General features: G+C 71.0%; 79 protein-coding genes, 4 tRNA genes, 2 pseudogenes and 1 riboswitch. Of the genes and pseudogenes, 46 read left to right on the plus strand and 39 right to left on the minus strand.

What is annotated here, in order from left to right:
* Positions 1-211: 211 nt before the first annotated feature.
* Positions 212-1,381 carry an arginine deiminase gene (locus AB0M46_RS23645; protein ID WP_363339130.1) on the minus strand — a complete coding sequence of 390 codons (1,170 nt, stop codon included), beginning with the start codon at positions 1,379-1,381 and terminating at the stop codon, positions 212-214.
* Positions 1,382-1,570: 189 nt separating this feature from the next.
* Between AB0M46_RS23645 and AB0M46_RS23650 the strand changes: the two genes are divergently transcribed.
* The 5 genes from AB0M46_RS23650 to pheA all read left to right on the plus strand — a co-directional run bounded on the left by AB0M46_RS23650 (position 1,571) and on the right by pheA (position 4,849).
* On the plus strand, positions 1,571-2,272 hold the full coding sequence (locus tag AB0M46_RS23650; protein ID WP_363339131.1) for a nuclease-related domain-containing protein: 702 nt from the start codon (positions 1,571-1,573) through the stop codon (positions 2,270-2,272).
* Between the two features lie 91 nt (positions 2,273-2,363).
* Positions 2,364-2,819: a hypothetical protein gene (locus tag AB0M46_RS23655; RefSeq protein ID WP_363339132.1), complete on the plus strand. Its 456-nt coding sequence runs from the start codon at positions 2,364-2,366 to the stop codon at positions 2,817-2,819.
* Between the two features lie 77 nt (positions 2,820-2,896).
* Entirely contained in the window at positions 2,897-3,301 is a 405-nt protein-coding gene (locus AB0M46_RS23660) for an ACT domain-containing protein (protein WP_363339133.1), read from the plus strand.
* Positions 3,302-3,356: 55 nt separating this feature from the next.
* Positions 3,357-3,890, plus strand: coding sequence for a hypothetical protein (locus tag AB0M46_RS23665; RefSeq protein WP_363339134.1), 534 nt, complete (start codon positions 3,357-3,359; stop codon positions 3,888-3,890).
* A 14-nt stretch (positions 3,891-3,904) separates the two neighbouring features.
* Positions 3,905-4,849 carry a prephenate dehydratase gene (gene pheA / locus AB0M46_RS23670; RefSeq protein WP_363339135.1) on the plus strand — a complete coding sequence of 315 codons (945 nt, stop codon included), beginning with the start codon at positions 3,905-3,907 and terminating at the stop codon, positions 4,847-4,849.
* 2 nt (positions 4,850-4,851) lie between these two features.
* On the opposite strand, the gene AB0M46_RS23675 is transcribed toward pheA, so the two are convergent.
* The 4 genes and pseudogenes from AB0M46_RS23675 to AB0M46_RS23690 all read right to left on the minus strand — a co-directional run bounded on the left by AB0M46_RS23675 (position 4,852) and on the right by AB0M46_RS23690 (position 6,579).
* Positions 4,852-5,565, minus strand: a complete 714-nt coding sequence (locus tag AB0M46_RS23675; protein WP_363339136.1) for an AIM24 family protein — start codon at positions 5,563-5,565, stop codon at positions 4,852-4,854.
* A gap of 54 nt (positions 5,566-5,619) precedes the next feature.
* Positions 5,620-5,739 (minus strand): annotated as a pseudogene (locus AB0M46_RS23680) (AIM24 family protein); the annotation flags it as partial.
* A gap of 8 nt (positions 5,740-5,747) precedes the next feature.
* Entirely contained in the window at positions 5,748-6,101 is a 354-nt protein-coding gene (locus AB0M46_RS23685; protein ID WP_363339137.1) for a metallopeptidase family protein, read from the minus strand.
* 52 nt (positions 6,102-6,153) lie between these two features.
* A complete protein-coding gene (locus AB0M46_RS23690; RefSeq protein ID WP_363339138.1) occupies positions 6,154-6,579 on the minus strand; it encodes an OsmC family protein in 426 nt (141 codons plus the stop codon).
* A gap of 339 nt (positions 6,580-6,918) precedes the next feature.
* Between AB0M46_RS23690 and AB0M46_RS23695 the strand changes: the two genes are divergently transcribed.
* From AB0M46_RS23695 to AB0M46_RS23705, 3 genes are all read left to right on the plus strand, one after another.
* The gene (locus tag AB0M46_RS23695; protein WP_363339139.1) at positions 6,919-7,590 is read left to right on the plus strand and encodes a hypothetical protein; all 672 of its coding nucleotides are present in this window, start codon (positions 6,919-6,921) and stop codon (positions 7,588-7,590) included.
* Between the two features lie 115 nt (positions 7,591-7,705).
* The gene (locus tag AB0M46_RS23700) at positions 7,706-8,524 is read left to right on the plus strand and encodes an HAD family hydrolase (RefSeq protein ID WP_363339140.1); all 819 of its coding nucleotides are present in this window, start codon (positions 7,706-7,708) and stop codon (positions 8,522-8,524) included.
* Positions 8,521-9,321 (plus strand): HAD family hydrolase, encoded by an 801-nt coding sequence (locus tag AB0M46_RS23705; protein WP_363339141.1) that lies wholly within the window; start codon positions 8,521-8,523, stop codon positions 9,319-9,321. Before AB0M46_RS23700 ends, AB0M46_RS23705 begins: the two co-directional genes overlap by 4 nt.
* A 213-nt stretch (positions 9,322-9,534) precedes the next feature.
* Here AB0M46_RS23705 and AB0M46_RS23710 read toward each other — a convergent pair whose 3' ends face one another.
* On the minus strand, positions 9,535-10,074 hold the full coding sequence (locus AB0M46_RS23710) for a bacterial proteasome activator family protein (protein WP_363339142.1): 540 nt from the start codon (positions 10,072-10,074) through the stop codon (positions 9,535-9,537).
* Between the two features lie 96 nt (positions 10,075-10,170).
* Between AB0M46_RS23710 and AB0M46_RS23715 the strand changes: the two genes are divergently transcribed.
* Positions 10,171-10,983 carry an alpha/beta fold hydrolase gene (locus tag AB0M46_RS23715; protein WP_363339143.1) on the plus strand — a complete coding sequence of 271 codons (813 nt, stop codon included), beginning with the start codon at positions 10,171-10,173 and terminating at the stop codon, positions 10,981-10,983.
* Positions 10,984-11,136: 153 nt separating this feature from the next.
* A complete protein-coding gene (locus tag AB0M46_RS23720; RefSeq protein WP_363339144.1) occupies positions 11,137-12,345 on the plus strand; it encodes an ABC transporter substrate-binding protein in 1,209 nt (402 codons plus the stop codon).
* Positions 12,346-12,351: 6 nt separating this feature from the next.
* Here AB0M46_RS23720 and AB0M46_RS23725 read toward each other — a convergent pair whose 3' ends face one another.
* The gene (locus tag AB0M46_RS23725) at positions 12,352-12,744 is read right to left on the minus strand and encodes a hypothetical protein (protein WP_363339145.1); all 393 of its coding nucleotides are present in this window, start codon (positions 12,742-12,744) and stop codon (positions 12,352-12,354) included.
* Between the two features lie 83 nt (positions 12,745-12,827).
* A complete protein-coding gene (locus AB0M46_RS23730; RefSeq protein WP_363339146.1) occupies positions 12,828-13,265 on the minus strand; it encodes a hotdog fold thioesterase in 438 nt (145 codons plus the stop codon).
* Positions 13,266-13,363: 98 nt separating this feature from the next.
* Here AB0M46_RS23730 and AB0M46_RS23735 point away from each other — a divergent pair, with 98 nt between their 5' ends.
* Positions 13,364-14,707 carry an ABC transporter substrate-binding protein gene (locus AB0M46_RS23735; RefSeq protein WP_363339147.1) on the plus strand — a complete coding sequence of 448 codons (1,344 nt, stop codon included), beginning with the start codon at positions 13,364-13,366 and terminating at the stop codon, positions 14,705-14,707.
* Positions 14,708-14,796: 89 nt separating this feature from the next.
* Entirely contained in the window at positions 14,797-15,039 is a 243-nt protein-coding gene (locus AB0M46_RS23740) for a hypothetical protein (protein WP_363339148.1), read from the plus strand.
* Between the two features lie 160 nt (positions 15,040-15,199).
* Here the strand turns inward: AB0M46_RS23740 and AB0M46_RS23745 are convergent, their stop codons facing one another.
* The 4 genes from AB0M46_RS23745 to AB0M46_RS23760 all read right to left on the minus strand — a co-directional run bounded on the left by AB0M46_RS23745 (position 15,200) and on the right by AB0M46_RS23760 (position 20,963).
* The gene (locus AB0M46_RS23745; RefSeq protein ID WP_363339149.1) at positions 15,200-17,128 is read right to left on the minus strand and encodes a hypothetical protein; all 1,929 of its coding nucleotides are present in this window, start codon (positions 17,126-17,128) and stop codon (positions 15,200-15,202) included.
* Between the two features lie 1,032 nt (positions 17,129-18,160).
* The gene (locus AB0M46_RS23750) at positions 18,161-18,688 is read right to left on the minus strand and encodes a hypothetical protein (RefSeq protein WP_363339150.1); all 528 of its coding nucleotides are present in this window, start codon (positions 18,686-18,688) and stop codon (positions 18,161-18,163) included.
* Between the two features lie 41 nt (positions 18,689-18,729).
* Entirely contained in the window at positions 18,730-20,013 is a 1,284-nt protein-coding gene (locus AB0M46_RS23755; protein ID WP_363339151.1) for a deoxyribodipyrimidine photo-lyase, read from the minus strand.
* Positions 20,010-20,963, minus strand: a complete 954-nt coding sequence (locus AB0M46_RS23760; RefSeq protein WP_363339152.1) for a phytoene/squalene synthase family protein — start codon at positions 20,961-20,963, stop codon at positions 20,010-20,012. The genes AB0M46_RS23755 and AB0M46_RS23760 overlap by 4 nt, the downstream gene beginning before the upstream one ends.
* A 126-nt stretch (positions 20,964-21,089) precedes the next feature.
* Here AB0M46_RS23760 and crtI point away from each other — a divergent pair, with 126 nt between their 5' ends.
* The 9 genes from crtI (at position 21,090) to AB0M46_RS23805 (ending at position 26,281) form a co-directional block, all read left to right on the plus strand.
* Complete coding sequence (crtI, locus tag AB0M46_RS23765) at positions 21,090-22,583, plus strand: phytoene desaturase family protein (RefSeq protein ID WP_363339153.1); 1,494 nt, start codon at positions 21,090-21,092, stop codon at positions 22,581-22,583.
* Positions 22,583-23,113: an isopentenyl-diphosphate Delta-isomerase gene (gene idi, locus AB0M46_RS23770; protein WP_363339204.1), complete on the plus strand. Its 531-nt coding sequence runs from the start codon at positions 22,583-22,585 to the stop codon at positions 23,111-23,113. The genes crtI and idi overlap by 1 nt, the downstream gene beginning before the upstream one ends.
* Positions 23,110-23,973 (plus strand): MerR family transcriptional regulator, encoded by an 864-nt coding sequence (locus AB0M46_RS23775; RefSeq protein WP_363339205.1) that lies wholly within the window; start codon positions 23,110-23,112, stop codon positions 23,971-23,973. Before idi ends, AB0M46_RS23775 begins: the two co-directional genes overlap by 4 nt.
* 135 nt (positions 23,974-24,108) lie before the next feature.
* Positions 24,109-25,038 (plus strand): polysaccharide deacetylase family protein, encoded by a 930-nt coding sequence (locus AB0M46_RS23780; RefSeq protein WP_363339154.1) that lies wholly within the window; start codon positions 24,109-24,111, stop codon positions 25,036-25,038.
* Between the two features lie 142 nt (positions 25,039-25,180).
* Positions 25,181-25,253, plus strand: a tRNA-Glu gene (locus AB0M46_RS23785).
* Positions 25,254-25,270: 17 nt separating this feature from the next.
* Positions 25,271-25,344, plus strand: a tRNA-Asp gene (locus AB0M46_RS23790).
* 27 nt (positions 25,345-25,371) lie between these two features.
* Positions 25,372-25,445: transfer RNA gene (locus AB0M46_RS23795), tRNA-Phe, on the plus strand.
* A 156-nt stretch (positions 25,446-25,601) separates the two neighbouring features.
* Positions 25,602-25,967 carry a type II toxin-antitoxin system RelE/ParE family toxin gene (locus AB0M46_RS23800; protein WP_363339155.1) on the plus strand — a complete coding sequence of 122 codons (366 nt, stop codon included), beginning with the start codon at positions 25,602-25,604 and terminating at the stop codon, positions 25,965-25,967.
* Entirely contained in the window at positions 25,964-26,281 is a 318-nt protein-coding gene (locus AB0M46_RS23805; protein ID WP_363339156.1) for a helix-turn-helix transcriptional regulator, read from the plus strand. The genes AB0M46_RS23800 and AB0M46_RS23805 overlap by 4 nt, the downstream gene beginning before the upstream one ends.
* Positions 26,282-26,682: 401 nt before the next feature.
* Here the strand turns inward: AB0M46_RS23805 and AB0M46_RS23810 are convergent, their stop codons facing one another.
* Genes AB0M46_RS23810 through AB0M46_RS23825 form a run of 4 tightly spaced genes read right to left on the minus strand, consistent with a single transcriptional unit; the run spans position 26,683 to position 29,370 of the window.
* Positions 26,683-27,480 (minus strand): ABC transporter permease, encoded by a 798-nt coding sequence (locus tag AB0M46_RS23810; RefSeq protein ID WP_363339157.1) that lies wholly within the window; start codon positions 27,478-27,480, stop codon positions 26,683-26,685.
* Entirely contained in the window at positions 27,468-28,397 is a 930-nt protein-coding gene (locus AB0M46_RS23815) for an ATP-binding cassette domain-containing protein (protein WP_363339158.1), read from the minus strand. The genes AB0M46_RS23810 and AB0M46_RS23815 overlap by 13 nt, the downstream gene beginning before the upstream one ends.
* Entirely contained in the window at positions 28,394-28,765 is a 372-nt protein-coding gene (locus tag AB0M46_RS23820; protein ID WP_363339159.1) for a hypothetical protein, read from the minus strand. The genes AB0M46_RS23815 and AB0M46_RS23820 overlap by 4 nt, the downstream gene beginning before the upstream one ends.
* A complete protein-coding gene (locus AB0M46_RS23825) occupies positions 28,765-29,370 on the minus strand; it encodes a helix-turn-helix domain-containing protein (protein WP_363339206.1) in 606 nt (201 codons plus the stop codon). Before AB0M46_RS23825 ends, AB0M46_RS23820 begins: the two co-directional genes overlap by 1 nt.
* 788 nt (positions 29,371-30,158) lie before the next feature.
* Between AB0M46_RS23825 and AB0M46_RS23830 the strand changes: the two genes are divergently transcribed.
* The 3 genes from AB0M46_RS23830 to AB0M46_RS23840 are packed head-to-tail and all read left to right on the plus strand — an operon-like array spanning position 30,159 to position 34,288.
* Positions 30,159-30,950 (plus strand): NAD(P)H-binding protein, encoded by a 792-nt coding sequence (locus AB0M46_RS23830; protein WP_363339160.1) that lies wholly within the window; start codon positions 30,159-30,161, stop codon positions 30,948-30,950.
* A gap of 30 nt (positions 30,951-30,980) precedes the next feature.
* Positions 30,981-33,482, plus strand: coding sequence for a valine--tRNA ligase (valS, locus tag AB0M46_RS23835; protein WP_363339161.1), 2,502 nt, complete (start codon positions 30,981-30,983; stop codon positions 33,480-33,482).
* Positions 33,482-34,288: a TrmH family RNA methyltransferase gene (locus tag AB0M46_RS23840; RefSeq protein WP_363339207.1), complete on the plus strand. Its 807-nt coding sequence runs from the start codon at positions 33,482-33,484 to the stop codon at positions 34,286-34,288. Before valS ends, AB0M46_RS23840 begins: the two co-directional genes overlap by 1 nt.
* Positions 34,289-34,784: 496 nt before the next feature.
* On the opposite strand, the gene AB0M46_RS23845 is transcribed toward AB0M46_RS23840, so the two are convergent.
* The 4 genes from AB0M46_RS23845 to AB0M46_RS23860 form a co-directional block, all read right to left on the minus strand.
* Positions 34,785-36,485, minus strand: a complete 1,701-nt coding sequence (locus AB0M46_RS23845; RefSeq protein WP_363339162.1) for a VWA domain-containing protein — start codon at positions 36,483-36,485, stop codon at positions 34,785-34,787.
* Between the two features lie 233 nt (positions 36,486-36,718).
* Complete coding sequence (locus AB0M46_RS23850) at positions 36,719-37,528, minus strand: endonuclease/exonuclease/phosphatase family protein (protein WP_363339163.1); 810 nt, start codon at positions 37,526-37,528, stop codon at positions 36,719-36,721.
* 4 nt (positions 37,529-37,532) lie between these two features.
* Positions 37,533-38,156 carry a hypothetical protein gene (locus tag AB0M46_RS23855; protein ID WP_363339164.1) on the minus strand — a complete coding sequence of 208 codons (624 nt, stop codon included), beginning with the start codon at positions 38,154-38,156 and terminating at the stop codon, positions 37,533-37,535.
* Between the two features lie 56 nt (positions 38,157-38,212).
* On the minus strand, positions 38,213-39,190 hold the full coding sequence (locus AB0M46_RS23860) for a hypothetical protein (protein ID WP_363339165.1): 978 nt from the start codon (positions 39,188-39,190) through the stop codon (positions 38,213-38,215).
* A 181-nt stretch (positions 39,191-39,371) separates the two neighbouring features.
* Here AB0M46_RS23860 and fabG point away from each other — a divergent pair, with 181 nt between their 5' ends.
* From fabG to AB0M46_RS23875, 3 genes are read left to right on the plus strand one after another with little or no spacing between them, the layout of a single operon-like run.
* A complete protein-coding gene (gene fabG, locus AB0M46_RS23865; RefSeq protein ID WP_363339166.1) occupies positions 39,372-40,136 on the plus strand; it encodes a 3-oxoacyl-ACP reductase FabG in 765 nt (254 codons plus the stop codon).
* Complete coding sequence (locus AB0M46_RS23870; protein ID WP_363339167.1) at positions 40,129-41,316, plus strand: acyl-CoA dehydrogenase family protein; 1,188 nt, start codon at positions 40,129-40,131, stop codon at positions 41,314-41,316. The genes fabG and AB0M46_RS23870 overlap by 8 nt, the downstream gene beginning before the upstream one ends.
* Positions 41,313-42,362, plus strand: a complete 1,050-nt coding sequence (locus AB0M46_RS23875; protein WP_363339168.1) for an acyl-CoA dehydrogenase family protein — start codon at positions 41,313-41,315, stop codon at positions 42,360-42,362. The genes AB0M46_RS23870 and AB0M46_RS23875 overlap by 4 nt, the downstream gene beginning before the upstream one ends.
* Here AB0M46_RS23875 and AB0M46_RS23880 read toward each other — a convergent pair.
* From AB0M46_RS23880 to AB0M46_RS23890, 3 genes are all read right to left on the minus strand, one after another.
* Positions 42,359-42,814 (minus strand): MaoC family dehydratase, encoded by a 456-nt coding sequence (locus tag AB0M46_RS23880; RefSeq protein WP_363339169.1) that lies wholly within the window; start codon positions 42,812-42,814, stop codon positions 42,359-42,361. The genes AB0M46_RS23875 and AB0M46_RS23880 overlap by 4 nt on opposite strands.
* A gap of 89 nt (positions 42,815-42,903) precedes the next feature.
* Positions 42,904-46,074 (minus strand): S8 family serine peptidase, encoded by a 3,171-nt coding sequence (locus AB0M46_RS23885; protein WP_363339170.1) that lies wholly within the window; start codon positions 46,072-46,074, stop codon positions 42,904-42,906.
* A gap of 395 nt (positions 46,075-46,469) precedes the next feature.
* Positions 46,470-46,670, minus strand: coding sequence for a hypothetical protein (locus AB0M46_RS23890; RefSeq protein WP_363339171.1), 201 nt, complete (start codon positions 46,668-46,670; stop codon positions 46,470-46,472).
* Positions 46,671-46,711: 41 nt separating this feature from the next.
* Here AB0M46_RS23890 and AB0M46_RS23895 point away from each other — a divergent pair, with 41 nt between their 5' ends.
* Both AB0M46_RS23895 and AB0M46_RS23900 read left to right on the plus strand, forming a co-directional pair.
* Positions 46,712-47,398, plus strand: a complete 687-nt coding sequence (locus AB0M46_RS23895; RefSeq protein WP_363339172.1) for an HAD family hydrolase — start codon at positions 46,712-46,714, stop codon at positions 47,396-47,398.
* Between the two features lie 89 nt (positions 47,399-47,487).
* Positions 47,488-47,850 carry a TraR/DksA family transcriptional regulator gene (locus AB0M46_RS23900; RefSeq protein WP_363339173.1) on the plus strand — a complete coding sequence of 121 codons (363 nt, stop codon included), beginning with the start codon at positions 47,488-47,490 and terminating at the stop codon, positions 47,848-47,850.
* On the opposite strand, the gene AB0M46_RS23905 is transcribed toward AB0M46_RS23900, so the two are convergent.
* The gene (locus tag AB0M46_RS23905; RefSeq protein WP_363339174.1) at positions 47,800-48,021 is read right to left on the minus strand and encodes a hypothetical protein; all 222 of its coding nucleotides are present in this window, start codon (positions 48,019-48,021) and stop codon (positions 47,800-47,802) included. The two genes, AB0M46_RS23900 and AB0M46_RS23905, sit on opposite strands and share 51 nt — an antisense overlap.
* A gap of 68 nt (positions 48,022-48,089) precedes the next feature.
* On the opposite strand from AB0M46_RS23905, the gene AB0M46_RS23910 reads away from it, so the two are divergent.
* The 11 genes from AB0M46_RS23910 (at position 48,090) to AB0M46_RS23960 (ending at position 62,035) form a co-directional block, all read left to right on the plus strand.
* Complete coding sequence (locus AB0M46_RS23910; RefSeq protein WP_363339175.1) at positions 48,090-50,729, plus strand: response regulator; 2,640 nt, start codon at positions 48,090-48,092, stop codon at positions 50,727-50,729.
* Positions 50,730-50,930: 201 nt separating this feature from the next.
* The gene (locus tag AB0M46_RS23915) at positions 50,931-51,305 is read left to right on the plus strand and encodes a response regulator (protein ID WP_363339176.1); all 375 of its coding nucleotides are present in this window, start codon (positions 50,931-50,933) and stop codon (positions 51,303-51,305) included.
* Between the two features lie 111 nt (positions 51,306-51,416).
* The gene (locus AB0M46_RS23920) at positions 51,417-53,054 is read left to right on the plus strand and encodes a sodium:solute symporter family protein (protein WP_363339208.1); all 1,638 of its coding nucleotides are present in this window, start codon (positions 51,417-51,419) and stop codon (positions 53,052-53,054) included.
* A 19-nt stretch (positions 53,055-53,073) separates the two neighbouring features.
* Positions 53,074-53,355 carry a hypothetical protein gene (locus AB0M46_RS23925; RefSeq protein ID WP_363339177.1) on the plus strand — a complete coding sequence of 94 codons (282 nt, stop codon included), beginning with the start codon at positions 53,074-53,076 and terminating at the stop codon, positions 53,353-53,355.
* A gap of 146 nt (positions 53,356-53,501) precedes the next feature.
* The gene (locus AB0M46_RS23930) at positions 53,502-54,197 is read left to right on the plus strand and encodes a response regulator transcription factor (protein ID WP_363339178.1); all 696 of its coding nucleotides are present in this window, start codon (positions 53,502-53,504) and stop codon (positions 54,195-54,197) included.
* Positions 54,194-55,663 (plus strand): HAMP domain-containing sensor histidine kinase, encoded by a 1,470-nt coding sequence (locus tag AB0M46_RS23935; protein WP_363339179.1) that lies wholly within the window; start codon positions 54,194-54,196, stop codon positions 55,661-55,663. The genes AB0M46_RS23930 and AB0M46_RS23935 overlap by 4 nt, the downstream gene beginning before the upstream one ends.
* 164 nt (positions 55,664-55,827) lie before the next feature.
* The gene (locus AB0M46_RS23940) at positions 55,828-58,191 is read left to right on the plus strand and encodes an immune inhibitor A domain-containing protein (protein ID WP_363339180.1); all 2,364 of its coding nucleotides are present in this window, start codon (positions 55,828-55,830) and stop codon (positions 58,189-58,191) included.
* 46 nt (positions 58,192-58,237) lie between these two features.
* Entirely contained in the window at positions 58,238-58,696 is a 459-nt protein-coding gene (locus tag AB0M46_RS23945; RefSeq protein WP_363339181.1) for a hypothetical protein, read from the plus strand.
* Positions 58,697-58,759: 63 nt separating this feature from the next.
* Positions 58,760-59,341, plus strand: a complete 582-nt coding sequence (locus AB0M46_RS23950) for a thioredoxin domain-containing protein (RefSeq protein ID WP_363339182.1) — start codon at positions 58,760-58,762, stop codon at positions 59,339-59,341.
* Positions 59,342-59,846: 505 nt separating this feature from the next.
* Positions 59,847-60,473 carry a GPP34 family phosphoprotein gene (locus AB0M46_RS23955; protein ID WP_363339183.1) on the plus strand — a complete coding sequence of 209 codons (627 nt, stop codon included), beginning with the start codon at positions 59,847-59,849 and terminating at the stop codon, positions 60,471-60,473.
* A 122-nt stretch (positions 60,474-60,595) separates the two neighbouring features.
* A complete protein-coding gene (locus AB0M46_RS23960; protein WP_363339184.1) occupies positions 60,596-62,035 on the plus strand; it encodes an APC family permease in 1,440 nt (479 codons plus the stop codon).
* 91 nt (positions 62,036-62,126) lie between these two features.
* On the opposite strand, the gene AB0M46_RS23965 is transcribed toward AB0M46_RS23960, so the two are convergent.
* The 3 genes from AB0M46_RS23965 to AB0M46_RS23975 all read right to left on the minus strand — a co-directional run bounded on the left by AB0M46_RS23965 (position 62,127) and on the right by AB0M46_RS23975 (position 64,664).
* Positions 62,127-62,327 (minus strand): hypothetical protein, encoded by a 201-nt coding sequence (locus AB0M46_RS23965; protein ID WP_363339185.1) that lies wholly within the window; start codon positions 62,325-62,327, stop codon positions 62,127-62,129.
* On the minus strand, positions 62,324-63,394 hold the full coding sequence (locus AB0M46_RS23970; protein WP_363339186.1) for a LacI family DNA-binding transcriptional regulator: 1,071 nt from the start codon (positions 63,392-63,394) through the stop codon (positions 62,324-62,326). Before AB0M46_RS23970 ends, AB0M46_RS23965 begins: the two co-directional genes overlap by 4 nt.
* Before the next feature lie 157 nt (positions 63,395-63,551).
* The gene (locus tag AB0M46_RS23975) at positions 63,552-64,664 is read right to left on the minus strand and encodes an MBL fold metallo-hydrolase (protein ID WP_363339187.1); all 1,113 of its coding nucleotides are present in this window, start codon (positions 64,662-64,664) and stop codon (positions 63,552-63,554) included.
* Positions 64,665-64,925: 261 nt separating this feature from the next.
* Here AB0M46_RS23975 and AB0M46_RS23980 point away from each other — a divergent pair, with 261 nt between their 5' ends.
* Both AB0M46_RS23980 and AB0M46_RS23985 read left to right on the plus strand, forming a co-directional pair.
* Entirely contained in the window at positions 64,926-66,587 is a 1,662-nt protein-coding gene (locus tag AB0M46_RS23980; protein WP_363339188.1) for a helix-hairpin-helix domain-containing protein, read from the plus strand.
* A 32-nt stretch (positions 66,588-66,619) separates the two neighbouring features.
* Positions 66,620-67,657, plus strand: coding sequence for an OmpA family protein (locus tag AB0M46_RS23985; RefSeq protein WP_363339189.1), 1,038 nt, complete (start codon positions 66,620-66,622; stop codon positions 67,655-67,657).
* Positions 67,658-67,727: 70 nt separating this feature from the next.
* On the opposite strand, the gene AB0M46_RS23990 is transcribed toward AB0M46_RS23985, so the two are convergent.
* On the minus strand, positions 67,728-69,332 hold the full coding sequence (locus tag AB0M46_RS23990) for an alpha/beta hydrolase (protein ID WP_363339190.1): 1,605 nt from the start codon (positions 69,330-69,332) through the stop codon (positions 67,728-67,730).
* Positions 69,333-69,507: 175 nt separating this feature from the next.
* On the opposite strand from AB0M46_RS23990, the gene AB0M46_RS23995 reads away from it, so the two are divergent.
* The gene (locus AB0M46_RS23995; RefSeq protein WP_363339191.1) at positions 69,508-70,269 is read left to right on the plus strand and encodes an RNA ligase family protein; all 762 of its coding nucleotides are present in this window, start codon (positions 69,508-69,510) and stop codon (positions 70,267-70,269) included.
* Complete coding sequence (locus AB0M46_RS24000) at positions 70,266-71,228, plus strand: AAA family ATPase (protein WP_363339192.1); 963 nt, start codon at positions 70,266-70,268, stop codon at positions 71,226-71,228. Before AB0M46_RS23995 ends, AB0M46_RS24000 begins: the two co-directional genes overlap by 4 nt.
* Here the strand turns inward: AB0M46_RS24000 and AB0M46_RS24005 are convergent.
* Positions 71,218-71,937 carry a hypothetical protein gene (locus AB0M46_RS24005; protein WP_363339193.1) on the minus strand — a complete coding sequence of 240 codons (720 nt, stop codon included), beginning with the start codon at positions 71,935-71,937 and terminating at the stop codon, positions 71,218-71,220. The two genes, AB0M46_RS24000 and AB0M46_RS24005, sit on opposite strands and share 11 nt — an antisense overlap.
* A gap of 129 nt (positions 71,938-72,066) precedes the next feature.
* Positions 72,067-72,342 carry a hypothetical protein gene (locus tag AB0M46_RS24010; RefSeq protein ID WP_363339194.1) on the minus strand — a complete coding sequence of 92 codons (276 nt, stop codon included), beginning with the start codon at positions 72,340-72,342 and terminating at the stop codon, positions 72,067-72,069.
* A 164-nt stretch (positions 72,343-72,506) separates the two neighbouring features.
* Between AB0M46_RS24010 and AB0M46_RS24015 the strand changes: the two genes are divergently transcribed.
* On the plus strand, positions 72,507-73,574 hold the full coding sequence (locus AB0M46_RS24015) for a phosphatase domain-containing protein (protein ID WP_363339195.1): 1,068 nt from the start codon (positions 72,507-72,509) through the stop codon (positions 73,572-73,574).
* A gap of 9 nt (positions 73,575-73,583) precedes the next feature.
* Here AB0M46_RS24015 and AB0M46_RS24020 read toward each other — a convergent pair whose 3' ends face one another.
* Together AB0M46_RS24020 and AB0M46_RS24025 are read right to left on the minus strand one after the other, a co-directional pair.
* On the minus strand, positions 73,584-74,531 hold the full coding sequence (locus AB0M46_RS24020) for an exopolyphosphatase (RefSeq protein ID WP_363339196.1): 948 nt from the start codon (positions 74,529-74,531) through the stop codon (positions 73,584-73,586).
* Between the two features lie 91 nt (positions 74,532-74,622).
* A complete protein-coding gene (locus AB0M46_RS24025; protein ID WP_363339197.1) occupies positions 74,623-75,642 on the minus strand; it encodes a hypothetical protein in 1,020 nt (339 codons plus the stop codon).
* A gap of 9 nt (positions 75,643-75,651) precedes the next feature.
* A riboswitch (cyclic di-AMP (ydaO/yuaA leader) is annotated at positions 75,652-75,808 on the minus strand.
* A gap of 279 nt (positions 75,809-76,087) precedes the next feature.
* Here AB0M46_RS24025 and AB0M46_RS24030 point away from each other — a divergent pair.
* Positions 76,088-77,200, plus strand: a complete 1,113-nt coding sequence (locus AB0M46_RS24030; RefSeq protein WP_363339198.1) for a glycoside hydrolase family 19 protein — start codon at positions 76,088-76,090, stop codon at positions 77,198-77,200.
* Positions 77,201-77,254: 54 nt separating this feature from the next.
* Here AB0M46_RS24030 and AB0M46_RS24035 read toward each other — a convergent pair whose 3' ends face one another.
* The 7 genes and pseudogenes from AB0M46_RS24035 to AB0M46_RS24065 all read right to left on the minus strand — a co-directional run.
* Complete coding sequence (locus tag AB0M46_RS24035; protein WP_363339199.1) at positions 77,255-77,614, minus strand: hypothetical protein; 360 nt, start codon at positions 77,612-77,614, stop codon at positions 77,255-77,257.
* A 46-nt stretch (positions 77,615-77,660) separates the two neighbouring features.
* On the minus strand, positions 77,661-78,458 hold the full coding sequence (locus tag AB0M46_RS24040; protein WP_363339200.1) for a phosphotransferase: 798 nt from the start codon (positions 78,456-78,458) through the stop codon (positions 77,661-77,663).
* Positions 78,459-78,674: 216 nt separating this feature from the next.
* Positions 78,675-79,646, minus strand: coding sequence for a hypothetical protein (locus AB0M46_RS24045; protein WP_363339201.1), 972 nt, complete (start codon positions 79,644-79,646; stop codon positions 78,675-78,677).
* Positions 79,643-80,008 (minus strand): PadR family transcriptional regulator, encoded by a 366-nt coding sequence (locus tag AB0M46_RS24050; RefSeq protein WP_363339202.1) that lies wholly within the window; start codon positions 80,006-80,008, stop codon positions 79,643-79,645. The genes AB0M46_RS24045 and AB0M46_RS24050 overlap by 4 nt, the downstream gene beginning before the upstream one ends.
* 120 nt (positions 80,009-80,128) lie before the next feature.
* The gene (locus tag AB0M46_RS24055; protein ID WP_363339203.1) at positions 80,129-81,154 is read right to left on the minus strand and encodes an LD-carboxypeptidase; all 1,026 of its coding nucleotides are present in this window, start codon (positions 81,152-81,154) and stop codon (positions 80,129-80,131) included.
* Between the two features lie 241 nt (positions 81,155-81,395).
* Positions 81,396-81,494 (minus strand) — tRNA-Lys (locus AB0M46_RS24060).
* Between the two features lie 107 nt (positions 81,495-81,601).
* A pseudogene (locus AB0M46_RS24065) lies at positions 81,602-81,791 on the minus strand (hypothetical protein); the annotation flags it as partial.

Consider the following 81,791-nt stretch of genomic DNA (forward strand, 5'->3'; position numbering starts at 1 on the left):
AAACCCTCGGCTGGGACACCCCAGCCGAACGCCTCGCCCAGTTCCTCACCACCAACTGAAACGCCGTGTTGCAACGACCCCTGGAAACCACCGTCGGGGTATAAATCCGATAAGTCGTGGCGCGCCAGCGCCCGACTTATCGGACACCCGCGATACGCCCCCGGTCTGCTCCTGCTCCGGTTGTCAGGGCGGCCAGCAGGGCTACAAAGGGTTAGGAGAGCGAGCGTGCGATCGGGGCGGACATGCAGCGAGGTCCGCCCCGGCCCGAGCCCAGCTCCGAGCCCGAGATCCGGATGACCTCGATGCCCTGCCGCTCCAGCTGCGCGTTGGTCTCCACGTTGCGCTCGTAGGCCACGCAGAGGCGCGGCGCGATCGCGAGGGTGTTGTTGCCGTCGTCCCACTGTTCGCGCTCGGCGGTCACCGGGTCGAGGCCGGTGTCGATGACCCGCAGGGTGTCGATGCCCATCGCGGCAGCCGCGGCGGTGAGGAACGGGGCCGGGCCGGTGAGTGTCTCGGCCGTCAGCGTCCAGGCCTGCAGGGAGCTGGCCACGTTGGGGTACATCACGACCGCGTCGACGTCCACCATGGTGCAGACGGTGTCGAGGTGCATGGTGGCCCGCTCCTGGGCGATCGGCACCACGAGCACCGTGTGGGCGAGCCCGGCGGCGAAGCAGCGGCGGGCCAGTCGTTCCGCGCCCGACGGGCGGGTCCGCTCGCCGACGCCGACCGCGAGCACGCCCGGGGCGAGCAGCAGCACGTCGCCGCCCTCGAGGTGCTCCAGGGCGGGGTCGTAGATCTCTGCGGTACCGCTGAAGCGTGGATGATGCCGATAGATGGCGTGCGTGAGGGTCGTCTCCCGGCGCCGCGCGGGCATGGCGAGGCTCGTCACCGCCACCCGGGTGCCGATCCACACCGACGAGTCGCGGGTGAAGAGCAGGTTGGGCAGCGGGTCGATCACAAAGTCGCCCGGGGCCATGAGCGCGTGCACCAGGCCGCCGCCCCGGCCGAGCTCGGCCCGGGACAGCCCGGCGATGAGCGTGGTGGCCAGCTCCGCCGGGGTCAGGCCGGTCAGGTGCGCCGCCACGTGCTCGCGCAGCGTGTCGCCGAGCCGGACGTCGGCCAGCACGGCCGCGCAGACCTCGGCCCGGGCCGCCTCGACGGTGAGCGTCTCGGCCAGGAGCGAGGCGAGGTACAGCACCTCCACGCCGTGGGCCCGCAGCGCCGCGGCGAACGCGTCGTGCTCCTCCTGGGCGCGGCCGACCCACGGGACGCCGTCGAAGAGCAGCGAGTCGTTGTTGCGCGGGGTCAGCCGGGCGAGCTCCGGCCCGGGGCGGTGCAGCAGCACCGTGACCAGGCGTCCGACCTCGTTGTCGACACTCATGGGGTCAGCCTAACGGGGGGCCGGATAGCATCCGATTGTCACCATGTGAAATTCATGACCCGTCGTGAATGTGGCATTCATCCCAGTCATTCCATGTCATTCCGGCTTCCGGTCATGCGCAGTGCACACTCGCTCACGTACGGTGTTGGGACACACGCAACCGAAGCGGCGACATCGGAGGTGTGCGGGATGACCGACGTCCTGTACAGCGGTCAAGATTCACAGCCCGAAGGGTTCGAGCAGCGCGTCATCGTCGACGCGGGGCGCACGACCCCCATCGACTGGGTTCGCACCCGTCGGGCCGAGCGCGAGACGCGCCGGGAGGAAGCGGCACACAGCCGCCTCTACCGCCGCATCGGCACGCTGATCGGCCACCTGGGCGACGAATGGCACGTGCTCGACCTGCGTGAGCTCGGCGGCGCCGAGCGCATCGGGTTCCTCGCGGTCGGCCCGGGCGGCGTCTTCGCCGTGACGGTCAAGGACCACGGGCGCAGCCGGGTCTCCTTCGCCGGCGATGTCGTCCAGATCGACGGGAAGCGGCCGCGGTACGTCGAGGAGGCCCGCCGCGAGGCCAAGGCCACCTCGGAGGCGCTGTCGCGCAGTGCGGGCGTGTCGATCCCCGTCATGCCCGTCCTGGCCTTCGCCGGCACCGGGCGGATCGCCTTCTACGGGGTGCCCAAGGGCTGCCTCGTCACCGCGTACCACGAGCTGCCCCGGGTGCTCAACGCCCGCGGCCACCGGCTCGCCGCGGAGACGGTGGACAAGGTGTTCGCGCTGGCCGTGCACCCCGGCACCTGGTTCCAGCCGGATTACGGCGACCTCGCCGAGGACTACCGCTGGTACCGCGAGGGTGAGCAGGTGGGCACTGACAAGCGGGGTCACGCGGAGTAGCCTCTTCGAGGTGGCCGGAAGCGATGCGATCGTCGATCGGGCCGAAACGCCGGGTGTTCGCATTCGCACGAGCGGTGCCTGAGGAGGCGCTGTGCCGCAGCACGTCGAGTTCTCCATCTCCGACCCGCACCAAGCACGCGCGCGGGGCCGCTCCCAAGATCCGGCCGAGTCGTCCCTGGACCGCTGGGGCGCGACCGTCGACGGGGCGGCCGAGCCCTGCCTGGTGATCGACGCTGACGTGGTCGTGGTGGCGATGTCGGCGTCATTCGAGGAGATGCTGGGCCTCGGCGGCTCGCCGCTCAACCGCCCGCTGCTCGACGGCAACGGGGTGCTGCAGCTGCTCGATTTCGGCGACGGCAACGCGTTGGAGCAGACCGAGGTGACCCGGATGCCCGCGCTGCTCGCGCTGACGTCGGGGCGGCTGGCTCGCGGCCTGGTGCGCATCAAGTGCGCCGATGCGCCGTGCACCTTCGACGCGATCGCCACCCCGCTCAAGGACGACGGCAAGGTCGTAGGCTCGCTGACCTTCTTCTCGTTAATCCAATAGGGCAGAAGTTCGTCAATACGGAGTTACGGAGATCACGCACATCGCCACGGTGCGCGTTGGGGCCTTACGCTCCTAGCATGCTGGACCTCACGCTCCTGCCGGGCGACTACGCGATCTGCCGGCTCCCGGCCCGATCGCCGATGCCCGCCGGGCTCGCCGAGGCCACCGCGTCGGGCGAGGAGGTCATCTCGGTGACCTGGACGCCGGACGAGGTCTCCATCCTCTGCCCCGCCGACGTCGTCGGACTGCTGCCCCCCGAGGGCACCACCGTCGAGGCCCCGTGGCGCTGCCTGCGGGTCGCCGGCCCGGTCCAGCTCGCATTGACCGGCATCCTTGCGTCCATCATCTCGCCGTTGGCTGAAGCGCGGGTGAACATCTTCGCCTTCTCCACCTTCGACACCGACTATCTGCTGGTCCCGGCGGTGCGGTTGAGCGAGGCCGTGGCCGCCCTGGGCGACGCCGGGCACCGGGTCAACACCTGACTTCCTCCCGTCGTCTGCACTTCCTCCCGTCATCTGCCCCTCTTACGATGGGCGGATGCGAAGGGCGGGCATCATGCTGGCGATCGTCGGGCTTGGATGTCTGCTCGGTGCCTGCCGGCATCCGGCCGAGGCGCCGACCCGCACCGCGCCGTCACCCGGACCGTCGCTCATCAGCCCCGTCCCGCTCTTCGGGGAGCCCGGCACGCCGACCGCCACGGAGTCGACGCCGTACCTGCCGCCGTCGCGCGCCGCGTCGCCGAGCCGCAGCGCCTCGCCCAGCCCGACCGGGTTCCCGGAGGGGTACATCAGCTACTGCAACGGCCGCCCGAGCGGGGAGCAGGTCATCGCCGCGGTCCGGCGGGCCCGGGCCAACCTGCCCACCGGCACCGGCGTGAGCGTGCAGAAGCAGCCGGTGTGCGCGGGGCTGTGGCAGTACACCGTGCTCACCGTGACCGGCAGCGAACCGCTGCAGGTGATCACCAAGGGTGAACCCTCGGCGCTGACCGTCGTCACCGTGGGCACCGACCCGTGCACGGTCGAGGTGCGCGCCACGGCACCCCCCGCGTTCGTGGGCGCCGTCGGCTGCTGACTACGCTGGGTGGTATGCCTGGTGTGCCGCCGACGCGGTTCGTGTACCTGGGTCCGGAGGGTACCTTCTCCGAACAGGCGCTCAAGACCATCCCCGCCGCCGAGCACGGCGTCCTGACCCCCGCACGCAGCGTCCCCGAGGCCCTGGACGCGCTGCGCAGCGGCGACGCCGACGCGGCCCTCGTGCCGCTGGAGAACTCGATCGGCGGCCAGGTCGGCGTGACGCTGGACGAGCTGGCCGGCGGCGACCCGCTCATGATCACCCGCGAGGTGGTGATCCCGGTGCAGTTCGTCCTCGCCGCCCGCGAGGACAGGCCGCTGGATTCGGTGCGGTCCGTCGCCGCCCACCCGCAGGCCGGCGCGCAGTGCCGCCGTTGGCTGCGCGAGCACGTGCCGGGCGCGACGGTGCTCGACGTGCTGTCCAACGGCGCCGCGGCCATCGGCGCCGCCGAGGGCGAGTTCGACGCGGCCATCTGCGCGCAGATCGGCGCCGCGCGGTACCGCCTGCACATCCTGGCCAAGGACATCGCCGACATCCCGGACGCGATGACCCGCTTCGCCCTCGTCGCCCGCCCGGGGCCGCTGCCCCCGCCGACCGGCGACGACCGCACGACGCTGGCCGTCTACATCGCGCACGACCGGGTCGGTGCGCTGCTGTCCGTGCTCACCGAGCTGTCGGTGCGCGGGGTGAACCTGAGCCGCATCGAGTCCCGGCCGACCGGCGAGCGCCTGGGGCGGTATGTCTTCTTCCTCGACTGCGGCGGGCACGTCGCCGACCTGGCCATGGGCGAGGCGCTGCAGGGGCTGCGGCGCGTCTGCGCCGACGTGCGGTTCCTCGGCTCCTACCCGCGGGCCGCAAACGGCGACCCGCCCCCGCGCCCGGCGCCGGGCCTGGCCGACGAGGACTTCGCCGACGCGGCAGCCTGGCTGGCCAGGCTGCGCGCCGGAGAAACCTCGTAGGTTCAGCCGCCCAGGACGCCGCCGAGGAGGCCGCCACCGCTGCTCTGCTGGGCGGGGGACGGCTTGCCCTCGCTCGGCTGCACGATCACGAAGCCCTGGCCCTGCAGCGCCAGCTGGAACAGCTCGCCCGAGCCGCCGCGCAGCACGGACTTGAGGCTCTGGTTCTTCTGGATGGTGGTCTGCAGGCTGCTCGACCAGCCCACGACCGCGTCGGTGTCGACGCAGACCGGGGCCTGCGGGCTCACCGGGATCACCACCGGCGGGCCCTCGGAGACGATGGCGAGCCGGCCCTGGCCGGTGAAGACGCAGTTGAAGAGGCCGCCGCCGAACATGCCGGCGCCCCGGACCATCTGGATGTCGTACCGCAGCGACGGCTCGAAGCAGAGCACGTTGCGCCCGTTGATGGACAGTGCGTCGTTCGGCTCGAGGTCCAGGATGAAGCACTCGGCCGCGCCGGAGGCGAACCACACCTCGCCCTGGCCGCGCACGCTCATCAGGGACACGCCCTCGCCGGTGACCGCGCGCTTGAGGAAGTTGCCGACGCCCTGGCTCTTCACCTCGAAGGCGAGGCCGCCGCGGAAGGCGACCATGGCGCCCTGACGGGCGAGAACCTCGCCGTTGACCGCGTACTTGACGCACCTGGAGTGTTGCAGGCTCATGCCTACCTGGGTCGGGGGCTGGGCCATATTCTCGGCCTTGAAGATGTCACCTCGCACGACGGGCAGCGTAGCGAACGGCAGAAGGCCCGCGACCAGCGCATGTAGGGCCCGTTAGCTCCCGCGACCGGTTCGGGAGTCAGTCGGGGAGGCGTGCGGGCGCTCCTCCGACGGCTGCACGACCACGAAGCCCTGCCCGGCGAGGCGCATCGTGAACGCCTCGCCCGTGCCCCGGTCCCCGGTTAGTCCCAGCCCAGCTCGTGGAGCCGCTCGTCGGAAATGCCGAAGTGGTGGGCGATCTCGTGCACCACGGTGATCGCCACCTCCTCGACGACGTCGTCCTCATCGTCACAGATGGCGAGGATCGGCTTACGGTAAATCGAGATCCGGTCGGGCAGCACGCCCGCGTAGTCCCAGCCGCGCTCGGTCAGCGCGTGCCCCTCGTAGAGGCCCAGCAGGTCCGGATCGTCCGGCGGGGCGTTGTCGACGACCAGAATGACCACGTTGTCCATGAGGTCGAGCAGCTCCGGGGGCACCTCGTCGAGCGCCTCGCCCACCAGTTCCTCGAACCGCTCCTTGCTCATGCTTACCGGCATGCGAAGAGGGTCCCCGAAAACGGGAACCCTCTCAACAACGTTCCGGCAAACGTCAGACGAGCTGGGCGTCGAGCGTGATCTCGACGGCCGCCAGCGCCTTGGAGATCGGGCAGCCGGCCTTGGCCTCCTGCGCGAACTTCTCGAACTCGGCGGCGTCGAGCCCGGGCACGTCGCCGCGCGTGGTCAGGTCGATGCGGGTGATGGCGAAGCCGCCCTCGACCGGCCCGAACTGCACCGCCGCGGAGGTCTCGACCGACGTCGGGGTGTGCCCGGCCTTGGCCAGGCCGTTGGAGAGCGCCATCGAGTAGCAGGCGGCGTGGGCCGCGGCCACCAGCTCCTCGGGGTTGGTGCCTTCGCCGCTCTCGAAGCGGGACGGGAAGGAGTAGTTGCCCTGGAACGTGCCCGAGCCGGTGGCGACGGTGCCGGAGCCGGAGCGGAGATCGCCCTCCCAGCGGGCGGAAGAAACGCGAGTTGGCATGAACCAGACGCTAGCCCATCGCGTGACCCGGGTGGCACGAGCCAGGCATTCGCAAGGGAGGAAGTTGCTGCCCGGCAAACCGGCGCGGATCACGGCAATCCGGACCGATGCGGCACCCGCCCTGTTCGGCCTGCTCAGCGACGATGCGTCCAGCCTCGTGCCGTGGCTGGACGGCGTCGGGCCCGTCCCGGCGCTCGTGACCGCCCGCATCGGCGTGGCGCTCGTCACTGCCGCTGGAGGGCTCGCGCCGCCGCTCGGTTTCGCCTGCGGATCGATCGCCCTCGGAAAGGGCGCCTCGGGGGGCATACGCCTGAGCGCTCCGCCCTCTAGCATGCGCCTATGCCTGAGCAGCCCCTCGCCATGCCGGACATCGTTCCCCCCGCACCGGTGGAGGAGCCAAGTGCCGAAACGCCGGATCCGGTACCGCAGGAGCGGACCCGCCCCAACGTCTTCGCGCTCGTCGCCGGGGTGGCCGGGCTCGGGCTGGCGGGGGTGGCGCAGTACCTGCCCTGGGCCGAACTGTCGCTGGGCGCCGGCGGCCGCCCGACCTTCGACCCGGACCTCGTCGACCAGTCGGCGGCGGGCCGCACCGTGGGCGTGCCGATGGCGTATCTCACCAGCTCACACGTGACGGTGTACCTCTTCACGCTCGCCCTGGCGGTGGCCGCGGTCGCCGTGGTGCTCTCGGTGACCGGCCCGGCCCGCCGCATCGCCACCGGCGCGGCGGCCGGCCTCCTGGGCGTGAACGTCCTCATCCTGCTGGGCCTGCACCCGGTCATCCTCCACCTCGGCAGCACCACCTACGCCGCGCTGATGGTGGACAGCAAGAACGTGCAGACCGGCCCGGGGTACTACCTCGCCTACGCCGCCGTCCTGATATTCGCCGCCGCCCTGGTGCTCGCGACGGTGCGGTTCCCGTCGCGCGGCCGGCGCCGCCGGACCGAGGAGATCGAGGGCGGCGAGCCGCTGGAGCTCACTGTTACGCCTGTGGTTCCTGCGCAGTACCAGTAGGTGCGCCTGTAAGACGTTCCAGTAAACGTTCGGTCGAGTTTTATTCGCAGCCTGTCACCGGTGGGGGTGAGGGAGGTACGGTTGCTGCCCCGCTGATGCGGAAGGAGCAGCACACATGCGCGGTTCTGGCCTACCGAAACTGATCGCGACGGACCTCGACGGGACGCTCGTGCACAGCGACGAGAGCGTGTCCGAGTACACCCGCGAGGTCCTTGCCCGGGTCCGTGCGGCGGGCATTCACGTCGTCGGCGCGACCGGCCGCGGCCCCCGCCTCACCGAACTCGTTCGCCGGGACATCCCGGCCGCCGACTTCCTGGTGATGGGCGGCGGCAGCCGGGTGTTGGACGTGCGGGACCCCGAGCACCCGCTCGTCCTGCGCGACGAGCGCCTCGACGGCGCGGTCCTGGCCGACGTGCTGGGCCGCCTGGAGCGCGAGGTGGGCACCCTGTCGGTGCTCATCGAGGCCGGAGACCACCACGAGGCCCCGCTGTGGGGCGACACCGATCCGAACTGGCGCTACGACGCCGTCGAGGCCCGCGTCCGCGCCGAGTGCCTCACCGGCCCGGTCATCAAGGGCTTCGCTCGCCACCCCGTGTGCGACGTGGACGACCTGCTGGCCACCGCCCAGCGCATCATCCCGCCCGACATCGCCACGGTCACGCAGGCCGGCCTCGGCTACATCGAGATCTGCCCGCCCGGCGTCGACAAGGCCACCGGCCTGATGGTCGTCGCCACCGCCCTCGGCATCGACCCGGGCGACGTGCTGGTCTTCGGCGACATGCCCAACGACATCCCGATGTTCCGCTGGGCCGGCTTCGCCCGGGTCGCCGTCGCCAACGCCCACCCCCACCTGCGCGCCCTGGCCGACGAGACGACGCTCACCAATGACGAGGACGGCGTGGCCACGTACCTGGAAGCTATGTTGAGGCTGTGAAACTGGTCGCCACGGATCTGGACGGCACGCTGGTCCGCAACGACCGCACGGTCAGCCCGCGCACCGTCGAGGTCTTCCGCCGCCTGGAGCGCGCCGGCGTGTTCATCGTCCTGGTGACGGGCCGCCCGATCCGGTGGATCTTCCCGGTGTACGAGCAACTGGGCGTCCGTGCCCTGGCCATCTGCGCCAACGGCGCTGCCACCTACGACCCGTCCACCGACACCATCGTCCACAGCACCCCCATCGAGGCCGACGTCCTCGCCGAGGCCTGCACCCGCCTGCGCGCCGCGGTCCCCGGCGTCGTCTTCGCGGTCGAGCGCGACGGCGGCCGCCAGATGCGCCACGAGCCCGAGTTCCAGGTCGGCTCGTGGGAGGTCGACCACGGGTCGGTCGGCCCGTGCTCCTACGCCGAGATGCTCACCCGCCCCGCCTCGAAGCTGCTGGTCCGGGCCGGCGCCCAGGCCCCGGACGAGTTCACCGCCCGCGTGGGCGCCTGCCTGCAGGGCCTGGCCGAGGCCACGAACTCATCGTCCAGCGGCATGGTCGAGGTCTCGGCGGCCGGCGTGACGAAGGCGTCGGCGCTGGACCGGGTGGCCCGCTCCCACGCCTTGACCCCGGCCGACGTGATCGCCTTCGGCGACATGCCCAACGACCTGGCCATGCTGACCTGGGCCGGCCGGGGCGTGGCGATGGCCAACGCCCATCCGGCGGTCCGCGCGGCCGCGGCCGACATCACCTCGAGCACCAACGAGGACGACGGGGTGGCGGCCTATCTCGAGCGGCTCTACAACTACTGACGCTTGTCCGATAAGCGGATAAATCCGGATGCTGGCGTGTCTAGGGGCGTATCCGACTAGGACAGGATGGCCGGGCAGGCGGTTCGCCACGGCTGGGTTGGGCGGACACCTCATCGTCCCGTCGGGCTGCGGCGGGTCGGTGGCGGGTATGAGGACGGGCGGACCCGCCGGAGACCCGAGAAGGGGCGCCGGCGGTCCGCCCGGGAACCACTCTTACAGGTACTGACCCGTGCCCGACGGAGCGTGGGCGGGCTGGCCCGGCAGGTTGCCGCCCGGGCCGCCGGTCAGGGCCGGGCGGCCGCGCATCTGCTCGAGCTGGACGCGGGCGGCCATCTGCTGGGCGACCAGGGCGGCCTGGATGCCGTGGAAGAGGCCCTCCAGCCAGCCGACCAGCTGGGCCTGGGCGATGCGCAGCTCGGCCTCGCTCGGGGTGACGTCGTCGTCGAAGGGCAGGGACAGCCGCTCCAGCTCCTCGCGCAGCTCGGTGGCCAGGCCGTCCTCCAGTTCGGTGATCGAGCGGCGGTGGATCTCCTTCAGGCGCTGGCGGCCGGCCTCGTCGAGCGGGGCGGCGCGGACCTCCTCGAGGAGTTGCTTGATCATGCTGCCGATGCGCATGACCTTGGCGGGCTGCTCGATCAGCTTGCTCGGGTCTTCGGCGTTCTCGTCCTCGCCCGTGGACATCGTGCCCAGCGGCCGACCGTCGGGACCGACGACCAGCACGGTGCGCGACTCGTCCTGCGCCTCTTCTGCCATGGTTCCTAGTTTTGCCTAAGGTCCCCGGCCCGGCCACCAAGGGGGTACCGAACCGGCCCCCTGTTGCCACCCTTCGTGACGCGATAACGTCTCCCGGTGACGAGTGATCCGCGTGACGTGCTGCACCGCCCGGCCCCGCCGCCGGAGTTCACGCTGCGCTATGGCGAGCATCCCGATCATGTCGCCGATGTGCGGCTGCCCGAGGTACCGGATGCGCCGCTCGTCCTTTTCGTGCACGGAGGGTTCTGGCGGGACGAGTGGGACCGCGCCCACGCGGGGCCGCTGTCGGCCGACCTCGCGGCCCGCGGGTACGCCGTCGCGACGATCGAGTTCCGCCGGACCGGGCAGACCGGGGGCGGGTGGCCCGGGACGTTCTCCGACGTGGCCGCGGCGGCGGTGGCGGTGCCGGACCTGCTGGCCAAGGAGGTGGCGCACCGCGGGTTGCGGCCCGTCAAGGTCGACCGGCCGATCCTCGCCGGGCACTCGGCCGGCGGGCACCTCGCGCTGTGGTACGCCGCCGTCGCCCCCGACGCCGTCGGCGGGGTGGTCGCGCTGGCCCCGGTGGCCGACCTGAGGCGCGCGTACGAGCTCGACCTCGACGAGGGCGCCGTGGCCGACCTGCTCGGCGGGGCGCCCGACGCGGTGCCGAACGCGTACGCCTCGGCCGACCCGATGGCCAACCTGCCCTCGGGGGTGCGGACCGTGCTCGTCCACGGCGAGGACGACGACATCGTGCCCATTTCGTTGTCGCGCGACTACTGTCGGTCGGCCCGCCGGGCCGGTGACGACACGACGCTGGTGGAGCTCGCCGGCGCCGGGCACTTCGCCGTGATCGATCCCCTGTCGGGCGCGTGGCCGGCCGTGCTGGCCGCTTTCGGCACCGTGACCAGGGGCGAACGCGTGGGATGAGCAGGACCGGGAGCCTCGCCGCCGATTGACTCTCCGGCGCGATGGCGGTAAAACGCACCGTGGGCTGTAGGCTCAGGCGCGCCCGCGCCTCAGTGCAAGGGCCACGCTGTGTCGACTCCCGGCGCTGTTCGGGGTCCCGGGGAGGAATAGCACGTGTCCCACCTGAACCGCCGCCAAGCGCTCCGGCTGTTCGCGGCCGCGGGCATGGCCGGCACGGCCGCGCCGATCCTTGCCGCGTGCACCAGCGACTCCAGCCCGAAGGCCAACCCCGCCGCGCCCAGCGGCCCGCCGATCAAGATCGGCATGATCGTGCCGCAGACCGGCATGTTCAAGGACCTGGGCAACGAGCTCGACAACGGCTTCAGCCTCTACCTGCAGCTGCACGACCAGAAGCTCGGCGGCCGGCAGGTCAACCTGATCAAGGTCGACGAGGGTGAGACCGCCGAGTCCGGCAAGGCGGCCGCGGAGAAGCTCGTCAAGGAGCAGAAGGTCCTCGCGGTCACCGGCGTGGTCAACCCGCTGTCGCTCCTCGCCATGAAGGACACCATCGAGGCGGCCCAGATCCCGCTGATCGGCTCCAACGCGTCGCCGGCCCAGTTGCAGCTGATGGGGCCGAAGTACATCTGGCGCACCTCCTTCGTGTCGACCGAGCCGGGCAGCGCGCTCGCGCGCTACGCCGTGGCCAACGGCGGCGGGCCGATCGCGATCGTCGGGCAGACCGGCCCGGGCGGCGACGACGACGAGGTCCGGACCTTCGCCGAGAACCTCAGGAGCGCCGGCGGCACGGTGGCCGGCACGCCGAGGATCACGCCGTTCGGCAGCAAGGACTTCGGCAACCTGTTCCAGCAGGTCAAGCAGTCCGGGGCGGCCGCGATGTACGCGATCTACAGCGGTGCCACGGCGGTCGAGTTCGTGAAGCAGTACCGCGCGGCACACTTCCCGCCGACGTTCAAGCTCTTCGCGCCTGGCAGCCTCACCGAGGGCTTCGTCCTGAAGCAGCTGGGCGACACGGCCAAGGACATCTACACGGCGCTGAACTACTCGCCCGACCTCGACAACGCCGCCAACCGGCGCTTCATCGCCGACTACCAGAAGGCGTTCGGGACCGTCCCCTCGACGTACGCGATGGCCTCCTACGACGCCGCCGTGGTGCTCGACAAGGCGATCACCGACGCGACCAAGAGCCTGGACTCGTTCTCGCTCAACGCGGCGATCGGGCGCCTCGGCCAGATCGACAGCCCGCGCGGCGGCTGGCAGTTCTCCCAGACCCGCTCGCCGCTGCAGCGGTGGTACCTCCGGCAGGTCCGTTTCGACGGCGCGGTGCTCTCCAACGTGCTGACGGCGGAGCTCACCACCCTCTAGCCGGCGCTAGGCCGCACCGCGCCGCTTGAGGGTGGCCACGGTGGAGCCGGCCAGCGTGAGCAGGCACTCGGGCAGCTTGCCGTCGACCAGCGCCACGGTGAACAGCGCCGTGGCGCTCGGGGCGTCCTCGTTGGCATACGCGCTGACGAACCGCGCCACCCAGCGCTTGTCGTAGTTGGCGTCGTCGATGTCGGGGAAGTCCAGCCGCCACGGCCCGCGGGCCAGGTTGTCGCCCACCATCTCGCCGGCCAGGCGCCACGCGACGTCGTACGCGGCGCTCATGCCGCGCCGGTCGACGACCGAGTCGAAGGTCTTGACCACGGCGTCCTCGTCGCCCTCGAGCGCCGACGCCAGGACCTGGGTGGCGTCCAGATGTGTCTCGTCTCCCGGGTCATCCACGCCGCAACCGTATGCCGCGCGGTCAAGAGGTGCTCGTGGCTTTTGGGTTTTTTGTGCGGTACCGCGGAAAAAGCCAAACTTCCTCAGGAGCGCCGCAGTGCGCAGGTCAGCCGGGCGGTGCACACGCGCTCGCCGTCCTCGTCGGTGATGACGATCTCGTAGGTCGCGATCATGCCGCCCAGCCGCAGCGGGGTGGCCACGCCCGTCACCAGACCCGTGCGGGCCGACTTGTGATGCGTCGCGTTCACCTCGATGCCCACCGCGAGGCCGCCGAACAGCCGGGCCGCGTGCATGGCCGCGCCGATGGAGCCGAGCGTCTCGGCGAGCACGACCGAGGCGCCGCCGTGCAGCAGTCCATACGGCTGGATGTTCCCGGCCACGGGCATGGTCGCGACGACCCGCTCGGGCGATGCCTCCAGCAGGACGATGCCCATGCGCTCGGGCAGGGTGTCCTGCAGCGAGATGACGCCCGGCAGGGCCTTACCGTCCGTGACTTCCGATTCCGTGCCCGCGTCCGTCATGCCGGGAAGCGTACTCGCGCCCCGACTCAGGTCGCGGTGCCGTCCGCGCTAAGGTGCGCACGGCACCTCTGGGGAGGCCATTGGGGAGGAGAACACCCATGCGCGCACGGTTGGCCACCGCCATCGTGGGAGCGATCACAGTGATTGGAGTGCCGTTCGCCGCATCCGGCTGCACGTCCGATACGCAGAGTAACAACAATGCCGCCTCGACCCCGACGGTGCGCCTCTACGGCACCGACGGCATCATGGCCAACTCGTTCGGTGACGCGTTCAAGAACTCCCCGGCCGAGCTGGCCGGCCTGAAGGGCACCACCCCGCTGACCCCGCTCAGCGACGACTTCAAGCGGCGCCTGAAGACCATCGACCCCTCGCTGGCCGGCTTCAACTACACCGGCGAGTCCTACGACGCCGTCGTCATCGCCGCGCTGGCCGCCGAGGCCGGCAAGTCGAGCGACCCCGCCTCGATCGCCAAGCGGCTGATCGGCGTGACCACCGGCGACAACCCGTGCGACACGGTGGCCGCCTGCCTGAGTGCCGCCAAGACGGGCAAGCCCTTCAAATATCGCGGCATATCGCTGCGCAGCAGTGGCTTCACGAGCGTCGGAGAGCCTTCGGCCGCGTCGTACGGCGTGCTGAGCTTCGGCAACAACAGCGTCATCGACGACGCCAAGACCGAGTTCGTCGGGGCCGGCGACGCGAAGACCGAGGACAAGACCGCCCCGCCGGCCGCCTCGGGTGGCAGGACCCAGAAGCCGCCGCTGAAGTACGGCCTGCTGCTGCCCAAGACCGGCGCGCTGGCGTTCCAGGGCCCGCCGATGTTCGCCGCGGCCAAGCTCGCCATCAAGGAAATCAACGAAGCCGGCGGCGTGCTCGGCCAGCCGGTCCAGGTCGAGGAGGGCGACGACGGCACCAACCCCGACGTGGCCAAGGCGACCGCCCAGCAGTTCATCTCCCGCGGCGTCGCGGTCATCATCGGGGCCGGCGCGTCCGGCGTGAGCAAGGCCGTCATCCCCCAGGTCGCCCAGGCCGGCCGCGTGATGATCTCGCCCGCGTCGACCTCGGACGAGCTCACCAAATTCGAGGACAAGGGCTTCTTCTTCCGCACCTCTCCGCCGGATGTACTGCAGGCCAAGGCGGTCGCCGACGTCATCATGCGCGACGGGCACACGAAGGTCGCGATCCTCGCGCGCGGCGACACCTACGGCAAGGGCCTCGCCGACGGGGTCCGGACCGACCTGGTTTCCGCCGGCATCAAGGCGGAGAACATTCTGGTCAAGGAGTACGAGGCCAAGGACAAGTACGAGCAGGACGACGGCCCGAAGATGTTCAACCAGGCCACCACGGAGATCAAGTACTTCGGGGCCACGGCCGTCCTGATCGTCGGCTTCGACGAGTCCGCACTGGCCATCAAGGCGCTGGTCGCCGGGGGCGTCAAGGCCTGATCATTCTGTCGGTTTCTGGTCTCGCGCGCGGCGGGCCCAGGGCCTACGGTGAAGCCGATTGCCCCCGAGTCAGGTGAGAGGACCACCGGATGAGCGAGAACGAGACCGTCGAGACCCGCGGCGATGAGCGCGTGGAGCTGCTCGTCGGCGACACGAACAACGACGGCAAGCCCGACCTCTGGGCGGTCGACACCGACGGGGACGGCAAGGCTGACCTGTTCCAGTTCGACACCAACGGCGACGGCAAGGTCGACATCACGATGAGCGACCTCGACCAGGACGGCACCCCGGAAACGGTCGTCGACGGCGACGGCGGCCTGCCCCCGGCGTGACCAGCTGCTCGACGTGACGGCGAAGTGGCGCTCCGCGCGCCGCTTCGCCGTTTTGGTTGGCCAGCTGCGCTGCTGGCGGTTCAGCCGCTTCAGTCGTGCTGCTGGCGTTCCCCGTCGCTTCAGTCGCGCGGCCGGCGTTTCAGGCGCGCTGCTGGCGTTTTCAGCCGCGCTGCTTGGCCACGTAGTCGCGCCACTGCTGCTCGAGCTGGTCGCGGCTGATCCCGAGCACCTCCCGGGCCACCGAGTCGACCTCGGACATGCGCAGGAACCCCTCGTAGAAGGCGACGAGCTTGTCCTGCCCGTACGTCTCGGCGATCATCCGGCACGCGAGCCACCCGCCGATGTAGTTGCGCGGCTCGGCGTAGAACTGCTCGTTGCTTGGCAACGTCTTGATCTCCAGGCCCCCGAGCGCGGCCCGGATGCCCGCCGAGTTGTACTTCCCGTCCCGGTAGGCGACGTACTCCGCGAACCCCTCCACCACCCATCGCGGCGTGTACGGCCCGGTGACCGGCCCCATCGCCGCGTGCGCGAACTCGTGCGTGAGGTCGTGCTGCAGCTCGGCCGTGGGCGCGTTGAGCTCGGTGGGGTTGAACACGACCCGCGTGGTCGCGTACGCCTTGCGTGACGACCACTCCGCCACCGATTCGTAGTACGGCACCGCGATCGCCGCCACCTGCCCCACGCGGTCCTGCGACTCGGCGAAGTACGTGTCGAAGATCTGCTTGTCGGTGACCGCCGTGATGAGCACCTTGCCGTCCCACCCGCCGGGCCGCACCTCCGCCACCCGCCGCAGCCCGGTCTCCGCCATCTGCAGCAGCGCCTGCCCGCCGTCGGTCTTGGAGACCACCGCCACCACCCGATCGCTGCGCACGATGCTGATCGCCCCGCTGGAGTCCCACGGCTGCCCGCGCGCCCCGGTGGGCATGTCCTTGCCGTTGCCGTCCCCGGCGATGACCCAGCGCCCCGCGGCGAACCCGAACACGGCCAGCCACGGCGTCGCCACGGCCCGGCCGTCCAGCCCGTCGATCCGGTGCCGCACGGTGACCGCCACGACCTTCACGGCCGCGTGGTACCGCCGGAACAACTCCTCCGGCAGGTACGCCGCCATCTTGGTCGCCGGCTGCGCTGTCCGCTCGAACCGCAGCTCCGCGAACGGCATCCGGATGAGATTCGCGAACTCCTGCCGCTGCCGCTTCGCGAACGCCGCGTCGCTCTGGTCGACGTCCGCCATCCACGCGTCGAGGCTCTTGCTCTTGACCGCCGCCGTCCGCCGCTCCAGCACCGCGTCGACGGCCTTCCCGCCGGCCTCGTCCCGGACGTCGACCCAGGCGACCCCGGACGGCGCACCGCCCCCGTCCCGCAACGCCCAGGCCGCCGCCGCACCCCCGCCGAGGGCCACCAGCATGCTGAGGACGAGCAGCGCGGAGAGGATGCCCCAGACGTAGCTCCGCCGAGGCTGCGGCGGCAGCACCACTGCCCAGCCCGGCCCGGGATACCGCCCCGCCACCGCGCCCTGCCCCGGCGCCGGCAGCTGCAAGGACCACGACGACTGCACGGGTGCGGGCGATGACGGCTGTGGATGCGCGGACGGTTGGGGTGGCGCCAGCGGCTGCAAGGACGACGGTGGCTGGACGGGCGCGGGCGGCTGCAACGACGGCGCCGGCTGTGGTTGCGCGGGCGGCTGTGGCTGCGAAGGCGCGGCGGGTTCGACTGCCTCGGACGGGTCGGCGGCGGGCGCTGGTGCGGTGTCCGGGGTGCGGCGCGGCGGAACCTCGGCGGCGAGGACGGGAGCTGGTATGGCGTCCGGGGTGAGGGGCGGCGGGACCTCGGCGGCGGGCGCTGGTGTGGCGTCCGGGGTGCGGCGCGGCGGGACCTCGGCGGCGGGTGCTGGTGTGGCGTCCGCGGTGCGGGGCGGCGGGACCTCGGCGGTGAGGGCGGTGGCTGGTGTGGCGTCCGGGGTGTGGGGCGGCGCGACTTCGGCGGTGAGGGCGGGTGCTGGTGTGGCGTCCGGGGTGAGGGGCGGCGGGACCTCGGCGGTGCGGTCCCGGTCGTTGGCGACCGGGGCGGCGGTCGGTTCGGGGAGGGTCACGTTGCCTGCCGACGTCGGGGAGCGGAACCACATCCTCCGTCAGGCCGCGCGGCGTTGTCGAGACTGGCGAAGGCCCCGCGGGAGCGCGTGGTGGCGGCAGGGCGGAGGGCGCCGAGTGGACGTTTTGTCGCCGCGGGCAGGTTTGGCGGAGTCGGTCCGGGGTCACCCGTTCGAGTGGTAAAGGGGAGGTTAGAGGCGGTGAGGGCTACACGGTATTGCATTTTGCATGTGCATGTTTGAGGATCTGGATGTTCTCGTTACCGAGCGTCGCAGCGCCCGAACCCCCCGGTTGCGTGCTGACAAAGGGGTCCGCGCGGTCGGGTGAACGGGCGGGCGTCCTCTTGTCGACCGGTTGGGCCGGTGAGGGCGCCCGCCCCCAAATGCCAGATGGACGAAGCCCGCACGAGAGGCGATGAACCGTGCACTACTCGCAGACTGCCGCCGACCGCCTGGCCGCGGCGCAGCAGGTCGTTTCGCTTCACCTTCCCTCGCTCTCGGGGGAGTTCTGTGCCGCCTGCGGGCATCCGTTCCCGTGCGCGTTGCGGCGGGCGGCGGATGCCACGCTCGAGGTCTACGGGCGGCTTCCCCGGCGCTTGCCCGGGGCCACGCTCCGGGCCGCGGGAGTGCGGCTGGGACCGGGCCGGCGCGCCGAGGCGCCGCGATGGGCCAACGACACCGCGGGGCGGGCCGCAGAGGCGCCGCAATGGGGCGGCGGCACCGCGGGGCGGGCCGCCAAGGTGCCGCGATGGCCCGGCGCCACCGCGGGGCAGGCCCCCGAGGCGACCGGGCGCCACGCCTGGACTGCCGAGAAGGGCATGGGGACCTCGAAGCGGGCCACCGAGGCGACCGGGCGCCACGCCCGGACCGACGGGAAGGTCGTGGGGACCTCGGGGCTGGGCGCCGACGCGACCGGCCGCCATGCCCGGACCGGCGGCTACGACGTCCGGACCGCCGGGAGGGGCGCGGGGACCTCGGGGCGCAGCGCCTGGGCCACCCACAGTCGCTGGCTGCGTGAGGGCTGGCCGTGGCCGGTCAATCGGGGGCCGGAGGCAGGGCCGGGCCGGGCGGTCGGGGTGGCGCGGGTGACGGGCGCGGCGAGCGCAGCATCTGCAGACGAGTGCGGACGGCGGCCTCGGTTCGTCCCAATTCAGCGGTCAGGGTCTTGACGCTCGCGCCCTGCTCGACGCGGGTCACCAGCAGGTCCAGGTCTTCCGGGGCCCACGGGCGGCCCGCGTTGGGCGGGCGGGTGCCCGGCGGCGGCCACGATATCGGGACCCGCTGCGGCGGCGGTGGCGGCGGCCCGGACGGCAGCGCCTCGTCCAGGAGCGAGCCGAAGTAGGGCTCCTCCGGGGGCGGGGCGCGGAAGGCGCTCAGGGTCGAGGCGAGCAGGCCGCCCACGTCGGCGGCGTCGGCGGCCGGGATCTCGGCGGTCAGCTCGGTGAGCGCGTAGCCGTCGGACCAGCCGGTCAGGCGGAGGTGCACCACGCCGCCGTCGCAGTAGGCGGCGGACTCGTAGTTTCGGCGGCCGTCCAGGAGGTCCAGGGTGAGCGTCCTGTTCATGGCCTGAACGTACGGGGCGGGTCTGACACTTTTGGCGGCGGTTACTTGGCGTCGAGCGCGAGTGGCGAAGGGTAGCCGCGGCGGGTGGGGGCCGGCTGCTTCCACGGCTCGTGGATCGCCTTGCCCGGGATATCGGCGAGCTCGGGGACGTAGCGGCGCACATAGTCGCCCGTCGGGTCGAAGCGCTCGGCCTGGCGCAGCGGGTTGAAGCGCCGGTACGGCTTCGTGTCGTTGCCCGTGCCGGCGACCCACTGCCAGTTGCCGTAGTTGTTGGCCACGTCGCCGTCGAGGAGCAGGTCGTAGAAGTGGTCGCCGCCGGCCCGCCAGTCCAGGTGCAGGTGCTTGGTCAGGTAGGCGGCGGTGATCAGCCGGGCGCGGTTGTGCATCCAGCCCTCCTCCAGCAGCTGGCGCATGCCGGCGTCGACGATCGGGACGCCGGTGTGGCCCGCCTTCCAGGCCTCCAGCGCGTCCGGCTCGTCGCGCCAGCGGTCCTCGGCGCCGGGGCGGTACGGGCGGCGGCGCAGGTCGGGGAAGGCGGACAGGACCTGGTGGTAGAAGTCGCGCCAGCACAACTGGCGGACGAAGGGCTCGGCGCCCGCCCGGCCGTCGACCCGCGCCACCAGCTCGCGCGGGGACAGGCAGCCGAAGTGGAGGTACGGGCTCAGCCGCGACGTGCGGTCGGCCGCGAGGTCGTCGTGGTGCTCGCCGTACGACTCCAGGCGCGTCAGCCAGGACGAGAGCCTCTTGCGGGCCGCGGACTCCCCGCAGATCGAGCCCGGATCGCCCGTGACGAACCACGACTTCGGCAGGTCCGCGGGCAGCGAGATCCGCCGCGGCGCGCCGTGCACCTCGCGGAACGACGAGGCCTGCCAGGCGCGGTAGTAGGGGGTGAACACCTTGTAGTGCGAGCCGCCCCCGCCGGGCCGCAGGGCGCCCGGCTCCACGACGGTCACCCCGGGAAACTCGCGGAAGGCCACGCCCTCGGAGGCGCAGGCCGCCGCCAGCCGCTGGGAGCGGGCCCGGGCGAACCCGCTCACGTCGGCCGACACCGCGATGCCCGAGGCCCCGACCTGCCGGGCCACCCGGAGCGCGCAGTCCACCGGGTCGCCACGCAGCGTCACCAGGTCGCCGCCCCGCTGCCGCAGCGAGGCGGCGAGGTCCAAGAGGCAGCCGTCGAGGAACTTCCGCCGATTCGAGCCGGCGGGCAGGGAGGGGTCGTGCACGAACAGCGGCACCACGTGCTCCGCCGCCCGCACGGAGGCGGCCAGCGCCGCGTGGTCGTGCACCCGCAGGTCGCGGGTGAAGAGCACGACGGCGACCTTCATGCCGCGGTGCCCCGCAGGTCCAGCACGTCGGCATCGTCGCGCTGGCGGGGAATGTCCAGAACGTCGGCCGGCACCGAGGGCCGCGCGAGCACGCAGGACAGGGCCACGGCCAGCTTGCGCCAGGCCGGCACGGCGGCCCGGCGGACGAACACGTCGTAGTCCTGCGCCTCGATCTCGGTGAGGATCCCGCCGTACAGCCGATACGCCGCCGTCATGCACGCCTGCGAGGCGGGCGCCAGCATGGGGATGCCCGGCGCGGCGAGCGCGTAGTGCCGCCTGGCCAGGCTCACGCAGTACCGAATCAGGCTCTTGATCTTCGGGGAACTGCGGCGCGCGGCGAGGGCCTGCTCGAGGTCGGCCCGCGAGACCCCGAAGGCGCGCAGGTCCTGCTGCGGCAGGTAGATCCGCCCCCGCTGCAGGTCCTCGGCCACGTCCCGGATGAAGTTGGTGAGCTGGAAGGCCAGGCCCAGCTGGCGGGCGGGCTCGCGGGCGGCCGCGCGATCGGAGGACTCCAGGATCGGCAGCATCATCGTGCCGATCACCGCCGCCGAGCCGTCCATGTAGAGCAGCAGGTCATCGTACGTCTCGTAGGACGTGACGGTCAGGTCCATCGCCATGCTGTGCAGGAACTTGCGGAAGTCCTCGAGGTCGATGTCGAAGACCTGAATGGTGTGCAGAACCGCGGGTAGCAGGGGGTCGCCCGTATGCCCGCCGCGCAGGCCGTGCAGGAACTCGGCCGACCACGCGGCGAGCTCGTCCGTGCGCTCCCGAGGCGTCGCGCCGCCCATGCGGTCGACGATCTCGTCGGCGTACCGGGTGAATCCGTACAGCGCGTGCACGTGCCGTCGTTTCCACTTGGGCAGCAGCTGCGTCGCCAGATAGTAGGTGCGCCCGTGGTGCCGGTGCAGTGCGCGGCACCGCTCATAGGCGGCGGCTAGGGGCGCATCCATCTGACCTCCTGGTTCGCGACGAATCGACGCAGCGATCGACGCAAGGCCGAGCCTACGCTACGCTTCCACCCTGAGCCACAGGAAACGCTGGTCGACTGAGCCACAGCAAACGCGGAAGGGGCTGCCATGCGAACCGTGAGTGGCCCGACGGACCGCGTCGTCGTGGTGGGCGCGGGACTGGGCGGGCTGGCCGCGGCCATCCGCCTCGCCGCCGCGGGCCGGGCGGTCACGCTGCTCGAGCGCGAGGACCAGCCGGGCGGGCGGGCCGGGCGGCTCGTCGTGGACGGCTACGAGTTCGACACCGGGCCGACCGTGCTGACCATGCCCGAGATCCTCGCCGACCTGCTCGGCACCGTCGGCGAGGATCTGAGCGCGTGGCTGCCGATGACGAAGCTCGACCCGGCGTACCGTGCCCACTTCCCCGACGGCAGCACGCTCGACGTCATCGCCGACACCGCCCGGATGGCCGGCGAGGTGGCGCGGGTTTGCGGATCGCGGGAGGCCGACGGCTACCTCCGCTTCGTCGACCACGCCCGCGAGCTGTGGGCGCTGCAGCGCGACGACTTCATCGACCGCAACCTCGACCGCCCGCGCGACCTGGTCACGGCCAACCTGTGGCGGCTGATCCGGCGCGGCGGCTTCGGGCGCCTGCAGTCCAAGGTCGACTCGTACTTCAAGGACCCCCGCACCCGCCGGATCTTCTCCTTCCAGGCCATGTACGCCGGCGTGGCCCCGCACCAGGCCCTGGCCCTCTACGCCGTCATCGCCTACCTCGACTCCGTCGCCGGCGTGTACTTCCCCCGCGGCGGCCTCCACGCCGTCCCGCGCGCGCTGGCCGGGGTGGCCGAGAAGCACGGCGTCGAGATCGTCTACGGGGCCGAGGTCGAGCGGGTGGAGGTCTCGGCGGGCCGCGCGACCGGGGTGCGGACCAGCGACGGGCGCCGGTTCCCGGCCGACGTGGTGGTGCTCAACCCCGATCTGCCCGTGGCGTACCGCGACCTGCTCCCGCCCACTCGGTTCCGCAGCCCGCTGCTGGGGCGGCTGCGGTACTCGCCGTCCTGCGTGGTGCTGCACGCGGGGTCGACGCAGGAGTACGGCGCCATCGCCCACCACAACATCCACTTCGGCCGGTCGTGGCGGGAGACCTTCGACGAGGTGATCGACCAGGGCCGGCTGATGAGCGACCCGTCGCTGCTGGTGACCAACCCGACGCGGACCGATCCGTCGCTCGCCCCCGAGGGCCGCCACGCCTACTACGTCCTCGCGCCGACGCCCAACCTCACCGCCCGGCTCCTCGACTGGCGGGGGCCGCTGGCCGGCCTCTATCGCAGCGAGCTGATCGAGACGCTGGAGCAGCGGGGGTACGTCGGATTCGGCGCCGGCCTCGAGGTGTCCCGGTTCGTCACGCCGGCCGACTGGGCCGACCAGGGCATGGCCGCCGGCACCCCCTTCGCGGCCGCGCACACGCTGCGCCAGACGGGCCCCTTCCGGCCTGGCAACCTCCACCCCACACTGTCCAATGTGGTCTTCGTCGGGTCGGGCACGCAGCCCGGCGTCGGCGTGCCGATGGTGCTCATCTCGGGTCGCCTCGCGGCGTCCCGCGTCACGGGGGAGTCCTGATCATGTCCCGGGAACAACAACTGGTCGAGCTGGTCGGCACCGACGGCACCCCGGCCGGCAGCGCGACCGTCGAGGACGCGCACCGCGCGCCGGGCCGGCTGCACCGCGCGTTCTCGGTGCTGCTCTTCGCCCCCGACGGCCGCGTCCTGCTGCAGCAGCGCGCCGCCGTGAAGACCCGCTTCGCGCTGCGCTGGGCCAACGCCTGCTGCGGGCACCCCGGGCCGGGCGAGCCGGTCATCACCGCGGCGGCCCGCCGGCTCGACGAGGAGCTGGGCGTGTCGGCATCGCTCGAAGAGGTCGGGGTGTACCTCTACCAGGCGGGCGACCCCGACAGCGGACGGGTCGAGTTCGAGTACGACCACGTGCTGGTCGGCGCCTACGCCGGCCCGGTGCGCCCCGACCCCGCCGAGGTGGCCGAGACGGACTGGGTGCTGCCCGCCGAGCTCGAAGAGCGCCTCCGCCGCTTCCCCGACTTCTACTCCCCGTGGCTCGCCGGGGTGCTCGACGCGTGGCGGTCGTCGCAACGATGAGCTACTCGGCGGGGTCCGTGGCCCGGCGGCTCGGCGTCGCCGTCACCACCCTGCGGACGTGGCACCAGCGGTACGGGATGGGCCCCTCGCTGCACGAGCCCGGCCACCACCGCCGGTACACCGAGCAGGACATCCAGCGCCTCGAGGAGATGCAGCGGCTCATCGTCGAGGGCGTGGCCCCGGCCGAGGCGGCGCGCTGGGCCCATCGGCGCGGCGGCCCCGAGCGGTTGTTCGAGGCCGCCGCGAGCCTCGACACCGCCGCCGCCGTGCGGGGCCTCAACCGGGCGGCGATGCGGCTGGACGCGCCGGCCGTGCGCCAGCGGGTCGCCGAGGCGATCCGGGACCTCGGGGTCGTCATGGCCTGGGATTCGGTACTGCGCCCAGTGCTCGCCGGCATCGGCGAGCGGTACGCCGCCACCGGCGCCCTCGTCGAGGTCGAGCACCTCGTCTCCGGCTGCGTCTCGGCAGTGCTCGGCGCCGTGCCGCGCCCGAGCGCCGGCCGCCCGGTGCGCATCCTGCTGGCCTGCGCCGACGACGAGCAGCACAGCCTGCCGATCGAGGCCCTCGCCGCGGCGCTGGCCGCCGACGGGGTGCCGGCCCGCTCGCTGGGCGCGCGCGTGCCGCCCTCCGCCCTGTGTGCCGCCATACGCCGCACCGGTCCGGCGGCCGTCCTCGTCTGGTCCCACCTGCGGGCCACCGCCGCCCCGGAGCAGCTGCAGGCGGTCCTCGCCGAGCGCAACCGCCCCGTCGTGCTCGCCGCTGCCGGCCCGGGCTGGCATCGACCGTCCGTACCATCGGGCATCGTCTTTCCGGGTAGTCTTGCGGAGGCGCTGGTGGTTCTCACATCGGCACTCACCTAGTTACCTGCGTAAAAGTGCCTCGCAGCGGTACTCCCGGGTTCGTGCCATGGGCTGAACGCGGGAGGTCGGATGCGCTCAGGAATCACTAGCGTGTGGCTTTGTCGGAAGAAGCTCAAAGACCCCTCGGAGCCACCTATGTTTCGCACGCGACTCGCGCTAGGAGCAGTGATCACCGCCGCCGCCCTGGCCCTCGCCGGCTGCGCCGGCCACACCTCCGGCGCCTCCTCGTGGCACGCGTCCGGCTCCGGATCCGCCCCCGGCGACGGCGGGCAGGGCGGCGGAGACCAGGGCGCACACCCCTACGTGGGTGCCTCGACCGCGGCGGCCGCGGCCAAGCCCTCGGCCACCGCCTCGGCCTCCCCGTCCGCTCCGGCCTCGACCCCGGCCTCGACTCCGGCGTCGCCGCCGGCTTCGGCGTCGACTTCCCCGTCGACCTCGACCACGCTCCCGGCCCCGGGCGGCGACGGGATCATCCGCACCACCGGCTCGGACGCGGTCGCCCTCACGTTCGACGACGGTCCCGGCCCGGACACCCCGAAGATCCTGCAGATGCTGCGCGCCCAGGGCATCAAGGCCACGTTCTGCCTGATCGGGGTCAACGTGCAGGAGTACCCGCAGTACGTGCAGCAGATCGTGCAGGACGGCCACACGCTGTGCAACCACACCTGGAAGCACGACGAGAGCCTCGGCAAGAAGTCGGCCGACACCATCCGCAACGACCTGCAGCGCACCAGCGACGAGATCCACAAGGCCGTGCCGAACGCCCCGATCAAGTACTTCCGCCACCCGGGCGGCAACTTCACCCCGCTCGCCGTGCAGATCGCCAGTGAGCTGGGCATGGAGTCCATCGGCTGGAGCGTCGACCCGTTCGACTGGAACACCAAGAAGTGGTCCGGCCAGCAGATGACCAACCACATCGTGTCGAACGTGAGGAACAACACGAAACCCGGCTCGATCGTCCTTTCCCACGACGGCGGCGGCGACCGCAGCGCCACGGTCGCGGCCTACAAGACCCTCCTACCGGAGCTGAAGGCCAAGTTCACGCTGGTAGCGCTGCCTGTCTGAACCGGCGGCCCCCCTCCGCCACGCCACTGACGGATACTCATTTGGAGAACGCCGGAGGGGTCACGTATGCTCTGAAAGCCTCCGGCGGGGCCGGATGGGAGCAACACCGTAAGATCGCAGAGTATGCGATGATTGCGGGGCCGCCCTCATCGTCTAGCGGCCCAGGACGCCGCCCTTTCAAGGCGGTAGCACGGGTTCGAATCCCGTTGGGGGCACGGTAAGTGAATAGCTAGGTCCTGTGGAGCAGTTGGAGTGCTCGCCGCCCTGTCAAGGCGGAGGTCGCGGGTTCAAGTCCCGTCAGGACCGCGTTACCCACCTCGAGTGGGTTGCTCTGGGCAGGTAGCTCAGTCGGTACGAGCGTCCGCCTGAAAAGCGGAAGGTCGGCGGTTCGACCCCGCCCCTGCCCACAAGTCCTTCGCCGGGCTTCGGAGACCCTGACCAGCGGAAACGCGGTCGGGGTCTTTGTCTGCCCACATTCCACCTCCACGATCATCCGTGTAGCAACGGCACTCTGTGCGACAGCGGACGGTCAGCGCGGTATAGCTTTCGCTACACTCGTCTCCGTGGCCACACCGGAGTGGGGCATCTACGTTGTCGACGAAGTGCGCGCCTGGATCTACTCGTTGGAGCCGTCAGCGAAGGCAAGGGTCATTCTTGCGATCGATGCCTTGGCGGAGAACGGACCCAGCCTCGGGCGGCCCCTCGTCGATACCATCACGCACTCGTCGCTCGCCAACCTCAAAGAGCTACGACCTGGAACAATGCGCATCCTGTTCGTCTTCGACCCTTGGCGGTCCAGCATCCTGCTCGTCGCCGGCGACAAGGCCGGACAGTGGGACGCCTGGTACCGGGAGGCGATACCGCTGGCGGAACAGCGTTACGAGGTCTACCTAAAAGAACGGGCACAGGAAGAGGGGAACCAGCGATGAGCGGCTACGTGCGCTGGAGTGACATCCGCGGCGAGCTCGTCGAGCAAGCCGGCGGCGAGGAAGCCGTTGCGGCCGGCAAGCAGGAACTGCTGGCCGAGGTCACCGGCCACCGACTCGCCGAGGCGCGCCGCAGGCGTGGGCTGACACAGCAGCAGGTCGCGGACCGCATGGGCGTCACCAAGGGCCGGGTCTCCCAGATCGAACAGGGCAAGGTCTCGGGTCAGGAGGTCCTCGCCCGCTACGCCGTGGCCTTGGGCGGCCGCCTCCACCAGGCCATCTACTTCGACGACGGCGACATCACCGCCATCGCCTGACCTCCATCGGCAGTACGTTCACCCGACGAAGCGGGGCGTCGTCACGATCGCGGGCAGCCCGAGCGCGGACAGCGCAGCATCCTGAGACAGGCGGGACTGTGATGGGGGGAGCAACAGTGAGTGGGTACGCAGTCGTTGTAGAACGTGCAGAAGACGGCGGCTACGGCGCTTGGTCGCCCGAGGTGCCCGGTGTGTTGCATTGGGTAACGCGGTCGATGAGGCGGTGGCCGAAATGCGGGAGGCGATCAAGCTTCACCTGGAGTTGCTCGGCGAACGGGGCGAGCCCCTTCCGGTCCCCACGGCGGTCGGGGTCGATCTGCTCGCGGCATGATCCCATGGGCCGCCCGTGTAGCCGGCGCTGCGCACCGCTGAACGTCGGCGACCGGACCCGGATGGTGCTATCAGGTGATGTCGCGGCGCATGGGGATGACGACGGCGATGCTGGCGGCGGCGAGTGCGTAGGCCAGGAGCAGTAGAGCGCCAGCGGCTGGCGGTAGTAGTTGGACGGCGCTGTTGCCGAGTTCTTGCGACATGGCGTCGGCGAAGTAGGTGAAGTCGGTGAGGGAGGCGGTGGCGCCCCCGGGCAGGATTGGGTAGAGCCGATTGACGCCCGGGATCATCATGAGCAGCGTTTCACCCATGTAGAGATAGCCGATCACGACGGCCAGTGCCGCGATCTGGTTGCGCACCAATGCGCCTACGCCCACGCCGATCAGCAGGTATGCGACCATGGCGAGTCCGATGCGGGCAAGCAGCGCGAGGATGGTGCCGGCCGGCAGGCCGAGCGGGACCCCGCGGGCGGCGGCGACCGTGAACAGGGCCGCGGCGCCTGTGCCGGCGAGGATGAGCCCGTATGCCAGTCCTGCGACGCCGTACGTGGCGAGCTTGGCGGCCAGCACCTGCCAACGGCGGGGCGTGAACAGAAACGTGACCGCGGCGGTGCGGTGCCGGTACTCGGACGTGACGGCGACGGTGCCGACGGCAGCCGGCACGAACGCGGTGTAGCCGAGGACCCCCAGGATCGAGCGGATACCGGTTTCGGTGTCCAGTCCCGGCACGGGCGGGTCGAAGTTCTCCGGCCCGACCAGCGCCATCGCGCCCATCAGGCCGCCACCGAGCAGCACGGCGGCGAACAACAGCCCGCTCCACATGCGGGTGGCGAGCAGCCGGCGGAATTCCGCTTTGATCAGGCGATGCATCGGGCGGCCGCCTTGTCCGTGGTCAGGTCGAGGAAGAGTTGCTCGAGGCTGGGAGTCTCGGCGACCAGCTCGTATACCCGCAGCCGGTGCGCGGCGGCGAGGTCCGCGATGTCCGGCGCGTCGAGCCCGCATACCCGCAGTCGGCCGGCCCCGGCGGCCTCGACGCGTGCGACGGCGCCGGCCGACGGGTCGGCTGCGAGGGCGGCGGCCAGCCGGTCGGCGTCGGGTGAGCGGACCAGTACCGCTGGTGGTCCGGCGAGTTGGGACCAGGGTCCGGCGGCGACGAGTTGGCCGCGGCGGATCACCACCACGTTGTCGACGAGCTGCTGGATCTCGCTGAGCACGTGGCTGGAGATCAGAATTGTGCGCCCCTCGTCGGCCAGCCGGCGCAGGAAACCGCGAAGCCACAGCACGCCTTCCGGGTCCAGGCCGTTGCTCGGCTCGTCCAGCAGCAGCACGCGGGGGTCGCCGAGCAGCGCGGTGGCGAGATTGAGCCGCTGCCGCATGCCGGTGGAGAACCCGCGGGTACGGCGGTCGGCGGCCTCGGCGAGGCCCAGCAGGTTCAGCAGGTCGGAGACCCGCCGGTCCGGATAGCCTCCCATTGCGGCGTAGACGCGCAGGTGGTCGCGGGCGGTGTGGCCGGGGTAGACGGCACTCGCGTCGAATACCGCGCCGACGGCGTCCGACGGGCGGGGCAGCCGATGGTACGGCCGGCCGCCGATCGTGGCGGTGCCGGCGGTGGGCGTGACCAGGCCGGTCAGCATGCGCATCGTGGTGGTCTTGCCGGCACCGTTCGGACCGAGGAACCCGGTGATCAGACCCGGTTCTACGGTGAAGGTCAACTCGCGGACGGCGGTGACCTCGCCGTACCGTTTGGTCAGGTTGGAGACCTCGATCGCGAGGCGGTCACCGCTCATCGGCGGGCCGCCATCGCACGCCCGATCGTGTCCGCGATGCCGGACGCGGCCGGGCTGGAGAGCACGACCTCGTCGAACTCGCCGCCGGCGAGCGCACGGTCAAGGACCAGATGCAGCCCGGGCTCACCTCGGTGCGCCGCCACTAGCTGCCGAGGGCCGCCGAACAAGCCCCAGACACCGATCTTGAGTACGCCGGACACTGCGATCCCCCGCCTGGCGCCGCGTGCCAGGCGTAGCGGGTCGGCCACGAGCGACCCGTGCCGCACCGCGGCGACCGGCATCGTCACCCGTTCCCGCCGGGTCCAGAACCGCTCCCATCCGGTGAACTGGATGTCGACCATCCTGCCGGTGACCGTGACAGTTGCCATCAGGCACTCCCTTTCCTCGTGCTGGAGCGTTCTTCCGGTTCAGGGTTCGGTTGCGTGGCGTCGGTGGCCGGCGGCTGGTCCGCGGGCATCAGGATGGTGGCCAGCAGGCGCGGGACCCGCCCGTCGCCCGGCTGGTTGCTCAGCAACGGACCGATGACCCGGTTGAGGTCGGCGGCGAAGGTGGCCAGCTCCGCGTCGGTCAGGTGGAGCACAAGCTGGTGGTAACCGACTCCGTCGGCGGCGAAGTCGATCCGCTCCCGGCTCAGATAGCGGGAGAACTCCGACAGCAGACTCGACACGAACGCCGTGAAGTAGCGGGCATGGTCGTCGGGCGTCGCCGAGGCCAGGGCCGCGGCGTCCAGGGGCGCGCCGGCGGCGGGCAGCGCGTACACCCGCTCGACCGCACCCCGAACCTTGCGCTCCTCCACCACCTCGATCAGGCCGCTCTCGACCAGCGTGGCCAGGTGCCGGTACAGCGTGGCGTGCGGGATGTCCGGAAGCCGTGTCACGAGGTCATGCGTGGTCAGGCGTGCCCCGGCGACGGCTCGCAGGATCCGGATGCGTACCGGATGCAGCGCCAACGTAGCCCAACGCTCACTCGACATCTCCACGGCACAACGATATCACTATCGAGAGTGATACTGATTAGGTCTGGCGATAGGACCAGGGCCCGGCAGCCTCACCGGCCTGATCGGCGGTGATCCACACGGACCGGCGCTTCTACCGACTCGTGTCGCGCGCCTGGTCGGGCAAGACCCTCACGGACCACCGGTACAACGCCCGGGCCCGCGTTCGTGCGCTGCTTGGCGTCTCCGCCGGCGTGGGCCAGGTCCCGGTCGTCGACGACGCCGAGCCCGGCACGCCTGCGCCGGTCACCTGGGCAACCTGCGCGGCCGAACGGCCCGGACTGCCGCCGATGCGGCGTTGCCTGCTGCAGGTGGTCCGCCGACCTTGCGCAGGCCGCCGCTAACACGGCGAGCGGGAGCGCGATGAGATCCGCCGGCTTGCAGCGGTAGCGGGAGTAGCTCCGCACCGGTACTTGTGGTTCGTCGGGGACCGCGCCGAAGGCGCCTTGATCTAGTGCAGCCAAATTCGGCAACTGCGGCAACGCGTAGGCACTGGGGGACTGGTCGGACGACCCTTCCGTGCGGGCGCCAACCCCGGGAACTCCACATACGGGCAACAGCCCTTTGAGACGACTTTGGGGCTACACGCCGTCTGTCACTTCTCCCAAAGGGGACTCAAAGGTTGTGCGGCCATGCCGCAGGACTCCTGGGTGCCTGCTGGCTGACCCTGAGCCCTTTGTATACCTGCGTCGGCCGTCTGCGGGCCGCGTCGGCGGCGGCTCGAGTTGACGAAGCCTCGATGTAGCAACGGGGGACATACTGGCTTTGTGATCGTTGTTGGTGGGGGTTCTGGGCAGGTTGGCGGGCGGGTGGCGCGGCTGCTCTCCGTGCCGTACGTGCTGCTCGTCCGGGATGCTGGCAGGGCGCCGGCGGGGGTGTCGGTGCGGGTGGCCGGGTATGCGGATACCGCGGGTATGACCGAGGCGCTGCGCGGGGCCGAGACGTTCTTCTTCGTGTCCGGGCGGGAGGATCAGCATCGGCTCGCTGCGCATCGCAGTGCGGTTGACGCGGCGGTGGCGGCCGGGGTGCGCCGGATCGTGTATCTCTCGTTCTTCGGGGCCGCGGCTGACTGCACGTTCACGTTCGGGCGGGACCACTGGCACACCGAGCAGTACATTCGCGACTCCGGGCTTCGGTACACGTTTCTGCGCGACAACATGTACCTCGAGATGATTCCCCGGCTGGCCGGGGAAGACGGGGTGATCCGGGGGCCGGCGAGGGACGGGCGGGTGGCCGCCGTCGGGTACGACGACGTCGCCGCGGCCGCGGTGGCCGTGCTCGAGGACCCGGACGGGCATGACGGGCGGACGTACGACCTCACCGGGGGTGAGGCGTTCACGCTAGCCGAGGCGGCCGAGGTGCTCGGGCTGCGGTACGAGAACGAGACGGTCGAAGAGGCGTATGCCTCGCGGGCGCGGTATGGGGCGTCGGCGTTCGAGGTCGACGGGTGGGTCACGTCGTACACGGCGATCGCGGCCGGGGAACTGGCCGGGGTCAGCGGGGACGTGGAGCGGCTCACCGGGCGGGTGCCGAAGCGGCTCACGGAAATTGACCGGTGACGCGCGGCGGCCCGACCTAGCATCGGGTGCATGCCTGAAGCCGAGCGTATACCGCAGCGCCCCAGTCTCGACGGTCTCGAGGAGAAGTGGGCGGGCGTATGGGAGGTAGAGGGCACGTACCGCTTCGATCGCACCGCGCCGCGGGAGCGGGTGTTCTCCATCGACACGCCGCCGCCCACGGTGAGCGGGCCGCTGCACATCGGGCACGTGTTCTCATATGCGCAGACCGATATCGTGGCGCGTTTTCAGCGTATGCGCGGGCGGGAAGTGTTCTATCCGATCGGGTGGGACGACAACGGGCTGCCGACCGAGCGCCGGGTGCAGCTGACGTTTGGCGTGCAATGTGACCCTACGTTGCCGTACGACCCCGAATTCCGACCGCCGGAGAAGCCCGGGGCCGAACGGGTGCTCGTCGGGCGGCGCAACTTCGTGGAGCTCTGTCAGCGGCAGACCGATATCGACGAGCAGTCCTACGAGCGCCTCTGGAAGCACGTGGGGCTCAGCGTGGACTGGACGCTGCTGTACACCACCATCGGCGACCGCGCCCGGGCGACCGCGCAGCGCGGGTTCCTCAACAGCCTGGCTCGGGGTGAGGCGTACCCGCTCGACGGGCCGACGCTGTGGGACGTCACCTTCGGCACCGCGGTGGCGCAGGCCGAGCTCGAGGACCGGGAGCGGCCCGGTGCCTGGCACCGGATCAAGTTCGGCGACTTCTCCGTGGAGACCACCCGGCCCGAGCTGCTGCCGGCCTGCGTGGCGCTGGTGGCGCACCCCGATGACGAGCGGTTCAAGGCGCATTTCGGCTCGACCGTGCGCACGCCCGTGTTCGGGGTGGAGGTGCCGCTGCTCGCCCACGCGCTGGCCGACCCGGAGAAGGGCAGCGGGCTGGTGATGGTGTGCACGTTCGGCGACCTGACCGACGTGACCTGGTGGCGCGACCTCGACCTGCCCACCCGCACCGTGATGCAGCGCAACGGCCGGCTCGGGCTCAAGGCGCCCGACGGCGTGGACGAGGACGCCTACGCGCCCGTGGCCGGGCTGACCGTCAGCCAGGCGCGGGAGAAGATCGTGGCGCTGCTGCGGGCCTCCGGCGAGCTCGACGGGGAGCCCCGGGCGATCAGGCACGCGGTGAAGTTCTACGAGAAGGGCGACCGGCCGGTCGAGATCGTGGCGACCCGGCAGTGGTACATCCGCAACGGCGCCCGCTCGCCCGAGCTGCGCGAGACGCTGCTGGCCCGGGGGCGGGAGCTGCGGTGGACGCCGGAGCACATGCGGGCTCGCTACAAGCACTGGGTCGAGGGGCTCACCGGCGACTGGGTGATCAGCCGGCAGCGGTTCTTCGGGGTCCCGATCCCGCTGTGGTACCGCCTGGACGCCGACGGCAACCCGATCCACGACGACCCGATCGTCCCGAAGGCGCTCCCCATGGACCCGAGCAGCGACACGCCGCCGGGCTACGAGGAGATCGACCGCGGCCGGCCGGGCGGCTTCATCGGCGACCCCGACGTGATGGACACCTGGGCGACGTCCTCGCTCACCCCGCAGATCGCGGGCGCCTGGCTCGACGACCCGGACCTGTTCGAGCGGGTGTTCCCGATGGACATGCGCCCGCAGGCGCACGAGATCATCCGCACCTGGCTGTTCACCACGCTGCTGCGCTCGCACCTGGAGCACGGGGCGCTGCCCTGGCGCAACGCGGCGATCGCCGGCTGGATCCTCGACCCGGACCGCAAGAAGCTGTCCAAGTCGAAGAACAACGCCCGCGACGACGACAGCCCGGAGGTGCTGCTCGAGCGCTTCGGGGCCGACGCGATCCGGTACTGGGCCGGCAGCGCCCGCCGCGGCGTGGACACCGCGATCGACCCCAACCAGATGAAGGTGGGCCGCCGGCTGGCGGTGAAGCTGCTCAACGCGAGCCGGTTCGTGCTCGGCTTCGGCGGCGCGCCGGAGCCGGACAAGGTGACCGAGCCGGTCGACCTGGCCCTGCTGGCCGCGCTGTCGCGGGTGGTGTCGGAGGCGACGGCGGCGTTCGAGGAGTTCGACTACGCGCGGGCGCTGGAGGTCACCGAGCAGTTCTTCTGGACCTTCTGCGACGACTACGTGGAGCTCGTCAAGGCGCGGGCCTACGGCGAGGCGGCGCCGGCCGAGGTGGACTCGGCCCGGGCGGCCCTGGCCGTGGCGCTCTCCACGGTGCAGCGGCTGTTCGCGCCGTTCCTGCCGTACGTGGCCGAGGAGGTCTGGTCGTGGTGGCAGGAGGGCTCGGTGCACCGTGCGCCCTGGCCGGCCGCGCTGCCCGAGCCGCTGCCGGCGGGCGACCAGGCCCCGCTGCGGCTGGCGGCCGAGGTGCTGGGCGCGATCCGGCGGGCCAAGTCGGCCGCGCGGCAGTCGATGCGGGCCGAGGTGGCCCGGCTGGAGGTGGCCGGTCCGGTGGCGACCCTGGAGCGGGTGCGGGCCGACCTCACCGCGGCCGGCAACGTGCGGGACTGGTCGCTCGTGGAGGCGGCGGAATTGTCGGCTACCGTCACGCTGTGATGGAACTCCAAGCCATCGGGGTCCAGCACCCCGCGGTCCGGCAGGTGCAGCACATCCAGAACAACACCGCGCCGAACCGCTACAAGCTCTTCGTCGCCGAAGGGCTGTGGGCGCACAACATGCTGCTGGAGTCCGGGGCCCCGATCGACACGTTTTTCTGGTGCCCGGAGGCGATCTACGCCGACGAGGCGCGCAAGCGGGCCGAGGAGATCGCGGAGCGGGCCGAGCGCTCGTTCCGCATCTCCCCGCGCACGCTGGAGAAGATCTCCGAGCGGGACAAGCCCGACGGCCTGCTCTCGCTCGCCGCCCTGCCCCGGTGGGAGCCGCGCGACCTGCGCTTCCAGCGCACGGCCCTCGTGCTGGTGGCCGACGGCGTGGAGATCCCGGGCAACCTCGGCACGCTGATCCGCTCGCTGGACGCCTGCGCGGCGGACTGTCTCGTGCTGACGAACCGCAAGACCCGGCTCACGCATCCGAAGGTGATCCGGGCCAGTCAGGGGACGATTCTCACGGTACCGACGCTGGAATTCGAAACCGTCGAGGAAGCGTCCGCGTGGCTGGCCGGGCACCGCTTCACCGTCCTGCTGGCCGACACCGACGAGGCGATCAACTACCGCCAGGCCGACTACGGCGGGCGGACCGCGCTGGTGGTGGGCAGCGAGCGGTACGGCATCGCCAAGGACTGGTACGGCCGCGGATTCCAGCGAGTCGCCGTTCCGATGCTCGGCTCGGGCGACTCCCTCAACGTGTCGGTTTCCGCGTCGGTACTGCTCTACGAGGCCCGAGCGCGAAAGTCCCACTGGTAGCCGGTCCGGTTTGCACGAAATGTCGGGCGCTGGCGCGCCACGACATTTCGGACTTATAACCTGACGGGGTATAAGTCAGATAAGTCGCGGCGCGGAGCGCCCGACTTATCGTTTTTGGGGGGATTCTTGCGGCCGAGAACGAGTCGGCCAGCTCGCGCAGCAAAAGAGCCGCTCAGCCCGCGGAGAGTGCTGGGCCGAGAAGGAGTGCTGGGGCCGAGAAACAGTCGGCGGGTCCGCGTGGCCGAGAAGGAGCCCAGAGCGCGAGTCGGGTGAGCAAAGGGCCGTTCGGCCTGCGGAGTGCTGAGGAAAGAGTCGCTCGGCCCGCAGAGAGTGCTGGTGCCGAGAAGGAGCGCTGGGAGCCGAGAAGAGTCGGCGGGCCCGCTCACAGCGTTCGTGGCCGAGAAGGAGCCGGGCGGCCCGCGCAGAGTGCGCGGTTGAGCAAAGAGCCGCCCGGCCCGCGCAGCGTGTGCGCGGGCCGGGCGGCTGTGGCTCGGTGCTACTTCGGCTGGGCCGCCTGGCCGCGCAGCGAGATGGCCTGTAGGAAGATGTCGCCGATCTTGGCCGGGTCGGGGGCGACGAACGTGCCGCCGCCGATCGCGTCGGTGATCTGCTTCATCGCGCCTTCGTTGACCTTGTTGCCGATGCCGATGAGGATCACCTGGATCGGCTTGGCCGGGTCGGCGGTCTTCTGCAGCTCGCCGATCAGCTGCTCCAGCGAGAGGCCGCCGGCCGGGTCGTCGTTCTCGCCGTCGGTCATGACGATGATCGAGTTGATCCGCCCGCTCTCGTACCCATCCTGCACCGTCTTGTAGGCGGCGAGGATGGTGTCGTAGAGCGCGGTGTCGCCGTTGCGCTTCGGGGTGATGCTGCCCAGCGCCTGCAGGCACTGGGTGCGCTGGCTGACCAGCGGGCCGATCGGGACCAGCTGCTTGTAGTCCTTGTTGCCGTCCATCAGCGTGGAGAACACCCACACGCCGAGCGCCCACGAGTCGTCGAAGAGGCTCATGCCCTTGCGCGCGGCCTCCAGCGTGACCTGCATGCGGGTCGCGTTGCCGGCGGTCGGCACGGGCTCCAGCATCGAGCCGGAGACGTCGATGACGGCGAGCATGCGGGCCGGCAGCGTGATCGCCTGCCACTTGGACAGCAGGCCCTCGATCGCGGCGGCGTCGGGCAGCGCGTTGGCCCCGGCGGCCGCCGGGTCGGGGGCGTTGCTCGGGGTCTGGAAGCCCTTGCCGGCCGACCCGTCGGCGGCGCGCAGCCCGATCGCGCCGAGCTTGTCGTGGAAGTCCTGGGTGTCGAAGGCCTTGAGCAGCTCGCCGGCGATGCTCGCCTTGTCGGAGCTGAGCACCACGGCCGGGTAGTCCAGCGCGGGCGGGGCCGGCTCGGCGTACATGGCGGCGAGGCGGACCGGGGGCTGCTGGCCGTTGTACTGGATGACCGCCTGCTCCGACAGCGGCGCGACGGTCAGGCCGCTGCTCAGCGCGGCCGGGTCGCTGCTGCGCGGGAACTTCTGGATCAGGTCGGCCCGCACCGAGGAGCGGCCGGCGGCCAGCGAGCGCAGGGCGGCCGTCGCGACCTGGGTCGCCTGGGTTGCGTTGCCGCCGCCGGCGGCCTGGGCGGCCGCGGCGAGGGTCAGCAGGCCGCCGAGGCCGGTGGAGTCGCGGCTGGGCTCGACGATGCCGACCTTGACCTTCTGGTCGGTGGCCACCTTGCCGATGAGTTCGGGGTACGTGATCTTCTTCTGCGGCCAGCCGAAGGTGGTCGCGATCGGCTCGGGCATGGCCAGCACGACGGGGCTGTGAGCGATCGACTTGGCGTCCTGCGGGATGCCCTGCGCGTTGACCGCGCGCAGGCGCTGCAGCCACAGCGACGAGTCGGCCACCCAGACGTCCGGGATGCGGGTCTTGCCGTTGGCCTGCCCGACGCCGGTCAGCGCCTTGCCCGCCTTGCCGGCCAGCGCGGCCGACACGTCGGCCGGGTCCTCCTCGAAGACCTCGATGTCGACGCAGTTGCCGTTGGTCTTGGCCTGCGCGGACCAGTCGCTCGCCTGGGCCCTCAGCGCGGGTGCGATGTCCGCGGGGGCGCCGATGGACAGCTTGGCGGCGTTGCCGCAGGACGGCTGGGAGTACTTCCGGAACGCATACCAGCTGCCGGCGAGGATCACGAGCACGGCGACGGCGGCGGTGCCCAGCTTCAAAGCTCCGCCAGACGACCCCGCTGAGCGGTGGCGACCTTTCACGGCTCATATCCTCCGGACCGGCGGCCTTCGCGGCCTTGTACCTTCGGTTGAAAATCACTGACGGTACGCATCCCAACAAACGAACGCCCAATCTACAAGGCGGCGAAGAATCGTAGTTACGCGAGTACGCTTCGCGATCGATACCGGACAAACGGCCGCAACGAGGCATTCCGCGCGGACTTAAATCTGTGTTAATCGATCGAGAGCGTGCCCGGCCTGTCACGCATCGTGACCAGCAGCGGGCGGTGATCGGAGAACGGCATCTCGGGGCTGGTGACGCCGAGGACCCTCGGTAGCCGCTCGAAGCCGCGCGAGTCGGCCAGGACGTGGTCGAACTGCACGCGCGGGGCCGGCGAGGGGTACGTCGCAACGCTCGCCAGCCGGTGCCAGCCCGAGACCAGCCGGGGAAGCCGGCCGGGCAGGTTGAGGTCGGCCAGGAGCACCCGCGGGCCGGGCAGGTCGCGCAGCGCCCGGCGCACGAGGTGCAACTGCCGGATGTTCCAGCCGGGCACGAACGACAGGTGGGTGGTGGCGATCGTGACGCGCCCGGCCGGCGTCGCGACCACGGCGGCCACGAGGACCCGGGGCTCGTCGTCGAGCAGCAGCAGCCGGGCCCGGCGCGGCCCCGGGATCACGATCGGGGCCCGCAGCGGCGCGGCCGGCAGCCGGGTGACCCGCCACTGGAGCACCGGGTAGCGGCTGACCAGCGCGATGCCGTAGTGCGGCTCGGGGCCGTCGTGGTCCTCGTCCGTGGCGGCCCGGAAGGTCTCGCCGGGCGTGCCGACGACGGCGGGGACGAAGAGCACATGCCGGGCGCCGAGCGCGTCGGCGGCGATGCGGGCCAGGTCGGCGTGGCCGCTGCGGGGCTGGGCGCGGTCGACCTCCTGCAGGCCGAGGACGTCGGCGTCGAGGCCGGCGACGGACTCGGCGATCCGGTCGTGGTCCACCCGGCCGTCGGCCAGCGAGCGCCCGTGCATCAGGTTGAACGTGCCGAGCCGCATACTCTCATTGTCGTCGTTTGATCTTGGTTACCGCCGCCCGAGCGATGGTCTCGGTCTCGGCCCGGTCCACGCCGGGCTGCCCGAAGTGCACGAGCGTGCAGGTCGTCGGCCCGACCCGCACGACCACGAGGAAGCCGCTGAGCTGGAACTCGGCGTCGCCGGTGCCGCCGTCGGCATGCATCGAGAACACCTGCTCGGCGTCGCCGAGCCGGGGGAAGTCGGTGACCGGGGCGACGGTGACCGCGGTGGTGACGCCGTCCGCGTCGGTGCTCGTGAACCGTCCACACCTGCCGCCGAGCTGCGCGACGTCCGAGTGGTCGGACAATTCCTCGGCCAGGAAGGGTCCGCTGCCGCCGGCCTCGAAGCGGGCCGACTCCGCCGCGGCCGGACCGGCGCCCTCGCTGAAGTAGTCGAGCAGGGCGTCGCAGCCGGGGACGCTGGGGCTGCTCGCGGCGCTGACCTCGGGCGCCGCGTCGGGCGGGCTGAGGCTGTAGCCGTCGGGGAGGTCGGCCGCGTCGAGCAGGGCGCTGGCGGTGGCCTTCTCCGCCGTCGGGGCCGCCTTCGGGCTGGTGCCGCCACAGCCGCCGGCGACGAGCGCGGCGCTGACGATGGCCAGCAAGCGGTACATAGGCGCATCATCCCCGTTTTCGCGCAGGAATCCGGCTGAACGGAGGAATCGGGCCACTACCGCGCGACGGTCGGCTGGGAACCCTGGCGCAGCGGGGTGCGCTTGCCCGTGGCCAGGTCCACCGCGGTGATCCACGAGCGGCCGTGGCGGGCCGCGGTCAGCACGCCGGTGCGCTCGCCCGCATACACCATCTCCCGGTCGTCGGCCTTGCCCACCCGGCGCCGGTTGGCCCCGCTGGCGTCGGCCTCGGTGACGGCGACCGCGGCGCCCTTGGCGGTGTGGCTGGTCCAGGTCACCTTCTGCCCGTCCGCGCTCCAGGCGGGCACGACGCCGAAGCCGCTGGTGCCGTTGCCGCCGCCGCCGTACACGTCGATGGCCCGCTCCCGGCCGGTGCCCACGTGGCCGATGCTCAGGCAGTTGTCGGCGATGCTCTCGCACTCGCCGCCGCGGAAGGCGATCTGCGTGCCGTCGGGCGACCAGGCCACCGCGTCGTCGGTGCGCAGCCGGTCGGCCAGCGTGGCGGCCGGTGTGGCGGAGCCGTCGGTGGGGGCCTCCATGGCGTAGCCGACCTCGGGCACCGCCTGGTCGCGGCACTCGGCCGGGAACAGCGGCTGGGAGGAGGTGCCGCCCTCGACGCCGACCCGGAACACGCCCGGGCCGCCGGTGCAGGACAGCGCCGAGTAGGCGATCCACCGCCCGTCCGGCGACCACGACGGCCCGCCGGCGGTGCGGTCGCTCACCTGGTGCTTGTGCTCGCCGTTGGCGCCCATGACCCACACGGTGCCGTTGTGGAGGTACGCCAGCTTGGTGCCGTCGGGCGAGAACCGCGGGCGGGCGTTGACCTCGTCCTCGGTGAGCCGGATCTCGCCGGCGCCGTCGCTGCGGTAGATCACGCCGTCGCGGACGTAGGCGATCGGCTTGCCGTTAACGGCGGCGGCATGCGCGGCGGGGGCGCCGAGCGCGGTGGCGGCGAGGCCCGCCAGGGTGGCCAGGCCGGCGGTCGTCAGCGCCTTGGTGATCTTCGTACCGTTCATCCTTGCCCCCCGTTGCCGTCTCGTCCGTGTGCCGCCGAGACCATCGGCGCAACCTTGTCGCACCTGAACGGTTCCCTGGCGGGAACTCGCGGTTTTTCCGCCATTCGGACATATGCCTGCGAAACCTGTCAAAAGTTCGCTCACTTCCCGGGACTGTGTCTCACGCGCGAGGATCGAGATCGTGACGAACACTGAACTGAACCGCGTCGCCATCGTGACCGGCGCGGCCCGCGGCATCGGGGCCGCCACCGCCGTCCGGCTCGCCGCCGACGGGCACGCCGTCGCCGTGCTGGACCTCGACGAGGGCGCCTGCAAGGACACCGTCGAGCGGATCACCGCGGAGGGCGGGCGGGCCCTGGCCGTCGGGGCCGACGTCGCCGACGCCCAGCAGGTGGCCGCGGCCGTGGACCGGGTCGCCGCCGAGCTCGGGCCGCCGGTCGTGCTGGTCAACAACGCGGGCGTGATCCGCGACAACATGTTGTTCAAGATGACCGACGCCGACTGGGACACGGTCATGGGCGTTCACCTGCGCGGCGCCTTCCTCATGAGCCGGGCGGCCCAGGCGCACATGACCGCGGCCAGGTTCGGGCGGATCGTGAACCTGTCCTCGTCCTCGGCCCTGGGCAACCGCGGGCAGGCGAACTACTCGGCGGCCAAGGCCGGCCTGCAGGGGTTCACCAAGACCCTCGCGATCGAGTTGGGCCCCTTCGGCGTGACCGCGAACGCGGTGGCACCCGGGTTCATCGCCACCGACATGACGGCGGCGACCGCGGCCCGGATCAAGGTCGACTTCGAGACCTTCCAGAAGGGGGCCGCGGAGCAGATCCCGGTGCGGCGGGTCGGGCGGCCCGAGGACGTCGCACACACGATCTCGTTCCTGGTCAGCGACGGCGCCGGGTTCGTCTCCGGGCAGGTCATCTACGTGGCCGGCGGGCCACTTGACTAGGAGTACAGCGGACCACGCGGTCGACCTGGCCCGCGAGTTCCTGGCCGGTCACGACCCGGCCGCCATGGAGCCGCTGGAGTTCCTGCGGGCGCGCTTCGACGCCGGGCTGGCCTGGGTGCAGTACCCGCCCGGGCTCGGCGGTCTGGGGCGGTCGCGGGCCGAGCAGCCCCCGGTGGACCAGCTCTTCGCCGAGGCCGGCGCGCCCGGCAACAACCCGCGCCGCATCGGCATCGGGCTGGGCATGGCCGCGCCGACGATCCTGCGCCACGGCACCGACGAGCAGCGCCGGCGCTGGCTGCGGCCGCTGTGGACCGGTGAGGAGGTGTGGTGCCAGCTCTTCAGCGAGCCTGGCGCCGGCTCCGACCTCGCCGGCCTGGCCACCCGGGCGGTGCGCGACGGCGACGGGTGGGTGGTCGACGGGCAGAAGGTCTGGACGTCGATGGCGCACGAGGCCCGGTGGGCGATCCTGATCGCGCGCACCGACCCGGCGGTCCCCAAGCACCAGGGGCTCACCTACTTCGTGCTGGACATGACCGCGCCGGGTGTGGAGGTACGACCGCTGCGGCAGATCACCGGGGAGGCCGAGTTCAACGAGGTCTTCCTGACCGGCGTGCGGATCCCGGACGCCGACCGGCTCGGCGGTGTCGGCGAGGGCTGGGCCGTCGCCCAGACCACGCTCATGAACGAGCGGGTCTCGATCGGCGGCTCGGCCATCCCGCGCGAGGGCGGCGTCATCGGCCTGGTCGCCGACCTGTGGCGCGAGCGGCCCGAGCTGCGCTCGCCGGCCCACCACGACGCGCTGCTGCGGCTCTGGGTCGACGCCGAGGCGGCCCGGCTCACCGGCGTGCGGCTGCGCCAGCAGCTGGCGGCGGGGCAGCCCGGGCCGGAGGGGTCGGCGTCGAAGCTGCTCTTCGCGCGGCTCAACCAGGAGATCTCGGCCCTGGAGCTGGACCTGCTCGACGAGGAGGGCCTGCGCCACGACGAGTGGACGATGCGGCGCCCTTCGGTGGTCGATTTCGCCGGTCGTACGGCGGGCTACCGCTACCTGCGGGCGAAGGGCAACTCGATCGAGGGCGGCACGTCGGAGATCCTGCGCAACATCGTGGCCGAGCGGGTGCTCGGCCTGCCGCCGGAGCAGCGGGCCGACAAGGACGTCGCGTGGAAGGACGTGCCGAAATGAGCGATCTGCTGTACAGCGAGGTCGAGGAGGAACTGCGCGCGTCGGTGCGATCGCTGCTGCGCGACCGCGTCGACCTGAGCCGGCTCGAAGGTCCGGAGCCGGTCGACCTGAAGCTCTGGCGCACGCTCGCCACCGACCTCGGCTTCGCCGGCCTGCCGGTGCCCGAGGAGTCGGGCGGGGCCGGGGCCTCCTGGCGGGAGACCGCGGTGGTCATGGAGGAGCTGGGCCGCGCGGTCGCCCCGGTGCCGTTCCTGGGCAGCGCCGTGCTGGCCACCGCGGCGCTGCCGGAGGGCGACCCTTTGCTGGCCGAGCTGGCCGGCGGGGCGCGCACCGCCGCGCTGGCCGTCCCACTGTCCACCTGGGACGATCCGAAGTGGACGGTCACGGCCCGGGACGGCGCGCTGGACGGCGAGGTCACCACCGTGGCCGACGCCCTGGCCGCCGACGTGCTGCTGGTCCCTACCGCCGCGGGGCTCTTCGCGACGACCGGGGACTTCGCCCGCACGCCGGTCGTCTCGTTCGACCTCACCCGGCCCGTCGCCGACCTCGCGTTCCGGCGGACCGAGGCCCGGCTCGTGGCGCGGGACGCCGGGGCGGCGGTCCGCCGGGCGCTGCTGGCGGGGGCGGCCATGCTGGCGTCCGAGCAGCTCGGGATCGCCGAGTGGTGCCTGGCGACGACGGTGGAGTACGCGAAGACCCGCCGGCAGTTCGCCCGGGCGATCGGCTCGTACCAGGCGCTCAAGCACCGGCTCGCCGACCTGTGGGTGGCCGTCACGCAGGCGCGGGCGGTCGCGCGCTATGCGGCCGGCTGCCTCGCGGACGGCGACGCGGACCTCGAGGTCGCGGCGTCGCTGGCCCAGGCCTTCTGCTCGCCGGTGGCGGTCCGGGCCGCCGAGGAGTGCGTGCAGCTGCACGGCGGCATCGGGTTCACGTGGGAGCATCCGGCGCACTGGTACCTCAAGCGAGCCCGCGCCGACGCGATCGCGCTCGGCTCGGCGGCCAAGCACCGGGCCCGGCTGGCCGGCCTGGTCGACCTCCCGATCTAGATCAACAGGCGGGTGAGGGTCTCGGCGACGCACACCGGCTTGTCGTGGCCCTCCCGCTCGATCGTCGCGCGGTTCTTCAGCTGCACCCAGCCCTCGCCGAGGTCGTCGGCCACGAGGAGCTGGACGCCGGCGCGCACCTTGGAGCCGGTCGGCAGCGGAGCCGGGAAGCGGACCTTGTCCAGGCCGTAGTTGATGCCCATCCGGACGCCTTCCACGCGGTACACCTGGGAAACCAAGGTCGGCAGGAGCGACAGCGTCAGGAAGCCGTGCGCGATCGTCGTGCCGAAGGGCCCGGCCTTGGCGCGCTCGGGGTCCACGTGGATCCACTGGTGGTCGCCGGTCGCTTCGGCGAAGAGGTCGACGCGGTCCTGGCCGATCTCCTGCCAGTCGCTGTAGCCGAGGTGCTCGCCGACCGCGGCCAGCAGCTCGCCGGCGTTCCCAAACGTGCGCATGCCCTTGATCCTCGGGCGGCCGGCCCCCCGGTGCAAGGGGGCCGGCCGCTTTGTTACCGAGGAGTACCGCGGTCAGCGGTACCCGTGCGTCAGGTGCCGGTGCGGTTGACCCGGCCCGAGACGGTGATTGTGCTCTTCACGACCGTCGTGCCCGGCACCGCCGGGGTGACGACCGCGGTGCTGACCTCGCCGGAGCCCGGGATCAGGCCCCGCACGGTGACCGTGTACGAGGTCGACGCGCCGGGCACCGGGTCGGTGCTGACGACGCGCAGGTCGCCGGTCGGCAGCGTGTTCACGGGCAGGCCCTGGCCGCCGGTGCCGTTGATGTTCTCGGCCCCGACCACGAGGTCCTGGCCGACCGGCAGGCCGGACAGCGCGTTGTCGTCATAGGCGAACGTGATGTCCTGCGTGCCGTTGACGCCGAGCCACACCTGGAAGCTGCGGGCCTGCGTCGTGCCGAAGTCGTGCACCCGCCACTCGACGACGACCCACCTGCTCACCCCGTCGCTCAGGGTGGCCACGAAGAGGCCCGGCAGGCCGGTGCCGTCGAGGTCGGTCCAGAACGGGGCGAGGACGTTGTTCGGCTTCGCCGGGTTCGGGATCGGGGCGATGCTGCAGCAGTTGTTGTTCTCGTTGCTCCGGTCACTTCCGGGGTACAGGTACCCGTTGGTGTCAACGGTCAGCGAGGTGTAGGAGACGCCGTTGTACAGGAACGCCGGCACGTTGAAGGTGGTGAGGTTCTCGTCGCCGATCGCGGTCGGGGTGACCCCGAGCTCGTCGAGCGGGATGTAGCCGAAGAGGCCCTCGTTGGTCAGCGACGGCGTGCCGGGGACCGCCCCGGCCAGGGCCGCGCCCTTCTTCTCCGCCTGGAACGGGTTGACCACCTTGGCGCCGTTCGCCGAGACGACCGGCAGGTTGACCGGCGTCGTCGTGGTGAAGTCGGCCGTGGTGTCGTTGAACGTCCCGTTCGTGGCGGTGACCGTGCACGTGCTGGTGCTCAGCAGCGTGGTGGCCGACGGCGTGCAGGTCTGGGTGACCTTCACGTCGCCCTGCTTGGGCACGAACGCGACCGGCAGGTGCAGGGTCGGCACGCCGCTGGTGACCGGCACGAGGCGGACCTCGCCGAAGTACTGGCCCTGGGCGGCGTTCGACTTGATCGTGATGCTGATCTGCTGCGTCTTGCCCGGTGGGACCGCGAACAGCGCCGGGCTGGCCGTGATGGAGGAGCCGGCCGGCGACGTGGTCTCGACGCGGTACACCTGCGCCTTGTTCGTGACGTTCTTCGCCGTGCGCACCGCGGTGAGCTTGCCCGGCATGACCGGCGCGTTCACCGACGGCAGGTTGATCTGCACCGCGTTGACCGGGTCGTTGCCGAGGGCGAACATCCGGTCGGCCGTCCCGTCGAACGTGAGGCCCGGGTTGGCCGCCAGGTTGACCTGGACGCGCCCGGAGCCGAGGTCGAGCGGGTCGGCCGGGGTGACGCCGTCGTCCTTGACGACCTTGGTGGTCGCGGTCGTCATGAGCGCCGACTTGATCTGGCCCGGCGTGAACTCCGGGTGCAGCGCCTTCTCCAGCAGCGCGGAGCCGGCGATGTGCGGCGAGGACATCGACGTGCCGGCAATGGCCTGGAAGTACTCGCCGGCCGGGCCGCCGCTCGCGTCGTCCGGGGTGGGCGTCTGCCCGGCGAGGATCTGGGCGCCGGGCGCGGTGATGTCGGGCTTGATGAAGTTGCCGCCCGGCCCGCGCGACGAGAAGTTCGTCATCACGTCACCGGTGCCCGCCACCTTCTCGCCCTGCGTGAAGGTGGCCTTCACGCCGGGGTGGGCGGCCACGAACGCCTCGAACGCCGTCCCGTCGGCCAGGTGCACCGCCGGCAACCAGTGGTTGTCGCTCAGCGCGTCGGACTTCGGGTCGTTGAACAGGATCATGCCGGCCGCGCCGCCCTGCTTGACGTTGAAGCCCTTGATGATCCGGCCCGGCGAGCGGTGACACGCGACGATCTTGCCGACGAAGAGCCCGGGCGGCGCCGGGGCCGTGCAGTCGGCGTTGCCGTACGGCGCGGCCGAGGCCAAGACCACGGGCAGCGCGGTGCTGATGCCGGTCGTGATCGAGACGCCCGTCAGCGTGGCCGCCGCGCCGTCCGAGGACGTCAGGGTCAGCGTCGACTGGAACGACCGCTTCTGGGTGGACGCCGCGACGGTGGTGACCCACGGCGAGAGGTGGTCGGACGTGCCGGCCCCCGGACCCGCGTTGCCGGCCGAGGCGGCGACGAACACGCCGGCCTTGTAGGCGTCGAAGAACGCCAGCTCCACGATGTCGGTGTACGGGCTCGCCCCACCGGAGATCGAGAAGTTGATGACGTTCACGCCGTCCTTGATCGCCTGGGCGACCGCGGCGGCCGAGTCGGTGCCGTAGCAGCCGGTGGCGCCGCAGACCTTGTACACCGAGACCCACGCGCCGGGCGCGATGCCGTTGATCGGGCCGCGCTCGATGTTGAAGACCTTCGCCGAGGCAACCGGGTCGCCGGCCGCCGTCGACGCGGTGTGCGTGCCGTGGCCGTCGGAGTCACGGGCGGTGTACCCGTAACGCTCCGGCTCCTCCAGCGCGTTGTACGTGTCCAGGAAGCCCTTGCCCCCGATGACCTTGTGGTTGCACACGAACGGGTCGCTCGCCGGGGTCAGCGGGTTGTCGCCGAAGTCGCAGGCGCGCGGGGTGCCGTCGGACTTGGCCGGCGGGGCGCCCAGGTTGCCGTTGTCCGCGAACGACGGGTGCTCGGGCCAGATGCCGCTGTCCAGCGACCCGAAGATGACACCCTTGCCGGCGTTCGGCGCGCCCCCGAGCTTCGGGTAGACCTGGTCGGCGCCGATGAAGGCCGGCGTCGAGTCGGTCTGCTTAGCGCGGAGACTGTCGGCCTGGACCGCCACGACGTGGTCCATGGCCAGGATTGCGTTGACCTTGTTGGCCGGCACCGTCATCGCGATGCCGCCGTAGACCGTCCGCAGCCGCTGGCCGACCTTGGCGTCGGGGACCTGCTTCTTGAGTTCGCCGAGGAATTTGTCCTCAATTCCGGCAATGCGGTTTTCGTAACGTTTCTCGTCGGCGCCGCCGGATAGCGCCTTGCCCGTTACCGACGGACTCGTCGCCGCGTAGCCGGCGATTTCGCCGGAATACGTGGCGGTGGAGTCGTAGTCGAGCTTGACCGCGATCGCCACCTTTGCGGTGTCGGAGCGGTTGAGCAGGGATGTGTCGGTCTTGGCCATGCGGCTCGTCGGCGATTTCGCCGCCGTGGTCTGGCCCTCCGCCTTGAGGCTTTGTACCAGTGCCAGATTGCCTGCCGGGATCGGTGCTGCCGCGCTCGGACCAGCCGACGCGATTACGAGCATTGGCGGAACGAGTGCGGTCGCCATAGCGGCGCCCACCCATCTCCGTCGGCCCATCGTGCCCCCTCTCGCTGAACATGTGCCGGGGCGCGCATGTATCTGACGAGCCTCGATGCGCGCCGACTCAACATGCCAGCTTTTCTGTGGGCGGGAAAGGGGGACGGGCAATGACGAGGGTGGGTCCGAATTGGCGCAAAAACACCCCCACGTCGCCGTGGGGGTGTTTTGTCGCCCTGCTCTGACGTCGAGGCTGCGGCGGGACTGGCGGCGCCGGCTTAGTCGTCCATGCCGGCCAGGCCGTGCGGGCTCTCGGGCTCCCGCGCGTGCTCCGGCCCGCCCTCCAGTTGCTCGGCCAGCGTGACGGAGCAGTGCTCGGAGGCGAAGTCCCCGAGATTGTCGGAGTCGAAGCCGGGGAACGGCTCGGCGGTGCCGACCGTGTCGCGATCGGGTCCGGCCGGATCGGACTGGGTCATCATGCTTGCCGTGATACCCCCGCGCGGATGGGTATCACCCGCGCATGACGAAACCGGTGGCCGGTGTGCTGTTCGATGTCGACGGGACCCTCGTGGACAGCGTGTACCTGCACGTCGTGGCCTGGTGGCAGGCGCTGCGCCAGCAGGGCCACGACGTGCCGATGGCGCACATCCACCGTGCGATCGGCATGGGCTCCGACCGGATCCTCGACCAGCTGCTCGGCCCCGGCCACGACGACGGGGCCGACGACGCCATCCGGGCCGCGCACGCGAGCCTCTACGCCGTGCACTGGCCGGCGTTGCGGGCCCTGCCGGGCGCCCGCCGCCTCCTCGACGCCTGCGCCGACCGGGGCCTGCGGGTGGTGCTGGCCACCTCGGCGTCCCGGCCGGAGCTCGACGCGCTGCTGCGCTGCCTCGACTCCGACGGCTCGCTGACCGCGGTGACGAGCGCCGACGACGCCGGCGCGAGCAAGCCGGCGCCGGACATCGTGGAGGTGGCGGTGGCGCGCTCGGGGCTGTCGGCGGAGGAGGTCGTCTTCGTCGGCGACTCGGTGTGGGACATTCAGGCCGCCGGGCGGCTGTCGATCCCGTGCATCGGGATGACCTGCGGTGGCCTGGGGGCGGCCGAGCTGCTCGGCCACGGGGCGACCGGGGTCTACGGGGACCCGCAGAATCTGCTGGACAACCTGGACGAGGCCCTGACCACGGCGTTTCGGATGGCGCTCATCTGAATCGAGGGGCAACCCGGAGTCGTGTTTGCGCAACCACTCCGGTGGGCACACGGGATGCCAATCATTTCCGTTGCCCGGGGGGACCACCGATGCTCGTTCACCCAGAGACCCGCACCCAGGACATCCGCACCGCGCTGCTCGCCCGGCGCGACGAGCTCGGGGCGGAGCACGCCGGCGTGGTGGCCGAGATGACCCTGGCCGGTGCGGCCGACTCCGGGGACGACGTGGCCGACCTCGGCACCAAGGCCTTCAACCGGGAGCAGGAGTTCGCGCTGGCCGTTTCCATCCGCAACCGGATGGAGCAGGTCGAGCGGGCTCTGGAGCGCCTGGACGCCGGGCACTACGGCACCTGCGAGGGCTGCCGGCAGGAGATCCCGGTGGCCCGGCTGGCCGCGTTCCCGTCAGTCACCCTGTGCGTCGGGTGCAAGAGCCGCAGTGAGTCCCGATACTAGGTCGAGCGCGCGCTGGGCGGCGCTGCGCAGGTGCGGCAGGTACTGCGCCGCCGCCTCGGTGCCGTCCAGGTCCTCGGCGATGAAGGTGGCGTAGTTCAGCACGGCGCCCAGCGCGTTGGACAGGTCGTGGGTGGCCGTCGCGACGGTCGCGCGCAGCGCGTCATCCTGCATCCGGCCCCCCGCAAGGTCACCACTGGCTAGAGTGAGTCCCGTTCGCAAATGTAACGGGGCGTAATTGCATGGTAACTCTAGCTATCGGTGTCCTGATCGCGGCGGTCTTCCTCGCCGCGCTCGTCGGGTATCTCCGCGGCCGGGACCCGGTGCAGCGGGACATCGCCCTGATCTTCCTGCCCTCGCTGGCGGTCAGCGTCAACGGCATCGTCCGCGACTTCGCGCACCAGCCGGTGCCGGTCGCGGCCGGCGCGACCGCCACCGGGCTGTTGCTCCTGCAGCCGTACCTCACGCTTCGCCTCGCCGCGCGGCTCGGCCGGGTGCCGCGCTGGCTCGACATCACGCTGCTGGTGCTGGTGATCGCCAGCATCGCCGCCACGTCGGCCGCGCCCCGGCCGCTGAGCCTGGGCTACCTGACCTTCGTGGCGGTGACGTACACGGTCACCGAGGCGTTCGCCGGCACGGTCCTGCTGCGCGTGGCCGGGCGACGCTCGGGCTCGGCCCGCGCCCGGCTGCGGCTGGCTGCCCTGGCCACCTACCTGTACCCGGTCATGCTGCTGATCCTGGTGACCGCCTCCACCCGCTTCCCGGCCGAGCGGCACTGGCTGCAGCCCACCGGGCGGGCGATCGGGCTGGTCGGCTCGGTGCTGTACCTCTTCGCCTTCGTCCCGCCGGCCTGGCTGCGCCGGATCATGTCGGCGACGACCTGGTACGAGGCGACCGAGGACCTGCAGCGGCTGCCGACCGAGGTCAACACCGGCCAGGTCTGGCGGCGCTACGTCCACGTCCTGCACGACACCACCGGCACCGACGTCGTGCTGCTGCTCGACGACGACCACGACCGCATCGCCGCGGTCTGCCGCTCCGGCACCCACCTGCCGCACGAGCGGCTGGCGCTCGACCCGGACCGCGACCTCGCCCCGCTGCTTTCGGCCGGCCGCCCGGTCCAGCTGCGCCGCGACCACCCGCTCGCGCGGGCCACCGGCACCCGGCTGGCCACCGCGCTGCGGGTCGACGGGGTCGGCACGGTGCTGCTGCTCGACCGCTACCACGCCCCGTTCAGCGCCGACGACCTGCGCCTGGCCGGCGTGCTGGGCAACCAGGCCCGCGTGCTGGCCGAGCGCGGCGAGACCCTGAGCGCCCACCGCGACCTCGCCACCCGGCTGGAGGAGTCGGTGGCCGCGCTCACCCACGCCAGCCAGGCCAAGAGCGACTTCCTGGCCGGCATGAGCCACGAGCTGCGCACGCCGCTCAACGCGATCATCGGGTTCAGCGACCTGATGCGGGCCGAGCCGGCCGACGGCGACCGGCGCAGCGTCCCGGCCGAGTGGGTCGACCACATCCACGGCAGCGGCCGGCACCTCCTCGGGCTGATCAACGACATCCTGGACCTGGCCAAGGTGGAGGCGGGCCGGCTGGAGCTCGGGATGGAGTCCATCTCGCTGGAGGCCGCCATCGGCGAGGTGACTACCACGCTGCGGCCGCTCACGGATCGCAAGGGGCTGCAGGTGTACCTCGACGTGCCCCCGACCGCCGCGGTCCGCGCCGACCCGTTGCGCCTGCGCCAGATCCTCGACAACCTGCTCTCCAACGCGATCAAGTTCACCCCGGAAGGTGGCCTCATCGCGGTCACGGTCAGCCCGGCCCCGCAGGACGTGGCGATCACCGTGGCCGACAGCGGCATCGGCATCGCGCCGGAGGACCAGACGCGGGTGTTCGAGGAGTTCCAGCAGCTCGGCCCGGCCGCCCAGCGCAAGGCCGGCACCGGGCTGGGCCTGGCCCTCACCCGGCGGCTGGTGGAGGCGCACGGCGGCAGCATCGGCCTGGAGTCCGCGCTCGGCGAGGGCAGCCGCTTCACCGTCCGGCTGCCGGTCGCCGAGGCCCCGCGGGAGGCGGACGGCGGCGAGCCGGCGCCCCGCCCGGGCCGGGGCCGGGTGCTGATCATCGACGACGATGCCCGCGCCGCCGAGCTGCTGGAGACGTACCTCGGCAGCGCCGGCTACCAGGTCCGGACCGCCTCCAGCGGCGAGGCCGGCCTGACCGAGGCCGGCGCCTGGCGGCCCGACGCCATCCTCCTCGACGTGGTCATGCCCGGCCTGGACGGCTGGGACGTGATCCGCCGGCTCAAGCGGGACGACGCGCTGAGCACGATCCCGGTCTTCTTCGCCACCATCGTCGACGACCGCCGGGCCGGCCTGGCCCTGGGCGCGGCCGACTTCTTCGTCAAGCCGGTCGACCACGACGCCCTGCTGGCCCAGCTGGCCCGGCACGTGGTGCCGGCATTCGCCGACCGGTCCCAGGACCCGGCCGCGGTGCTGGTGGTGGACCGCGACGACCACACCCGCGCGGTGGTCGAGCGCCAGCTCAGCGAGGCCGGCATCGAGGTGGTGACCTGCGACGACGGCGCGCAGGGCCTGCGGCTGTCCCGGGAACGCCGCTTCGATCTCATCATCTGCGACCTGCAGATGCCCGACGTGGACGGCTTCGCGCTGCTGTCCGGGCTGGACGAGAAGGCGTCGACGCGCGGCATCCCGGTGCTCGCGCTGACCGCGCCGGACCTCTCCGACGCCGACCGTCTCCGGCTGACCGGCAAGGTCATCGGCACGGTGCCGCGCAGCTCGGCCGCCGACGGCGTGCAGGAGTGGATCGACCTGGCCGCGGTGGCCAGCTCCCTGACCGACGCCCGGCAGGAAGAGGCTGGGACATGAGCGGTTCGGAGCGGAGCGGCGCCTGGTCTGGGTCGACCGCCGCGGAGCCTCGTCGAGCCAGACCGGGCGGAGGGGCCGCTCACATTGGGCTCAGTTTTGGCTCGTGCTGGCGTCGGAGCGAAGCGGAGGCGGCGGCATGAGCGGTCCGGAGCGAAGCGAAGGGGACCGCGTGAACGTGCGAAGCGATGGGGAGGGGACGATATGAGTCGAGTGCTGCTCGTCGAGGACGAGGAGCTCAACCGCGTGCTGGTGCGAGCGATCATCTCGCGGGCCGAGCCACCGGCCGTGCGGGGCCTGGACCTGCTGGAGGCCGGTTCGCTGGCCGACGCCCGGGGCGCGCTGGCCGCCGAGCGGGTCGACGTCGTATTGCTCGACGTCAACCTGCCGGACGGCAACGGGCTGGAGCTGGCCGCCGAGCTCGCCGAGGCGCCGGCCCGGCCCACCGTGATCGCCCTGACCGCGAGCGTGCTGCCGCACGAGCGGGCCGCGGCGATGGCGGCCGGCTGCGATGCCTTCCTCGACAAGCCGTACGCCGCCGCCGATCTGGTGACGATCCTGGCGACGCACCTAGGTTGACCACGATGGTTTGATCCCGACCCTGTGCTGGGTAGGTGCCGTGAGGCTCCGCTCGTACCGGCTCAGGGGGAGGAACGGGTGCAGACTCTCGCCGAAGGGCTGCGCCTGCAGATGGACGCGTTGGACTACGTCCTGCTGGCGCTCTATTTCAGCACCGTCCTGGGGGTGGGCCTCGCCGCCCGTCGCTCGATCCGCAACAGCGTGGACTTCTTCCTGTCCGGCCGCTCGCTGCCGGCGTGGGTGACCGGCCTCGCGTTCATCTCCGCCAATCTCGGGGCCCTGGAGATCCTGGGCATGGCCGCGAACGGCGCCAAGTACGGCATCATGACGGTCCACTACTACTGGGTCGGCGCCGTGCCGGCGATGGTGTTCCTCGGCATCGTGATGATGCCGTTCTACTACGGGTCCAAGGTGCGCAGCGTCCCGGAGTTCATGCGCCGGCGCTTCAACCGCCCCGCGCACCTGCTCAACGCGCTGTCCTTCGCGACGGCCCAGGTCCTCATCGCGGGCGTCAACCTCTACGCCCTCGCGCTGATCATGCAGGCCCTGCTCGGCTGGCCGCAGTGGATCGCGATCGTGGTCGGCGCCGCCATCGTGCTCGCCTACATCACGCTGGGCGGCCTCTCCAGCGCGATCTACAACGAGGTGCTGCAGTTCTTCGTGATCATCGCGGGCCTCCTGCCGATCGCGATCATCGGGCTGCACAAGCTCGGCGGCTTTCACGGGCTGTTCCAGGCCGTGCGCGACCAGACCAAGCTCGGCGACGCCGGCCTGCACACCTGGGCCAACACCGCCACCAGCGACAACCCGCTGGGCGCGGCCTGGTGGGGCATCGTCTTCGGCCTCGGGTTCGTGCTGTCCTTCGGCTACTGGACGACCAACTTCGCCGAGGTCCAGCGCGGCCTGTCGGCCCGCAACATGAGCGCGGCGCGGCGCACGCCGATCATCGCCGCCTACCCGAAGCTGCTGATCCCGTTCGTCACCGTGATCCCCGGCCTGGTCGCCCTGGTGACCGTGAAGGGGCTCGGGGCGGACAAGGGCGACCTGCAGTACAACAACGCCATCCCGCTGCTGATGCGCGACTTCCTGCCCAACGGCGTGCTCGGCATCGCCGTCACCGGGCTCCTGGCGTCGTTCATGGCCGGCATGGCGGCCAACGTGTCCGGGTTCAACACGGTGTTCACGTACGACATCTGGCAGGAGTACGTCACCAAGGACAAGCCGGACGGCTACTACCTGCGCATCGGGCGGCTCATCACCGTCGTCGGCGTGTTCATCGGCATCGGCACCGCGTTCATCGCCAGCGGGTTCAGCAACATCATGGACTACATCCAGGCGCTGTTCTCGCTGTTCAACGCGCCGCTGTTCGGCGCCTTCATCATTGGCATGTTCTGGAAGCGGATGACGGCCTGGGCCGGCTTCTGGAGCCTGCTGCTCGGCACGCTCGCCGCGTTCATCACCTACGCCGGCTACAAGTGGTTCGGCTGGTTCACCTTCGGCTCCGACCTCGACGAGTCCTTCTGGGGCGCCGGCATCGCCTTCGTCACGGTCGCGATCGTCGCGGTGATCGTCACGCCGCTGACCCGCCGCAAGCCGGACGAGGAGCTCGACGGCCTGGTGTTCGGCGTGGGCCGGCACGACCTGATGGCCGACGCGATCGCCGGGGACACCGCCTGGTACCGCTCGCCGGTGCTGCTCGGCTCGGTCGTGCTCGTCCTCGCCGTGCTGTTCTACCTGCCGATCCTGTAGTGCATTGGGGTGTATCACCATGAGCGATGAGCAGAAGGCCGGCACCGCCCGGGCGGCGCGCCTCTTCGACGTGCGCCGGGTGATCGGCGGCTTGTTCACGGTGTACGGCGTGATCGTCACGATCCTCGGGATCTTCGACTCGCAGGCGGCGATCGACAAGGCCGCCGGCCTGCGCATCAACCTCTGGATCGGGCTCGGCATGCTCGCGCTGGGGCTGCTGTTCCTGCTGTGGCAGTGGCTGCGCCCGGCCGAGGCGCCCGAGCCGTCCGACATTCCGCCCGCGGGCCGGTTGCCGGAGTAGCCGCCGGGTGGTTTTTCGGGTGAACCGGCCGCGCGGGCGGGCGCAGCCGGTTCACAGCTGGTTTCCAGGGAAACCGCACCCGGGCGTCAGGAACCGGCGGCAGTCTCTAGAAGACAAGAGAACTCTGACGGCATTTGGAGCGAATCATGACGCGGCTGCTGGTGGTCGACGACGAGCCGGACATCGTCGAACTGCTCTCCGCGAGCCTCAAGTACCACGGCTACGACGTCGCCAGCGCCACCAGCGGCCGCCAGGCGATGGAGGAGGCCCGGCGCTTCCGGCCCGACATGATTCTGCTCGATGTCATGATGCCCGAGCTCGACGGCTTCGAGGTGCTGCGCAAGCTGCGCGGCGAGGGCACCCGCGTGCCGGTGCTGTTCCTCACCGCCCGCGACGCCACCGAGGACAAGATCAAGGGGCTGACGCTGGGCGGCGACGACTACGTCACCAAGCCCTTCAGCCTCTCCGAGATCCTGGCCCGCATCCAGGCCGTGCTGCGCCGCGTCGCCGACCCGGCCGGGGGCGCGTCGGCCCAGACCTCGCGGCTGACCTTCGCCGACATCGAGCTGGACGAGGACACGCACGAGGTGTTCAAGGCCGGCCGCGAGGTCCAGCTGTCGCCGACCGAGTTCAAGCTGCTGCGGTACTTCATGACGAACCCCGGCCGCGTGCTCTCCAAGGCGCAGATCCTCGATCACGTGTGGCAGTACGACTTCGGTGGCGACGCCGGCGTCGTGGAGTCCTACGTGTCGTACCTGCGCAAGAAGGTCGACACCACCGAACCGCGTCTCCTGCAGACCCTGCGCGGCGTGGGCTACTCGCTGCGGTTGCCACGGACATGAAGTCGTGGCCGCTGCGCGTCAAGCTCGTCGTGCTCATGCTGGTCCTGCTCGCGGCGGCCCTGATCACGACGGCGACGGCGGGCGTCTACAGCACCCGCGACTTCCTGCTCAACCGCCTCGACTCCCAGCTCCTGGGCAGCGTCCCGGCAGCGGTGGCGGGCTGCCCGCCGTCCAGCCGTCCCGGCGCGGGCGGCGCCCCGAAGCTGGGCAGCGGCTACTACGTGGCCTGCGTGGGTGCCGATGGCGCGGTGTACGAGATCACCTTCACCCGGGTCTCCACCGAGCAGAGCCCCCCGGACCTGTCAACGTTGCACGTCGACGGCCTGACCCGGCTCGACCAGGACACTTACGGCGCCTACGAGACCGTCGACCCCGTCGGCGGCAAGGGTCACCAGTGGCGTGTCCTCTACGTCCAGCGCCCGATGCACCAGCCGGGCAACCGCGCCGGCCCCACGGAACTGGTCGTCGCCATCAGCCTCGACGAGGCCGACGCGACCGTCGCCCGCCAGGCGTGGACGAGCGTCATCATCGGCGGCTTCGTGCTGGTGGTGCTGGCCGCGGCCGCCTACCTCCTGGTCCGGTCCAGTCTCCGGCCGCTGGTCGAGGTGGAGCAGACGGCCGAGGCGATCGCCGCCGGGGACCTGAGCCGCCGCGTGCCCGAGGCCGACCCCCGCACCGAGGTCGGCGGCCTCTCCACGGCCCTCAACACCATGCTCGGGCAGATCGAGACCGCGTTCGACGAGCGCCGCGCGTCGGAGGCGGCGGCCCGCGCCTCCGAGGAACGCATGCGCCGCTTCGTCGCCGACGCCTCGCACGAGCTGCGTACCCCGCTGACCTCGATCCGCGGCTTCGCGGAACTGCACCGTCACGCCGGCCCGGCCGACGAGAACATCGCCCGGATCGAGCACCACGCCACGCGCATGGGCCTGCTGGTCGACGACCTGCTGCTGCTGGCCCGCATGGACCAGCACCGCCCCTTGGAGCACAAGCCGGTCGACCTGCTGACCCTGGCCACCGACGCCCTGGTCGACGCGAGGGTCACCGCCAACGACCACCGCCTGCGCCTGCGCACGGCGACGACCGACGACGACGAGGACGTCGAGGCCCCGGTGGTCCTCGGCGACGACACCCGCCTGCGCCAGGTGCTGCAGAACCTGCTCTCCAACGCGCTGCACCACACCCCGGCCGGCACCGAGGTCACCGTGTACGTCGGCACGGAGCACGGCAACGCGATCCTGGAGGTCGCCGACAACGGGCCGGGCATGACCGAGGAGGACGCGGCCCGCGTCTTCGAGCGCTTCTACCGCACCGACCCGAGCCGCACCCGGGCGCTGGGCGGCTCCGGCCTGGGCCTGTCGATCGTGGCCGCGCTGGTGGAGGCCCACGGCGGCACCGTGGCCCTGAGGACCGCCCCGGGCGAGGGCGCCACCTTCCGGGTCGCGATCCCGCTGCTGCGCCCGGCCTGACGCAGGGTCCGCGAGGGGTGACCCTCGATATGACCCTTGCAAGTATGCGCATACCTCACTGTTGATCTTTGGGCGATACGAAGAGCACTTAGTCTCTCGCGTCAGGTGCATCGAGGCATCGACGCGGTGCCTCGGTGCTGACACGCCCCACCAGGGAGGTACCTGTGCGTAAGTTGACCGTGGGACTGCTGAGTCTCACGCTTGCGTCGGGGATGGGGGTGCTTGTCGCGGGCGGTGCGGCGCATGCCGCGCCCGCCCGGCAAGCACCATCCGTCGACGCCGCGTCGCCGTCCGACGAGTTGCCCAACCCGTTGGAGGACAAGCGGCGCGATGCTCGTGAGGTCGCCCTCTCCCAGGTCCTGAACGGTCAGGCCACCCCGGAGAAGCGCGGAGCGAGCACGGTCGTCAAGATCGGTAACGGCGATAAGGGCAAGGGCAAAGTCGACAAGTACGTCGAGCTCGGCCGCGAGAAGACGGACAAGATCTTCGTCGTGCTGGCCGAGTTCGGCGACCAGCGGCACCCGAACTACCCGGACCAGGACACCGCCCCGGCGATCCCCGGCCCGGCCCGGTTCGACGGCCCGTTGCACAACCAGATCCCGGCGCCGGACCGCGCCAAGGACAACTCGACGATCTGGAAGCAGGACTTCAGCAAGCAGTACTTCGAGAACATGTACTTCGCCACCGGCAACGGCGCGGAGTCGCTCAAGACGTACTACGAGAAGCAGTCCTCCGGCCGGTACAGCGTCGACGGCATGGTCACCGACTGGGTGAAGGTGCCGTACAACGAGGCCCGGTACGGCCGCAGCAACGGCTACCCGTGCGCCAGCAACGTCTGCAGCAACACCTGGAACCTGATCCAGGACGCGATCAACGCGTGGGTCGACGGGCAGCACGCCCAGGGCAAGACCGACGCCGAGATCAAGGCCACCCTCGCCTCGTACGACCAGTGGGACCGCTTCGACTACGACGGCGACGGCAACTTCAACGAGCCGGACGGCTACATCGACCACTTCCAGATCGTCCACGCCGGCGGCGACCAGGCCGACGGTGACCTGATCCAGGGCGAGGACGCGATCTGGAGCCACCGCTGGGCGGCGTTCCAGAACTTCACCAGCGGGCCGGACTTCAACAAGCTCGGCGGGACCCAGATCGGGACCACGGGCCTGTGGGTGCGCGACTACACGATCCAGCCCGAGAACGGCGGCCTGAGCGTGTTCGCCCACGAGTACGGCCACGACCTCGGCCTGCCGGACCACTACGACACCACGGGCGTCAGCGGCAACGCCGAGAACCCGGTGAACTGGTGGACCATCATGGCCCAGAGCCGGGTCAGCCTACCCGGCGACAACGGCATCGCGGCCCGTGCCGCCGACCTCGGCGCGTGGGACAAACTGCAGCTGGGCTGGCTGGACTACAAGACGGTCAACCCGGGCCAGACCACGCTCGTGGACCTCGGGCCGCACGAGTACAACAGCAAGAAGGACCAGGCGGTCGTCGTCGTCCTGCCGAAGAAGAAGGTCTCCACGCCGCTACCGACCCCTCCGGAAGGCGGCAAGTCGTGGTGGAGCGGCGCCGGCAACAACCTGGACAACTCGCTGACCCGCGACGTCTCGATCCCGGCGGGCACCACGACGCTGTCGTTCACGGCCAACTGGGACATCGAGGACTGCGGGCCGGACGCCTGTGACTACGCGTACGTCGAGGTCAATGACGGCTCCGGCTTCAAGGCGATTCCCGGCTCGATCACCAAGCCGGCCGAGGGCAACGGCATCGACGGCACCAGCGGTGGGTGGGTCCCGGCCACGTTCGACCTGTCCGCCTACGCGGGCAAGACGGTCGGGCTGCGCTTCCGGTACTTCACCGACCCGGCCGCCGGCGGCAAGGGCTTCTTCGTCGACGACATCGCCATCACCAACGGCGGCACCACGGTGTTCGCCGACGGGGCGGAGTCCGGTGCGAACGGCTGGACGGCGGTGGGCTTCACCGCCGTCGGCAACCAGCTGGTGACGGAGTACGACAACTACTACATCGCCTCGCACCGCACCTACGAGTCGTACGACAAGTACATGAAGACCGGTCCGTACAACTTCGGGTTCCCGGACAAGCCGCAGTACGCCGAGCACTTCCCGTACCAGACCGGCCTGCTGGTCACGTACTGGGACACCTCGTACTCGGACAACAACACCAGCCAGCACCACGGCGCGGGCCTGATCCTGCCGGTCGACTCGCACCCGGACCTGGTCCTCAAGGCCGACGGGACCCCGTGGCGGCCGCGCATCCAGGGCTTCGACGCGCCCTTCTCGATGCAGCGCACGGACGCGTTCACCCTGCACTCCGGGCCGAACGCCACGCCTAGCAACCTCGGCGGCCAGTGGGGCAACCCGCTGTTCGACGACAGCAAGAGCTACTACCGTGAGGATCCGGCGACGAACACCTACTACGGCGTCAAGGTCCCCAACAACGGCGTGAAGATGCTCGCCCTGTTCGAGAACGGCACGTCCATGAAGGTCCTCGTCATGGCCTGACCCTTCGTGGTCCGGCAGGGAACCAGCGACGGCGGGAGGAGGTCCAATGGGTATGCAAGCGCCCCTGGGCCTCCTCCCGGCCGTTCTGGTCCTGTCCGGTGCCGTTCTGGCGGGTTGTGCGGCAAAGCCGGAGAAATCCGGACGAAACGCGGAGCCGGCGACATCCTCGAGTGTCGCCCCCTATTCCTCCGCGGCCTCGCCGAGTGCCAAGCGGGCCGCGCCCAGCGACGAGCCGACCATCAGCCTCCCGCCCGGGCTGCCCAAGACCACCGGGGCGGTGCCCCCCGTCGACGCGTTTCAGCAGGTCACGGTGCAGGGCCGGGTGCGGGTGAGCGGCTCCTGCGTGGAGCTTGTCACCGACAAGGTCACCTGGACGCTCATCGGCCCCGCGGCGGCCCAGCTGCGCGACGGCCAGCAGGCCAAGGCGGTGGGCGTGCCCGATCCCAACCGCGAGACCGCCTGCGCGGGCGGCGCGCTGCTCGTGGCGCAGGCCACGCCTCTATAGACCGGGCCGCTCTAGACCGGCCCGGGTGACGTGGCCGGGCGTCGCGCGGCGAACCGTTGAAGTATGACCACCACGCCCTTTCAGGTGACGACCCCCCGGCTGGCGGTGCCGGTGGGCGCTGACGACCACACGATCGGCCCGCCGGACGCCCCCGTCTCCCTCGTCGAGTACGCCGACTTCCAGTGCCCGTACTGCGCCATGGCCCACCCCATCCTGCAGGACCTGCTGCGGCTGCGCCGGGAGACCATCCGGTTCACGTACCGGCACTTCCCCCTGACCAACGTGCACCCCTACGCCGACCTCGCGGCCGAGGTCGCCGAGGCGGCCGCCGTGCGCGACGCCTTCTGGCCGATGCACGACTGGCTGTTCGACAACCAGCGCGGCATCAACCCGCGCCAGCTCATGGTCGGCGTCGAGCGGCTCGGGCTGCCCTCCACCGAGATCGGCGACGAGGTCGGCGCCCACCTCTACCTCGACCGGGTCCGCCGCGACCTGGTCGGCGGCGTGCGCAGCGGCGTCGGCGGCACCCCGACCTTCTTCCTCAACGGGCTGCGCCACGACGGCGGCTATGCCCTGGACGAGCTTCTCGAGGCGGTCGACGAGGCATCCGAGGCGGCTCGGGCGGCGGCTACTGACCGTGGCTAGCGCGGGCGAAATGCTCGATAGCACAGCGTCACTGCGATGCTCGTACCACTGAAGATTTCCTGATCAACTCGGCGGGCGGTGGGATCACCGCCCGCCGATTCGTGTGGGTGGAACGCCCAGCTCCTCCGGGAATGCCGGGAAAACGCTCTCCGATCCGCGATCGTCAAAGACCTTTTGCACCGGGGCAAACTGTTACTTACCGTGGGCAGATCCGCAAACGTCTGACATCACTCTCGGTAGTGCCGGTTCGGCGCGACTCCCGCCTATGCAACATTCGCTGAGCTGCGTTAACACGAATTTGCACTTTGGCAGTTGCGGATCGACCAACACGCAGTGCATGCTTTCGCGTTGGGTCGCTCGATCTTTCGGGCCCGAACTTCAGTTTGGTGGCTCCCGGGCAACGGGGAACTCGGGAGCGTCCGGCCGTGGGGGCCCGGACGCGGAGACGAGAGAGCGGTGGCGGTGCGCGATCGATCGCAGACCGGTCGATTAGGGGTGCGGGCCGATGCTGTTGGCCGATGACTTCTTCCTGATCGCGCACGATGACCGGGACGGCAAATCCCGGCTTTCGGCGCGCGCCGTGGAGCTCGGGCTGGCCGGCGCGATGCTCGGGGAGCTGGTGCTGGAGCAGCGGATCCTGGTGGAGGGCCCGCGCCTGCGGGTGATCAACCGGGACCCCCCGTCCGATCCCCTGGCCCACACCAACCTGGCCACGATGGTCGCCGAGACGCAGCACCGCGAGGTGCGCACGTGGCTGCTGTTCCTGGGCCGCACGGCGGTGGAGTCGGTGGGGCAGCGCCTGGCGCGCGTCGGGCTGGTCGAACAGACCCAGGTGCGGCGCCTGCTGCGCAGCGAGACCCGCTGGCTGGCGACCGACATGAATCTGCCGGCGGGACGCGTGGTGCGCCTGCGCCGGCTGCTCACCGGCGTCGAGCCGATGCGGGTTGCGGACACGACCCTCGCGGGCCTCGCGGAGGCGACCGGGCTGACCGGTCACGTCCTGTGGGAGCGCGACCCGGCTCTTGCCAGAAGACTTCAACAGGCGATCGGCACCCTGCCGCCGCCGCTGCGCGACCTGATCCTGCAGGTCGAGGCCGCGGTCGGCGACGCGGTGATGTCGCAGCGCGGGTGACGGCGCGGTTCGGACTTCCCTCTTCCCCTTCCCCTCAATAATTTCCTGGAGGACCGATGTCCGCAACGTCGCCTGCGCGACCGAGCGTGGTATCTCAGGCATTAGCCCGCGACCGGCTGGGCGTGCCATCCGTCATCATGTTCGCCCTCACCGCGGCTGCCCCACTGATGGTCGTCGGCGCGCTGGTCTCGTCGGCCTGGGGCTGGGTCGGCACGACCGGCTTCCCGCTCGCCTTCGTGATCATCGCCGTCATCCTGGCCGTGTTCAGCTTCGGCTACGTCGCGATGTCCCGGCACATCACCAACGCCGGCGCCTTCTACTCGTACATCTCGCAGGGCATCGGCAAGCCGTTCGGCGTGGCCGGCGCCCTGGTCGCGCTGCTGGCCTACAACCTGCTGCAGATCGGCCTCTACGGCGCGTTCGGCTTCTACGCCTCGCTGATCCTGGCGGACAAGGCCCACCTCGACGTGCAGTGGTGGGTCTGCTCGCTCGTGCTGTGGCTGATCGTCGCGATCCTCGGCGTGCTGCGGGTCGACGTCAACAGCAAGGTCCTGATGGTACTGCTCGGGGCCGAGCTCATCGTGGTGACGATCTTCGACGTCATCTTCTTCAGCCACCCGGACACCTCGGTGACCTTCCAGCCGTGGACCTTCGACTCGCTCAAGGACGCGGCCGGCCCGGCGTTCGCCGTGGCGCTCACCGCGTTCGTCGGCTTCGAGGCCGCCCCGGTCTTCGCCGAGGAGGCCCGCGGCAAGAGCCGCACGGTGGCCACCGCCACGTTCCTCGGCCTCGCCGTGATGGTCGTGTCCTACGCCGTCACCAGCTGGGCCGCCGCGGTCAGCATCGGCGTGGACAAGGTCGTGCCGGCGGCCCAGGCGCAGGCGGAGACCGGCGGCCCGTTCTTCCCGACCCTGGCCGAGAAGGGCGGCAGCTGGGCCGCCGACCTGGGCCTGATCCTGCTCACCACGAGCATCGCGGCCGCGGCCGTGAGCTACCACAACACGACCGCGCGGTACGCCTTCGCGCTGGGCCGCGAGCGGGTGCTCCCGTCGTTCTTCGGCCGGACCCGGGCCCGCTCGGGCGCGCCCATGTCGGGCTCGGTGTTCCAGACCGTGATCGCGCTGCTCGTGCTGGTGCTGTTCATCGTTAAGGGCTGGGACCCGATGCTCAACCTGTTCTTCTGGCTGGGCACCTCCGGCGGCGTGGGCGTGCTGTTCCTCGTCCTCACCACCTCGGTCGCGGTGATCCTCTACTTCGCCCGCGACGCGCGCGGCGAGGGCCCCTGGTCGCGGCTCATCGCCCCGATCCTGGCCACGATCGCCCTCGGCTACGTCTGCTGGCTGGTCATCGACAACTTCGGCGGCCTGCTCGGCTTCCAACCCGGCACCGAGAACGCCGCGGTGTGGGCGTTCCCGACGGCGTACGGCGTGGTTGCGGTCATCGGCATCATCTGGGCCCTGGCCCTGCGCAGCATCAACCGGCAGGACTACGACGCCATCGGCCTCGGTGCCCGCGCCAACACGGCGCGCATCGAGTCGTACGAGGCCGCCGAGGTCCGGTAGCAAGACCCTCAGAGGGAAGCGCAACACAGCGAGGGAGGCAGGCGGTGGCCTGCCTCCCTCGACTGCTTTCTTGCACGCTTACCGCGGGGTGTTACCCATAGGTGAGCGCTGGCGTGGGCTCGACTCGGTCGGCGACCTGGCGCAGCGTGCGGGCCGCGAAGCCGCGCACCTTGGTCATCGCGGCCGACTCGCCGCGGCCACGGCCGTCGTCGACCACGGGGGCGTTCGGCATGGCCGAGTTGGCCTCGATGCGGACTGCCTCGAGCGACACGATCAGTGCGACTGGGGTCATGACTTCTCCTTGGCTGGATTCGGGCCGGTGGTCGCCCTGACCACCAGCGATACGGGCAGCGTCAGGCGACGCCGCGCCGGGTCCTCGGGCGGGTCGAGCAGGATCTCGCCCGCGAGCCGCCCACGCTCGACGCTGGGCTGGCGGATCGTGGTCAGCCCGGTCGGCTCGGCCTCCGGGATGTCGTCGAATCCGGTGACCGACACGTCCCGGCCGGGACGCAGGCCCCGCACCCGCAGCGCGTCGAGCACGCCGAGCGCGAGGACGTCGGAAGTGGTGAGGATCGCCGTGGCCCGGCCGAGCCGGTCCAGGGCGTGGGCCGCCGCGGCGGCGCCCTCCTCGCGGTCGTTGGCCGCCGCGTTGATGAGCAGCACCCGCTCCCACGGCAGCCCGGCTTCCACGAAGGCGTCGCGGAAGCCGCGCACCCGCTCGCCGGTGACGTAGTAGCGCAGCGCGTCCGGGTCGGCGTCGACCGGGCCGGTCACCCCGCCGTGCACGATCCAGTGCGCGACGATGGCGACGTCGGTGTGGCCTAGGTCGGCGATGTGCTCGCCGAGCCGGCGGGCGGCCGAGCGCTCGTCGATGCCGACGTAGCCGGCGTCGGGGCCGAACGCGTTCGGGTCCTCGCCGATCACGATCGGCACCCCGCGGGCGCGGATGAGCTCCAGCGCGCCGTGCCAGTCGGGCACGCAGTAGAGGCAGAACGCGTCGACCGCGGCGTTGCTGACCACCCGCCGGCCGGCCTCCGTGTCCTTGGGCAGGTTGATCAGCAGCAGCGAGGTCTCCCGGGCCGAGGCCGCCTCGGCCAGGCCGCGCAGGTAGGCCACCGCATAGGGGTCGGTGAACGCCATCGACAGGTCGTCGGTGAGCAGCACGCCGATCGCGTTGACCTTGCCCCGGCGCAGCGACCGGGCTGTCGGGTTGGGACCCGAGTAGCCCAGCCGCTCGGCCGCCTCGAAGATTCGGGCGCGCAGGTCGGGGGAGAGCTGATCCGGACGGCTGTAGGCGTTGGAGACGGTGCTCCGGGACACGCCCAGCTCGTCGGCGATGGTTTGCAGTGTGGCCGCCATGGTTCGGATCATCCTCCCTTCGCTACTGCATCGGTTCAGAACCCTTCTGTATCGATACAGTACGCCGGGTGTGTTACAGCGACCAGTCGTTTGTCGGGTCCTGGCATGTGTGCCTGCACACGTACCCTGACCTGCTCAAACGCCGATGTGGCAACACTCACGCAATAGGGCGCCACCACGGTTCAACTTCCGGAAACGCGTCGATATCAACCCTGTCACCGGGGCGCGGGACCACGAGCTGGATGTCGCGCGCCTTCGACTCCTCCAGCAGCCGCTCGACCGGCTCCGACCACGCGTGCAGCGCCAGGTTGAACGTGCACCAGTGCAGCGGGATGAGCACCCGCGCCTGCACGTCGAGGTGGGCGCTGGCGCCGTCCTCGGGCTTCATGTGGATGTCCGGCCACGCGTCGTTGTAGGCCCCGACCTGGATGAGCGAGGCGTCGAACGGGCCGTGCTGCTCGCCGATCTCCTTGTACCCGTCGAAGTAGCCGGAGTCGCCGGTGTAGAACAGGCTCCGGCGCTCACCCTTGACCACCCACGACGCCCACAGCGTGCCGTCGCGGGAGAAGCGGCGGCCGGAGAAGTGCCGGGCCGCGGTCGCGGTGAGCGTCACGCCCCGCACCGTCGCCGACTCGTCCCAGTCCAGCTCGATGAGCCGGTCGGCCGGCACGCCCCAGCGTTCCAGGTGCGCGCCCACCCCGAGCGGGACCAGGAACGGCGCCTGCTGGGTGCGGCGCAGGGCCAGGATCGAGGGCAGGTCCAGGTGGTCGTAGTGGTCGTGGGAGATGACGACGGCGTCGATGCGGGGCAGCTCCTCGATCGGCAGCGGCATCGGGTGCATCCGCTTCGGCCCCACGAACGACGTCGGCGAGCAGCGCTCGCTCCACACCGGGTCGAACAGCACCCGCACGCCCTCGATCTCCACCAGCGCGGTCGAGTGCCCCAGCCAGGTCACGTGCAGCCCGTCCGGGTCCAGCCGGCCGCCCAGGTCGGGGCGGGTGACCGGGATCGGCCCGAGCGGTTTGCGGCGCTGCTCGCCGGTGAGCAGCTCGACGAAGGTGTCCCGCACCGCGTGCGGCGGCAGGACTTCGGCCGGCACGGTGTTGCGGAACTTCCCCTCCGCGTACTGCCGGGACCGGCGCATCCGCTCCGCCCGCGCCCCGGACGGCACCGCCCCCAGCTGGGCCGGAAGGTCGCGCAGCGCCCACGCGAGACCGCCGGCGGCGGCCGCCACCGCGGCCACGGCGAGCACCCGAGTCGTCTTTCCCATTGCTCTGTCGCCTCCAGTTGTGGTGAGGTTCAGCACCCGTCCGTTTCGATTTTCTCTCGGCCCATCGGACGCCCGGCACCGGCCGGGAGCGCCTCGACCGCCTCCGATCTGCGCAAACGTCTTCCATGGGTCCCCGAATTGGCCCGAACCGCCGGTCGGACGGCACCGGCCGGGCCTGTTGCCGCGCAACCAGGTGTGGAAGGCTGCCCGCATCTTCACGCGCTTGCCCTCGCGTAGGTCACTTCCCCCCGGAGGCCTGTCGTGGTCTGGTACACCGGCCAGTCACTACTGTTGATTCTGCTCGCGTTCCTGCTCGGTCTGCTGGTCGGCTACCTGTGGTGGGGCCTGCGCCTGCGCCGGGTCCGGTCGTCCGAAAGCGTCACCGAGCCCACCTCCTCGCTCCCTGTCCAGTCCACCACTACCCGATCCGAGGCGCCCGCCGCCCCGGTCACCGCGAAGTCGACGCCCGCGCCGGTCGTCGAGCCCGTCGCCGAGCCTGTCGCTTCGCCCGTCGCCGAGCCCGTTGCCGAGTCGCCGGCTGAGCCTGTCGTTTCGCCCGTCGTCGAGGCCGTTGCTGAATCGCTGGCCGAGCCTGTTGCTGAGCCGCTCGTCGCGCCCGTCGCTGAGGCTGAGTCGGTTGCTCGGGCTGAGCCGGTGGCCGAGGTTGAGCCGGTGGTCGAGGCCGAGGCGATCGAGGAGCTGGAGGCCGAGCCGGTGCACGTCGAGCCGGCCGAGGAGCCCGAGGAGGCGCCGGTCGCCGTCATCGAGGCGGAGCCCGCGTCGGAGGAGGTCGACGCCGAGCTCATCGCGGACGTCGAGTCCGCGTTCCAGGAGGAGCCCCTCGCGGCCGAGCCGGCACCCGACGATCTTGAGCGGATCGAGGGCATCGGGCCGAAGATCGCGGCGGCGCTGCGGGCGGCCGGGATCACCACGTTCGCGCAGTTGGCCGACGCCGACCGGGGCGCCGTGGAGACCGCTCTGGAGAACGCCAGCCTGCGCTTCGCGCCGAGCATCGGCACGTGGTCGCAGCAGGCCCGGCTGTTGGCCGACGGGGACGAGGCCGGCTTCCTGGAGCTCACCGACTGGCTGATCGCCGGTCGCGAGCCCAAGCCGAAGGACGCCCCCGCGCCGGTTGCCGTGGAGCCGATCGTCGAGCCCGAGCCCGAGCCCGAGCCCGAGCCCGAGCCCGAGCCCGAGCCCGAGCCCGAGCCCGAGCCCGAGCCCGAGGCATCCGCGACCGAGCCGGAGCCGATCGTCGAGCCGGAGCCCGTCGCGGTCGAGCCGGAGCCGGTTGCGGAGATCGCGCCGGTTGTCATCGAGCCGGAGCCGGTTGCCGTTGAGCCGGAACCTCAGCCCGAGGCCGAGGTGCAGCCGGAGTCAGAGCCGATTGTCGAGCCCGAGCCTGTTGCGGTCGAGCCCGAGCCTGTTGCGGTCGAGCCCGAGCCCGAGCCCGAGCCCGAGCCCGAGCCCGAGTCCGAGGCCGTCGCGGTCGAGCCGGAGCCGATTGTCGAGCCGGCGCCGGAGGCCGAGGCCGAGGCGGTTGCGGTCGGGGCGGAGGCGGTTGCCGTTGAGCCGGAGGCTCAGGCCGAGGCCGAGGTGCGGCCCGAGCCGGAGCCCGTGGCGGTGGTGCCGGCGCAGGCCGGGGCGGCGGAGGACGTACCGGCGGACAATCTGCGGCGGATCGAGGGCATCGGGCCCAAGATGTCCGGCGCGCTGATGGCCTCCGGCATCCGCACCTACGCGCAGCTGGCCGCGGCCGACGTCGACACGCTCCGGGCGGCCATCGAGGCGGCCGGGCTGCGGTTCGCGCCGAGCATCGTCACGTGGGCCCGCCAGGCCCGGTACCTCGCCGACGGGGATGAGGAAGGCTTCGCCGACCTCACCCGGCGCCTGGTCGCCGGCCGCGACACCGGGCGGGCCTGATGGCGCGGACGGTCACCGCGAGCGGTAGCCGCGTGGAGGTACGCCCGCGGCACCCCCTCATCCCGATCGGCGCGGCCGTCGTCGGGCTGGCCGCGCTGGTCGTCGCCTTCGAGGTGCCGCACCGGCACGCCGTCGAGGACAACCTGACCGACCGGACCAAGGTGGCGCTGGCCGAGGCGGGTATCGACGCCGAGGTGCGGTTCGTCGGGCGGGACGGCACCGTCAAGATCGGCTCGGCCGACGAGAAGGACAAGGCGCGCGACGTCACCCTCGGCGTCGACGGGGTGCGCGTGGTCGAGGTGCAGGCCCCGCCGAAGGTGGAGCAGCCGCCCGCCCCGCCGAGGCCGCTCTCGGTCAAGCTGCTCGTCGACGGGGGCAAGGTCACGCTCACCGGCACGGTGCCGGCCGACGCCGACCGGGCCGCGCTCGCCGGCGCGGCCGAGCAGGCCGTCGGCGCCGGGAACGTGCAGGACGCCCTCACCGTGGACGCCAAGCGGGCCGCGGACGACACCGACCTGGCCGGGCTGGGCGCGGTCATGGCCGCGCTGGGCAAGGACACCAAGGCCGGCGTGATCGACCTGACCGACCACGTGATCACGCTGACCGGCACCGTGGCGTCGCAGGAGGTCAAGGACAAGGCCGAGGCGGCGGCGAAGGCGGCGGCCAAGGGCGCGACGGTGCGCGACGAGCTCGTCGTCGGCCAGGCCGCCGCGCCGGCCCAGGTGCAGACCCAGCTGGTCGCGCTGCCGACCGTCGAGTTCGAGAACGACAGCGCCACGCTGACCGCGCAGGGCGTGGCCGTGGTCCAGAACGCGGCCTCGATCCTCAGGTCGAACCCGAACATCAAGGTCAGCATCGAGGGGCATACCGACCTCACCGGCACCCCCGCGCACAACCAGGCGCTGAGCGAGGCGCGGGCCAAGACGGTGCTGGACACGCTGGTCTCGCTGGGCATCGCGCCCGACCGGCTGACCTCCAAGGGCTTCGGCGACAGCCGGCCCAAGGTGCCCGGCATCGACGAGGCGGCCAACGCGGTGAACCGGCGGGTCGAGTTCATCGTGCAGCAGTAGCGAAGGAGAAGGGGCGCGGCCAACGCGGCCGCGCCCCTTCTTTTTGCAGCGGTACTGGAAGTGGTACCGGTCAGTGGCGCACCGGGTAGAGCGGCTCGCGCACGGCGCTGTCCACGCGCAGCGACTTCGCCGAGAGCGCGGCCGCGGTCGGGTCCGGCTGCGGCAGGGCGTCGCAGTTCTTGTCGGGCTTGTCGCCCGCCTTGCGCTGCGGGAGCTTGCCGGTCGCCAGGTAGTCCGCGATCGTGTCGTCGATGCAGGCGTTGCCGTTGAGCGAGTTCGCGTGCGTGGTCTGCCCGACCTCGGCCAGCAGGCTGCCGTTCGGGAAGAGCCGGCGGGCCTGCAGGCTGCCCTCGAACGGCGTGGCCGCGTCGAGGGTGGTGCCGACGAACAGCACGCTCTTGACCTTCGAGCCGTCGATCTTGGTCGGCTTCTGGACCTTGCCCGGCCAGTAGAGGCACGGCGCGTTGAACCAGACGTTGCTCCAGGTCATGTACGGCGCCTGCAGGAACGTCCGCCAGTTGTCGGTCTTCCACTGGTTCCAGCTCTGCGGCCACTGCACGTCGGTGCACTGCACCGCGTTGTAGACCGCGAAGCCGTTGTCGTCGCCGGGGGCCACCCAGTCCTCGTAGGCCTGCAGGATGAGGTCGGTGTTGCGGTCGTTGGCCCAGCCGGCGAACTCGTCGGCCAGCTCCAGCCACGTCGACTGGTAGTAGCCGGCGTAGAGGAAGATGTCGGTCCACTCGTCGGCGCCGACGACCCCGCCCGCGGGCGCGGTGCGCAGCTTGTTCTGCTCGGCGTAGAAGCGCTGCTCGACCTGCTTCGCGGTGGTGCCGAGGTGGTAGACGCTGTCGTACTTGGCGAGCCAGCCGAACCAGATCTTCTCGTTGCGCTCGAAGGCCAGGTCCTGGTTGAGGTTGGCCTTGTACCACACGTCGCGCACGTCGACGTTGCCGTCGAGCACCATGCGGCGGACCTTGTCGGGGTGCAGGGTGCCGTAGACCTGGCCGAGGTACGTGCCGTACGAGAAGCCGTAGTAGTTGATCTGCTTCGCGCCCAGCGACTTGCGGATCGACTCCATGTCGTTGACCGAGTCGACCGTGGTCAGGTGGTTGAGCAGCTCGCCGCCGGCCTTGCCGCAGGCCCGGGCGTAGCCCTTGGACCGGTTCAGCCAGGTCTTCTCGAGCTGCGAGTTGACCGGGATGTACTCCGGCTTCGGGCCGTCGGAGTAGCTGTCGTCGCAGTGCAGGGCCGGCACGCTGGAGCCGACGCCGCGCGGGTCGAAGCCGATCCAGTCGTAGGCGTCGCCGGCGCCGTTGGGCACGTACTCGCCCAGGACCGACAGGGTCAGGCCGGAGCCGCCGGGGCCGCCCGGGTTGACCAGCATGACGCCCTGGTAGTCCTTGTCGGCGACCTTGTGCTTGATCCGCGAGACGGCGATCTGGATCTTCTTGCCGTTGGGCTTGCTGTAGTCCAGCGGCACGTCGAGCAGGCCGCACTCGGCGCCGCGGCGCTGCAGGCCGGGGCTCGCGCACTGGCCCCACGGGATCGACGCCGCTCCGGCGAAGTCACCGCCCGGCGAGGCGGGCGCGGCCAGGGCGCTCGAGGCCGGCGCGACGGCCGCGAGCGTGGCCGCAGCGGTGAAGAGGACCAGCCCCTTCACGGTTCTGTTCGTCAAGACAACCCTCCCAAACTTGCCTGGCGGCGAGAGGCCGCTCGGAGCAGGTGATTCGGGCCAAACAATGTCATGACGATGCTTGCGAGCCCCGCCGCCGCGCGGAAGCAGCAACACCCTTTCCCTCACCCGAGAAAACCCGTGTCGCCGGGGGAATCGACTCCGGTACAACGGTCTGATGCTGCGCAAGTACCCCAGGACGCCCCATTTGCAGGGTTCGCGGCTGCAACCGGGCGACCACGACCTGGCGCAGGTGCCGTTCGCCGAGCTGGCGGGCCGTGAGCTGGTCGTGGAGGAGAAGCTGGACGGCGCCAACGCCGCGATCAGCTTCGATCCCGACGGGGCGCTCCTGCTGCAGTCGCGCGGGCACTATCTCACCGGCGGGCCGCGGGAGAAGCAGTTCGCGCCGTTCAAGGCGTGGGCGGCCGGGATGAGCCATGTGTTGCGGTCCGTGCTGAAGGACCGATTTATCCTGTACGGCGAGTGGCTCTACGCCAAGCACACCTGCTTCTACGACGCGCTGCCCCACCACTTCTGCGAATTCGACGTGTACGACCGCCAATCCGACGCATTCCTGTCCACCCCGCGCCGCCGGGAGCTGCTCGACGGCCTCGGCGTCGCGTCCGTGCCCGTGCTGAAGGTGGGCGCGTTCGCCGACCTGGCGGGGCTCACCGCGCTGGTCGGCCCCTCGACGTGCCGTACCGATGGATGGAAGGACACGCTGCAGGAGTCCGCGCGCGCCGGGGGCGCCGACCCTGACCGCGTCCTGCGGGAGACCGATATGTCCGAAGACATGGAGGGGCTGTACCTGAAGCTCGAGGACGCCGACACGGTGCTCGGGAGATACAAGTGGGTTCGTCCGAGCTTCCACACCGCGATCCTCGACTCGGGCAGTCACTGGCAGGATCGGCCGATCGTGGCCAACCGAGTTCGGATATGACCCTCCCGGCGTGGGCGATCCGGCCCGAGCAGGTCCGGGCCGTGCTGCCGGATGCCGACCCGTCGGTGGCGGGGGCGCTGGGCGGGATCGAGGAGTGGCGGGCGCGGCCCGAGGCCGAGCGGGCCCCGGTGTTCGCCGCCGCGCTGCTGCTCGACGCCGGTGAGCACGCCGCGCGCAAGGCGCTGTGGGGGCTCGGGGCGCCGATCGCCTGGCGGGAGCACGTGGCCGCGCTGGTGCGATATGCGTGGCTGCCGTTCGGGGCGCTGGAGCGACCCGACCTCGATCGGCTCGCGTTCCGGGTCAGCCTGCTCGCGCGCAACGACGACCTCGGGCTGCTGGCGACCGCGGAGGCGCTGCGGCGTGCGGATGTGCGGCTGGTGGAGGAAGTCGCGCTCTTTACGCAGTACACCCGGGAAATTGGCTGTCTCGACAAGCCTCGCGGCTTCGCCTCCGATCATGCCCGGTTCGCGTATTTCCGGACGCCCGGGCGGGACCCCGATTATGCGGCGTTCGACGACACGCGGTGCACGGTGACCGTGCTGTCCGGGCTGCCGGGTGCCGGCAAGGATCACTGGGTCGCGGCCAACCGGGCCGGCGTGCCCGTGGTCAGCCTGGATGACCTGCGCGACGAGCTCGGCGTGCGGCCGACCGGCGACCAGGGCCCGGTGATCGCGGCGGCGTACGCGCGGGCCCGCGAATATCTGCGGGCCGGGGTGGCATATGTGTGGAACGCGACGAACACGACCCGCGCGCTGCGTTCGCGGTGCGTCGGGCTGGCCGCGAGCTACGGCGCACGGGTCGAGGCGGTGAGCGTGGAGGCACCGCCGGAGGTCGTCCATCGGCGCAACCGGGCCCGCGAGCGGCGGGTGCCGGCGGCGGTGATCGACCGCATGGCCGGGCGCTGGGAGCCACCCGATATCACCGAGGCGCACTCGGTGTCGTCGATCCTCAACGGCTAGTCGTGCGCTGCCGCTGCATCGCCAGGGCCTGCAGGGCGGAGGAGCGGATCAGCAGCAGCGGGTTGAGCGGCTCGTTGGCCGCGATCGGGCGCGCGAACGGTCGGTTCTGCGTGCTCCAGCCGTTGTGCAGGTCGTACTCGATCTCCAGCGAGCGGTTGCGGGCCATTTGGTAGTCCAGCAGCACCCCGGGGCCGAGCGAGCGGGTGGCGATCTCGCCGGCCATGTGCGGGATCGGCGAGAAGAAGAACGCGACCTTGGGGACGGGCTGGAAGAGGTCCACGTCGACCAGGTCGAAGATGCCCACCGGTTGGTACATCCCGTGCGTGTCGTGCGCGCACAGCCCGGCGCCGAGCTCGACCCGGCCGGCGTTGTCGATCTCCATGTGTCCCGCCGGCCCGCCCGGGGTCACGATGCCGGCCCCGTCGTTGCCCGCGACCGTCAGCACGCTGCCGAGGGGCGCCGGGTAGTTGTGGGTGGCGACGACCTTCGTGCTCGGCACCTGCGTGGCGTGGCGGGTGGTGAACATGGAGTACGTCTCGCTCCACGCCACCTCGAGGTGCCGCTCGAGGTAGTGCACGGAGAGCCAGATCGTCGGGGCGCCGCTCGCCGAGGTGGCGATCGCGTGCATGCCGAAGAGCGCGAAGTGGTGGTCGCGCAGCTGTTCGATCGTGGCGTCGCTCATGTCGATCGTGAGTTTGTGCTGCTCCACGCTGTCCTCCTGGGTTGTCCGAGTGCACCCAGTGTGGAGCGGACAAGTTGCACGATCGGGGCAATCAGTGAAAATCTCTCACGTCGTGCTCATGTCCATCGGACCCGGTGATTCCATCGGGCCTGGTGCTCAAGCGGCCAGCCGGCGAAGTGCCCGGTGGATTCTGGGGCCGCCGGCCGGGTATGTGGCCCGGACCAGGGCCAGCGCCCACGCCATGCGGGCGACGGCGGTCTCCGGGTGGTCCCCGAACTCGCCCGCGACCCGCGCCGCGCAGCCCTGGATGCCGATGCGGCGCAGGGTCGCCGCGACCGCGTCGCGGATCTGCCCGCCCGCCGGGGCCTGGGACGACTGCAGGTCGGAGGCGAACAGCGCCTCGGCCCGAACGGCCTCGAATGTGGTAGCCATCTCGCACCTCCCGTGCGCTCATACAGGCGTGTTCCTGATGGCACTCACGCTAGGAGAATTCTTCCGGTTCGGGCTCACGGTTTCATGCCAGCGTCGCGTACTCGTCACACAGCGTTGAAGGTTAGCGGGGTGCGGTCTCCGTCCGCCTGTGACAGGGTTGGGCCGTGTCCTTGGTCCCCAGTGCGCCCACCAGCGCGCCTGTGCCGCTGCACCGGGCGGCGCGCATCGAGGACGCCATCCACGGCGTCCTCGAGCGGCGGCTGCGCCGGCGTGGCTGGAAGGTCGCGGTCACCGCCTACACCGGCTACGGCGCCGCCGCCACGGACGGGCGCCCCGGCTGGGTCCGAGTGCTCGGCCGCGTGCTGCTCGCCCGCATCGACCCGAGGCCCCCGAAGCGGCTCAAGAAGCTGCGCGGCTGGCGCTCCTTCACGGCGGTGTCGGTGAGCAACGCCCTGGTCCGCATCGAGGCCGGCGGGCGCGTCCGCGAGGTGCGCTGCGACCGCGGTGGCTTCGTCGACGTCGTGGTCGAGGCCGACCTGGCCCCGGGCTGGGCCACCGTCACACTGCAGAGCGAGGACAGCGCCCCGGTCGAGGCGCCCATCCGGATCATCGACCCGGCCACCACCCGCTTCGGCATCGTCTCCGACGTCGACGACACCGTCATGGTGACCACGCTGCCGCGGCCCCTGCTCGCCGCTTGGAACACGTTCGTGCTCGACGAGCACGCGCGGGCCTCCGTGCCGGGGATGGCGGTGCTGTACGAGCGGCTGGTCAACGCCAACCCGGGCGCCCCGGTCTTCTACCTGTCCACCGGCGCCTGGAACGTGGGGGCGACGCTGACGCGGTTCCTGTCCCGGCACCTGTATCCGGCGGGGCCGCTGCTGCTGACCGACTGGGGGCCGCAGCCGGACCGGTTCTTCCGCAGCGGGCACGCGCACAAGCGGGCGTCGCTGGCCCGGCTGGCGGAGGAGTTCCCGGACATCCGGTGGCTGCTGGTCGGCGACGACGGGCAGCACGACCCGGAGATCTACGCCGAGTTCGCCGCCGAGCACCCGGACAGCATCGCCGCCGTGGCCATCCGGCACCTCTCGCCGACCCAGGCGGTGCTGGCCGGCGCGTTCCCGGGGGTGGCCGGCAGCTCCAAGCGCTTCCCGTCCAACGACCGGCGCTGGCTGGGCGCTCCCGACGGCGCCGGCCTGTGGCGGCTGCTGCGGGACACCGAGATCCTCTGAGGGTCCCGCTCAGGCGCGACCGGCGGCCGAGCTCACCGGGGCGCCCACCTTGTCGATCAGCTCGCCCAGCACCCGCTCCGAGTCCTCGTGCGGGACCTGGCAGGTGCCCGCGGCGAGGTGGCCGCCGCCGCCGTAGCGCAGCATGACCGCCCCGATGTCGGTCGGCGAGCTGCGGTCCAGGATCGACTTGCCCACGGCGAACACGGTGTTGAGCCTCTGCTTGCCCCAGATGACGTGGATCGAGACCCGGGCCTCGGGGAACAGCGCGTAGACCATGAACCGGTTGCCGGCGAAGATGACGTCCTCGTCGCGCAGGTCGACCACGACCACGTCGCCGTGCATCCGGGAGTCCCGGCGCAGCTGCTCGACGAACAGGTCCTGCTGCTCGCGGAAGAGCTCGGCCCGCTCGGCCACGTCGGGCAGGCCGAGGATCTCCTCGACGTCCTGGTGGTCGATGCAGGCGTCGATGAGCTGCATCATCAGCTGGTAGTTGGAGATGCGGAACTGGCGGAAGCGGCCCAGCCCGGTGCGGCTGTCCATGAGGAAGTTCAGCAAGGTCCAGCCGATCGGCTGCAGGATCTCGCTGATGTCGTACTGCGCGGAGTCGGCCCGGTCGACGGCCTCCATCAGCTCGTCGGAGATGTTGGGGAAGCGCTCGGCCCCGCCGTAGTGGTCATAGATCACGCGGGCCGCCGACGGGGCCTGCGCGTCGATGACGTGGTTGGTCGCCTGGCCGCCGGTGCGCAGGGCCTCCGAGTGGTGGTGGTCGAACACCATGTGGGCGCCCGCGGCGTACGGCAGGTTGGTGAGGATGTCCGTGGGGCCGACGTCGACCGAGCCGTCCTGGACGTCCTTCGGGTGCACGAAGGTGATGTCGCCGATCAGGTCGAGCTGGCGCAGGAGGACCGCGCAGACCAGGCCGTCGAAGTCGCTGCGGGTCACGAGACGGTACTTCACTGCGGATCCCCTCGCACGGCGGGCCGGTCGACGGTCTCCCTATCGACCGGCCCGGCACGAACGTGAGGATTCGCGGGGCTCCAGGATGGCTTTACAGGATGGAGAGATGCACGTGGTTCGTGTGATCGCTCGACGGGTCGCCGGCCACGCCGCTGTAATGGTGCCAGCCGGCCGCCGGTGTCCAGATCTGTTTGAACCAGATGACGTACATGACGCCGAGCCGATCGGCGTTCTTCACGAAGTAGGCGGCGAGGTTGGAGCCGTAGACGAAGTCGTCGCCGGTGGCCACGCCGCCGAAGCCGGATTTCGTCTGGACCGAGAAGTCGCACGCCCGGCCCTTGGGGTGCTCGTACGGGCCGCTCGGGCGGAAGCACGCCACGAACCGCTTGAAGCCGTCCTTCTGCGCCTCCTGCATGGCGTGGATCATGCGCGGGGTGATGCAGCCGGAGGTGGTGGGGTCCTTGACGCTGCACGACTCCTTCGGCAGCGAGCCGTCGGAGTTGCGCTTCACGGGGTCGGCGAGCGGCAGGTTGGCCGAGACGAAGCCCTTGCTCGGCCCACCGGCCAGCGCGAGCGCCTTCTCCGCCTCCTTCTTCTGCTGCTCCATGGTGGCGACCTGCTGCTGCTGCGAGGCAACCTCGTCGTCGAGCGCCTTCTTCTGCGAGGCCTGGGCCTCCCGCAGCTTCCGCAGCTGGCGCAGCAGGTTGTCGTTGTGGTGGGCCAGCTCGTTGATGGTGCCGGCCCGCTCGGCGAAGCTGTCGGGGCTGTCCGCGTCCATCAGCGCGGCGAACGTGGTCAGCGGCCCGGTCTGGTAGGCCGCGATGGCGATCGCCGACACCTGGTCCTGCAAGCTCGCCAGCTGCGCCTCGGTCGCCTGTAGCTGCACGGTCAGCTCGCCCTGGTGCTTGACCGAGGCGTCGAACCTGGCCTTGGCGTCGGTCCAGGCCCGGGTCGTCGACTCCAGGACGGAGCCGAGGGTCGGATTGACGTCCGCGCCCTCGTTGCCGGGATCGCCCGGCTCGGCCGCGGCGGGGAGGCTGCCGATCCCGCCGAACGCGATCACGGCCAGCAGCGCGACGAGTCCGCGCCGGAAGTGATGTCGCGATGACATCTGGTTCGTTGTTCCTTCCGTCGGCCGCCGACCGGGTTAGCTGACGGGTTCGGGACGGAACGACCCCTACCACCGCTCCCGGAAGGGCTTCCAGGAGGGCGGATTCACCCCAACGCAACGGTGGGTCCCCGGCTCGCCACGGACGGCGATTGGGCGGCAGTCACGCCCGTGGACGTGACCGTGGGTCACTGTACCGACGGGGCGGAATTCGCGCACCGCACCGTTTGTGCGTAGATCAGCTTCGGGGCCTTGCAGTGATGCAGATCACGTCAATGCCTCGGGATTGGTCGCGGTGAGTGACGTCGCCGTCTCTGACCGCGGCGTTGTGGTGCTGTCTCAACGGTACCGTAAATGTTGTTCATGAAATGATGATGTTCACTCTTCGGCGTTCCTCCGGCTGGTCGGATGGGCAGGTCAGGCCCGGAGCCGAAGGAGTTGATCGAGGGTGTCGAGAGTCCGCGCGCTGGCCATGCTCGCCGCGATGGCGGTGGTGAGCGGAGTGGTCGCGTTCTTCAACATGATGCCCGCCTCCGCCGCCGCCTGCGCCCCCGCGTGGCAGGCCACAGCCGTCTACACGGGCGGCATGACCGCGTCCCGCAACGGCCACAACTACCTGGCGAAGTGGTGGACCCAGAACGAGGCCCCGCCCGGCACCACCGGCGTGTGGCAGGACCAGGGCACCTGCGGCGGCAGCACCCCGACCAACCCGCCGGTCCAGACCGGCACGGCCGGCGCGTGCAGCTTCCCCGCCTGGGTCCAGGGCCACAACTACGTGACCGGCGACATCGTGAAGTTCACGGACGGCAAGTTCTACATCGCCGAGCACGACAACCCGGGCTACAGCCCCGTGGTCAGCACCTGGTACTGGGACCCGTACTCCTGCGGCTCCTCTCCCACGACTCCCACGACCGCTCCCCCTCCCACCTCGTCGGGCGGCGCCTTCGTGGTCAGCGAGGCGCAGTTCAACCAGATGTTCCCGAGCCGGAACTCGTTCTACACGTACTCGGGCCTGGTCGCCGCGCTGTCGGCCTACCCCGCCTTCGCCCGCACCGGCTCCGACGCGGCCCGCAAGCAGGAGGCCGCGGCCTTCCTGGCCAACGTCAACCACGAAACCGGCGGCCTGGTCTACATCGTCGAGCAGAACACGGCCAACTACCCCAACTACTGTGACGCCGGCCAGTCCTACGGCTGCCCCGCCGGCCGGGCCGCCTACTACGGCCGCGGCCCGATCCAGCTGAGCTGGAACTTCAACTACAAGGCGGCCGGCGACGCCCTGGGCATCGACCTGCTGCGCAACCCGAACCTGGTTCAGACCGACGCGGCCGTGGCCTGGAAGACGGCCCTGTGGTACTGGAACACCCAGAGCGGCCCGGGCACCATGACCCCGCACAACGCGATGGTGAACGGGGCCGGCTTCGGCGAGACCATCCGGAGCATCAACGGCAGCCTGGAGTGCAACGGCCGCAACCCGGCCCAGATCCAGAGTCGCGTCGCCGCCTACCAGCGCTTCGTGGGCATCCTCGGCGTCGGCGCTGGCCCCGGCTCCCTGTCCTGCTGATCCTGCTCGAACCTTGCGGGTACGTGTTCACGCCGCGTCGCGGCCCCTGCTGGCTCAGAACAGCGGCGTGAACACGGCCCGATAACCCTCGCCGTCGGGCTTGGTGCACTCCAGCACCCAGTACTCGCCGGGCCGCACGACGGCGCCGATGTGGCTGTCGACGCGCCCGCCGGAGTTGGCCTCGCCGACACACTGCGCGGGCGGGTGCTGCGGCCCGACGAACAGGCGCACGCGGCTGGTCGCCCCGCCGACGTAGTACGCGCTCACGTACCCGTAGCCGTCCGCGCGGTACACCTGGTTGAACCCGGGCGTGAACCGCGGCGCCCCAGCATTGGCCGTGAACCGCGCAAGCCGCCGCTCCAACTCGGCGACCTGCGCCTCCAACTGCGCCACTCGATCTTCACTATCCGGCATCGCGTTACAGTAAACCGCCGCCTGTCCGTTGACAGAAGCCGTTGGCCTACTCGGCGAGCGCCACCCGGTAGATCTCGTGCTGATCGCGCAGATACGCGATGTCCTTCAGATAGTGATCGAGGTGCCCTTCCGCGATATGCCGGGCGAAGTTCTCGTCGCCGGCCGCAGCGGCGGACTGCATCAGGTCAGTGTGTTCGGTCAGCCGCGGTTCGACCTGATCGATGGCGGCGACCCGCAGTGCCGAGTCGGCGCCGTACGCGTCCAGGAAGATTCGCGACCGCGTCGCCTGGCGACGGGTCACGACTGCAACGGTTTCGCCGTCCCCCGGCCGGCTCAGTGGCGCGAACCGGTACAACGCGAGAGCCAGGTCCCGTGCGCGGGGTCCGGGCCCCGCCGTGTCGAAGTCGATGATCCCGACGATCTCCTCGCCCTGGTAGACGAGGTTGTAGGGCGCGAGGTCGTTGTGACAGATGACCTCGACCGGTTCGTGGGCGGGCGACTGCCAGCCGTCCAGCCATCGGCCGGCGACATCCGCGGTGGCCGCGTGGAAATCACGTAACAGGCGACCGGCATTGGCGAGCGCCGCATCACTGGCCACCGCCGGCGTCCAGGGATAGTGGCCAACTTCGCCGTCGAGGTATCCGAATACATCACGCCCCAGTTCGTCATTGCCGAAGGACCGGGGAGCGCCGGTGAACCCGACCTTCTCCAGATGACCGAAGAGCTGATGCATCCGTGCGCTCCACGGCTGCGACGGACGACGGACAGTGTCGCCGACGCGGACGACTCGGTTGATCCCGCCGCCGGTCAATTCCTGCTCGTCATTCGATGCGTTGTTCGTCAAGCGCTTCGGCTCCTGTTCGACTCGCAAGACACCAGCGGGATCGAGACCACGTTCTCGGTCTTATTACACTGTGCAATGGTCCGTCGCCGTCAGTACGGCCGACGCGACTTCGACGTCCACGCGGCCACCCCCAACCCGGTACCAGGCCTGGGTTGTGTCGGGCCCGGCGCTGAAGCGGCGACGGGCCCGGGGCATGCACACTGCTCAGCCTGGTCCCTATCGAGTAGGTCCGAATGACGAGCTCGATGCGTCCGCAGCGTCACCGGGGTGGCGTAGGCGGCGACCGCGCATTGTGACGGCGATCAGCACCGGAGCGAGCGCGACCACGGTGACGATCGCCGCCGTGGTGGCGAGCATCGACCAGGTCGGCGTCGCGGCGTGCGGCAGCAGGCCGGTCGCGACGTCCCGGACCACGAAGAGCCCGGCCGGCGCCAGGACCAACAGGAGCGGGTATGCCCCTCGCTCGTCGCGCCTGCGGACGAACACGACCGCGACGACGGCTCCGGCGAGCAGGAGCAGCACGGCGGCGCTGGGCTGCGTCCGGCAGCTGCACACCGGGTACCAGCCGTCCAGGGCAGACCACGCGCCCACGATCAGCGCACCGATCGGGACGCCGAGGACCGGCCAGACCTGCCGTCCGGCGGGCAGCGCCAGGGCCAGCAGCCCGAGCATCAGCTGCGGCACTAGCATCTGCATCGCCGGCCGCTGCAACGACGTCAGCGCGGCGACCGGCATCACCGTCACCGTGAGGACCAGCGCCGCGGCGACCGCCCACCGACCCCACCGGCCGGGCATGATGCTCGCGGCGATGCCTGCCACGAGCCAGCCGCCGAACGTCACGGCACCGAGGGCGCCGATCGTCAGGAACGAGCCGTCCCGCAGGGCAAGCGCGCGCGGGAGCGTGTCGACGCCCAGGAGCCACATTGTGCTGATGACGGTCGCGGTGGTGAGGGCGAGCGCGGCCGCCGAGGGAAGCGCCTTGAGGAGGCCATGCGCGCCGTTGGCACGCAGGTGTTGGCGTACGGCACCGCGGATCAGGTCCGTCACGTCGGCAGGGCTCGGCCACCGGGCGTTGCCGGAGACCAGTTCGAGGTAGGTCGCGACCATCTCGTCGGCGCGCTCGGCCCGGTAGGCGGCGGGGTAGAGACGCAGCAGGGCACGGTAGCGGCGCTCCAGGGGGCGGGTCATGCGACACCGCCGGCCAGGCTCACCGTCGCGGGCGTGCGGAGCGAGGCGCGGGCCTTGAGCCGAGCGCTGGCTGCCTCGACGTTGGCCCGCATCCGTTCGGTCTCGGCGCGCAGCACCGCCTCGCCCTGTTCCGTGAGCCGGTAGTAGCGGCGCAGGCGACCGTCGATGATCTCCTCGCGGTCGGCCGAGACAAGCTCGTCGTCGGTCAGCCGGTCGAGCGCGCCGTAGAGGGTGCCGGGTCGGAGCGCCACCCTGCCATGCGAAAGCTCGCTCACCTCGGCGATCAGGCCGTAGCCGTGCAAGGGCTCTCTGGCCAGCGCGGTCAGGATCAGGAACGACGGTTCCCGGAGATTGATACTCACGAGACGAAGATATATTCGACGCGAAGTGATGCTGTCAAGCCGGTCCGGCGTGCTGGTCGGCTGGCTCATGTAGCAGCTGGCAGGTCCGCGAGAGCCGCAAACGGCCTTGATCCGCGGCGCTCAGCTGGCCGGCTCCGTCACCGCGTTCGGGCCGCACACCGCCGGTTCGAGCAACGACAATGTCCGCTGCTGCGTATCGAGACCGACACGGATGCCGATCGGCATCGGCAGATTCGGGCCGGCATGTCCGAACTCGACGTTGCCTAGCACCGGGATGTCACGGTCGCCGAGTACGTCGAGGACGATCTCGGACAGCGTCGGGGACGCCTCGGGCGAGTCGAGTCCGGCGATCTCGCGCGGAACGCCCACGACCATGCCGGAAATCCGATCGAGGATGCCGCAGTGCCGCATCACCTGCAGATAACTCCACACATGCGATGCCAGGCCGCCCATCTCCTCCCAGAACAACACGGCACCGTCGAACCACTCGAGCGGCACCGCGAAACGCGTCGCCTGCACCAGCGCGATGCGATTGATCACCCCACCGATCAGCCGGCCTTCGACACGGCCAGCGCGCCAGCACTCCCACGACGAACTCGCAGGTAATGGACCAATCGCTTCGGTATCGGTCAGCAACCTCGCGTAAAGCTCCTCGAGTTCCGCTTGGCGCGTCGCTGGCGCCGTCTGCCAGTGGCCGCCGAAGCCGGGAACGGCCATGTCGGCATGGAACCCGACCAGGCCCGCGCGGGCATAGAGCACCAGATGCAGCAAGGAGATGTCGCTATAGCCAAGGATCGGCTTCGGGTCGGCCCTGATTGCCTCGATGTCGATCAAGTCGAGATAGCCGAACGCCGTCTGGCCGCCGTCACTCGCGACGATCGCACGAACCTCAGGATCACGAAGAAGACCGTTGAGCTCCGCGGCGATCTCCGCCGTCGTCGCCGCGCTCCACCACCGGCGCCGCCCTACTTCCAGCAGTGGTGCCCGACGCACGCGGAACCCCATCCGCTCGAGCACGACGACCGCCTGCTCAACGTTGCGCTCGTAAGCCGCAGGCAGCGGCCCGGACAGCGAAGCGATAATGACGAGATCGCCGGGCCTCAGCGCACGAGGTCGAAGCAGCTGAGGCGATGCGGAACCGGTCACCGACGCAGTATCCGCACACGCACCACAACACGCGACGCATTTCGGGTACACGTCGCCACGGCTGCCCAGCGCCTGCGTGGACAGCCCAGGCAGCGCTTGCTCGCACCTGGGGCCTACGAAGTCCTCCTGCGTCTGTCAGCTCGGGTAGGCGCCGTCGGGCAGCTCGGCATCGTGCAGGGTCGCGCAGTCGAACCGCTCGCACTGTTGACGCCGGTGTAGAAGCCCCGCCGGTACGGCTCGCTGCCGATCGCCAGGGACTCGAACCCTGAACCTACGGATTAAAAGTCCGAAGTGGACGATCAACTCGCCGTCCGCACGTGGTAGCGAACATCCGAGCGGCCACGGAGCAATCACGACCCGCCGCCATGCATGCTGCCGGCGGACATGAGTGGGCCAGCGCACCGGGCAGCGGCTACAGATCAGTGCTGTCGATCATGACAGCATCGACTACGGCGGGTTCGCAGGTTTGGCCTTCTGCGGGTAGACAGTCTCGTGCCGGGCCAGCATCGCGACGAACTCGCTGATCTTTCGCTCGCGCGTCTGACCCGGATCCGCGGGTAGCGGAGGCGTGAGCCAAATATCGCTGATAGCCGATGTGTTGTTGTGGTGTTGGGCGGGTGGGGCATGCCGGTGGCCC

Origin of the sequence: Dactylosporangium sp. NPDC051485 (assembly GCF_040682015.1) — a bacterium.
In the GTDB taxonomy this organism is placed as follows: domain Bacteria; phylum Actinomycetota; class Actinomycetes; order Mycobacteriales; family Micromonosporaceae; genus Dactylosporangium.

Excerpts from the sequence above, each read along its gene's own strand:
- AB0M46_RS23815 (WP_363339158.1), bottom strand. The coding sequence starts at position 28,397 with ATGAGCGGTGACCGCCTCGCGATCGAGGTCTCCAACCTGACCAAACGG.
- AB0M46_RS23810 (WP_363339157.1), bottom strand. The coding sequence starts at position 27,480 with ATGCATCGCCTGATCAAAGCGGAATTCCGCCGGCTGCTCGCCACCCGC.
- AB0M46_RS23875 (WP_363339168.1), top strand. The coding sequence starts at position 41,313 with ATGAGCGATCTGCTGTACAGCGAGGTCGAGGAGGAACTGCGCGCGTCG.
- pheA (WP_363339135.1), top strand. The coding sequence starts at position 3,905 with ATGCCTGGTGTGCCGCCGACGCGGTTCGTGTACCTGGGTCCGGAGGGT.
- AB0M46_RS23665 (WP_363339134.1), top strand. The coding sequence starts at position 3,357 with ATGCGAAGGGCGGGCATCATGCTGGCGATCGTCGGGCTTGGATGTCTG.
- AB0M46_RS23885 (WP_363339170.1), bottom strand. The coding sequence starts at position 46,074 with ATGGCCAAGACCGACACATCCCTGCTCAACCGCTCCGACACCGCAAAG.
- AB0M46_RS23780 (WP_363339154.1), top strand. The coding sequence starts at position 24,109 with ATGTTTCGCACGCGACTCGCGCTAGGAGCAGTGATCACCGCCGCCGCC.
- AB0M46_RS23900 (WP_363339173.1), top strand. The coding sequence starts at position 47,488 with ATGCTCGTTCACCCAGAGACCCGCACCCAGGACATCCGCACCGCGCTG.
- AB0M46_RS23650 (WP_363339131.1), top strand. The coding sequence starts at position 1,571 with ATGACCGACGTCCTGTACAGCGGTCAAGATTCACAGCCCGAAGGGTTC.
- AB0M46_RS23695 (WP_363339139.1), top strand. The coding sequence starts at position 6,919 with ATGCCTGAGCAGCCCCTCGCCATGCCGGACATCGTTCCCCCCGCACCG.
- AB0M46_RS23855 (WP_363339164.1), bottom strand. The coding sequence starts at position 38,156 with ATGTACCGCTTGCTGGCCATCGTCAGCGCCGCGCTCGTCGCCGGCGGC.
- AB0M46_RS23730 (WP_363339146.1), bottom strand. The coding sequence starts at position 13,265 with ATGACGGACGCGGGCACGGAATCGGAAGTCACGGACGGTAAGGCCCTG.
- AB0M46_RS23890 (WP_363339171.1), bottom strand. The coding sequence starts at position 46,670 with ATGATGACCCAGTCCGATCCGGCCGGACCCGATCGCGACACGGTCGGC.
- AB0M46_RS23690 (WP_363339138.1), bottom strand. The coding sequence starts at position 6,579 with ATGCCAACTCGCGTTTCTTCCGCCCGCTGGGAGGGCGATCTCCGCTCC.
- AB0M46_RS23945 (WP_363339181.1), top strand. The coding sequence starts at position 58,238 with ATGGGTATGCAAGCGCCCCTGGGCCTCCTCCCGGCCGTTCTGGTCCTG.
- AB0M46_RS24035 (WP_363339199.1), bottom strand. The coding sequence starts at position 77,614 with ATGCCGGATAGTGAAGATCGAGTGGCGCAGTTGGAGGCGCAGGTCGCC.
- AB0M46_RS23840 (WP_363339207.1), top strand. The coding sequence starts at position 33,482 with ATGGAACTCCAAGCCATCGGGGTCCAGCACCCCGCGGTCCGGCAGGTG.
- AB0M46_RS23930 (WP_363339178.1), top strand. The coding sequence starts at position 53,502 with ATGACGCGGCTGCTGGTGGTCGACGACGAGCCGGACATCGTCGAACTG.
- AB0M46_RS23660 (WP_363339133.1), top strand. The coding sequence starts at position 2,897 with ATGCTGGACCTCACGCTCCTGCCGGGCGACTACGCGATCTGCCGGCTC.
- AB0M46_RS23925 (WP_363339177.1), top strand. The coding sequence starts at position 53,074 with ATGAGCGATGAGCAGAAGGCCGGCACCGCCCGGGCGGCGCGCCTCTTC.
- AB0M46_RS24025 (WP_363339197.1), bottom strand. The coding sequence starts at position 75,642 with ATGTCATCGCGACATCACTTCCGGCGCGGACTCGTCGCGCTGCTGGCC.
- AB0M46_RS23825 (WP_363339206.1), bottom strand. The coding sequence starts at position 29,370 with ATGTCGAGTGAGCGTTGGGCTACGTTGGCGCTGCATCCGGTACGCATC.
- AB0M46_RS23880 (WP_363339169.1), bottom strand. The coding sequence starts at position 42,814 with ATGCGCACGTTTGGGAACGCCGGCGAGCTGCTGGCCGCGGTCGGCGAG.
- AB0M46_RS23860 (WP_363339165.1), bottom strand. The coding sequence starts at position 39,190 with ATGAACGGTACGAAGATCACCAAGGCGCTGACGACCGCCGGCCTGGCC.
- AB0M46_RS23965 (WP_363339185.1), bottom strand. The coding sequence starts at position 62,327 with ATGACCCCAGTCGCACTGATCGTGTCGCTCGAGGCAGTCCGCATCGAG.
- AB0M46_RS23850 (WP_363339163.1), bottom strand. The coding sequence starts at position 37,528 with ATGCGGCTCGGCACGTTCAACCTGATGCACGGGCGCTCGCTGGCCGAC.
- AB0M46_RS23685 (WP_363339137.1), bottom strand. The coding sequence starts at position 6,101 with ATGCCGGTAAGCATGAGCAAGGAGCGGTTCGAGGAACTGGTGGGCGAG.
- AB0M46_RS24000 (WP_363339192.1), top strand. The coding sequence starts at position 70,266 with ATGACCCTCCCGGCGTGGGCGATCCGGCCCGAGCAGGTCCGGGCCGTG.
- AB0M46_RS23905 (WP_363339174.1), bottom strand. The coding sequence starts at position 48,021 with ATGCAGGATGACGCGCTGCGCGCGACCGTCGCGACGGCCACCCACGAC.
- AB0M46_RS23975 (WP_363339187.1), bottom strand. The coding sequence starts at position 64,664 with ATGGGAAAGACGACTCGGGTGCTCGCCGTGGCCGCGGTGGCGGCCGCC.
- crtI (WP_363339153.1), top strand. The coding sequence starts at position 21,090 with ATGCGAACCGTGAGTGGCCCGACGGACCGCGTCGTCGTGGTGGGCGCG.
- AB0M46_RS23750 (WP_363339150.1), bottom strand. The coding sequence starts at position 18,688 with ATGAACAGGACGCTCACCCTGGACCTCCTGGACGGCCGCCGAAACTAC.
- AB0M46_RS23775 (WP_363339205.1), top strand. The coding sequence starts at position 23,110 with ATGAGCTACTCGGCGGGGTCCGTGGCCCGGCGGCTCGGCGTCGCCGTC.
- AB0M46_RS23755 (WP_363339151.1), bottom strand. The coding sequence starts at position 20,013 with ATGAAGGTCGCCGTCGTGCTCTTCACCCGCGACCTGCGGGTGCACGAC.
- valS (WP_363339161.1), top strand. The coding sequence starts at position 30,981 with ATGCCTGAAGCCGAGCGTATACCGCAGCGCCCCAGTCTCGACGGTCTC.
- AB0M46_RS23910 (WP_363339175.1), top strand. The coding sequence starts at position 48,090 with ATGGTAACTCTAGCTATCGGTGTCCTGATCGCGGCGGTCTTCCTCGCC.
- AB0M46_RS23760 (WP_363339152.1), bottom strand. The coding sequence starts at position 20,963 with ATGGATGCGCCCCTAGCCGCCGCCTATGAGCGGTGCCGCGCACTGCAC.
- AB0M46_RS23920 (WP_363339208.1), top strand. The coding sequence starts at position 51,417 with ATGGACGCGTTGGACTACGTCCTGCTGGCGCTCTATTTCAGCACCGTC.
- AB0M46_RS23995 (WP_363339191.1), top strand. The coding sequence starts at position 69,508 with ATGCTGCGCAAGTACCCCAGGACGCCCCATTTGCAGGGTTCGCGGCTG.
- AB0M46_RS24010 (WP_363339194.1), bottom strand. The coding sequence starts at position 72,342 with ATGGCTACCACATTCGAGGCCGTTCGGGCCGAGGCGCTGTTCGCCTCC.
- AB0M46_RS23935 (WP_363339179.1), top strand. The coding sequence starts at position 54,194 with ATGAAGTCGTGGCCGCTGCGCGTCAAGCTCGTCGTGCTCATGCTGGTC.
- AB0M46_RS23710 (WP_363339142.1), bottom strand. The coding sequence starts at position 10,074 with ATGGCAGAAGAGGCGCAGGACGAGTCGCGCACCGTGCTGGTCGTCGGT.
- AB0M46_RS23970 (WP_363339186.1), bottom strand. The coding sequence starts at position 63,394 with ATGGCGGCCACACTGCAAACCATCGCCGACGAGCTGGGCGTGTCCCGG.
- AB0M46_RS24045 (WP_363339201.1), bottom strand. The coding sequence starts at position 79,646 with ATGACCCGCCCCCTGGAGCGCCGCTACCGTGCCCTGCTGCGTCTCTAC.
- AB0M46_RS23735 (WP_363339147.1), top strand. The coding sequence starts at position 13,364 with ATGCGCGCACGGTTGGCCACCGCCATCGTGGGAGCGATCACAGTGATT.
- AB0M46_RS23740 (WP_363339148.1), top strand. The coding sequence starts at position 14,797 with ATGAGCGAGAACGAGACCGTCGAGACCCGCGGCGATGAGCGCGTGGAG.
- AB0M46_RS23955 (WP_363339183.1), top strand. The coding sequence starts at position 59,847 with ATGCTGTTGGCCGATGACTTCTTCCTGATCGCGCACGATGACCGGGAC.
- AB0M46_RS23915 (WP_363339176.1), top strand. The coding sequence starts at position 50,931 with ATGAGTCGAGTGCTGCTCGTCGAGGACGAGGAGCTCAACCGCGTGCTG.
- AB0M46_RS23950 (WP_363339182.1), top strand. The coding sequence starts at position 58,760 with ATGACCACCACGCCCTTTCAGGTGACGACCCCCCGGCTGGCGGTGCCG.
- AB0M46_RS23645 (WP_363339130.1), bottom strand. The coding sequence starts at position 1,381 with ATGAGTGTCGACAACGAGGTCGGACGCCTGGTCACGGTGCTGCTGCAC.
- AB0M46_RS23700 (WP_363339140.1), top strand. The coding sequence starts at position 7,706 with ATGCGCGGTTCTGGCCTACCGAAACTGATCGCGACGGACCTCGACGGG.
- AB0M46_RS23895 (WP_363339172.1), top strand. The coding sequence starts at position 46,712 with ATGACGAAACCGGTGGCCGGTGTGCTGTTCGATGTCGACGGGACCCTC.
- AB0M46_RS23820 (WP_363339159.1), bottom strand. The coding sequence starts at position 28,765 with ATGGCAACTGTCACGGTCACCGGCAGGATGGTCGACATCCAGTTCACC.
- AB0M46_RS23805 (WP_363339156.1), top strand. The coding sequence starts at position 25,964 with ATGAGCGGCTACGTGCGCTGGAGTGACATCCGCGGCGAGCTCGTCGAG.